This is a genomic window from Nocardioides mangrovi (assembly GCF_020073815.1).
Lineage (GTDB): Bacteria > Actinomycetota > Actinomycetes > Propionibacteriales > Nocardioidaceae > Nocardioides > Nocardioides mangrovi.
This window is the reverse complement of record NZ_JAIQZJ010000002.1, coordinates 108,450-219,312: the sequence shown is the minus strand read 5'-3', so window position 1 is coordinate 219,312 and position 110,863 is coordinate 108,450. Positions and strand designations below refer to the sequence as shown.

General features: G+C 72.5%; 115 protein-coding genes, 1 tRNA gene and 1 pseudogene (1 of these 117 running past the window's edge). 65 read left to right on the top strand and 52 right to left on the bottom strand.

The genetic code is table 11. The features are described from left to right. Window positions 1–13: 13 nt before the first annotated feature. A pseudogene (locus tag K8U61_RS06390) lies at window positions 14–850 on the top strand (bile acid:sodium symporter family protein); the annotation flags it as partial. Between the two features lie 31 nt (window positions 851–881). On the opposite strand, the gene K8U61_RS24860 reads toward K8U61_RS06390, so the two are convergent. Further along, window positions 882–1,403, bottom strand: a complete 522-nt coding sequence (locus K8U61_RS24860) for a MarR family winged helix-turn-helix transcriptional regulator (protein WP_263426751.1) — start codon at window positions 1,401–1,403, stop codon at window positions 882–884. Window positions 1,404–1,582: 179 nt separating this feature from the next. On the opposite strand from K8U61_RS24860, the gene K8U61_RS06380 reads away from it, so the two are divergent. Then, the gene (locus tag K8U61_RS06380; protein ID WP_224122155.1) at window positions 1,583–2,791 is read left to right on the top strand and encodes an LCP family protein; all 1,209 of its coding nucleotides are present in this window, start codon (window positions 1,583–1,585) and stop codon (window positions 2,789–2,791) included. Further along, window positions 2,788–2,970, top strand: coding sequence for a hypothetical protein (locus tag K8U61_RS06375; protein WP_224122154.1), 183 nt, complete (start codon window positions 2,788–2,790; stop codon window positions 2,968–2,970). Before K8U61_RS06380 ends, K8U61_RS06375 begins: the two co-directional genes overlap by 4 nt. Before the next feature lie 4 nt (window positions 2,971–2,974). On the opposite strand, the gene K8U61_RS06370 is transcribed toward K8U61_RS06375, so the two are convergent. From K8U61_RS06370 to K8U61_RS06355, 4 genes are all read right to left on the bottom strand, one after another. Beyond that, on the bottom strand, window positions 2,975–3,361 hold the full coding sequence (locus K8U61_RS06370) for an MscL family protein (RefSeq protein WP_224122153.1): 387 nt from the start codon (window positions 3,359–3,361) through the stop codon (window positions 2,975–2,977). 9 nt (window positions 3,362–3,370) lie between these two features. After that, the gene (locus K8U61_RS06365; protein ID WP_224122152.1) at window positions 3,371–3,991 is read right to left on the bottom strand and encodes an SAF domain-containing protein; all 621 of its coding nucleotides are present in this window, start codon (window positions 3,989–3,991) and stop codon (window positions 3,371–3,373) included. Between the two features lie 63 nt (window positions 3,992–4,054). Further along, a complete protein-coding gene (locus K8U61_RS06360) occupies window positions 4,055–4,363 on the bottom strand; it encodes an FmdB family zinc ribbon protein (RefSeq protein WP_224122151.1) in 309 nt (102 codons plus the stop codon). A gap of 54 nt (window positions 4,364–4,417) precedes the next feature. Beyond that, window positions 4,418–5,005, bottom strand: a complete 588-nt coding sequence (locus tag K8U61_RS06355) for a 5-formyltetrahydrofolate cyclo-ligase (RefSeq protein WP_224122150.1) — start codon at window positions 5,003–5,005, stop codon at window positions 4,418–4,420. A 23-nt stretch (window positions 5,006–5,028) separates the two neighbouring features. Here K8U61_RS06355 and K8U61_RS06350 point away from each other — a divergent pair, with 23 nt between their 5' ends. The 12 genes from K8U61_RS06350 (at window position 5,029) to K8U61_RS06295 (ending at window position 15,065) form a co-directional block, all read left to right on the top strand. Then, window positions 5,029–6,417, top strand: a complete 1,389-nt coding sequence (locus tag K8U61_RS06350) for a UTP--glucose-1-phosphate uridylyltransferase (RefSeq protein ID WP_224122149.1) — start codon at window positions 5,029–5,031, stop codon at window positions 6,415–6,417. A gap of 5 nt (window positions 6,418–6,422) precedes the next feature. Further along, the gene (gene glp, locus K8U61_RS06345; protein ID WP_224122148.1) at window positions 6,423–7,658 is read left to right on the top strand and encodes a molybdotransferase-like divisome protein Glp; all 1,236 of its coding nucleotides are present in this window, start codon (window positions 6,423–6,425) and stop codon (window positions 7,656–7,658) included. Then, a complete protein-coding gene (gene moaC / locus K8U61_RS06340) occupies window positions 7,658–8,137 on the top strand; it encodes a cyclic pyranopterin monophosphate synthase MoaC (RefSeq protein WP_224122147.1) in 480 nt (159 codons plus the stop codon). The genes glp and moaC overlap by 1 nt, the downstream gene beginning before the upstream one ends. Window positions 8,138–8,142: 5 nt before the next feature. Then, entirely contained in the window at window positions 8,143–8,613 is a 471-nt protein-coding gene (locus K8U61_RS06335) for a MogA/MoaB family molybdenum cofactor biosynthesis protein (protein WP_224122217.1), read from the top strand. Further along, on the top strand, window positions 8,610–9,209 hold the full coding sequence (locus K8U61_RS06330; protein WP_224122146.1) for a GNAT family N-acetyltransferase: 600 nt from the start codon (window positions 8,610–8,612) through the stop codon (window positions 9,207–9,209). The genes K8U61_RS06335 and K8U61_RS06330 overlap by 4 nt, the downstream gene beginning before the upstream one ends. Window positions 9,210–9,270: 61 nt before the next feature. Next, on the top strand, window positions 9,271–10,125 hold the full coding sequence (gene sepX, locus K8U61_RS06325) for a divisome protein SepX/GlpR (RefSeq protein WP_224122145.1): 855 nt from the start codon (window positions 9,271–9,273) through the stop codon (window positions 10,123–10,125). Window positions 10,126–10,129: 4 nt separating this feature from the next. Continuing rightward, complete coding sequence (locus tag K8U61_RS06320) at window positions 10,130–10,603, top strand: SRPBCC family protein (RefSeq protein ID WP_224122144.1); 474 nt, start codon at window positions 10,130–10,132, stop codon at window positions 10,601–10,603. 65 nt (window positions 10,604–10,668) lie between these two features. Continuing rightward, window positions 10,669–10,744, top strand: a tRNA-Ala gene (locus tag K8U61_RS06315). Window positions 10,745–10,829: 85 nt separating this feature from the next. Continuing rightward, window positions 10,830–11,519: a hypothetical protein gene (locus K8U61_RS06310; RefSeq protein ID WP_224122143.1), complete on the top strand. Its 690-nt coding sequence runs from the start codon at window positions 10,830–10,832 to the stop codon at window positions 11,517–11,519. Window positions 11,520–11,771: 252 nt separating this feature from the next. Continuing rightward, the gene (locus K8U61_RS06305; RefSeq protein ID WP_224122142.1) at window positions 11,772–13,196 is read left to right on the top strand and encodes a PepSY-associated TM helix domain-containing protein; all 1,425 of its coding nucleotides are present in this window, start codon (window positions 11,772–11,774) and stop codon (window positions 13,194–13,196) included. Window positions 13,197–13,239: 43 nt separating this feature from the next. After that, the gene (locus K8U61_RS06300; protein ID WP_224122141.1) at window positions 13,240–13,950 is read left to right on the top strand and encodes a YcnI family copper-binding membrane protein; all 711 of its coding nucleotides are present in this window, start codon (window positions 13,240–13,242) and stop codon (window positions 13,948–13,950) included. Continuing rightward, window positions 13,947–15,065: a copper resistance CopC family protein gene (locus K8U61_RS06295; RefSeq protein ID WP_224122140.1), complete on the top strand. Its 1,119-nt coding sequence runs from the start codon at window positions 13,947–13,949 to the stop codon at window positions 15,063–15,065. Before K8U61_RS06300 ends, K8U61_RS06295 begins: the two co-directional genes overlap by 4 nt. A 12-nt stretch (window positions 15,066–15,077) precedes the next feature. Here the strand turns inward: K8U61_RS06295 and K8U61_RS06290 are convergent, their stop codons facing one another. Together K8U61_RS06290 and K8U61_RS06285 are read right to left on the bottom strand one after the other, a co-directional pair. Beyond that, the gene (locus K8U61_RS06290) at window positions 15,078–15,344 is read right to left on the bottom strand and encodes a DUF3263 domain-containing protein (RefSeq protein ID WP_224122139.1); all 267 of its coding nucleotides are present in this window, start codon (window positions 15,342–15,344) and stop codon (window positions 15,078–15,080) included. A 21-nt stretch (window positions 15,345–15,365) separates the two neighbouring features. Continuing rightward, window positions 15,366–15,779 (bottom strand): pyridoxamine 5'-phosphate oxidase family protein, encoded by a 414-nt coding sequence (locus K8U61_RS06285; protein WP_224122138.1) that lies wholly within the window; start codon window positions 15,777–15,779, stop codon window positions 15,366–15,368. 40 nt (window positions 15,780–15,819) lie between these two features. On the opposite strand from K8U61_RS06285, the gene K8U61_RS06280 reads away from it, so the two are divergent. After that, window positions 15,820–16,782 carry an SDR family NAD(P)-dependent oxidoreductase gene (locus K8U61_RS06280; protein ID WP_224122137.1) on the top strand — a complete coding sequence of 321 codons (963 nt, stop codon included), beginning with the start codon at window positions 15,820–15,822 and terminating at the stop codon, window positions 16,780–16,782. Window positions 16,783–16,960: 178 nt separating this feature from the next. On the opposite strand, the gene K8U61_RS06275 is transcribed toward K8U61_RS06280, so the two are convergent. Beyond that, on the bottom strand, window positions 16,961–18,685 hold the full coding sequence (locus K8U61_RS06275) for a dolichyl-phosphate-mannose--protein mannosyltransferase (protein WP_224122136.1): 1,725 nt from the start codon (window positions 18,683–18,685) through the stop codon (window positions 16,961–16,963). Window positions 18,686–18,703: 18 nt separating this feature from the next. Here K8U61_RS06275 and rsmI point away from each other — a divergent pair, with 18 nt between their 5' ends. The 7 genes from rsmI (at window position 18,704) to K8U61_RS06235 (ending at window position 26,416) form a co-directional block, all read left to right on the top strand. Beyond that, window positions 18,704–19,561, top strand: coding sequence for a 16S rRNA (cytidine(1402)-2'-O)-methyltransferase (rsmI, locus tag K8U61_RS06270; RefSeq protein ID WP_224122135.1), 858 nt, complete (start codon window positions 18,704–18,706; stop codon window positions 19,559–19,561). Then, complete coding sequence (locus tag K8U61_RS06265) at window positions 19,558–20,439, top strand: alpha/beta fold hydrolase (protein WP_224122134.1); 882 nt, start codon at window positions 19,558–19,560, stop codon at window positions 20,437–20,439. The genes rsmI and K8U61_RS06265 overlap by 4 nt, the downstream gene beginning before the upstream one ends. Next, complete coding sequence (locus K8U61_RS06260; RefSeq protein ID WP_224122133.1) at window positions 20,436–21,266, top strand: TatD family hydrolase; 831 nt, start codon at window positions 20,436–20,438, stop codon at window positions 21,264–21,266. The genes K8U61_RS06265 and K8U61_RS06260 overlap by 4 nt, the downstream gene beginning before the upstream one ends. Window positions 21,267–21,688: 422 nt before the next feature. Next, window positions 21,689–22,858 carry a resuscitation-promoting factor gene (locus tag K8U61_RS06255; protein WP_308043098.1) on the top strand — a complete coding sequence of 390 codons (1,170 nt, stop codon included), beginning with the start codon at window positions 21,689–21,691 and terminating at the stop codon, window positions 22,856–22,858. A gap of 17 nt (window positions 22,859–22,875) precedes the next feature. Then, window positions 22,876–23,733, top strand: coding sequence for a 16S rRNA (adenine(1518)-N(6)/adenine(1519)-N(6))-dimethyltransferase RsmA (gene rsmA, locus K8U61_RS06245; protein WP_224122132.1), 858 nt, complete (start codon window positions 22,876–22,878; stop codon window positions 23,731–23,733). Beyond that, window positions 23,730–24,632, top strand: coding sequence for a 4-(cytidine 5'-diphospho)-2-C-methyl-D-erythritol kinase (locus K8U61_RS06240; RefSeq protein ID WP_224122131.1), 903 nt, complete (start codon window positions 23,730–23,732; stop codon window positions 24,630–24,632). Before rsmA ends, K8U61_RS06240 begins: the two co-directional genes overlap by 4 nt. Further along, a complete protein-coding gene (locus tag K8U61_RS06235; RefSeq protein WP_372454202.1) occupies window positions 24,629–26,416 on the top strand; it encodes an ABC-F family ATP-binding cassette domain-containing protein in 1,788 nt (595 codons plus the stop codon). Before K8U61_RS06240 ends, K8U61_RS06235 begins: the two co-directional genes overlap by 4 nt. Window positions 26,417–26,424: 8 nt before the next feature. Here K8U61_RS06235 and K8U61_RS06230 read toward each other — a convergent pair whose 3' ends face one another. Then, window positions 26,425–26,913 (bottom strand): MarR family winged helix-turn-helix transcriptional regulator, encoded by a 489-nt coding sequence (locus tag K8U61_RS06230; protein WP_224122129.1) that lies wholly within the window; start codon window positions 26,911–26,913, stop codon window positions 26,425–26,427. A 90-nt stretch (window positions 26,914–27,003) separates the two neighbouring features. Here K8U61_RS06230 and K8U61_RS06225 point away from each other — a divergent pair, with 90 nt between their 5' ends. Together K8U61_RS06225 and K8U61_RS06220 are read left to right on the top strand one after the other, a co-directional pair. Continuing rightward, on the top strand, window positions 27,004–27,783 hold the full coding sequence (locus K8U61_RS06225) for a trans-aconitate 2-methyltransferase (RefSeq protein WP_224122128.1): 780 nt from the start codon (window positions 27,004–27,006) through the stop codon (window positions 27,781–27,783). Continuing rightward, complete coding sequence (locus K8U61_RS06220) at window positions 27,780–28,133, top strand: VOC family protein (protein WP_224122127.1); 354 nt, start codon at window positions 27,780–27,782, stop codon at window positions 28,131–28,133. The genes K8U61_RS06225 and K8U61_RS06220 overlap by 4 nt, the downstream gene beginning before the upstream one ends. On the opposite strand, the gene K8U61_RS06215 is transcribed toward K8U61_RS06220, so the two are convergent. From K8U61_RS06215 to K8U61_RS06185, 7 genes are read right to left on the bottom strand one after another with little or no spacing between them, the layout of a single operon-like run. Next, a complete protein-coding gene (locus K8U61_RS06215; RefSeq protein ID WP_224122126.1) occupies window positions 28,130–28,582 on the bottom strand; it encodes a thioesterase family protein in 453 nt (150 codons plus the stop codon). The genes K8U61_RS06220 and K8U61_RS06215 overlap by 4 nt on opposite strands. Continuing rightward, window positions 28,579–29,520 (bottom strand): 3-hydroxyacyl-CoA dehydrogenase NAD-binding domain-containing protein, encoded by a 942-nt coding sequence (locus K8U61_RS06210; protein ID WP_224122125.1) that lies wholly within the window; start codon window positions 29,518–29,520, stop codon window positions 28,579–28,581. Before K8U61_RS06210 ends, K8U61_RS06215 begins: the two co-directional genes overlap by 4 nt. Then, window positions 29,517–30,401 (bottom strand): beta-keto acid cleavage family enzyme, encoded by an 885-nt coding sequence (locus K8U61_RS06205; protein ID WP_224122124.1) that lies wholly within the window; start codon window positions 30,399–30,401, stop codon window positions 29,517–29,519. Before K8U61_RS06205 ends, K8U61_RS06210 begins: the two co-directional genes overlap by 4 nt. 41 nt (window positions 30,402–30,442) lie before the next feature. Continuing rightward, complete coding sequence (locus K8U61_RS06200; protein ID WP_224122123.1) at window positions 30,443–32,245, bottom strand: ABC transporter ATP-binding protein; 1,803 nt, start codon at window positions 32,243–32,245, stop codon at window positions 30,443–30,445. Continuing rightward, window positions 32,245–33,090: an ABC transporter permease gene (locus K8U61_RS06195; RefSeq protein WP_224122122.1), complete on the bottom strand. Its 846-nt coding sequence runs from the start codon at window positions 33,088–33,090 to the stop codon at window positions 32,245–32,247. The genes K8U61_RS06200 and K8U61_RS06195 overlap by 1 nt, the downstream gene beginning before the upstream one ends. Beyond that, window positions 33,087–34,121, bottom strand: coding sequence for an ABC transporter permease (locus K8U61_RS06190; RefSeq protein WP_224122121.1), 1,035 nt, complete (start codon window positions 34,119–34,121; stop codon window positions 33,087–33,089). Before K8U61_RS06190 ends, K8U61_RS06195 begins: the two co-directional genes overlap by 4 nt. A 1-nt stretch (window position 34,122) precedes the next feature. Continuing rightward, complete coding sequence (locus K8U61_RS06185) at window positions 34,123–35,697, bottom strand: ABC transporter substrate-binding protein (protein ID WP_224122120.1); 1,575 nt, start codon at window positions 35,695–35,697, stop codon at window positions 34,123–34,125. A 164-nt stretch (window positions 35,698–35,861) separates the two neighbouring features. On the opposite strand from K8U61_RS06185, the gene K8U61_RS06180 reads away from it, so the two are divergent. Further along, the gene (locus K8U61_RS06180) at window positions 35,862–36,605 is read left to right on the top strand and encodes an IclR family transcriptional regulator (protein WP_224122119.1); all 744 of its coding nucleotides are present in this window, start codon (window positions 35,862–35,864) and stop codon (window positions 36,603–36,605) included. A gap of 14 nt (window positions 36,606–36,619) precedes the next feature. Here the strand turns inward: K8U61_RS06180 and K8U61_RS06175 are convergent, their stop codons facing one another. From K8U61_RS06175 to K8U61_RS06135, 9 genes are read right to left on the bottom strand one after another with little or no spacing between them, the layout of a single operon-like run. Continuing rightward, entirely contained in the window at window positions 36,620–38,923 is a 2,304-nt protein-coding gene (locus K8U61_RS06175) for a sulfatase-like hydrolase/transferase (protein ID WP_224122118.1), read from the bottom strand. 52 nt (window positions 38,924–38,975) lie between these two features. Continuing rightward, the gene (locus K8U61_RS06170; RefSeq protein WP_224122117.1) at window positions 38,976–39,773 is read right to left on the bottom strand and encodes an enoyl-CoA hydratase-related protein; all 798 of its coding nucleotides are present in this window, start codon (window positions 39,771–39,773) and stop codon (window positions 38,976–38,978) included. Window position 39,774: 1 nt separating this feature from the next. Continuing rightward, entirely contained in the window at window positions 39,775–40,941 is a 1,167-nt protein-coding gene (locus K8U61_RS06165; protein WP_224122116.1) for an acyl-CoA dehydrogenase family protein, read from the bottom strand. Continuing rightward, the gene (locus tag K8U61_RS06160) at window positions 40,941–42,251 is read right to left on the bottom strand and encodes a flavin monoamine oxidase family protein (RefSeq protein ID WP_224122115.1); all 1,311 of its coding nucleotides are present in this window, start codon (window positions 42,249–42,251) and stop codon (window positions 40,941–40,943) included. Before K8U61_RS06160 ends, K8U61_RS06165 begins: the two co-directional genes overlap by 1 nt. Further along, the gene (locus K8U61_RS06155; RefSeq protein ID WP_224122114.1) at window positions 42,248–43,339 is read right to left on the bottom strand and encodes an ABC transporter ATP-binding protein; all 1,092 of its coding nucleotides are present in this window, start codon (window positions 43,337–43,339) and stop codon (window positions 42,248–42,250) included. The genes K8U61_RS06160 and K8U61_RS06155 overlap by 4 nt, the downstream gene beginning before the upstream one ends. Further along, window positions 43,336–44,169, bottom strand: coding sequence for an ABC transporter permease (locus K8U61_RS06150; RefSeq protein WP_224122113.1), 834 nt, complete (start codon window positions 44,167–44,169; stop codon window positions 43,336–43,338). The genes K8U61_RS06155 and K8U61_RS06150 overlap by 4 nt, the downstream gene beginning before the upstream one ends. Next, window positions 44,169–45,041, bottom strand: coding sequence for an ABC transporter permease (locus K8U61_RS06145; protein ID WP_224122112.1), 873 nt, complete (start codon window positions 45,039–45,041; stop codon window positions 44,169–44,171). The genes K8U61_RS06150 and K8U61_RS06145 overlap by 1 nt, the downstream gene beginning before the upstream one ends. Next, entirely contained in the window at window positions 45,041–46,183 is a 1,143-nt protein-coding gene (locus K8U61_RS06140) for a polyamine ABC transporter substrate-binding protein (protein ID WP_224122111.1), read from the bottom strand. Before K8U61_RS06140 ends, K8U61_RS06145 begins: the two co-directional genes overlap by 1 nt. After that, window positions 46,180–46,851 carry a TetR/AcrR family transcriptional regulator gene (locus tag K8U61_RS06135; RefSeq protein WP_224122110.1) on the bottom strand — a complete coding sequence of 224 codons (672 nt, stop codon included), beginning with the start codon at window positions 46,849–46,851 and terminating at the stop codon, window positions 46,180–46,182. Before K8U61_RS06135 ends, K8U61_RS06140 begins: the two co-directional genes overlap by 4 nt. Window positions 46,852–46,906: 55 nt before the next feature. On the opposite strand from K8U61_RS06135, the gene K8U61_RS06130 reads away from it, so the two are divergent. Beyond that, a complete protein-coding gene (locus tag K8U61_RS06130) occupies window positions 46,907–49,024 on the top strand; it encodes an acetate--CoA ligase family protein (RefSeq protein WP_224122109.1) in 2,118 nt (705 codons plus the stop codon). On the opposite strand, the gene K8U61_RS06125 is transcribed toward K8U61_RS06130, so the two are convergent. After that, entirely contained in the window at window positions 49,003–50,121 is a 1,119-nt protein-coding gene (locus K8U61_RS06125; protein ID WP_224122108.1) for an aromatic ring-hydroxylating oxygenase subunit alpha, read from the bottom strand. The genes K8U61_RS06130 and K8U61_RS06125 overlap by 22 nt on opposite strands. An 85-nt stretch (window positions 50,122–50,206) precedes the next feature. Between K8U61_RS06125 and K8U61_RS06120 the strand changes: the two genes are divergently transcribed. Beyond that, window positions 50,207–50,668, top strand: coding sequence for a hotdog fold domain-containing protein (locus tag K8U61_RS06120; RefSeq protein WP_224122107.1), 462 nt, complete (start codon window positions 50,207–50,209; stop codon window positions 50,666–50,668). On the opposite strand, the gene K8U61_RS06115 is transcribed toward K8U61_RS06120, so the two are convergent. Further along, window positions 50,652–52,127 carry a CehA/McbA family metallohydrolase gene (locus K8U61_RS06115; RefSeq protein WP_224122106.1) on the bottom strand — a complete coding sequence of 492 codons (1,476 nt, stop codon included), beginning with the start codon at window positions 52,125–52,127 and terminating at the stop codon, window positions 50,652–50,654. The two genes, K8U61_RS06120 and K8U61_RS06115, sit on opposite strands and share 17 nt — an antisense overlap. Before the next feature lie 72 nt (window positions 52,128–52,199). Here K8U61_RS06115 and miaB point away from each other — a divergent pair, with 72 nt between their 5' ends. The 3 genes from miaB to K8U61_RS06100 all read left to right on the top strand — a co-directional run bounded on the left by miaB (window position 52,200) and on the right by K8U61_RS06100 (window position 55,162). Beyond that, window positions 52,200–53,669 (top strand): tRNA (N6-isopentenyl adenosine(37)-C2)-methylthiotransferase MiaB, encoded by a 1,470-nt coding sequence (miaB, locus tag K8U61_RS06110; protein ID WP_224122105.1) that lies wholly within the window; start codon window positions 52,200–52,202, stop codon window positions 53,667–53,669. Further along, window positions 53,659–54,390, top strand: coding sequence for a Type 1 glutamine amidotransferase-like domain-containing protein (locus tag K8U61_RS06105; RefSeq protein ID WP_224122104.1), 732 nt, complete (start codon window positions 53,659–53,661; stop codon window positions 54,388–54,390). Before miaB ends, K8U61_RS06105 begins: the two co-directional genes overlap by 11 nt. A 97-nt stretch (window positions 54,391–54,487) precedes the next feature. Then, window positions 54,488–55,162: a hypothetical protein gene (locus K8U61_RS06100; RefSeq protein ID WP_224122103.1), complete on the top strand. Its 675-nt coding sequence runs from the start codon at window positions 54,488–54,490 to the stop codon at window positions 55,160–55,162. Between the two features lie 162 nt (window positions 55,163–55,324). Here the strand turns inward: K8U61_RS06100 and K8U61_RS06095 are convergent, their stop codons facing one another. The 6 genes from K8U61_RS06095 to K8U61_RS06070 all read right to left on the bottom strand — a co-directional run bounded on the left by K8U61_RS06095 (window position 55,325) and on the right by K8U61_RS06070 (window position 58,435). Next, the gene (locus K8U61_RS06095; protein ID WP_224122102.1) at window positions 55,325–56,551 is read right to left on the bottom strand and encodes an HNH endonuclease; all 1,227 of its coding nucleotides are present in this window, start codon (window positions 56,549–56,551) and stop codon (window positions 55,325–55,327) included. 578 nt (window positions 56,552–57,129) lie between these two features. Continuing rightward, on the bottom strand, window positions 57,130–57,366 hold the full coding sequence (locus K8U61_RS06090; protein ID WP_224122101.1) for a hypothetical protein: 237 nt from the start codon (window positions 57,364–57,366) through the stop codon (window positions 57,130–57,132). Continuing rightward, on the bottom strand, window positions 57,363–57,626 hold the full coding sequence (locus K8U61_RS06085) for a hypothetical protein (protein WP_224122100.1): 264 nt from the start codon (window positions 57,624–57,626) through the stop codon (window positions 57,363–57,365). The genes K8U61_RS06090 and K8U61_RS06085 overlap by 4 nt, the downstream gene beginning before the upstream one ends. 11 nt (window positions 57,627–57,637) lie before the next feature. Further along, a complete protein-coding gene (locus K8U61_RS06080; protein WP_224122099.1) occupies window positions 57,638–58,111 on the bottom strand; it encodes an NUDIX hydrolase in 474 nt (157 codons plus the stop codon). After that, window positions 58,108–58,251, bottom strand: coding sequence for a hypothetical protein (locus tag K8U61_RS06075; protein WP_224122098.1), 144 nt, complete (start codon window positions 58,249–58,251; stop codon window positions 58,108–58,110). The genes K8U61_RS06080 and K8U61_RS06075 overlap by 4 nt, the downstream gene beginning before the upstream one ends. A 1-nt stretch (window position 58,252) precedes the next feature. Then, window positions 58,253–58,435, bottom strand: coding sequence for a hypothetical protein (locus K8U61_RS06070; protein WP_224122097.1), 183 nt, complete (start codon window positions 58,433–58,435; stop codon window positions 58,253–58,255). A gap of 18 nt (window positions 58,436–58,453) precedes the next feature. Between K8U61_RS06070 and miaA the strand changes: the two genes are divergently transcribed. From miaA to K8U61_RS06035, 7 genes are read left to right on the top strand one after another with little or no spacing between them, the layout of a single operon-like run. Continuing rightward, the gene (gene miaA, locus K8U61_RS06065) at window positions 58,454–59,395 is read left to right on the top strand and encodes a tRNA (adenosine(37)-N6)-dimethylallyltransferase MiaA (RefSeq protein WP_224122096.1); all 942 of its coding nucleotides are present in this window, start codon (window positions 58,454–58,456) and stop codon (window positions 59,393–59,395) included. Between the two features lie 16 nt (window positions 59,396–59,411). Continuing rightward, window positions 59,412–60,323 (top strand): helix-turn-helix domain-containing protein, encoded by a 912-nt coding sequence (locus tag K8U61_RS06060; RefSeq protein WP_224122095.1) that lies wholly within the window; start codon window positions 59,412–59,414, stop codon window positions 60,321–60,323. Then, entirely contained in the window at window positions 60,320–60,844 is a 525-nt protein-coding gene (locus K8U61_RS06055) for a dihydrofolate reductase family protein (protein ID WP_224122094.1), read from the top strand. Before K8U61_RS06060 ends, K8U61_RS06055 begins: the two co-directional genes overlap by 4 nt. Window positions 60,845–60,862: 18 nt before the next feature. After that, window positions 60,863–62,665, top strand: coding sequence for a gamma-glutamyltransferase (ggt, locus tag K8U61_RS06050; protein ID WP_224122093.1), 1,803 nt, complete (start codon window positions 60,863–60,865; stop codon window positions 62,663–62,665). A 38-nt stretch (window positions 62,666–62,703) separates the two neighbouring features. Further along, entirely contained in the window at window positions 62,704–63,351 is a 648-nt protein-coding gene (locus K8U61_RS06045; RefSeq protein WP_224122092.1) for a pyridoxamine 5'-phosphate oxidase family protein, read from the top strand. A gap of 1 nt (window position 63,352) precedes the next feature. Beyond that, window positions 63,353–64,183 (top strand): diaminopimelate epimerase, encoded by an 831-nt coding sequence (gene dapF / locus K8U61_RS06040; RefSeq protein WP_224122091.1) that lies wholly within the window; start codon window positions 63,353–63,355, stop codon window positions 64,181–64,183. A gap of 20 nt (window positions 64,184–64,203) precedes the next feature. Then, entirely contained in the window at window positions 64,204–64,980 is a 777-nt protein-coding gene (locus K8U61_RS06035; RefSeq protein ID WP_224122090.1) for an SDR family NAD(P)-dependent oxidoreductase, read from the top strand. Between the two features lie 8 nt (window positions 64,981–64,988). Here K8U61_RS06035 and K8U61_RS06030 read toward each other — a convergent pair whose 3' ends face one another. Next, a complete protein-coding gene (locus K8U61_RS06030) occupies window positions 64,989–65,507 on the bottom strand; it encodes a maleylpyruvate isomerase family mycothiol-dependent enzyme (protein ID WP_224122089.1) in 519 nt (172 codons plus the stop codon). A 50-nt stretch (window positions 65,508–65,557) separates the two neighbouring features. Between K8U61_RS06030 and K8U61_RS06025 the strand changes: the two genes are divergently transcribed. Both K8U61_RS06025 and K8U61_RS06020 read left to right on the top strand, forming a co-directional pair. Beyond that, window positions 65,558–66,364 (top strand): AraC family transcriptional regulator, encoded by an 807-nt coding sequence (locus K8U61_RS06025; protein WP_224122088.1) that lies wholly within the window; start codon window positions 65,558–65,560, stop codon window positions 66,362–66,364. A gap of 71 nt (window positions 66,365–66,435) precedes the next feature. After that, window positions 66,436–67,998, top strand: coding sequence for an alkaline phosphatase D family protein (locus K8U61_RS06020; RefSeq protein WP_224122087.1), 1,563 nt, complete (start codon window positions 66,436–66,438; stop codon window positions 67,996–67,998). Here K8U61_RS06020 and K8U61_RS06015 read toward each other — a convergent pair. After that, entirely contained in the window at window positions 67,991–68,548 is a 558-nt protein-coding gene (locus K8U61_RS06015; protein ID WP_224122086.1) for a nucleoside/nucleotide kinase family protein, read from the bottom strand. The two genes, K8U61_RS06020 and K8U61_RS06015, sit on opposite strands and share 8 nt — an antisense overlap. Before the next feature lie 25 nt (window positions 68,549–68,573). On the opposite strand from K8U61_RS06015, the gene K8U61_RS06010 reads away from it, so the two are divergent. Both K8U61_RS06010 and hflX read left to right on the top strand, forming a co-directional pair. Continuing rightward, window positions 68,574–69,827 (top strand): hypothetical protein, encoded by a 1,254-nt coding sequence (locus K8U61_RS06010; protein WP_224122085.1) that lies wholly within the window; start codon window positions 68,574–68,576, stop codon window positions 69,825–69,827. A gap of 55 nt (window positions 69,828–69,882) precedes the next feature. Next, a complete protein-coding gene (gene hflX, locus K8U61_RS06005; protein WP_224122084.1) occupies window positions 69,883–71,370 on the top strand; it encodes a GTPase HflX in 1,488 nt (495 codons plus the stop codon). Window positions 71,371–71,407: 37 nt separating this feature from the next. Here hflX and K8U61_RS06000 read toward each other — a convergent pair whose 3' ends face one another. Further along, the gene (locus K8U61_RS06000) at window positions 71,408–72,265 is read right to left on the bottom strand and encodes a LysR family transcriptional regulator (protein WP_224122083.1); all 858 of its coding nucleotides are present in this window, start codon (window positions 72,263–72,265) and stop codon (window positions 71,408–71,410) included. A 71-nt stretch (window positions 72,266–72,336) separates the two neighbouring features. Between K8U61_RS06000 and K8U61_RS05995 the strand changes: the two genes are divergently transcribed. Then, the gene (locus K8U61_RS05995) at window positions 72,337–73,551 is read left to right on the top strand and encodes an MFS transporter (RefSeq protein ID WP_224122082.1); all 1,215 of its coding nucleotides are present in this window, start codon (window positions 72,337–72,339) and stop codon (window positions 73,549–73,551) included. On the opposite strand, the gene K8U61_RS05990 is transcribed toward K8U61_RS05995, so the two are convergent. Continuing rightward, window positions 73,529–74,413 (bottom strand): alpha/beta fold hydrolase, encoded by an 885-nt coding sequence (locus K8U61_RS05990; protein ID WP_224122081.1) that lies wholly within the window; start codon window positions 74,411–74,413, stop codon window positions 73,529–73,531. The genes K8U61_RS05995 and K8U61_RS05990 overlap by 23 nt on opposite strands. A 155-nt stretch (window positions 74,414–74,568) precedes the next feature. Here K8U61_RS05990 and K8U61_RS05985 point away from each other — a divergent pair, with 155 nt between their 5' ends. Further along, window positions 74,569–75,219 (top strand): SGNH/GDSL hydrolase family protein, encoded by a 651-nt coding sequence (locus K8U61_RS05985; RefSeq protein WP_224122080.1) that lies wholly within the window; start codon window positions 74,569–74,571, stop codon window positions 75,217–75,219. A gap of 6 nt (window positions 75,220–75,225) precedes the next feature. On the opposite strand, the gene K8U61_RS05980 is transcribed toward K8U61_RS05985, so the two are convergent. Then, window positions 75,226–76,122, bottom strand: a complete 897-nt coding sequence (locus K8U61_RS05980; RefSeq protein WP_224122079.1) for an alpha/beta fold hydrolase — start codon at window positions 76,120–76,122, stop codon at window positions 75,226–75,228. A 100-nt stretch (window positions 76,123–76,222) separates the two neighbouring features. On the opposite strand from K8U61_RS05980, the gene K8U61_RS05975 reads away from it, so the two are divergent. Next, window positions 76,223–78,229 carry an ATP-dependent DNA helicase gene (locus K8U61_RS05975; protein ID WP_224122078.1) on the top strand — a complete coding sequence of 669 codons (2,007 nt, stop codon included), beginning with the start codon at window positions 76,223–76,225 and terminating at the stop codon, window positions 78,227–78,229. Here K8U61_RS05975 and K8U61_RS05970 read toward each other — a convergent pair. The 5 genes from K8U61_RS05970 to lexA form a co-directional block, all read right to left on the bottom strand. Continuing rightward, window positions 78,226–79,782, bottom strand: coding sequence for an MXAN_6640 family putative metalloprotease (locus K8U61_RS05970; protein WP_224122077.1), 1,557 nt, complete (start codon window positions 79,780–79,782; stop codon window positions 78,226–78,228). The genes K8U61_RS05975 and K8U61_RS05970 overlap by 4 nt on opposite strands. A 50-nt stretch (window positions 79,783–79,832) precedes the next feature. Further along, a complete protein-coding gene (locus K8U61_RS05965; protein WP_224122076.1) occupies window positions 79,833–81,077 on the bottom strand; it encodes an alkaline phosphatase family protein in 1,245 nt (414 codons plus the stop codon). Further along, on the bottom strand, window positions 81,074–82,765 hold the full coding sequence (locus K8U61_RS05960; RefSeq protein ID WP_224122075.1) for an alkaline phosphatase D family protein: 1,692 nt from the start codon (window positions 82,763–82,765) through the stop codon (window positions 81,074–81,076). Before K8U61_RS05960 ends, K8U61_RS05965 begins: the two co-directional genes overlap by 4 nt. Before the next feature lie 9 nt (window positions 82,766–82,774). Then, window positions 82,775–83,617, bottom strand: a complete 843-nt coding sequence (locus tag K8U61_RS05955) for a phosphatase PAP2 family protein (RefSeq protein WP_224122074.1) — start codon at window positions 83,615–83,617, stop codon at window positions 82,775–82,777. Window positions 83,618–83,724: 107 nt separating this feature from the next. Then, window positions 83,725–84,465, bottom strand: a complete 741-nt coding sequence (gene lexA / locus K8U61_RS05950) for a transcriptional repressor LexA (protein ID WP_224122073.1) — start codon at window positions 84,463–84,465, stop codon at window positions 83,725–83,727. 298 nt (window positions 84,466–84,763) lie between these two features. Between lexA and K8U61_RS05945 the strand changes: the two genes are divergently transcribed. Then, a complete protein-coding gene (locus K8U61_RS05945; RefSeq protein ID WP_224122072.1) occupies window positions 84,764–85,144 on the top strand; it encodes a LysM peptidoglycan-binding domain-containing protein in 381 nt (126 codons plus the stop codon). A gap of 121 nt (window positions 85,145–85,265) precedes the next feature. Beyond that, window positions 85,266–85,679 carry a DUF3052 domain-containing protein gene (locus K8U61_RS05940; protein WP_224122071.1) on the top strand — a complete coding sequence of 138 codons (414 nt, stop codon included), beginning with the start codon at window positions 85,266–85,268 and terminating at the stop codon, window positions 85,677–85,679. Between the two features lie 10 nt (window positions 85,680–85,689). Here the strand turns inward: K8U61_RS05940 and K8U61_RS05935 are convergent, their stop codons facing one another. Further along, window positions 85,690–86,055, bottom strand: a complete 366-nt coding sequence (locus tag K8U61_RS05935) for a hypothetical protein (RefSeq protein ID WP_224122070.1) — start codon at window positions 86,053–86,055, stop codon at window positions 85,690–85,692. A gap of 76 nt (window positions 86,056–86,131) precedes the next feature. Between K8U61_RS05935 and K8U61_RS05930 the strand changes: the two genes are divergently transcribed. Next, window positions 86,132–87,100 carry an ATP-binding protein gene (locus K8U61_RS05930; protein ID WP_224122069.1) on the top strand — a complete coding sequence of 323 codons (969 nt, stop codon included), beginning with the start codon at window positions 86,132–86,134 and terminating at the stop codon, window positions 87,098–87,100. A 15-nt stretch (window positions 87,101–87,115) separates the two neighbouring features. On the opposite strand, the gene K8U61_RS05925 is transcribed toward K8U61_RS05930, so the two are convergent. Further along, the gene (locus K8U61_RS05925; protein WP_224122068.1) at window positions 87,116–87,946 is read right to left on the bottom strand and encodes a SigB/SigF/SigG family RNA polymerase sigma factor; all 831 of its coding nucleotides are present in this window, start codon (window positions 87,944–87,946) and stop codon (window positions 87,116–87,118) included. A 405-nt stretch (window positions 87,947–88,351) separates the two neighbouring features. On the opposite strand from K8U61_RS05925, the gene nrdR reads away from it, so the two are divergent. Together nrdR and K8U61_RS05915 are read left to right on the top strand one after the other, a co-directional pair. Further along, a complete protein-coding gene (nrdR, locus tag K8U61_RS05920; protein WP_224122067.1) occupies window positions 88,352–88,828 on the top strand; it encodes a transcriptional regulator NrdR in 477 nt (158 codons plus the stop codon). A gap of 136 nt (window positions 88,829–88,964) precedes the next feature. Further along, window positions 88,965–91,865: a vitamin B12-dependent ribonucleotide reductase gene (locus tag K8U61_RS05915; RefSeq protein WP_224122066.1), complete on the top strand. Its 2,901-nt coding sequence runs from the start codon at window positions 88,965–88,967 to the stop codon at window positions 91,863–91,865. A gap of 180 nt (window positions 91,866–92,045) precedes the next feature. Here the strand turns inward: K8U61_RS05915 and K8U61_RS05910 are convergent, their stop codons facing one another. After that, complete coding sequence (locus tag K8U61_RS05910) at window positions 92,046–92,366, bottom strand: putative quinol monooxygenase (RefSeq protein ID WP_224122065.1); 321 nt, start codon at window positions 92,364–92,366, stop codon at window positions 92,046–92,048. 55 nt (window positions 92,367–92,421) lie between these two features. On the opposite strand from K8U61_RS05910, the gene K8U61_RS05905 reads away from it, so the two are divergent. Then, window positions 92,422–93,621 (top strand): cysteine desulfurase-like protein, encoded by a 1,200-nt coding sequence (locus K8U61_RS05905; protein ID WP_224122064.1) that lies wholly within the window; start codon window positions 92,422–92,424, stop codon window positions 93,619–93,621. Here the strand turns inward: K8U61_RS05905 and K8U61_RS05900 are convergent. Further along, on the bottom strand, window positions 93,541–94,623 hold the full coding sequence (locus K8U61_RS05900) for a hypothetical protein (RefSeq protein WP_224122063.1): 1,083 nt from the start codon (window positions 94,621–94,623) through the stop codon (window positions 93,541–93,543). The two genes, K8U61_RS05905 and K8U61_RS05900, sit on opposite strands and share 81 nt — an antisense overlap. A gap of 121 nt (window positions 94,624–94,744) precedes the next feature. On the opposite strand from K8U61_RS05900, the gene K8U61_RS05895 reads away from it, so the two are divergent. The 8 genes from K8U61_RS05895 (at window position 94,745) to K8U61_RS05860 (ending at window position 103,118) form a co-directional block, all read left to right on the top strand. Next, entirely contained in the window at window positions 94,745–95,152 is a 408-nt protein-coding gene (locus K8U61_RS05895; protein WP_224122062.1) for a MerR family transcriptional regulator, read from the top strand. Further along, window positions 95,149–96,090: an NAD-dependent epimerase/dehydratase family protein gene (locus tag K8U61_RS05890; protein ID WP_224122061.1), complete on the top strand. Its 942-nt coding sequence runs from the start codon at window positions 95,149–95,151 to the stop codon at window positions 96,088–96,090. Before K8U61_RS05895 ends, K8U61_RS05890 begins: the two co-directional genes overlap by 4 nt. A gap of 51 nt (window positions 96,091–96,141) precedes the next feature. Next, the gene (locus tag K8U61_RS05885; RefSeq protein ID WP_224122060.1) at window positions 96,142–96,645 is read left to right on the top strand and encodes an NfeD C-terminal domain-containing protein; all 504 of its coding nucleotides are present in this window, start codon (window positions 96,142–96,144) and stop codon (window positions 96,643–96,645) included. 22 nt (window positions 96,646–96,667) lie between these two features. After that, window positions 96,668–98,107 (top strand): flotillin family protein, encoded by a 1,440-nt coding sequence (locus K8U61_RS05880; protein WP_224122059.1) that lies wholly within the window; start codon window positions 96,668–96,670, stop codon window positions 98,105–98,107. 24 nt (window positions 98,108–98,131) lie between these two features. Continuing rightward, entirely contained in the window at window positions 98,132–98,818 is a 687-nt protein-coding gene (locus tag K8U61_RS05875) for a response regulator transcription factor (RefSeq protein ID WP_224122058.1), read from the top strand. Then, complete coding sequence (locus K8U61_RS25375; RefSeq protein ID WP_224122057.1) at window positions 98,815–100,254, top strand: sensor histidine kinase; 1,440 nt, start codon at window positions 98,815–98,817, stop codon at window positions 100,252–100,254. The genes K8U61_RS05875 and K8U61_RS25375 overlap by 4 nt, the downstream gene beginning before the upstream one ends. Window positions 100,255–100,320: 66 nt before the next feature. Next, window positions 100,321–102,480, top strand: coding sequence for an MMPL family transporter (locus tag K8U61_RS05865; protein WP_224122056.1), 2,160 nt, complete (start codon window positions 100,321–100,323; stop codon window positions 102,478–102,480). After that, window positions 102,480–103,118, top strand: coding sequence for a hypothetical protein (locus K8U61_RS05860; RefSeq protein WP_224122055.1), 639 nt, complete (start codon window positions 102,480–102,482; stop codon window positions 103,116–103,118). The genes K8U61_RS05865 and K8U61_RS05860 overlap by 1 nt, the downstream gene beginning before the upstream one ends. A 4-nt stretch (window positions 103,119–103,122) precedes the next feature. Here the strand turns inward: K8U61_RS05860 and K8U61_RS05855 are convergent, their stop codons facing one another. Further along, window positions 103,123–103,479, bottom strand: a complete 357-nt coding sequence (locus tag K8U61_RS05855) for a hypothetical protein (RefSeq protein WP_224122054.1) — start codon at window positions 103,477–103,479, stop codon at window positions 103,123–103,125. A 35-nt stretch (window positions 103,480–103,514) separates the two neighbouring features. Then, the gene (locus K8U61_RS05850; protein ID WP_224122053.1) at window positions 103,515–104,156 is read right to left on the bottom strand and encodes a DICT sensory domain-containing protein; all 642 of its coding nucleotides are present in this window, start codon (window positions 104,154–104,156) and stop codon (window positions 103,515–103,517) included. Between the two features lie 125 nt (window positions 104,157–104,281). On the opposite strand from K8U61_RS05850, the gene K8U61_RS05845 reads away from it, so the two are divergent. Then, window positions 104,282–105,055: an SDR family NAD(P)-dependent oxidoreductase gene (locus K8U61_RS05845; protein WP_224122052.1), complete on the top strand. Its 774-nt coding sequence runs from the start codon at window positions 104,282–104,284 to the stop codon at window positions 105,053–105,055. An 11-nt stretch (window positions 105,056–105,066) separates the two neighbouring features. Beyond that, the gene (locus K8U61_RS05840) at window positions 105,067–105,906 is read left to right on the top strand and encodes a helix-turn-helix transcriptional regulator (RefSeq protein WP_224122051.1); all 840 of its coding nucleotides are present in this window, start codon (window positions 105,067–105,069) and stop codon (window positions 105,904–105,906) included. On the opposite strand, the gene K8U61_RS05835 is transcribed toward K8U61_RS05840, so the two are convergent. Further along, the gene (locus K8U61_RS05835) at window positions 105,896–106,282 is read right to left on the bottom strand and encodes a hypothetical protein (protein ID WP_224122050.1); all 387 of its coding nucleotides are present in this window, start codon (window positions 106,280–106,282) and stop codon (window positions 105,896–105,898) included. The genes K8U61_RS05840 and K8U61_RS05835 overlap by 11 nt on opposite strands. Before the next feature lie 131 nt (window positions 106,283–106,413). Here K8U61_RS05835 and K8U61_RS05830 point away from each other — a divergent pair, with 131 nt between their 5' ends. Together K8U61_RS05830 and K8U61_RS05825 are read left to right on the top strand one after the other, a co-directional pair. Then, entirely contained in the window at window positions 106,414–107,697 is a 1,284-nt protein-coding gene (locus tag K8U61_RS05830; protein WP_224122049.1) for a cation:proton antiporter, read from the top strand. 65 nt (window positions 107,698–107,762) lie between these two features. Further along, window positions 107,763–108,935 (top strand): fatty acid desaturase family protein, encoded by a 1,173-nt coding sequence (locus K8U61_RS05825; RefSeq protein ID WP_224122048.1) that lies wholly within the window; start codon window positions 107,763–107,765, stop codon window positions 108,933–108,935. A 6-nt stretch (window positions 108,936–108,941) separates the two neighbouring features. On the opposite strand, the gene K8U61_RS05820 is transcribed toward K8U61_RS05825, so the two are convergent. After that, window positions 108,942–109,502, bottom strand: coding sequence for a TetR/AcrR family transcriptional regulator (locus tag K8U61_RS05820; protein WP_224122047.1), 561 nt, complete (start codon window positions 109,500–109,502; stop codon window positions 108,942–108,944). 87 nt (window positions 109,503–109,589) lie between these two features. Here K8U61_RS05820 and K8U61_RS05815 point away from each other — a divergent pair, with 87 nt between their 5' ends. Further along, on the top strand, window positions 109,590–110,000 hold the full coding sequence (locus K8U61_RS05815) for a tautomerase family protein (RefSeq protein WP_224122046.1): 411 nt from the start codon (window positions 109,590–109,592) through the stop codon (window positions 109,998–110,000). Window positions 110,001–110,024: 24 nt separating this feature from the next. Here K8U61_RS05815 and K8U61_RS05810 read toward each other — a convergent pair whose 3' ends face one another. After that, window positions 110,025–110,606, bottom strand: a complete 582-nt coding sequence (locus K8U61_RS05810) for a TetR family transcriptional regulator (RefSeq protein WP_224122045.1) — start codon at window positions 110,604–110,606, stop codon at window positions 110,025–110,027. Window positions 110,607–110,666: 60 nt separating this feature from the next. Here K8U61_RS05810 and K8U61_RS05805 point away from each other — a divergent pair, with 60 nt between their 5' ends. After that, window positions 110,667–110,863, top strand: the start of a protein-coding gene (locus tag K8U61_RS05805) for an MFS transporter (RefSeq protein ID WP_224122044.1). It continues 1,258 nt past the right edge of the window; the window shows 197 of its 1,455 coding nt (coding positions 1–197); its start codon is at window positions 110,667–110,669; its stop codon lies off the right edge, out of view.

Here is a 110,863-nt window from a genome sequence, read left to right as displayed (position 1 = left end):
CAATGCGAGCGTGATGCTGCTCGCGTCCGCGGCGCCGGACATCGACCACCTGCAGATCGAGCTCGGGGACGGCTTCCAGCTGGTCACCAAGATCGTGATCGCGGTCTTCCTCTTCGGCATCGCGCTCGACACCCGGCTCGAGGACTTCCGCGCCGTCGCCCGGCGGCCTGGGGTGATCGCGGCCGGGCTCGCCGCGCAGTACGTCGTGATGCCGGCGCTGACCGTGCTGCTCACCCTGGTCCTCGACGTCCGGGGGTCCGTCGCGATCGGCATGATCCTGGTCGTCTGCTGCCCGGCCGGGAACCTCTCGAACATCCTCACCCACCGCGCCCGCGGCGACGTCGCGCTGTCGATCTCGATGACCGCCGCGTCCAACGTGGTCGCGGTGGCGGTCACGCCGGTGGCGGTCGCCGCCTGGTGCGCGCTCAACCCCGCCGCGGACGCCCTGCTGCGCGACGTCCACCTGGATCCGTGGGACATGGTCGTCGACGTCGCGCTGCTGATCGGCGTGCCGTTCGCCGCCGGCCTCCTCGTCGGGTGGCGGTGGCCCGCGGCGTCGGCGTGGGCGCGCCGGTTCGTCGAGCCCGCCGCGCTGGTGCTGCTCCTGCTCATCATCGTGGGCGGGCTGGCCGGCCAGCTGAACACGCTCGTGACCTACCTCGGCGCGGTCGCGGTCGCGATCGTGGCGCAGAACCTCGTCTCGCTGCTGGTCGGCTACGGCACCGGCCGCGCCGTACGGCTCCCGGAGCCGGGCGTGCGGGCGATGACCTTCGAGCTCGGCGTGCGCAACACCGGACTGGCGCTGGTGCTCGCGCTCGGCTTCTTCGACGACCTGGGCGGTGTCGCGTTCGTCGCCGCCCTGTGGGGCCTGTGGGACGTGATCACCGGTCTGGCGGTGGCGACGTGGTGGAGGCGGCGGCCCGTGCCGACTCGGCCCGCTGACGCAGCACCCCCGGGATCGCCTCCGAGGCGTCCGCGCCGATCTCCTCGAGGGCCCGGCGCAGGGCGATGACGCTGTCCTCCCCGAGCCGGGCGGCCATCCGCCGCTCGTACTCGCGGTGGAACGCCCGCGCCTCGGCGAGGGCCGCGAGGCCGCGGAGGGTCGGCGAGATCGCTCGGACCCGCCGGTCACCGGGCGTGGAGACCCGCTCGACGTACCCCTCCTCCTCCATGGCGACGACGACCTTGAGCGCCGCCGGGCTCGACACCTCGAGCCGGTCGGCGACCTCGCGCAGGCTCAGCGCCTGGGAGTCGAGCACGCGGAGCAGGAAGCCGGTGCGGGTGGTGAAGTTGGCGAAGCCGCGGTCGGCCATGTGGTGGTGCAGCCGGTCGAAGAAGGTCGCCCACGCGACCGCCAGCAGCACCCCGAGGTCGAGGGGCTCCGTCCGGTCGTCGGTCTCCATCTGACCACGATAGGGAGACGGCGGACCCGGCGTCGGGGTTTTGGCGGGCGTCACCGGGGCAGGGGACAATTCAGGTTCGTCTTGGTTTCGCTCCGTACGCTCCGGGGGATTCCGACGTCACCCGGCGGCTCAGCGCCGCCGTGGCCGCCCCGACCGACAGCACGAGAGCACGAGGCCCCATGTCCGACGACGCACCCGAGACCACCGGTGCCCCGTCCGACACGAGCGTACCCAAGCGCCGTGGCAAGGTCCGCAAGCGGCACACCGTCGGCAAGGTCCTCCTCGCGAGCGTCGTCGTGCTGGCCCTCGCGACCGGCCTCTCGGTCGTGTTCCTCTACCGCCACCTCAACGGCAACCTCAACGTGGTCGACTTCTCCGACCAGCTCTCCGACCGGCCGACCAAGGTCGCGGTCGAGGGTCCGAAGGAGCCGCTCAACGTCCTCGTCATGGGGTCGGACAGCCGCGACTGCGACGGCTGCAACATCGACAACCTGACCGGCGGCGGCCAGCGGTCGGACACCACGATCCTCTTCCACCTCTCCGCGGACCGGCAGCGGGCCTACGGCATCAGCATCCCGCGCGACCTGATCGTCAACCGGCCCGACTGCACGGACGACGACGGCAACACGATCCCGGGCGCCACCGGCGCGATGTGGAACGAGGCCTTCTCGGTCGGCGGCCCGGCGTGCACCATCCAGCAGGTCGAGCAGATCACCGGCGTGCGACTGGACCACTACGTCGTGGTCAACTTCGAGGGCTTCAAGGGCATGGTCGACGCCATCGGCGGCGTCGAGGTCTGCATCCCCGAGCCGATCGTCGACCCGGCCCACCAGATCAACATCGAGGCCGGGACCCGCAAGCTCAAGGGCACCGAGGCGCTCAACTACGTGCGCGAGCGGTACGTCGTCGGCAACGGCTCCGACGTGGGCCGGATGAAGCGGCAGCAGGCGTTCATCGCCTCGATGGCCCACCAGGTCATCACGGCCGGCACGCTCGCCCGCCCCGACCACCTGGTCCGCTTCCTCGACGCGGCGACCAAGTCGCTCACCGTCGACAAGGGCCTGGGCAACCTGGTGAAGATCGCCGAGCTGGGCAGCGAGTTCAAGGACATCGGGCTCGACAACATCCAGTTCATCACCATCCCGCAGATCCCGGACCCCGCCGACCCCAACCGCCTGGTCTTCAAGCAGCCGCAGGCGCGTCAGGTGTGGCAGAAGATCGCCAACGACGAGCCGCTGACCAAGCGGCTGAGCGAGGACGTCATCAGCGCCGGCAACGTGCCGGGCTCGGGCAACGGCGGCAGCGGCAACGGGGGCGGCAACGGCGGCAGCGGCGGCTCCAACGAGGCCGACACGCAGGCCCTCGAGGATGCCGGGCTGTGCACGTGAGCGACCGGACGCCCGAGCAGCAGGCCGAGTGGGAGCGCCGCAAGCGTCGCGCGGAGGTCTTCGGCGAGTCGATGCCGGAGACCACCAGCGACGAGCGCGACCCGGCGACGCCCGAGGGCGAGTCGACCGGAGACCGGTGGTTGCGGGAGCAGGTGCCCCCGCACCACGGCGGTCACTGACCGATCAGATGTCCGACTGACCCGAGGTCGGGCGGCCCTGCTGCGTCGCGAGCAGGTCGCGGATCTCCTGCAGCAGCTTGACGTCCTCGGGCGTCCCCGGGGCCGGGCTCGGGAAGTACTTCTCCTTCGCCATCGTGTAGGGCTTCACGATCATGAAGTAGACGACCGCCGCGATGATCAGGAAGCTGATCACCGCCGTGACCCAGGCGCCGAAGGGGAGCCCGCCGGGGGTCCACCCGGAGAAGTCCGGCTGGCCGCCGATCTTGCCGATCAGGCCCATGATGAGGTCGACGGTCGCCGTGACGATCGCCGTGAAGGCGAGCGCCATGATCAGAGCGACCGCGAGCTCGACGAGATTGCCCCTGAGAAGGAAGTTCTTGAATCCGCTCATGGCGGGACGCTAGTCCGCGAAGGCGTAGGTGAGGAAGGACCGCACCGCCGCGTCGGCGAGCCGGGTGACCTCCGCGGGCTCGGCGCCGACCACGACCAGCCGACCGGTGAGCCCGGTCGCCGCCTCCGCGGAGGGTGAGTCCGGCAGCGCCAGCACGGGTACGCCGGTCGCCACGACGGTGGCTGCGGCGCCCTGGGGGTCGGCCGCGACCAGGTCGATCCGGTCGCCGACGGCCAGGAGGCCGGCCATGCCGGCGTCGGGCAGCCGCACCGGCACGGCGACCAGCCCGGGGTAGCCGTCGGTCAGCGCCGGCCCGACCAGCCGGACGTCGGTCAGCGGCTCGCCCGCACGCAGCGGCGCGGCGAGCGTGCGACCCGCGGGATCGGTCACCGCGCCCTCGGGCACGGAGGCGGGATCGAAGCCGACCGTGCGCACGTCGCCCACCGTCAGCACGGCACCCGACGGCAGGTCGTGCGCCGCGACGACGACCGGCACCTCGGCCGGCGGCGCGGCGGAGGCCGCGTGCAGCCCGGTCGCGACGGCGACCGCGGCCAGCAGGGCGGCGAGCAGGCGGCGCCGGGCGAGCACGGCGCGGCGTACCGGGCGGAGGAGCGTGACGAGGCGGCGCATGCCGCGACGCTAGGCGGGATCAGCCGGCCCCGCGCCGGCTCTCCACAGGCCGCCCGAGAGGGGTCAGTCCGAGGAACCGGTCGACGCCGTGGCGGCCGGCTTGCTCTCCGACTTCGTCTCGGACTTGCTCGCGGACGTGGTCTCGGTCTTCGTGTCGGTCGAGGACGAGGACGACGTGTCCGCGGAGCTGGTCGTCGACCGGCTGTCGTTGCGGTAGAAGCCGGAGCCCTTGAAGACCACACCGACGGCGTTGAACAGCTTGCGCAGCTTGCCCTGGCACTCGGGGCAGACGGTCAGCGCGTCGTCGGAGAAGCTCTGGACCTGCTCGAAGGCGTGGCCGCACTCGGTGCAGGCGTACTGGTAGGTGGGCACGGGTCTCCTTCGGGCACGGGCTGGCACTCTGGTGCGTCGAGTGCCAATCGTATCTCAGGGCCCCAGCCGTCGCAGACCCGACGGCGAGACCGCCCAGCCCACCGGGCGGTCGTGCGGCTCGACGGGCACCGCGACGCCGACCTCCTCGTCGTAGAGCAGGATGCAGGTGAAGGTGCCGACGGGCACCCGCCCCAGCGCCCGGTCGTAGGAGCCGCCGCCGCGGCCGAGCCGGTAGCCCCGGGAGTCGACCGCGAGGCCGGGCACCAGCACCACGTCGGCGGTCGCGACGGCCTCGAGGCCGAGCGGCTCGGTGGTCGGCTCGAGCATCCCGAAGCGGGCCGGGGCGAGCGACCGTGCGTCCGGGTAGACCGCCCAGTCGAGGTCGTCGTCGGGCAGCAGCACCGGCAGCACGACCCGCTTGCCGGCTGCGCGGAGCCGGTCGAGCAACGGTGCGGTGCCCGGCTCGCCGTCCATCGAGACGTACGCCGCGACGGTCGCCGCCCGGCGTACGTCGGGGACGGCCAGGAGGTGCTCGGCGATGGCCTCGGCCGCGATCTGGACGTCCAGGAGCGACCGCCGGCGGCGGGCGGTCAGCAGCCGGTCGCGGACGGCGACTTTGGCAGGTGATTGGGTGGCTCCCACGCGGGAAGCCTACGATCGTGAACATGGCAAGTGCTGGCCTGAACAAGGCACGCGAGAAGATGGCCGCCGCCGGGGTCGACCCGGTCGCGATCGACACGTTCGCCCACTACTACCGGCTCCTCGAGCATGGCGAGACCGGCATGATCCCGGAGTCGACCATCGACCCGGTCGATGTCGAGTCCCTGGGCAGCGTCGAGGTGTCCGACGAGGACGCCGCCGCCGCGATCCGCTCGACCGCCGTCATCAAGCTCAACGGCGGCCTCGGCACCTCGATGGGGATGGACCGCGCCAAGTCGCTGCTGTGCGTGCGCCGTGGCCTCTCCTTCCTCGACGTGATCGCGCGCCAGGTGCTGCACCTGCGGACGCAGTACGACGCGACGCTGCCGATGATCTTCATGAACAGCTTCCGCACGTCCGCGGACACGATGGCCGCGCTGGCCCGCTACGACGGCCTGCCGGTCGAGGGGCTGCCGCTGGAGTTCCTGCAGAACAAGGAGCCCAAGCTCCTCGCCAAGGACCTCACCCCGGTCTCCTACCCCAAGGACCCCGACCTCGAGTGGTGCCCGCCCGGCCACGGCGACCTCTACACCGCGCTGCGCGGCACCGGACTGCTCGACCAGCTGATCGCAGCCGGCTACGAGCGCGTCTTCGTCAGCAACTCCGACAACCTCGGCGCGGTCCCGGACCCGAAGATCGCCGGCTGGTTCGCGACCACGGGCGCGCCGTTCGCGATCGAGGCCGTCCGGCGTACCCCCTCCGACCGCAAGGGCGGCCACTTCGCCCGCCGCAAGAACGACGGCCGCCTGGTGCTGCGCGAGACGGCGCAGACGCCGAAGGCCGACCAGGAGGCGCTCGCCGACCTGGACCGGCACCGCTACTGCTCGACCAACAACATCTGGTTCGACCTCGCCGCGATGAAGCACGCGCTCGACGTGCGTGACGGGATCCTCGGCCTGCCGCTGATCCGCAACGTCAAGAACGTCGACCCCGGCGACAAGTCCACGCCCGAGGTGATCCAGGTCGAGACGGCGATGGGCGCCGCGATCGAGGTCTTCGACGGCGCCCGGCTGATCGAGGTCGGCCGCGACCGCTTCGTGCCGGTCAAGACGACCAACGACCTGCTGGTGCTGCGCTCGGACGTCTACGACCTCGGCCAGGACTTCGTCCTCGACCAGGTCGCCAACGACGTCCCGTTCGTCGACCTCGACGGCGACTTCTACAAGCTGGTCGGCGAGTTCGACAAGCGCTTCCCCGAGGGGGCGCCGTCGATGCGCAAGGCGAGCTCGCTCAAGGTCGAGGGCGACTGGACCTTCGGCAAGGGCGTCCAGGTCGTCGGCGACGTCGAGCTGACCGCCCGGTCGGCGCAGCGGGTCGCCGCCGACACCGTCCTCGCCGACGGCACGGACCACTGAGCCGGATGGGTGGCCACCCGCTGACCTCCGTCGACGACCACCGGGCGCGGATCCTCGCGGCCATCGAGCCGCTGCCGGACTTCCCCCAGCCGCTCATGGACGCGCTCGGGCTCGCCGCGGCCGAGGACGTCGTCTCGCCGATCGACCTGCCGACCTTCGACAACTCCGGGATGGACGGGTACGCCGTCCGCCTCGACGACGTCACGACGGCCACGGCCGAGGCCCCCGTGCACCTGCCCGTGGTCGGCGAGATCGGGGCCGGCCAGGCCGGGCTGCTCGCCCTCCCGCCCGGCACCGCGGCCAAGATCATGACCGGCGCCCCGGTCCCCGCCGGCGCCGACACCGTCGTGCCCTACGAGTGGACCGACCGCGGCGTCGCCCAGGTGCGGATCGACCAGGCGCCGGCCCTCGGCCAGCACGTCCGGCCCGCGGGCGAGGACGTCGCCACCGGCGACATGCTCGTCTCCCACGGCACCGTGCTCGGTCCGCGGCACCTCGGCCTGCTCGCGGCGGTCGGTCGCGCCACGGTGCGCTCGCGCCCGCGCCCGCGCGTGGTGATCCTGTCGACCGGGTCCGAGCTGCGCGAGCCCGGAACCCCCCTCGGCCACGACTCGATCTACGACGGCAACTCCTTCCTGCTGGCCGCCGCCGCGCGCCGGGCGGGTGCGATCGCCTACCGGGTCGGGATCGTCCCCGACGAGCCGAGCGCCTTCCTCGACGCGCTCCACGACCAGCTGGTCCGCGCCGACCTCGTCGTCACCAGCGGCGGGGTGTCCCAGGGCGACTTCGACGTGGTGAAGGCGGCGCTGTCGCCGCTCGGCACCGTGTGGTTCGGCCCGGTCGGCATGCAGCCCGGCAAGCCGCAGGGCTTCGGCCACGTGGGCGAGGACGCCACCCCGATCTTCACGCTGCCCGGCAACCCGGTCTCCAGCTACATCTCCTTCGAGCAGTTCGTGCTGCCCGCGATCCGCACCCTGATGGGCCGCACCCCGGTCACCCGGCCGACGGTCCCCGCGCGGCTCACCCACACGATCGGCTCGCCGGCCGGGCGCCGGCAGTTCGTGCGGGCGTCGTACGGCGTGGACGCGGGCGGGCCCTACGTGTCCCCGGTGGGCGGACACGGTTCCCACCTGATCGGCGATCTGGCATCGTCCGACGCGCTGGTCGTCGTCCCCGAGGACGTCACGGAGGTCGCGGCCGGCACCCAGGTGCAGGTGCTGAGGCTCGACGAGGAGTTCTGATGACGGAGCGGCCCGGGCTCACCCACGTGGACGAGTCGGGCGCTGCCCGGATGGTCGACGTGTCGGACAAGGCCGTCACCACGCGGGTCGCGACGGCGTCGGGACGGGTGCTGGTCTCCGCCGAGGTGGTCGCGCTGCTGCGCGGTGACGGCGTGCCGAAGGGCGACGCGCTCGCGGTCGCCCGGATCGCCGGGATCATGGGCGCCAAGCAGACCCCCGCGCTGGTCCCGCTGTGCCATCCGCTGTCGATCTCGGGCGTCACCGTCGACCTCGCCGTCGCCGACGACGCCGTCGAGATCAGCGCGACGGTCCGGACCACCGACCGTACGGGCGTCGAGATGGAGGCGCTGACCGCCGTCTCCGTCGCCGCCCTCACGGTCGTCGACATGGTCAAGGCGGTCGACAAGGGCGCGGTGATCACCGACGTCCGGGTCGAGGCGAAGTCGGGCGGCAGGTCCGGCGACTGGGTGAGATCGTGACCAGCCTGCGGGCGGAGGTGGTCGTCGCGTCCAACCGCGCGGCCGCCGGCGTCTACGAGGACACCACCGGCCCGCTGATCGTCGACGTCCTGCGCGAGCTCGGCTTCACGGTCGACGCGCCCGTCGTCGTCCCCGACGGCGACCCGGTCGGCGCCGCGATCGCCGCGGCGGCGCAGGGTGGTGCCCGCGTGGTGCTGACCACCGGCGGCACCGGCCTCACCCCGACCGACCGGACGCCCGAGGTCACCCGGCCGCTGCTCGACCGCGAGGTCCCCGGGATCGCCGAGGCGATCCGGGCGTACGGCGTCGCGCAGGGCGTGCCGTCCGCCGTCCTCTCCCGCGGGCTGGCGGGCATCGTCGGCGACTGCCTGGTGGTCAACCTGCCCGGCTCGCGCGGGGGAGTGAAGGACGGCCTCGAGGTGCTGCGGCCGATCCTGGTGCACGCCGCGGAGCAGGTCGTGGGGAGCGATCATTGAGCGCCTGGCCGGTCGTCCTCACCTCCGGTGACGTCACCGTCCGGCCGCTGGACCGGCGGGACGCCCGGGCGTGGCGCGAGGCCCGGCGCCGCAACGCGTCCTGGCTGCGGCCCTGGGACGCGACGAGCCCGCCGGGCATCTCGGTGCGGCCGACGTCGTTCAGCGGCCTGGTCCGCCGGCTCAACCGCCAGGCCCGGGAGGGGACGACGTACCCCTTCGCGGTCGACGTCGCCGGCCGCTTCGCCGGTCAGGTGACCGTCAACAACGTGGTGCGCGGCTCGGCGCAGTTCGCGTCGGTCGGCTACTGGCTCGACCGTGACTACGCGGGGCACGGCGTGATGCCGCGGGCCGTGGCGCTGGTGATCGACCACTGCTTCGGCGCGGCCGGGCTGCACCGGATCGAGATCGCGATCCGGCCGGAGAACTCCAACTCCCTGCGCGTGGTGGAGAAGCTCGGGCTGCGCGAGATCGGCTACGCGCCGGGCTACCTGCACATCGACGGCGCGTGGCGCGACCACCGGCTCTACGCCGTCACCGTCGAGGAGTGCCCCGAGGGGATGGTCGCGCGGTTGCTTGCACACGAGTCACAGGAGTGATTTTGCGACACACCTGTAGACATCCGTGGCTGGCTGCGGTACCGCTCATACGCTCTGCTACGTGGACCTGAGCGCTCTCATCTTCGTCGCCCTCGCCGTGGCGTGGGGTGCCTACCTCCTTCCGCTCGCGCTCAAGCACCACGAGTCGAGCTCCCGCAGCCGCGGCGTCGAGGGCTTCTCGCAGCGGATGCGGGTCCTGGCCCGTCGCGAGCCGGCCGACAAGCGCACCGCGCGGCTGGTCCGACCCGGACAGCCCGCCGGTGAGGCGGAGTCGTCGCCGGCGCCCGCCCCGGCGCCTGCTGCGGCGGCCGCCCCGGCTCCCGAGCTCACGCCCGCCCAGCTGCGGGCCCGGCGTGCGGCCGCGAAGCGCGCGACCAAGCGCCGCCGCAACGTCCTCGCGCTGCTGCTCGTCGCCGCCGCGGCCGTGGTCGGCGTGGCCGCCTTCGCCGTCATCTCGTGGGGATACGTCGCGATCCCGGTCGCCCTGCTGGCCGCCTGGCTGGTCGCCTGCCGGGTGATGGTCAAGGGCGAGCGTCGCGGCCTGGTGCCGGCCGCCCGGATGCCCGCCGACCGGCCGGTCGAGCAGGAGCAGCCCGCCCCGACCACGGTTGCGCCGACCGCGGCCGCCGCCGAGGAGGGCGAGCCCGAGATCGACCCGATGGAGGACACCTCCGCCGGCATCTCCGCGGTCAGCGACCCGGCCCTGTGGGACCCGGTCCCCGTGACGCTCCCGACGTACGTCTCCAAGCCGGCCGCGGCCCGCCGTACCGTCCGGACCATCGAGCTCGACGACACCGGGGTCTGGACCTCGGGCCGCACCGACGCCGACGCGCAGCTGGCCCGCGAGGCCGACGAGGCGCAGAAGGCCGAGAAGGCCCGCCAGTCCCGCGACGACGGCCGCGCCTTCGGCTCCTGAGGCCATGACCCACGACCTCGAGGTGGCTGCCTCCCGCAGCTATCCGGTCGGGGTCGCCCGGGCCTTCGACGCGGTCCTCCCGCTGCCGCTGCCCTTCCTCTTCTCCCGCCGGTACGCCGCGCTGCCGCCGATCCGCGAGGTCCGCGACCAGGACGGGGAGTGGGGCGCCCTCGGCCAGACCCGCACGATCGTGCTCGCCGACGGCGGCACCATGCGCGAGACCCTCACCGGCCTCGACCGGCCCGCCTCCTTCGGCTACCGGATCGACCAGGTCTCCGGCCCGATGCGGCCGCTGGCCAGCTCCATCGACGGCCTCTGGACCTTCGAGAAGGCCGGCACCGGCGTCCGGGTCACGTGGTCCTGGACGGTCCACCCGAGCAGCTCCGCGACGGCGCTGCTGATGCCCGCCTTCGCCCGGATGTGGCGCGGCTACGCCCGCCAGGCCCTCGAGCTCCTCGAGCAGGCGCTGGTCGACTGACCCGACCTGCGAGCCGATTCGGAGGGCGCCGTACCCGGGTGCTAACGTTTCCGACCGCAACACCTGGGGCTGTGGCGCAGTTGGTAGCGCGTCTCGTTCGCAATGAGAAGGTCAGGGGTTCGAATCCCCTCAGCTCCACCACCAGCACACGGGCGGCTCCCACCGGGAGCCGCCCGTTCGGCATCTCCCGGCCGATCATCCGCGCGGTCGTGGGAGGATGCCCACCGTGACGAACCGGGTGGACGCAGCCGTGCTGTGGTTGCGCGCGTTCGTCGTCGGCGGGCTCGCCTTCGCGCTCGGCGTGATCGGCCACGTGATGGCCGACGGCCTGCTGCCCGGGCCGGTCCTCCTGGTCGCGCTCGGGGCGATGTCGATCGCGCTGAGCGCACCGATGCTCAGCCGACCGGCCTCGACGCTGCGCCTGGTCACCATGCTCGTCGGTGGCCAGACCGTCATCCACCTCGTCCTCACCGTGACCGCGGGCCACCGCGGCGACGCCACGATGCCGATGACCTCGCACCCGGGCGGCCTCCCGGTCCTCCCGACCGTCGACGGGCAGCGCGTCGGCTCGCTCCAGGACGCCTACCAGGGCATGTCCGGCCAGCCCAGCACCCTCGCCCCGGCCGTGCCGATCGGGCACCTCCTCAACGACATGTCGGCCCACGCGCCGATGATGGTCGTCCACCTCGTCGCCGCCGCGCTCGTGGGCCTCTGGCTCGGGTACGGCGAGCGCTGCCTGTGGAGCGTCCTCGCGCTCACCGGGCGCCGCCTGCTGCTGGCCTGGACGGCCGCCGCCGGCATCGTCACCCCGGTCCCGGCCCTGCGCCGCGTCGCGTACGCCGCCCCGGCCGTCTGGATCTCCCTCTGGCAGTCGCAGCCGCGCTCGCGGCGCGGGCCACCTCTCCTCGCGGCCTGAGACACCGCAACACACGCCGAGACCATCCCGGGTCCCGGCGTTCTAGGGGCACGGCTCCTCGTCCGGATGCGCCTGCTGCGCGAGTCGTCGCATCCGATCTGGCGGCGTTGTCGGCGACTCGACGGGCCTCCGGCCCGCCTTCGCACCTCCGCCTTGCCAGATCGGCGCGACAACTCGCTCGCGACGGCGCCGGACGAGGAGCCGTACCCCGTGCGTTCCCGCACGCCCTCATTCCTGCTCTCGAGGAGAGACATGACCGACGTACTGACCCCTGCGCCCGCGGCGCCGCCGGGGCGACCACGGCCGACCGGCTCCGGCTGGTTCCGCGCCGTGTGGCGCTGGCACTTCTTCGCCAGCTTCCTGGTCGCCCCCGTGCTGCTGGTGCTGGCCACCACCGGCCTCATCTACCTGTTCCGCTTCCAGCTCGAGCCCCTCATGCACGCCGACCTGATGAAGGTCGACCCGCCCAGCGGGGCGGTGGCCCAGCCCTACGTCCAGCAGCTCGCCGTCGTCGACCAGGCCTACCCGGGCTCGACGCCGGTGTCGCTGACGGAGCCGAAGAACGACCACAGCCCGACCATCGTGTCCATCACGACGTCGACCGGCGCGAGCCGGGACGTCTACGTCAGCCCGTACGGGCCCGAGGTGCTCGGGTCGTTGAACCCGGACACGACCCTGTCCGGCACCGCGATCCGCATCCACGCGGACCTGATGGCCGGCACCTGGGGTGACCGGGTCATGGAGATCGGCGCCTGCTGGGCGCTGGTGATGGCGCTGACCGGCTACTACCTCTTCGTCCGCGGCTGGCGCGCCCGCCGCCGAGCGAGAAGGGCAGGCCGGCCGGGCTCGATCCTGCGCTGGCGGCACGGTCTGATCGGCGCCGTCGCCGGGGTCGGCCTGATCGCCCTGCTGGTCACCGGCCTGCCGTGGACCGGTTTCTGGGGCGCGAAGGTCCAGGAGTACGCCACCGGTCACGGCTCCTCGATGTGGAGCACGGACCCGGGCGCGCTGAGCAACCCGACGTCGACACTCGACGAGTCGCTGCCGCACAGCCACCAGCAGGACATCCCGTGGGCGCAGCAGGACTCGCCGGTCCCGTCGTCGAGCCGGCCGACGGACGGCGAGCGCAGCGTCGCCAACGTCGACACCGCGGTCGCCGTGGCCGACGAGCAGGGACTGCGCCATCCCTTCACCGTCGCCCTGCCGGCGGTCGACGACACCAGCGGCGTCTACTCGGTGATCGGCTACGCCTTCGACGCGCCCTCGGACGAGAAGACGGTGCACATCGACCGGTACGGCGGCGAGGTGGTGTCGACGTACGGGTTCGACGACTACCCGCTGCTCGCCAAGGTCGTCTCGCAGGGCATCGGTCTGCACGAGGGACGCAGCCTCGGGCTGTGGTCCTTCTGGGGCTCGGCGCTCATGTGCGTCGCGGTCATCGGCGCCTGCATCACCGGGCCGCTCATGTGGTGGCGGCGTCGGCCGAAGGGCGGTCAGCGCCTCGGCGCGCCGCGCGGCCGGATGCCGCTGAAGGCGACCCCCGTGCTGCTGGTCGGCCTGGTCGCGCTCGGCGTCTTCCTGCCGCTCTTCGGCCTGTCGCTGGTGGTCGTGCTGCTGCTCGACCAGCTGGTGCTGCGCCGCGTCCCCGCCCTGGCGTCGTGGTTCGACACGGTCTGACCGGCGCCCCTCCCACCCACCCTTCCTGATCAGGAGACATCCCATGAAGCTCAGCCGTACCCACGCCCGACTCGCCGTCGTCCCCGCCGCTGTCGCGGTGATCGGCCTGGCCCTCGCCGGCCCGGCCTCGGCGCACGTCACGGTCACCCCGTCAACGACGGCCGCCGGCGCCTACACGATCCTCACCGTCAGCGTCCCGCACGGCTGCGACGGGTCGCCGACGACCAAGGTGGCCGTCAAGGTGCCCGAGGACATCATCGAGGTCACCCCGACCCGCAACCCCTTCTACGACGTCGAGAAGGTCACCACCAAGCTGGACAAGCCGATCACCGCGGAGGACGGGGACCAGATCACCGAGCGGACCAGCCAGGTCGTCTACACGGCCAAGACCCCGCTGCCCGACGGTCAGCGCGACGCCTTCGAGCTCTCCCTGCAGATCCCCGAGGACGACGCCGGCAAGACCCTGGTGTTCCCCGCGATCCAGACCTGCGAGCAGGGCCAGACGGCGTGGACCGAGGTCCCCGCCGCCGGGCAGTCCGAGGACGACCTCGAGCACCCGGCGCCGTCCTTCGAGGTGACCGCGGCGGACGGCTCCGGGTCGGCGGAGTCCGCGTCGACCGGCGGCACGACGGCTGCCGCCGACTCCGACGCCGACGACTCCGGCAACGGCCTGGCCATCGCCGGTCTGGTCGCCGGTCTGCTCGGGCTGGTCCTCGGTGGCGCCGCACTGGTGCGCACCCGCACGGGCGCGTGAGGCCGCTCCGCCTCCTGCTCGGCTTCGTCGTCGCCGGCGTCCTGGTCCTCGCGACCGGGGCGCCGGCCTCGGCCCACGCCAGCCTACTGAAGACCGACCCCGCCCAGGGAGCGGTGCTGGAGAAGGCGCCCGACCAGGTGGTGCTCACCTTCAACGAACCGGTCCGCCTGGACACCGACTTCGTGCACGGCTTCACCGCCGACGGCGGCGACTGGGCCGTCGACGCGGTCGCCCAGGACAACCGGGTGGTCGTGACGCCGAGCGGTGATCCCGGCACCGGCACGGTCGTGGTCGCGTGGAAGGTGATCTCGGCCGACGGGCACATCGTCGGCGGTGCGTTGGACTTCTCGATCGGCACGTCCACCAAGGACGTCACCGCGGCGGGCGCGACCGTGACCGCCGCGCCGACCAGCGTCCTGGTGGCCCGCGGGATCGCCGCCGGTCTGGCCCTCGCCGGCCTCCTCGGTGTCGTGCTGCTGACCGCGCTGGGTCGGCCGGCCGCCTGGTCGGACCTCGCCTGGTGCCTCGGCTTCGTCGGCGCGGTGCTCCTCGGCCCGCTCCAGCAGCTCGCCCACGACGGCCGCGTCCTCGGCGGCCTGACCGACTGGGTCGCCTGGCTCAACGGCCTCCTCAGCTGGCCGGCGCTGCTCGTGCTCCTCGCCTACCTCGTCGTCGGCCTGGTCCGCGGTCGGGGGCGTCGCGCCGCGTGGGCGGGTGTGCCCGCCCTGGCGCTCGTCGTCGCCGCCGGGCTGGCCTGGCCCTCCCTGCCGCAGCCGCCCGCCGCGGCCGCCGGCGAGACATCGGGTGGGTCCGCGGATCTCGGCGCGTCCGGGACCGCCGAGGTCGCGGTGCACCCGGCCGGCGGTCGGTCGTACGACCTCGATCTCACCCTGGTCGATCCGGACGGGACGGCGCTCACGCCCTACCGCACGCCCACGCTGGAGGTCCGCGACGACGACCTCACGCTCGGCGACGCCGACCTGGAGCGGATCGGCGCCGGTCACTATCGCGCGACGGTCACGATTCCGCGCGACGGTGACTGGACGGCGCAGGTCAGCGTGCGGCTCGACGAGTTCACCAACCCCGTGGCCGTCGTGCCGCTCACGGTGGGCTGACCGGGTCGGGAGTCAGGCGGCGCCACCGGCGCGTCGGGCCGTGCGCTCCTCGTGGCGCGCGGCCCGGCGTCGTCGGAGCCGGCGTACGACGCGCGGCTCGTGGTCCTCGGCGCCCGGGATGTCGATGATCCGGTTGAGCAGCCGGTGGTAGTCGGTCGGGCTCAGGTCGAAGCGGTCACGCACGACCTCGTCCTTGGTGCCGGCGTAGGCGACCCAGTCCCGCTCGAACTCGAGGATCTCCCGGTGGAGGTCCGAGAGCTCGTGGTCGTCGGTCGGCATGGGGCAAGCGTGACAGGGAGGTCAGCGGGTCGCCAAAGCGGGGCCGTGCAGGAAGCGGTCGACCTCGATGCGCAGCGCCACCCGCTCGGGGTTGGGCTTCGGCTGGCGGTAGCGGCTCGCGTAGCGCTCGACCGCCCGGGCCACCGACGCCTCGTCGCGCAGCACCGTCACCCGGCCCTCGAGCGTCGACCAGCGGCCCCCGTCGACCGCGCAGACCGCCACCGGCGCCGACGCCCCGGCGTTGCGGGCCTTGCGGGAGGTGCCGTTGGTGATCACCCACGCGCAGCGCTGCTCCAGGTCCAGCGCGCAGCCGACCGGCACGACGTGCGGCATCCCGTCGGCGCGCAGGGTGGTGAGCGTGCAGAGGTGCCGCTCGGTCCAGAAGTCCAGGAGCGGCTCGGGGAAGTCGTCCCACCCGGGGACCCACGACGGCACGCACGCATCGTTCCACGCCCGACTGGCTACCGTCGCCGACATGGCGAACCTCGCGACGACCTTCGACACGGTGGTCGACACCGCCCTCGACCGCACGGTCGCTCCCGGCTACACCCGGCTCGGCCTCGCCGTACGCCGGCGCCTGCCGGGGTGGCCCGCCGATCCGGAGCCCGGCGCGCTCGACGGACGCCGCGCCGTGGTCACCGGCGCGAGCAGCGGCCTGGGCATCGCCACGGCCGAGGGCCTCGCCGCGCTCGGCGCCGAGGTCGTGCTGGTCGTCCGCGACCTGGAGAAGGGCGCCCGGGTGGTGCGTGAGGTCCAGGGCCGCCTCCCGCTCGCGCGGCTGGAGCTCCGGCGCTGCGACCTCGCCGACCTCGACGACGTGCGCGCGCTGGCCGCCGAGGTCGACGGATCGGTCGACGTCCTCGTGCACAACGCCGGCGCGATGCCGCCGGAGCGCACCGAGTCGCCCCAGGGGCACGAGCTGACGATGGCGCTGCACGTGCTGACGCCGGTGCTGCTCACCGACCTGCTCGCCGGGGCCGGCCGGCTGGACGACGCGCGGGTGGTGCTGGTGACCTCGGGCGGCATGTACGCCCAGCGGCTGCGTGCGGACGACCCGGAGTACCTCGACGGCGACTACTCGCCGACCACGGCGTACGCCCGGAGCAAGCGCGCGCAGGTCGAGCTGCTCCCTGAGCTCCAGTCGCGCTGGGCCGCGCACGGCGTGACCGTCCACGCGACCCATCCGGGCTGGGCCGACACCCCCGGGGTCTCGGAGTCGCTGCCGACCTTCCGGCGGATCACAGGGCCGCTGCTCCGCGACGCCGACGAGGGCGCGGACACGACGGTCTGGCTCGCGGCGACGGAGCCGACGCCCGCCGGCGGCCGGCTCTGGCACGACCGGCGGCCCCGGCCGGCCCACCTGCTCCGGCGTACGCGCACCGGTGAGGCCGAGCGGACGGCGATGTGGGCGTGGGTGCGCGGGGCCGTCGAGGGTTGAGCTAGTTCGTCGTGGAAGTGCGGGCTCGTCGTGGTGGGTGGCGGTTCACCAAGGGATCGTCCTCAACCGACGCTCCCCGGACGGAACTCACCGTGGGAGGCGCAGGTTCACCTTCATCCCTTGGTGAACCAGCAGATCCCACGACGAACCAGTGGCGCCGCCGTCGAGCGGGCCGCGCTCACACCCAGCGCGTGAACCAGATCCGGTCCAGCCACTCGCCGTGGGTGAGCAGCTGGTTGGTGTAGATCGGCCAGAACCAGGCGAAGTTCAGCACCGCCAGCACCACGAAGGCGCCGGACACGACCACCCCGATCGTCCGTCTGCGGCTGGGTTGTGACGACGGCCCGATCATCGTGCCGATCGCGAGCGTCAGCGCGAGCACGATGAAGGGCAGCGTGATGATCGCGTAGAAGGAGAAGATCGGCCGGTCGTCGTACTGCAGCCACGGCAACCAGGTCGAGACCGCGCCCACGAGACACAGGCCGTAGCGCCAGTCCCGGGCGCCGATCCACATCACCAGGCCGAAGACCAGTGCCAGGCAACCGCCCCACCAGATCGTCGGGTTGCCCAGCAGCAGCACCTGGCGCAGGCAGGTGCTGCCGGTCGGAGCCTCGCAGCCCCGCGTGCCCGGCTGGATGTCGGTGTCGGCGGCGACGCCGACGGGCCGGTTGAGCACCAGCCAGCCGGCGGGGTTGGAGGCATAGGTGTGGGTGCTGCAGTTGAGGAAGTGGGTGTGGAACTCGTAGACGTCGTGGTGGTAGTACCAGAGCGAGCGCAGCGACTGCCACACCTCGCCGAGGCCGCTGGCGTCCGGCTCGGTCGCGGTCGGCCAGCGGTTGTCGTTGAGGACCTCCGGGTCGTCGCAGGTCTTCCCCTCGGCGACGAAGCGCGTGTACTGCGTGGAGGACAGGTGCTCCTCGTACTGGTTCGCGTGCACGAGCCAGCCGGTCCAGCTCGCGACGTAGACGACGAGGGCGACCACGACGAGGTGCAGGAAGGCCGGTACGCCGTCGGCGAGGGCGGACTTCGGCACCGACCAGCGGACGCCGAACGAGCGCCGCGCACCCGCCGACCACAGCCACACCATCAGCCCGAACGCGGCCAGCGGGTAGACCGCCTCCCACTTCGAGCCGCAGGCGAGACCCCACGAGATACCGGCCAGCAGCAGCCACGGGCGGAAGAAGAGCCCGCGCACCGGGCCCCACGAGCGGTCGTTGGTGACCTGCTCGGGTTGGAGCCGCGCCATCTTCCGGCGGTACCAGTCGCGGTCGGCGACCACGCAGTGCACGCCGCAGAGGATGAAGAGCGCCACGAAGATGTCGAGCAGGCCGAGGCGCGAGAGCACGAAGTGGAGGCCGTCGACGGTGAGCAGCAGGCCGGCGACGACGCCGAGGACGGTCGAGCCCGTCAGCCGCCGGGCCAGCCGGCACATCACCAGCACCATGAGCGCGCCGGCGACCGCGGCCGAGACCCGCCAGCCGAAGGGGTCCATGCCGAAGGCCTTCTCGCCCAGCCCGATCAGCCACTTGCCCACCTCGGGGTGGACGATCATCGACGGCTCGTCCTTCCACTGGCCGCTGATCTTCCCGTCGAGGATGTGCTCGTTGGCGTTGTCGACGTAGCTGCGGACGTAGCCGTTGTTGATCAGCGACCACGCGTCCTTGGCGTAGTAGGTCTCGTCGAACTCGAACTCGTGCGGCTGGCCGAGGTGCCAGAGCCGCAGGAAGAGCGCGAGCAGGGCGACGCCGATGCTCGCGGCCCAGCCGATCGCAGGGTCCTCCGAGGCGATCCGGGACCGCGTCCGCGCCCACGCGGAGGGGACCGCGCGGCCGGCTGCGTTGCGGGAGAGGCCGATCCGCTCCTCGGGAGCCCGGGGGGACTCGGGGGGCGCCTCGGTCGTCACGGTGGAAGACTCTAGGCCGTGCAGCCCAGTGACCCCGGCGTTCTCGTGCTCGCGGCGACGCCGATCGGTCGGGTCGCGGACGCCCCGCCCCGCCTCGCCGAGGAGCTGGCGACCGCCGACGTGGTGGCCGCCGAGGACACGCGGAGGCTCAAGAGGCTCACCACCGACCTCGGGGTGACCGTCACCGGGCGGGTGATCTCCTACTTCGAGGGCAACGAGTCCGGCCGCACCCCGCAGCTCCTCGAGGCGCTGCTCGCCGGCGAGCGGGTGCTGCTGGTGACCGACGCCGGGATGCCGAGCGTGTCCGACCCCGGCTACCGCCTCGTCGCCGCCGCCGTCGCGCACGACGTACCCGTCACCGCTGTGCCCGGCCCCTCGGCGGTGCTCACCGCCCTCGCGGTCAGCGGGCTGCCGGTCGACCGCTTCTGCTTCGAGGGCTTCCTGCCCCGCAAGGCGGGGGAGCGGTCCCGCCGGCTCGCGGCGCTGGCCGCCGAGGAGCGGACCATGGTCTTCTTCGAGGCACCGCACCGCACCGAGGCCGCACTCGCCGCGATGGCCGAGGCGCTCGGTGACGACCGGCCCGCCGCCGTCTGCCGCGAGCTGACCAAGACCCACGAGGAGGTACGCCGCGGCCCGCTCGGCGAGCTGGTCGCCTGGGCGGCCGAGGGCGTGCGCGGTGAGGTGACCATCGTGGTCGCCGGCGCCGATCCCTCGGCGGAGATCGCCGCGGACCCGGAGAGCCTCAAGGCCGCGGTCGCGGCGCTCGAGGCGGACGGCGTCCGCCGCAAGGACGCGATCGCCGAGGTGGCCCAGCGCGCCGGCGTACCGAAACGGGAGGTCTACAACCTCGTGCACGGGGCAGGTGGGATGGCATGACCTACGCGAGCACCGACCGGATCACCACCGTCGAGCACGCCGGCCTGACCTTCGACGTCCTCGACGAGGGCCCCGCCGACGGCACCCCGGTCGTCCTGCTGCACGGCTTCCCCGAGCGCAACACCACCTGGCGGCTGGTCGCGCCGATCCTGCACGAGGCCGGGCTGCGGACCTTCGCGCTCGACCAGCGCGGCTACTCGCCGGGCGCGCGGCCGCGCCGGCGCCGCGACTACCAGGTGTCGCTGCTGGTCCGCGACGTGGTCGCGCTGATCGAGCGGATCGGCGGGCCTGTGCACCTCGTCGGCCACGACTGGGGTGCGGCCGTCGGCTGGGCGACCGTGCTGCGCCGACCCGTCCTGATCACCACGTGGACAGCGGTCTCGGTGCCGCACCCCGCCGCCTTCGCCCGCGCGATGAAGACCAAGAGCCAGCGTCGCCGGTCGCGCTACATGGCCTTCTTCACCGTCCCACTGGTCCCGGAGCTCACGGCCCGCAAGCCGGGTGGCCGCTTCGACCAGAGCATGCGGAAGGCCGGGATGACCGCCGACGAGGTCGCCCGCTTCCGCCGCGAGATCGTGGAGTACGGCGCGCTGCCGCACGCGCTCGGCTGGTACCGCGCGCTGCCGCTCTCGGGTGGCAAGCGCCGCCGCAAGGGATCGACGGGCGGCGGGGCCGACCACCGGGTCACCGTGCCGACCACGATGCTGTGGAGTGACCGCGACATCGCCATCGGCCGGGTCGGTGTCGACGGCACCGAGCGGTGGGTCGACGCGCCGTACGAGCTGATCGTGCTGGAGGGCGTCACCCACTGGATCCCGACGCAGGCCGCCGAGGAGTGCGCGGCCGCGATCCTCGCGCGGATCCGGTCCGTCGCATGAGTGACCGTCCGCCCGCGCCGGAGCCGCTGCCCCACCCGGTCGTCGACAACCACTGCCACCTCGACATCGCCCGCGGCGACGGGCCCGCTCTCCCGGTCGGCGAGGCGCTGGCCGCGGCGTCCGCCGTCGGCGTCACCCGGATCGTGCAGATCGGCTGCGACCTGCCGGGCGCCCGCTGGGCGGTCGAGGCCGCGGCGACGTACGACGCGATCGTGGCCGGCGTCGCGCTGCACCCCAACGAAGCGCCGCGGTTGCCCGATCTCGACGCGGCGATGGCCGAGATCGAGGCGCTCGCCGCGTCCGGCCCGCACGTGCGCGCGGTGGGGGAGACCGGCCTCGACACCTTCCGCACCGGCGCGGACGGCGCGGCCGTGCAGGAGGAGTCCTTCCGCCGGCACATCGACCTGGCCAAGCGGCTCGACAAGACGCTGGTCATCCACGACCGCGACGCCCACGACGACGTGCTGCGGGTGATCGACAGCGAGGGCGTGCCCGAGCGCTGGGTGATGCACTGCTTCTCCGGCGACGCCGGCTTCGCGCGCGCCTGCCTCGACCGGGGCGCCCACCTCTCCTTCGCCGGCACCGTCACCTTCAAGAACGCCGGCTACCTGCGCGACGCCCTCGCGATCACGCCGCGCGACCGGCTCCTCGTCGAGACCGACGCGCCGTACCTCACCCCCACGCCCCACCGCGGCCGCACCAATGCGTCCTACCTGGTGCCACTGACGATGCGCGCGATGGCCGAGGTCCGCGGCGACGACCTCGGCGAGCTCTGCGCCGCCGTCGACGCCAACACCGAGGTCGCCTTCGGCGGCACCTGGGGGTAGCTCTCGTCCGCGCGTCACCCCCGACCGCAGCCAAGGAGCCACCTCACGCGCCTCGGCGAGCACGGCGTCGCGGTCCTCGGGCAGCACGAAGCCCGCGGCGTTCGAGGCGACAAGGGGCACCTGCGGTGGTCGACATGGGGCTCCAGCGACAGGTGGGACGAAAGTGGCGAATGAGGCAAGTCTTTACCGTCGAGATCCTGCTCACGCCGGACAGAGATATGACAGGTTCGGTTTGCATTCGAGCAGGAAGGCTGGTGCTCTAGAACACCTGACAGCCGGGATCGGGATCGATTCTGACCAGTGCCGGTGGCCCATCGGGCCCCCACCAGACAGCACCCGGCGCACCCACTCTGCCCCGAGCGGAACGGCGTGCGTCACCGCACTGGCACCCGAGGACCGGGGAGTACGACGTTCGGAGAATCGTGCCCAGCGATGAGCACTCACCCCTGACCAGCCGGGCCCGCGGCCTGCTGAGCCGGGCAGCCAAGAGCAAGGCCCTCATGGGCACCCTCGCCGCCGTGATCGTCCTCGCGGTCGCCGGCACCACGTGGGGCTACAGCACCCTCAGCAAGTCGGTGACCCTCACCCTCGACGGCAAGTCCGAGAACGTCACCGTCTTCGGCGACACCGTCGGCGACGTCCTCGCCTCCGAGGGCATCGACGTGGGCAGCAAGGACATCGTCCTGCCCTCGCCCGACGAGTCGATCACCGACGGCTCCAAGATCTCCGTCCGGTTCGCCCGGCCCCTCGAGCTCAACGTCGACGGCCAGGAGAAGACCTACTGGGTCACCGCGACGACCGTCTCCCGCGCGCTCGACGAGATCGGCCTGCGCTACAACGGCGCCGACCTGTCGACCAGCCGCGGCGGCACCATCGACCGCGGGGGCATGACCCTCGACGTGGTCACCCCCAAGACCCTCACCGTCACGATCGGCGCCCACAAGCCGGTCAAGCGCACGGTCACCGCGCTCACCGTCGAGGACGCCCTCGACGAGCTCGGCGTCGACGTCGGCAAGCACGACGAGACCCGGCCGGCTCCCGGCCACGTGCTCTCCGACGGCGACAAGCTCGTCTTCACCGACGTCCGCATCGTCAAGAAGCGCGTCGACGGCGAGGTCATGGACTACAGCACCGTCGAGCAGGACGACTCCTCCATGTACGAGGGCGAGACCTCGGTGGTCCGCGACGGAAAGACCGGCACGCGCGACGTGACCTACCGGATCGTCTACCGCAACGGCCAGGTCGCCGTGCGCAAGGTGCTCCACCAGGACGTCCTCACGGCCCCGGTCGACGAGATCGTCAAGGTCGGCACCAAGGCGAAGCCCGCCGCGACCAACTTCGCCAGCGGCAGCACCGTCTGGGACCAGCTCGCGCGGTGCGAGTCCGGCGGCAACTGGGCCACCAACACCGGCAACGGCTACTACGGCGGCCTCCAGTTCAGCCTCGGCACCTGGCAGGCGTACGGCGGCTCCGGCCTGCCGAGCAACAACAGCCGCGAGACCCAGATCGCGATCGCGACCAAGGTCCGCAACGCCTCGGGCGGGTACGGCGCCTGGCCGGCCTGTGCCGCCTCACTGGGTCTGCCGCGCTGACCGATAACCTTCACGGCATGTCCACGTCCGCCGGTCCCCGACTTCTGGGGCCGGCGGACGTGCGTTCGCTGGCGGCCCGTCTCGACCTCCGGCCGACCAAGCAGCGCGGCCAGAACTTCGTCATCGACGCCAACACCGTGCGCCGGATCGTGCGCGAGTCCGGGGTCGGCGCGGACGACGTCGTGGTCGAGGTCGGACCGGGCCTCGGCTCGCTGACCCTGGCGCTGCTCGAGGTCGCCGGCCGGGTGGTCGCGATCGAGGTCGACGACAAGCTGGTCGGGCTGCTGCCGGAGACGATCGCGACGTACGCCCCCGACCAGGCCGACCGCTTCGAGGTCGTGCTCGCCGACGCGATGCGCGTCCAGGAGCTGCCCGGCCCGGAGCCGACGGCGCTGGTCGCCAACCTGCCCTACAACGTCTCGGTGCCGGTGCTGCTGCACCTGCTCCAGCTCCTGCCGTCGCTCGAGCGCGGCCTGGTGATGGTGCAGGCCGAGGTCGCCGACCGGCTCGCGGCCCAGCCGGGCTCGAAGGTCTACGGCGTCCCGTCGGTCAAGGCCGCCTGGTACGCCGACGTCCGGCGCGCGGGCGCCATCGGGCGCAACGTCTTCTGGCCGGCGCCCAACGTCGACTCCGGCCTGGTCGCCTGGACGCGTCGCGAGCCGCCGACGACCACCGCCACGCGGGAGCAGGTCTTCGCGGTGGTCGACGCGGCCTTCGCCCAGCGCCGCAAGGCCCTGCGCGGCGTGCTGCGGGTGCTCGCGCCGTCCGAGGCCGTCGACGCCGCGCTCGCGGGCGCCGGCATCGACCCGCTCGCTCGAGGCGAGACGCTCACCGTCGACGACTTCGTCCGGATCGCCGAGAGGCTCCCCGCATGACCCTGACGGTGCGGGCGCCGGCCAAGATCAACCTCCACCTCGGCGTCGGCGCGCCCCGCGAGGACGGCTTCCACCCGCTGGCCACGGTCTACCAGGCCGTCGGCCTCTACGACGACCTCACCGTCGTCGACGCCGACGGCTGGTCGGTCGACGTCGCGGTCAGCGACTGGATGGACCGCGGCCAGGTGCCGCTCGGCGGCGACAACATCGTCGACCGGGCCGCGGCCCTGCTCGCCGCCCACCACGGGCTGGAGGTGCGCGGCACCGCCCACGTGGACAAGTCGATCCCGGTCGCCGGCGGGATGGCCGGCGGCTCGGCCGACGCCGCCGCGGCGCTGGTCGCCCTCGACCGGCTCTGGGACGCCGGCACCACCGACGACGACCTGCTGGAGCTGGCCGCCCGGCTGGGCAGCGACGTGCCGTTCGCGCTGATCGGCGGCTCCGCGCTCGGGACGGGCCGCGGCGAGCTGGTCGAGCGGGTCGCCGACCACGGCAGCTGGTGGTGGGTGCTGGTCCCGTCGCCGACCGGGCTGTCCACGCCGGAGGTCTACCGGCACTTCGACCGGCTCCGCCCGGACGCGCCCGCCGTACCCCCGGTGCCGGAGGCGCTGCTCGACGCCCTCGACGCCGGCGTCCCGCACGCGCTGGCCGCGACCCTGCACAACGACCTCCAGGAGGCCGCGCTCGACCTGCGCCCGGACCTCGGCCGGCTGATCGAGGCGGGGGAGTCGGAGGGCGCGCTGCGCGGGATGGTCTCCGGCTCCGGTCCGACCTGCGTCTTCCTCTGCGAGGACCCCGACGCAGCCCGCGCGGTCGCGGGGGGCCTCCAGGAGCAGTACGACGTCGTCCTGGTCGCCGGCGGCGCCGTCGCGGGCGCGCACACGGTGACCTACGGCTGACCATGGCGAACCTCCTCAACCTCGAGCGCGTCTCGAAGTCCTACGGCATCCGCCCGCTGCTCAGCGACGTCTCGCTCGGCATCTCTGCCGGCGAGCGGGTCGGCATCGTCGGCCGCAACGGCGACGGGAAGACCACGTTGCTCGAGGTGATGACCGGCATCGAGGAGCCGGACACCGGGCGGGTCTCGCGCCAGCGCGGGCTGCTGATCGGCTACCTGCACCAGGGCGACGAGCTCGAGGACACCCACAGCGTCCGCGAGGCCGTGCTCGCCGGCCGGTCCGACCACGAGTGGGCCGCGGACCCGCGCACCCGCGAGATCGTCGACGTGCTGCTCGCCGGCGTCGACCTCGACCGCGCCGTCCTGGGTCTCTCCGGTGGCGAGCGGCGGCGCTGCTCGCTGGCCGCGCTGCTGCTCGGCGACCACGACCTCGTCGTCCTCGACGAGCCGACCAACCACCTCGACGTCGAGGCCGTCGCCTGGCTCGCCCAGCACCTCGCCGCGCGGCCGTCGGCGCTGGTCGTCGTCACCCACGACCGCTGGTTCCTCGACGCCGTCTGCCAGTGGACGTGGGAGGTCCACGACGGGGCCGTCGACGCCTACGAGGGCGGGTACGCCGCGTTCGTGCTCGCCAAGGCGGAGCGACAGCGGCAGGCCGCCGCGTCGGAGATCCGGCGCCAGAACCTGGTCCGCAAGGAGCTCGCCTGGCTGCGCCGCGGCCCGCCGGCGCGGACCTCGAAGCCGAAGTTCCGGATCGACGCGGCCAACGCCCTCATCGAGGACGTGCCACCGCCGCGCGACCGGATGGAGCTCCAGCGCTTCGCCACCCAGCGGCTCGGCAAGGACGTCATCGACGTCGAGGACGTCGACCTCTTCCGGGGCGAGCGGCAGCTGCTCTCGCACGCCACCTGGCGGATCGGGCCGGGCGACCGGATCGGCATCGTCGGCGTCAACGGCGCCGGCAAGACCTCGGTGCTCTCGATGCTCGCCGGCGAGCTCGCGCCCCGGGTCGGCAAGGTCAAGCTCGGCCGCACCGTGGCGATGGAGCACCTCACCCAGCAGCTCGACGACCTCGACCCCGAGGGCCGGGTGCTGCCGACCGTCGAGTCGATCCGCCGGGTCACCCGCACCGCCGACGGCGAGATCACGGCGACCTCGATGCTCGAGCGCTTCGGCTTCACCGGCGACCGGCTCACCGCCCGGATCGGCGACCTGTCCGGCGGCGAGCGCCGCCGCTTCCAGCTGCTCCGGCTGCTGCTCAGCGAGCCCAACGTGCTGCTCCTCGACGAGCCGACCAACGACCTCGACATCGACACCCTCAACGTCGTCGAGGACTTCCTCGACGGCTGGCCCGGCACGCTGATCGTGGTCTCCCACGACCGCTACTTCCTCGAGCGGGTCACCGACTCGGTCTGGGCGTTGCTCGGCGACGGCCGGATCTCGATGCTGCCCCGCGGCGTGGACGAGTACCTCGAGCGCCGCGCCGAGGCCCTGCACCTGCTCGAGCAGGCCCAGGCCGCCGAGGCTGCTCGGCCCGCGGCCGCCGAGACCCCTCGGGCGAAGGCCGGGAGCGCGGAGGAGCGGGCGGCGCGGAAGGTGATCGCGCGCATCGACCGCCAGCTCGAGCGGATCGCCGAGCAGGAGGCGGCGCTCAACGCCGAGGTGCTCGAGCACGCCCAGGACTACGAGCGGCTCGCCGAGATCAGCGCCCGGCTCGACGCGCTCGCGACCGAGAAGGGCGAGCTGGAGCTCGAGTGGCTCGAGGCCGCCGAGGCGCTGGAGTAGTCCGGACCTCAGCCCGCGAACGGCGCGAGCAGCGTCCGCAGCAGCCCGGCCAGCCGGCCGCGGTCCTTCTCCGGGAGCGCGGCGAGGAAGGTCTGCTCGGCCTCGAGCAGCCTCTCGAAGGCGTGGTCGACGCACGCACGCCCCTCGGGGGTGAGCCGGACCAGCACGCCCCGACGGTCGTGCGGGTCGGGCAGCCGCTCGACGAGCCCGCGGGCGGCGAGCCGGTCGACGCGGTTGGTCATGGTGCCGCTGGTCACCAGCGTCTCGCGGAGCAGCCGCCCCGGCGAGAGCTCGTACGGCGCACCTGCCCGGCGCAGCGCGGCGAGAACGTCGAACTCCCAGGACTCCACCGACGCCTCGGTGAAGGCGACGCGGCGAGCGAGGTCGAGGTGCCGGGCCAGCCGGCCGATCCGGCTGAAGACCTCGACGGGGGCAAGATCGAGGTCGGAGCGCTCGCGCGCCCACGCCTCGACCAGCTCGTCCACCTCGTCCCGCATGGGGAGGAGCCTATCCGATTCGTCGAGAATCTTGACATCAAGACAAAGCCGGAGCAAAGTATCTCGACGTCAAGATATCTAGGAGGACGCATGCCGTACGCCGCCCACACCTGGGACCCCGACCGCTACCTGACGTACGCCGACGAGCGCGGCCGTCCCTTCGTCGACCTGCTCGCGCGGGTCCGCGCCGACGCCCCGAGCACCGTCGTCGACCTCGGCTGCGGCCCCGGCAACCTGACGACCCTGCTCGCCGCGCGCTGGCCGGGCGCCGACGTCCTCGGCCTCGACTCCAGTCCCGAGATGATCGGCAAGGCCCGCGAGCTGGCCGGCATCCGCTTCCAGGTCGCCGACCTACGGGAGTGGCGTCCCGCTCCCGGGAGCGTCGACGTGCTCGTCTCCAACGCCACCCTGCAGTGGGTCCCCGGCCACCTCGAGCTCCTCCCACGACTGGTCCAGGCCGTCGCTCCGGGCGGCTGGCTGGCCTTCCAGGTGCCCGGCAACTTCGACGAGCCGAGCCACACCATCCGCACCGAGCTCGCGGCGCAGGAGCCGTACGCCGCGCACCTGTCCGGCGTCGCGGTGCCCGGCAGCCACGACCCGGCGGTCTACCTCGACGCGCTGGCCGGTCTCGGCTGCGCGGTCGACGCGTGGGAGACGACCTACCTCCACGTCCTCACCGGTCCCGACCCGGTCTTCACCTGGGTCTCCGGCACCGGCGCGCGGCCGACCCTGCAGGCACTGCCCGACGACCTCCGCGCCGACTTCGAGGCGGAGTACAAGCGCCGGCTGGCCGCGGCGTACCCGGAGCGCGAGCACGGCGTGGTGCTGCCCTTCCGCCGGATCTTCGTGGTCGGGCAGGCGCCGGAATGAGGCTCCACCACGTCCAGGTCTCGTGCCCGCCCGGCGGCGAGGACGACGCCCGGCGCTTCTGGGTCGAGGGCGTCGGCATGACCGAGGTCGCCAAGCCGACGTCGCTCGCCGGTCGCGGCGGCGCCTGGTTCCGGGCCGGTACGGCGGAGGTGCACGTCGGCGTCGAGGAGCCCTTCGCACCTGCCCGCAAGGCGCACCCGGCCCTGGTCGTCGACGACCTGGCCGAGTGCGCCGAGCGGCTGGCCGCGCTCGGCTTCGGAGTCGACTGGACCGAGCGGCAGACCTTCCCGGGCTTCGAGCGGTGCCACGTCCGTGACGCCCACGGCAACCGGGTCGAGCTGCTCGCCTAAGCCTTCGCGAGCGGCCGGATCCGGCCGCTCGCCTCCTCCGGGGGGTCGACGCACGCGGCGCGGACCCGGTCGGCCACGTCGTCGGGGAAGGGCGCGGAGGCGCGGCCCACGACGTGCACGCCGAGCACCTCCTCGGTGGCTCGCAACCGGCCCTCGGCGTAGAGCTCGTGCCAGATCCAGAGCAGCTTGCCGCTCGCCCCGATCACCGACGAGCGCACCTCGAGGTCGCTGCCGGCCGCCACCTCGTCGAGGTAGCGGACGTGCGCCTCGAGCGTGTAGAGCGACGCGTCGTTCGCCTCGCGGTACGCCGGCCCGAGGCCGACCGCGTCCATCACGGCATCGGTCGCGTGCCCCAGCACCAGCACGTAGTAGGCCTCCGACAGGTGGCCGTTGTAGTCGATCCACTCGTCGCGGACCGGCTCCCTCCAGACGACCGGTTCGGTGCTCATGCCCGGCCGAGGGCCCGCAGGATCGCGATCACGCCCCGGTCCCGCTCGGCGACCAGGTCGTCGATGCTGCGGCCGTCGGCCTCGCGCTCGCACCCCTCGACGACGGCGTCCCGCAGCTCGGGGGTGAGCTCCGGGGCCGCCAGCCGGGTCCACGGCGAGAGCAGCGAGGGACCGAAGTGGTCGAGCATGTGCGCCATGCCGCCCTGGCCGCCGGCGAGGTGGAAGGTGAGCATCGGCCCCTGGAGCGCCCAGCGCAGGCCCGGCCCGTCGGTGATCGACAGGTCGATCTCCTCGACCGTCGCCTCGCCGGCCTCGACCATGTGCAACGCCTCGCGCCAGAGCGCCTCCTGGAGCCGGTTGGCGACGAAGCCCGGCACCTCCCGCTCCATCGTGATGACCGACTTGCCGGCCAGCGTGAAGAAGTCCGCGGTCCACCGGACGGCGTCGGGCGACGTGCTCGTCCCGCCGACGACCTCGACGAGCGGGATCAGGTACGGCGGGTTGAACGGATGGCCGACGACGGTGCGGTCGGGATGGACGCACTTGTCCTGCATCTCGCTCATCCCGTAGCCGGAGGTGGACGACGAGATCACGACGCCCTCGGGCGTGGCCGCGTCGATGTCGGCGAGCAGGGTGCGCTTGAGCTCCAGGTCCTCCGGTGCGCTCTCCTGGACGAAGTCCGCCTGCGCGCAGGCGGTGGCCAGGTCGGGCTCGTAGCTGAGGTTGTCGATGCTCGCGCCCTCGGCGAGGCCCAGCTCGGTGAGCGCCGGCCAGGCGGCATCCACCAGGTGTCGCAGCCGCTGCTCGGCGTCCGGCGCCGGGTCCCAGGCGACGACCCGGTAGCCGCGGGCCAGGAAGTAGGCGACCCAGCCGCCGCCGATGACGCCCGCACCGCAGCAGACGACGGTGCGCACCTCCTCCGGTGCCGGGCGCGTCATCGCTTCTCGAGCGCGAGGATCTCGCGCCCCTCGTCCGGGGTGGCGACCGAGGCGCCCATCGACTCGACGATCGTGCGCGCACGCTCGACGAGCTGCGCGTTGGTCGCCTTGACGCCCTTGGCCAGGTAGAGGTTGTCCTCCAGCCCGACCCGCACGTGACCGCCGAGCAGGACCGACTGCGCCACCCACGGCATCTGCATGGGGCCGAGGGCGAACGACGCCCACACGGCGTCCTCCGGCAGCTGGTTGACCATCGCGGCCAGGGTGAGCGGGTCAGCCGGCGCGCCGTACGGGATGCCCATGCAGAGCTGGTACATAGCCGGCTCGTCGATGAGGCCCTCCTCGACGAGCGTCTTGGCGAACCACAGGTGTCCGGTGTCGAAGATCTCCATCTCGCAGCGGACGCCGAGCTCCTGGATCTTCTTGGCGCCCTCGCGGAGCATGTCGGGGGTCGAGACGTAGACGAGGCTGCCCTCGCCGAAGTTGAGGCTGCCGCAGTCGAGCGTGCAGATGTCGGGCAGCAGCTCCTCGACGTGGGGGAGCCGGTCGACGCCGCTGACCAGGTCGGTGCCCTCGAGGAACGTCGTGGGGTCGTGCGGATCGAGCACCAGGTCGCCGCCCATGCCGGCGGTGGTGTTGATGATGACGTCGACGTCCGAGGCGCGGACCCGCTCGACGACCTCGCGGTAGAGCGACACGTCGCGCGAGCCCACGCCGGTCTCGGGGTCGCGGACGTGGATGTGGATGATCGTCGCGCCGGCGCGGGCAGCCGCGATGCCGGACTCGGCGATCTGCTCGGGCGTCACCGGCACGTGCTCGGAGCGGCCGACGGTGTCGCCGGCTCCGGTCAGCGCGCAGGTGATCATGACCTTGCGGTTCACGGGGGTGTCTCCTTCGTCGATCGAGGCGCCGGTCGGCGCTGTCAGTCGATCCGCGGGCTGTTGGCCAGCAGGTTGCGGGTGTAGTCCCGTTGCGGGGTCTCCATCACCGTGACGACGGACCCCTCCTCGACCACGCGGCCGGCCTGGAGGATCTCCACCCGCGCCGCGATGGAGCGGACCAGCGCGAGGTTGTGCGTCACGAAGAGCATGCTGATGCCGCGCTCCTTCCGGAGGCCCTCGAGGAGGGAGACGATCGAGCCCTGCACCGACACGTCGAGGGCCGAGGTGATCTCGTCGCAGATCATCACGTCAGGCTCCGCGGCCAGCGCGCGAGCGATCGCGACGCGCTGCCGCTCGCCGCCCGAGAGCCGGCTCGCCTGGTAGTGCAGCATCCCCGGGCCGAGGGCCACCTGCTCCATCAGCTCGAGCACGCGGTCGGTCGCCTGCTTGCCCTTGGCGAGACCGAACAGCTCCATCGGGCGCCGGATGATCTGCTCGATGGTGAGCCGCGGGTTCAGCGAGAGGTAGGGGTTCTGGAAGATGTACTGGACCCGTCGCCGGTCCTCGGCGCTGCGCTTGCGGGCACTCGCCGCGAGCTCGCGGCCCTCGAAGGCGATGGTGCCCTTCCAGTCCCGGTGCAGCCCGCCGACGCAGCGGGAGATCGTCGTCTTGCCGCTGCCGGACTCGCCGACCAGGGCCACGACCTCGCCCTTCGCGAGGTCGAAGGTCACGTCGTGGACCACCTGCTTGCGGCCGTAGAAGACGTCGAGCCCCTCGACGGAGAGGATCACGTCCCTTGCCCGGTCGGGATCGGCGTCCGGGACGTTGCCGAGGTTGATGTCCCAGAGCCCGATCTCGTCGGTCCGCAGGCAGCGCACCTCGTGGCCCGCCTCGAGCGTGCGCAGCTGCGGGACCTCCGCCCGGCACGCGTCGACCGCGAACGAGCAGCGGTCGTTGAAGCGGCAGCCGCCCGGACGCGCCCCGGGGGCGGGGGTCCGGCCCGGGATGCCCGTGAGGGCGCGGGCCTGGCTGAGGTGGGGGATCGAGTCCAGCAGCGCCCGGGTGTAGGGGTGCATGGGCTTGGCGAAGATCGCGTCCCGGGGACCCAGCTCGACGATCTGGCCGGCGTACATCACCGCGACCCGGTCGGCGATGTTCGCGACCACCGCGAGGTCGTGGGTCACGTAGAGGGCGCTGACGCCGTAGGCGCGGCAGAGCTCGGCCATCGTGTCGAGCACCATCTTCTGGGTGGTGACGTCGAGGCCGGTCGTCGGCTCGTCCAGCACCAGCACCTTCGGCTTCGGCAGGAACGCCATCGCCAGGGCGACCCGCTGCACCTGGCCGCCGGAGAGCTGGTGGGCGTACCGGTTCAGGAACTCGTCGTCGTTCGGCAGCCCGACCTCGGCGAGCCCGTCGCGCGCCCCCTGGCGCCGGGACTCGGCGGTCCCGATGCCGCGCAGCTCGAGCAGCTCGACGAGCTGCTTGCCGATCCGGATGCTCGGGTTCAACGCCGAGGCGGGGTCCTGCGGCACGTACGCGATCTCCTCGCCGCGCAGCTGGCGGACCTCCTTCCACGGGAGCTGGAGGACGTCCCTGCCCTCGAGCAGGACCTTGCCCGACGAGATCAGGGCACCGGCGCGCGAGTAGCCGAGGAGCGACGTACCGACCGTGGTCTTGCCCGAGCCCGACTCGCCGACGAGGCCGACGACCTCGCCCGGGTGCAGGACCAGGTCGATGTCGTCGACGACGTCGGCGGGTCGCCCGGTCAGCGTCACGCCGAGGTCCTCGACGACGAGACCGCCGCCCGAGGCCGGGCCCGGAGGTGTCGCCTGGGTCGTGGCCATCAGTCGTCGCCCTTCTCGGCCGCCTGGGCGAGTCCGTCCGCCATCAGGTTGGTGCCGATCGTGAAGATCGCGATCATCACCACGGGAGCCAGGACCGACCACGGCTGGGTGGCGAGACCGAGACGGTTCTCGTTCATCATCTGCCCCCAGTTGGCCGCGCCCGGGTCGGCCGCGAAGCCGAGGAAGCCGAGGGCGGCGACCAGGCCGATCGAGTAGGTGAGGCGCAGGCCCGCCTCGGCCAGCAGCGGGCCGGTCATGTTCGGCAGCACCTCGGCGAGGATGACCCGCGAGCGCTTCTCGCCGAGCGCCTCGGCGGCGACCACGAAGTCGCGGGACACGATGCCGAGCGCCACCCCTCGCGCGAGCCGCGCGACGCGCGGGGCGTGCGACGTGCCGACGAGCACCACGATCACCCAGGTGGAGGGGTTCTGCAGCGCCGTCAGCACGACCAGCGCGAGGAGGATCTGCGGGAAGGCCAGCAGCACGTCGTTGAGCCGCATGATCACCTCGTCCCACCAGCCGCCGCTGTAGGCCGCGACCACGCCGATGAGGATGCCGAGCACCATGCCGAGCACGGTGGCCAACGTCGAGACCACGAGGATCTCCTGGCCGCCGTACATGACCCGGCTCAGCACGTCCTGGCCGAGGTAGTCGGTCCCGAGCACGCCCACCTTGGCGTAGGGCGGGCCCGTCGTCTCGTTCTCGCCGTGCGGCGCGAAGAAGGGCGCGAAGATCGCGAAGAGGACCACCAGCAGGGTCACCGTCAGCCCGACCGAGAACCGCTTCTGCCGGAGCGCGCGCCGGAAGAACGACGGCGGGGAGGTGTGGCTCCTGGTGTCGCTCATGACGAGATCGCCGTCCTCGCTCGGGGGGTCAGCAGGATGGAGAGGACGTCCGCGACCAGGTTCACCACGATGTAGACGGCGGCGATGATCATGCTCAGCGCCTGCACCATCGGCACGTCGTGGTTGCGGACGGAGTCGACGAGCTGGCGACCGACGCCGGGGTAGGCGAAGAGCGTCTCGACCAGGACCACGCCGCCGGCCAGCCAGGCCAGCTGCAGCGCGATGACCTGGATGCCCGGCACGATCGCGTTGAGCAGCGCGTGCTTGCGCATGACGACCGGCTCCGGGATGCCCTTGAGCCGGGCCAGCTCGACGTAGTCGCTGTCCAGCACGTCGAGCAGCGTGGCGCGCACGATCCGCGAGACGTACGGCGTCACCGCGAGCACGAGCGTCGCGACCGGGAGCACCATGCCCTTCGGGACGTCCCAGGGATGCCCGCCCGGCGAGTCGATGGTGACTGCGGGGAAGATGTGGAAGACCGAGGTCGAGAAGAGCGCGACCAGCAGGATGCCGGTGACGAACTCGGGTACGCCGGCGAGCGCGAGGAGCACGGTCTGGATGACCGTGTCGGGCCGGCGCCGCCGGTAGTGCGCGGAGATCATCGCGATCCCGAACGCCAGAGGGATCATCACCACCGCGGCCAGCAGCATCAGCACGAGCGTGTTGACCACGCTGCCCGAGATCTGCCCCCACACGGGCTGCTGGTTGGCCAGGGAGGTGCCCGGGTCCCCGGTGAGGAGACCGCCGAGCCAGCTGAAGTACTGGGAGACCAGGCTGTCGTTGCTGTTGAGCTGCGCCTCGAGCTGGGCGACGCGGCCGGGGTTGGAGTTGTAGTCACGGCCGAGGATGGCGCGCACCGGGTCACCGAGGGCGGTCGTCGCCACGAACACGAGGACCGACACGAGCCACAGGGTGAGGACCGCGAGGCCGAGCCGGCGCAGGAGCCAGGTCGTCCACGCGGCCGCACCCGAGCGCCCCCGGGGAGGTGCGACCTCCTCGAACGGATCTGGGAGGGTCGCGGCCTCGGTCATCTCAGACCGACACCTTGTTGAACTTGTACGACCCGAGCGGGAGGTACTTGCTCGGCTCGAGTCCCTGGACGTTGGCGCCGTAGCCGTCGACCTGCTTGCGGAAGCCCCAGATGATCAGGCCGCCCTCGTCGTACTCGATCTCCTGCGCCTGGTGCAGCAGGTCGTTCCGCTTGGTCTCGTCGAGCTCCTTGGCGGCGGCGTTGACGAGGTCGCGGTGCTTGGCGTTGTCCCAGTGGGTCTCGTTGTAGGTGCCGCCCTGGCTCGGCGGGAAGGTGCCGACGACCGCCTGCGGGATGTAGTTGCGGGTGTTCCAGAAGTCCTGCGCGAACGGGTAGGACAGGTAGTCGTCGTCGTAGAACGGCGTCTTCTTGGTGACCTTCACGTCGACGCCGGCCTGCTTGGCCTGCTCGACGAAGAGGTTCGCCGCGGCCGGGGCGACCGAGCCGATGTCGGCCCCGGTGAAGAGCTCGACCTGGAGGCCGTCCTGGCCGGCCTGCTGGAGCAGGGACTTGGCCTGCTCGATGTCCTGCTCGCGCTGCGGCAGGTCGCTGGCGTACGCCGCGTCGAACGGCGCGTAGAGGTCGTTGCCCAGCGAGCCGTAGCCGCTCAGGGTCTGGTCGATCATCGCCTGGCGGTCGACGATCAGGCGCATCGCCTGGCGGACCCGGTTGTCGGAGAAGGGAGCGACGTCGACGCGCATCGTGAACGGCACCCAGGCGCCGGTCTCGGCGATCAGCACGCCGCCGCCGGCGCCCTTGATCGTGTCGATCAGGTTGTAGGGCAGGTTGTCGACGGTCTGGATCTGGCCGGCCTGCAGCGCGTTGACCTTGGCGTTGTCGTCGGCGAAGTCCTGGATCTGGAGCTCGTCGACGAACGCCGCGTCGCCCCAGTAGTCGGCGTACTTCGTGAAGGTGCTGCTCTTGCCGGGCTCGAACGACTTGAACTGGAACGCGCCGGTGCCGACCGGGTTGTTGACGTCGAAGTCGGTCGGGATGATGCCGAGCGTGTACTCGGCCAGCAGCGAGTCGAGGAGCGCGTACGGCGTGTTGAGCACCAGCTGCAGCGTGCTGTCGTCGACGACCTTGGTCGACTGGAAGTCGAGGATCTGGGAGAGCTGGCCACCGGCCGACAGCGGGCCCTTGGGGTTGGCGACGCGCTGGATGCTGAACCACGCGTCCTCGGCCGTGACCGGCTTGCCGTTGTGGAAGGTGGCCCCCTGGCGCAGCTTGACCGTCCAGGTCTTGCTGTCCTTCGACGCCTCCACGGACTCGGCCAGCGCGGGCTCCAGCTCGTAGTTGTTGTTCCAGAAGAGCAGCGGCTCGAAGAGGTTGCTCACCCGGGCGATGTCCGGGTTGGTGACCGGGGCGTGCGGGTCCAGCGTGTCCTTGCTGCCGCCGCCCGTCGCGCCGTGGATCAGGACGCCGCCGGAGCTCTGCGGACCTCCGCCGCCGCCTCCGCTGTCGTCGCCACCGCACGCGGCGAGGAAGCTGCTGCCGGCGACGGCCGCGGCGCCGATACCGGAGTACCGGAGGAGCTGGCGCCGGGAGAGACTGAGGGAGTTGCGAGGCTGGTTCACGTTGTGACTCCTCTGTTTCACTATCCGAACGACGTCGAAGGTGATGCAGGGAACATAAAGAGGTCCCGAGACGGGGTCAATGGGTAAAGAGAAGGGTTTCGCCTTTGTCTCGCAATACGCAACAAGTTGTGTCTTCCGCAACCACAAGTTCCCGTGAATCGGGGATGGTCCAGTCCGTCGAGCGGGCTGCGGCGCTGCTCCGCGCGGTCGCGGCGGCGGCCGGCACCGACGCGACCGCGTCCTCGCTCGCGGCGACCGTGGGCCTGAACCGCACCACCACGTGGCGGATCCTGACCACCTTGGAGCAGCAGCGGCTGGTCAGCCTCGACCGCCGCACGGGTCGCTACTCCCTGGGGTTCGGGCTCGTCGACCTGGCCGGCCAGGCCAGCAGCACCTCGTTGGTCCGCGCCTCGCGGTCGGTGCTGCAGCGGATCGCGAAGGAGACCGGCGAGACCGCCGCGCTGGCGATGCTCCGCGACGGGGCGCTGGTCTACGTCGCCGAGGCGGTCGGCGGCGCGATCGTGTCCGTCTCCTTCCAGGGGCAGCCCGTCCCGCTGCACGCCACCTCGACCGGCAAGGTGCTGCTGGCCTGGTCCGGCGACGACGAGGTCCGGGCGCTGCTGAACCTGCCGCCCGGGGGCCGCCTGGAGCGGTTCACCGCGGCGACCATCGGCTCGCGGGCAGCGCTCGGGGAGGAGCTCGCCCGCACCCGCAAGCGCGGCTTCTCCGTGTGCCGCGGCGAGTTCGAGGAGTCGGCATGGGGCGTCTCCGCTCCCGTGCTCGACTCGGGTGGACGCCCGGTGGCGGTCGTGAGCATCTGGGGGCCGCCGGAGCGGATCACCGCGCGCCGGTTCACCGCCCTCGGCGCCCTGGCCGTCGCCGGGGCGACGGAGCTCACCGGTCGCTGAGCCTCACCCGCCCGTCACTGGTGGGTCAGGTGGGCGCGGGCGGCGTCCTCGTCGGTGACCTCCTCGCCGACCGCCCCGAGGTCGAAGCGCACCCGGTGGATGAGTCCCTCGAAGGCGTTGCGGACCGGCAGGTAGTCGTCGATCACCGGAGTCCCGCGGTCGACGCCGACGTTGAAGGTCTCGTCGAAGGAGAAGTAGTACGCCGTCGTCACCGGGACCCGGCCCGAGCCCACCGGTGCGCCATCGACCTCCAGGGTGACGTGGGCACCGCTGCCCGGCGGTCCGCCGTCGTACTCGAAGCGCACGACCAGGTCGTGCCGCCCGGGCAGCATCGGCTTGCCGCCCCGCACCACCGTGAGGTCGCGGCCGGCGAAGTTGTAGGCGTAGTGGGGGACCCCGCCGACGAGATAGAGCGACCAGCCGCCGAAGCGGCCGCCCTGCGCGACGACGACGCCGTTGACGCCGGTGACCACCTCGAGGTCGGCGGTGATCACGTGCGAGCGGTTCTTGACGTTCGGGGCGGCCTCCTCCGTCAAGCGCCCGACGCGCGGGCCGAAGGACAGCGTCGAGCGACCCTTGTGCAGGTCGAGCCGGCCCGCGACGTCAGGGTTCTCGCGCTCGGTGACCCGGTCGTCGAGCGGCAGGACCTGGTAGCGCTCGGCCTCGCGGAGGAAGAGCTCCTGCAGCTCGCGCAGCCTCTCCGGGTGCTCGGCCGAGACGTCGTGGGCCTGGCTCCAGTCGCCGCTGGTGTGGTCGTAGAGCTCCCAGACGTCCTCGTCGAAGGGTCGCTTCGAGGTGGCCACCATCTCCCAGGGGATGCCGTGGCGGGTCACCGCCGTCCAGCCCTCGTGGAAGACGCCGCGGTTGCCGATCATCTCGAAGTACTGCGTGGACCGTCGGTCGTCGGCGTCCGGGGCGTCGAAGGTGTAGGCCAGGCTGGTGCCCTCGATCGGCTGCTGCTCGACGCCGCCGTACGCCGCCGGGGCGGGTACGCCGGCCGCCTCCAGGATCGTCGGCAGCACGTCGATGACGTGGTGCCACTGGTGGCGGATCTCCCCCCGTGCCCGGATCCCGTTGCCCCAGCGCACGATCATCCCGTCGCGGGTGCCGCCGAGATGGGCGAGCTGCTTGGTCCACGGGTAGGGCGTGTTCATGGCGAGCGCCCAGCCGACCGGGTAGATCGCGTACGTCGAGGCGTCGCCCAGGGTGTCCAGCCGGGCGGCCATGTCGGCCGTGTCGTCCTGGATGCCGTGGCCGACCAGGTGCTCGCGGAACGTCCCGCGCGGCCCGCCCTCACCGGACGCCCCGTTGTCGCCGAGCAGGTAGAAGATCAGGGTGTCGTCGAGGACGCCCATGTCGTCGAGCGCGTCCACGAGCCGGCCGACCTGCGCGTCGGTGTGCTCGGCGAAGCCCGCGTAGGTCTCCATGAACCGCGCGGCGACCCGGCGCTCGGTGTCGTCGAGCTCGTCCCAGCGCGGCACGCCGTCCGCCCACGGGGCCAGGTCGGTCGTCTCGGGGACGATCCCGAGCTCCTTCTGCCGGGCCAGCGTCGCCTCCCGCTGCGCGTCCCAGCCCTCGTCGAAGCGTCCGGCGTACCTGTCCCGCCACTCGGGTGCGACGTGGAAGGGCGCGTGCGTGGCGCCGAACGCGACGTAGGTGAAGAACGGCCGCTCGGGGGTGATCGCCTGCTGGTTCTCGATCCAGGAGATCGCCTTCTCGACCAGGTCCTCCGAGAGGTGGTAGCCGTCCTCCGGCAGGCGGTCGGGCTCGACGGCGTACCGGCCCTGGTAGAGCTGGGGGTACCAGTGGTTCATCTCCGCGCCCATGAACCCGTAGAAGTAGTCGAAGCCCTCGCCCATCGGCCACCGCGGGAACGGGCCGGACGGGCTGACCTCCACCGGCGGGGTCTGGTGCCACTTGCCGATCGCCGCCGTGCAGTAGCCGTTGCCGCTGAGGATCTGCGCGATCGTGGCCGCGCTGGCCGGTCGGTACCCGTGGTAGCCGGGCTCCGGCGTCGACATCTCGCTCGTGACGCCCATGCCGACCGAGTGGTGGTTGCGCCCTGTCATCAGCGCCTGCCGGGTCGGCGAGCACAGCGAGGTCACGTGGAACCGGCTGTAGCGCAGGCCCTCGTCGGCCAGTCGCTGCGCGGTGGGCATCTCGCACGGGCCGCCGTACGGCGAGGACGCGCCGAAGCCCATGTCGTCGACGAGCACGACGACCACGTGGGGGGACCGTGGCGGAGCCTCGACGGGCCGGATCGGCCGGGTGGTGGTGTCGACGTCGAGCGGGAGGCGGGTGCGGTCGGTGTCGGTCACGATCCGGATCCTGCATCCCCCGACGGCTTCCGCGCCAGAGTCGCCGCTGAGGTCAGCGCCCCTTCCACACGGGCTTCCGCTTCTCGGCGAAGGCCCGGAAGCCCTCCTGCTCGTCCTCCGAGCTGTAGAGCGTCGCGACCGTCGGCAGGTCGCTCGACGTGACGAGGTCCATGGCCGCCTGGAACCGCAGGGACTCGGCGGCGCGGGCGGTCTCCTTGATCGCGGCAAAGACCAGCGGTGGGCCGTCGGCCAGCAGCCGCGCCGTCTCCCAGGCGCGGGCCATGAGCGCCTCCTCGTCCGGCAGCACCTCGTTGACGACGCCCCAGCGGGCGGCCTCGTCCGCCGACATCCAGCGTCCGGTCAGGAGCAGCTCCATCGCGACGTGGTACGGGATCCGCTTGGGCAGCTTGATGGTCGCCGCGTCCGCGAGGGTGCCGGCGTTGATCTCCGGCAGGCCGAAGCGCGAGGCCTCGGACGCGTAGATCAGGTCGCAGGACAGCGCGAGCTCCCAGCCGCCGCCGACCGCCATGCCGTGGACGGCGGCGATCACCGGCTTGTTGAGGTCGGGCAGCTCCTGGAGCCCGCCGAAGCCGCCCACGCCGTACTCGCCCTGGACGGCGGCGCCGTCGGCCGCGGCCTTGAGGTCGAAGCCGGCGGAGAAGAACTTCTCACCCGCGGTGCGCACGATCGCCACCCGGAGGTCGGGGTCGTCGCGGAACGACGCGAAGACCTCGCCCATCGCTCGGCTGGTCGGCAGGTCGATCGCGTTGGCCGGCGGCCGGTCGAGGGTCACCTCGAGGACGCGGTCCTCGATGCGGGTGCGGACGACGTCGCTCAGGTCCTCGTCCATCTCAGGCCCCCAACGGGCGCAGCAGGGAGCGGCTGATGATGTGCCGCTGGATCTCCGAGGTGCCGTCCCAGATCCGCTCGATCCGGGCGTCCCGCCAGATCCGCTCCAGAGGCAGCTCGTCCATCAGGCCCATGCCGCCATGGATCTGGATGGCCTCGTCGGAGACCATCGCGAGCATCTCGGTCGCCTTCACCTTGGCCATGGCGATGTCGGCGTCGGTGGCCGTGCCCTGGTCGTACCTCCACGCGGCGAAGAGGGTCATCAGCTCGGCCGCCCGCAGCTCGGTGGCCATGTCGGCGAGCTTGAACCCCACGCCCTGGAAGCGGCCGATCGGCTGGCCGAACTGCTCGCGGGTGGCGGCCTGCTGGACCGAGAGCCCGAGCGCGCGCTCGGCGCGGCCGAGGCAGGAGGCGGCGACCTGGAGCCGGGTCGAGCCGAGCCAGGTGCCCGCGAGCTCGAAGCCCTTGTCCACCTCCCCGAGCAGCGCCTCGGGCCCGACCCGCACGTCGTCGAAGTCGAGGATCGAGTTGGTGTAGCCGCGGTGCGAGACGTTGCGGTAGCCGGGGTGCACCGTCAACCCCGGGGTGTCGAGGTCGACGAGGAAGGTCGACATCGTCGGCCGTCCGGCGTCGTCGGCTCCCGTGACCGCCACCAGGATGACGAAGTCGGCCTCGTCGGCGTGGCTGATGAAGTGCTTGGTGCCCCGGATCCGCCAGCCCGCGTCCGGAGCCGAGCCGTCGCGCGAGGCCCGGGTGCGCATCGAGCGCATGTCGGATCCGGCGCCCGGCTCGGTCATCGCGAGGCAGTCGATCCTCTCCCCGCGCACGCACGGGTAGAGGTAGCGCTCGCGCTGCTCCTCGGTGCCGGCGAGCAGGATGTTCGAGGGGCGTACGACGCCGGTGTACTGCAGCGCGTAGCTGGCCCGCCCGAGCTCCTTCTCGTAGAGCACCCACGTGACCGTGTCGAGGCCGGCGCCGCCGACCTCCTCCGGCATGTTGGCGGCGTAGAGGCCGGCCGCCAGGGCCTTCTCGCGGATCTGGGCGGCGAGCTCGGGGTGGAGCACGCCGGTGCGCTCGACCTCCTCCTCGTGGGGGTAGAGCTCGCGCTCGACGAACGCGCGGGTCACCTCCACGATGCTGCGCTGCTCGTCGGTCAGGCCAAAGTCCATCAGTGTCCTCCCGTCAGCGCCGCGGCGGCCGCGGCTCGACCGGTGCGCACGGCGCCCTCCATGTAGCCGGCGACCCACTGGTCGGAGCCGCAGACGTAGAACGGCGGCTCGTGGGTCCCGTGCAGCGGCCCGACCGCCATCACGTCGCCGGGCCGCCAATTGGTCACGTAGCCCTGCGTCCAGGGGTCGCTTCCCCAGAGCCGGGTCCAGGTCTGCAGCGGCGACCGCGCCTCCGGCCCGAACATCTGTGCGACCTGGTCGAGCGCCTCCCGGGTCCGGGTCTCCGGGTCGGTGGCGACGAAGGCGGCGTACCGCTCCGGCGGCACCAGCGCCGAGAGCACGCCCCGCTGCTGCGGCCAGGTCGAGCCGAGCACGCCCTCGCTCTCCGACAGCGCGTTCTGGCCACGCTCGCGCCAGAAGGGCTCGTCGTACGCCGCGACGAACTTGGCCGCCCACGCGTGCCGCTGCCGGCGCAGCGAGGTGAGCCGCGCGTCGCTGACGCCCTGGATGTCGATGTCGCGCGCCGGGCCTGACGGCACAGCGAGGACGACCGCGTCCGCATGGATCTCCTCGCCGGCGGCGGTCGTGACGGTGCTGCCGCCCGCGCCGATCCGGATGCTGCGGACCGGGGTGTCGATCCGGAGGTCGCGCAGTGCCGCGCCCATCGTCAGCGCGACGGTGGCGGATCCCTCGGCGACGCGGAGGTTCTCCCACTGCTCGACGTCGTAGCTGCCGGTCGTGCCGCCCACGACGGTCTTGCGGGCGTAGGCGAAGAGGCTCTGCCGCTCGACGGAGCCGTCGGACAGGCTCAGGTGCACGAGCTCCCACAGCCGCAGCACGTTCGCGGTCGCGCCGACCTCACGCAGCCAGTCGCCGACGCTGAGCCGGTCCAGCCGCTCGAGGTCGGGGCAGGACCACGGGTCGTCGGGATCGATGGCGGCATGCACCTTCGCGAGCGCGGCCTGCACCTCGTCGTACGACGCGCGATCGGCCTCGGTGCACCACGACGGCCAGTCGCCGACGTCGACGGACTCGGGCACCTGGCGGGTGATCTCGCCCGGCTCGGCGACGTACGACGGGGCGAGCGTGAGCCCGAGCTCCTCGACGAGGCCGAGGTAGCTGGTGTGGGCGTTGCCGACCACCTCGCCGCCGAGCTGGACCCGGCGCCCGTCGGGCAGCTCGACCTGCTCGACCCGGCCGCCGACGCGGGGGCGCGCCTCGAGGACGGTGACCTGGGCGCCGCCGGCCTCGAGGTCGCGGGCCGCGGCGAGCCCGGCGAGACCGGCGCCCACGACGACGACGTCGGTCATCGCAGGACCACCGTGTGCTCGGGGAGCCAGCCGAGCTCGACCCGGTCGCCGGCCTGCCACCGGTCGTCGGCCCGCATCCGCGGGAGGTTCTGCTCCAGGACGGTGAGGCTGAGGCCGTCGGCGATGGCGACGACGTACTGCGTCGTGGCCCCGTGGTAGCTGGTGGCGACGATCGTGCCGGGCACCCGGAACATCTGCGGGGTCAGGTCGCTGAGCCAGATCTTCTCGGGCCGGACGGTCAGGCTGACCGCGTCGCCCTCGGCCGAGTCCTGGTGGCCGGGCACCGGGATCGCCAGGCTCTCGGCGACGCACACGCAGCCGCGTGACCAGGTGCCGCTGATCAGGTTGCTGGTGCCGATGAAGCCCGCGGCGAAGACCGAGGTCGGCCGCTCGTAGACGTCCTCGGGAGCGCCGCACTGCTCGATGACGCCGTTGTTCATGATCGCCACCCGGTCGCTCATGCTGAGCGCCTCGTCCTGGTCGTGGGTGACGAAGAGGAAGGTGATGCCGACCTCGCGCTGGATCGCCTTCAGCTCGGCCTGCATCGCGTGCCGGAGCTTGAGGTCGAGGGCGGCGAGGGGCTCGTCGAGCAGCAGCACCTGGGGCTCGTTGATCAGGGCGCGGGCCAGGGCGACGCGCTGCCGCTGGCCGCCCGAGAGCCGGGCCGGCTTCTCCCGTGCGCGGTCGCCGAGCTCGACCAGCTCGAGCATCCGGCCGACGCGGTCGTCGATCGTGCGCCGGTCGATGCCCTTGCGCCGCAGGCCGAAGCCGACGTTGCCGCGCACGTCGAGGTGCTCGAAGAGGGCGTAGCTCTGGAAGACCGTGTTGACGTCGCGCTGGTGCGGCGGCGTCCCGGTGACGTCCTCGCCGTCGACGAGGATCGTCCCGGACGTCGGGTCGCTGAAGCCGGCGATCATCCGCAGCGTCGTGGTCTTGCCGCACCCCGAGGGGCCGAGGAGCGAGAAGAACTCGCCGCTGGCGATGTCGAGGTCGAGGTGGTCGACGACGGTCGCGCCGGCGAAGTCCTTGGTCAGGCCGCGCAGGGAGACGGAGGGCGTGCTCGGGGGTGGGCTCGGGGGTGTGCTCACCGTGGGTCACCTCCCGTGATCAGGTCGAGGCTCGAGGTGCCGCGGTGGAAGAGGCGCGGCACCCACAGGGCGGCAACGATCAGCAGCGCCGAGGCGAGCAGCATCAGGGTGCCGATCGCGTTGATGGCGGGGGAGACGCCGAAGCGGATCGAGGAGTAGACCCGCACCGGCAGCGGCTGCGGGTCGACGCCGGTGGTGAAGAACGCGAGCACAAAGTCGTCGAAGACCAGCGCGAAGACCAGCAGCCCGGCGCCGATGAGCGCCGGCAGCAGCGTCGGCAGGGTCACCAGGCGGACCGCCTGGAAGGGCGTGCAGCCCAGGTCGCGCGCGGCCTCCTCGACCTCGCCGGCGATGCCGGCCAGGCGCCCGCGCACGATCACGGTGACGTAGGCGATCGAGAAGGTGATCTCGGCGAGGATCACCGTGGTCATCGAGAGCTTCAGCCCGATCCCGGTGAAGAGCAGCAGCGCGGCGACCCCGGTCACGATCTCGGGGGTCACCAGCGGCAGCAGGGTGACCGCGCCGATCACCCGACCCCGTCGTGAGGTCACCCGCTCGAGGCCGAGGGCGAGCATCGTGCCGAACACGAGCGACCCGACCGTGGAGACGGTCGCGATCTTCAGGCTGGCGATCAGCGAGTCGAGGAGCGCGCTGTTGTGGACCAGGTCGTCGTACCAGCGCAGGCTGAAGCCGGAGAACGCCGAGAGCGACTTCTTGTCGTTGAAGCTGAAGAGCGCCACCGCCAGGATCGGCAGGTAGAGCCAGGCGAAGAAGACCGCCGTCATCGCGACAGCCAGTGCCGGCTTCCGCTCCAGCCTCCGGGTCGCCACTAGGACTCACGCCTCTGGGTCGAGGTGGCGCGCAGGTAGGCGACCATCAGCACGGTCAGGGCGGCCATCATGCCGACGGTGAGCGCCGAGCCCAGCGGCCAGTTCTGTCCCTCGGCGAACTGCTGCTGGACGAGGTTGCCCATCATGTAGGTGTTGGCGCCGCCCAGCAGCTGCGCGCTGACGAAGTCGCCGAGCGCGGGCAGGAAGACCAGCAGCACCCCGCCGTACAGCCCGGCCCGCGTCGCCGGCAGCGTGACGGTGAAGAAGGTGCGCATCGGGCTGTGGTAGAGGTCCTTGCCGGCCTCGATGAGCGAGGTGTCGAGCCGCTCGAGGGAGGCGTAGACCGGCAGGATCGTGAAGACCACGAAGCCGTAGACCAGCCCGCCGACCACGGCGTACGGCGTGTTGAGGAACGTGACTCCGTCGGTCAGGCCGGAGTGCCGCAGCCCGCTGTTGACCAGGCCGTCGTCGGAGAGCAGCGCCTTCCAGGCGTACATCCGGACGAGGTAGCTGGCGAAGAACGGGACCACGATCGCCGCGATCAGGGCGTTCTTGTAGCGGCCGCCGTGCAGGGCGATCGTGTAGGCGACCGGGTAGGCGATCAGCACCGAGATGACCACCGTCGCGACGGCGTAGGTCAGGGAGCGCAGGAAGAGCTCGAGGTAGACCTCGTTCCAGATCGCCCGGTAGTTGGCGGTGCTGGTGGCGAAGACGGGGTAGCCGTCGTTGGTGGTGCGGCCGAAGGAGAGCAGCACGATGATCGCCATGCTGGACACGAAGAACGCGACCATCCAGGCCGTCGGCAGCGCGAGCAGCCAACCCCACAGCGAGGTTCGCTGGGCCGATCGCCGCTTCACCGCCACCTCGGACATCAGCTCGCCTTCACCTCCGTCCACACCGCCGCGCGGCGCTGCGTCTCCTCGGCACTGAGGAGCCGGAAGACGTTCTCGTTCTCGAGGTCGGAGATCTCGACGTTGCAGGCCGGCACGTCCTTGGCCAGCTCCGCGAACGCCGGCAGCGCGTCCTTCACCGGGAAGGGGTAGTAGAGGTAGTGCATGTTCTTGATGGCGTTCTCGGGACGCAGCAGGTAGTCGATGAAGACCATCGCGGTGCCGGGGTGCTTGGCGTTGGTGGGGATGACGTAGGTGTCGGAGTTGATCGGCACGCCCTCGCTCGGCGCCTCGAAGTCGAACGTCGTGGGGTCGTCGGCCAGCCCCTGGCGGAGGTAGAGGACGTCGCCGCTCCACATGTGGTGGACCCAGGCGTCGCCACTCATCATGTTGTTGATGTCGTCGGAGGAGTACGCGCGGAGGTAGTCCTTCTGGCTGATCAGCAGGTCCTTGATGTCGCCGAGCTCGGACGGGTCGGCCGTGTTGACGTCGTAGCCGAGCAGCAGCGCGGCCATCGCCAGCGCCTCGTCCTGGTCGTCGAGGGTGAAGATGTGGCCGCGGGCCTCGTCGTTCCAGAGGTCCTTCCAGCTGCCGGTCATCGACGAGACCCGGTCGGTGCGCCAGCCGATCCCCGTCTTGTAGACGGTGAAGGGGATCGAGACCTTCGAGCCCGCGTCGTACCAGGGGTTGTTGAAGTAGGAGCCCGAGTAGAAGACCTGGTGGGCGTTCTCGAGCTGGTCGTGGTCGATCTGCCGAACCTTCCCCTCCTGGCGCAGCTTGACCACCCACTTGGCGATCGGGAAGACCACGTCGTACTGGTTGCCCGCGGCGAGCTTGGCGTACATGCCCTCCATCGAGTCGTAGTTGGACTCGATGACCTTGACGCCGTACTCCTGCTCGAAGCCCTTCACGACGCTCGGCGCGAGGTAGTCGGCCCAGTTGAAGTAGACGAGGTCGCCGTCGATCTCGGCCTTCGCGGACTCCGGGAGCGGCGCGTCGGTCGGGGCGTCGTCGCGGATGTAGGCGCAGCCGGGGAGCGTCATCGACGCGCCCAGCGCGAGGCCGCCGGCCAGGAGGCCCCGCCGGGTCGGGCGGGGCAGCTCGAGGCCGGGGCGCCGGGTCACGCCTCGGCCCCGCCTCGGAAGGGCGTCGGGGCCGGCAACGGCCCGTCGTGACCGACCAGGATCCCCACCGCGGTGGCGATCGCGGCCCGGGCCTCCTCGATCCCCAGGTTGGGGTCGCGGGCGAGGACGCGCTCGCCGAGGCCGTCGGTGAGTGCGACCGCCGTCTCGGCCAGGAAGCGGGGGTCGAGCGTGGTCGTGAACACCCCGGTGGCGACGCCCTCGCGGACGATGTCGGCGACGGTGACGTAGAGGTCCTCGTAGAGGTCCGTGCCCACCTTCGCCAGGTGCGGGTCGCGGATGCAGAGCAGCGCGAGCTCCTGCCAGAGCAGCCACTCGTCGGCGCGCTGGTGGTCGCTGGGCAGGCACCGGTCGAGGAACGACGACAGCCGCTCGGCCGGGTCCTCGCCGGCGTTGTCCATCGCGAGCTGGTTGAGCTCGGCGGAGACGGCGTGGGAGTAGCGCAGCACCTCGCCGAAGAGCTGCTCCTTGGTGTCGAAGTGGTAGTGGAGCAGCCCGGAGGAGACCCCCGCCGTCCGGGCGATCGCGGCCATCCGCACCTGGGCCAGGCCGTCGCGCACGATGACCTCCGCCGCGGCGGCCAGGATCTTGTCGCGTGCGTCGGCGGCCGCCTGCTCGCGCTGGTTCCTGGGGCTCCTGCTGTCCGGCACGCGACCTCCGTGAATCTGACTGGTCAATCAGTCAGGCGATGCTAGGGTCGCCCCGATGAGGCGTCAAGGGTCACCGGGGCCGGCGTCGCCCGGCCCGATGGCCGGGCCCCTGGACGCGCTCTTCTCGCCCCGGACGGTCGCGATCGTCGGCGCCAGCGCCGACTCCGCGAAGTGGGGCCACATCCTCAGCCGCCGTGCCCTCTCCTCGCCGGGCGACCGGACCGTGCTGCTCGTCAACCGCAGCGGCGGCGAGGTGCTGGGCCGGCCGACGTACCCCTCGGCGGTGGCGGCCGCCGCGGCCGCCGAGCAACGGGTGGACCTGGCCGTGCTCTGCGTGCCGGCCGGCGGCTTCGTCGCCGCGGTGACCGACGCGGTGGCGGCCGGCGCCCGGGCGCTGGTCGGGATCACGGCCGGGCTCGCGGAGTCCGGCGCCGAGGGCGCGCGGCTCGAGGCCGAGGCACTCGCGGTCGCCCGTGCGGGCGGAGCCGTCCTGCTCGGGCCCAACTGCCTCGGCATCGTCGACACCGGCTCCGGCCTGCAGCTCGCCCACGCCGAGCTGCCGCCCGGCGACGTCGCCGTCCTCAGTCAGAGCGGCAACCTCGTGCTCGACCTCGCGGGGCTGCTCGCCGACCGGGGCCTCGGCGTCTCGCGGTTCGTCTCGCTCGGCAACCAGGCCGACCTGGGGCTCGTCGACTTCCTGCGCGCCTGCGTCCACCACGCGGGGACCCGCGCGGTCGCGGTCTACACCGAGGACGTCGGGGATGGCCGCGCGTTCCTCGAAGCCGCCCGCGCGCTGCGGGACGCCGGCAAGCCTCTGGTCCTGCTCGCACCGGGGCGCAGCGAGGCGGCCATCCGCGGCGCGGCCTCCCACACCGGGTCGCTCACGAGCTCGTCGATGGTGGTCGACGCCGCCTGCGCGGCGTCCGGTGCGCACCGCGTGGACCACCCGACGCAGCTGGCCGACCTGCTGGTGGCGCTGCGCGCACCCCGCCGGATGGCCGGCCGCCGGGTCGCGATCCTCACCGACGGTGGTGGGCACGGCGCCGTCGCCGCCGACGCGCTCGCGGCAGCCGGGCTCAGCACCCCGGCGCTGACGAGTGGGCTCACCGACGACCTCGCGGCCGCCCTCTGGGGCCAGGCCACCGTCAGCAACCCGGTCGACCTCGCCGGGGCGGGGGAGCAGGACGTGGCCAGCTATGCCCGCGGCGTCGAGCTGCTGCTCGCCTCGGGCCAGGTCGACGGAGTCCTCCTCACCGGCTTCTTCGGCGGCTACTCCACCGAGCAGTCCAACCTCACCGCGCCCGAGCTCGCGGCGGCGGCGCGGATGGCGGCGAGCGTCGCGGCCCAGGACAAGCCGCTGGTCGTGCAGACCATCCACCCGACGAGCCCGTCGGCCGAGCTGCTGCGCGCCGCCGGGATCCCCGTCCACCGCGACGTCGATCGAGCCTGCGCGGTGCTCGCCGGGCTGTGCGAGCGCTCGCCGTCGGGACTCGCCGAGCCGCTGCCGCCGCCCGGGCCGCCCGTCGCCGCCACGTCGTACGACGCGGCGCGGGCGCTCTTCGCCGACGTCGGGATCGCGTTCCCGACCCAGCGCACGGTGACCGACGCCGGCGAGCTGGACCGTGCCCTGGCGGCGATGGGCTACCCGGTCGTGCTCAAGGCGACCGGCCGGCTGCACAAGTCCGAGGGCGGCGGCGTGGTCCTGGGCCTGGCGGACCGCGCGGCCGCGGAGGCGGCGTACGACGACCTGGTCGCGCGCCTGGCTCCGCCCGCGGTCTCTGTGGAGGAGATGGCCGACCTCGACGTCGGGGTCGAGCTGATCGTCGGCGCCGTGCGCGACCGCACGTTCGGGCCCGTGGTCATGGTCGGGCTCGGCGGCGTCCTGACCGAGGTGCTCGGCGACACGGCCTGCGCGATCGCGCCCGTGACGCCGGCCGCGGCCCGCGACCTGCTGCTGACGCTGCGCGGCGCCGCGGTCCTCGCGGGTGTCCGGGGTCGGGCGCCGGTCGACCTCGATGCGCTGGCCGACCTGGTCAGCCGGGTCTCGGTCGTCGCGGCCGCCCATCCCGAGCTCGTCGAGCTCGAGCTCAACCCGGTGCTGGCCGGCCCCTCGGGGGTGCTGGCGCTCGACGCCCGCGTCGTGGCTGACGGTCAGGTGACGTCGCGCAGGTAGCGCTGGTCGAAGCCGTGGACCCAGGAGTCCTTTGCCGGGAAGACGCCGTGGTCGAAGGCCCGTGAGGTGACGCCGCGCTGCACCCGCTCGCACGCCTCGTTGTCCTGCCGGGTCACCCGCTCGTTGAACTCCACGACCGGGGACGGGTCGAAGGCCGGGTCCGCGATCGCCTCGGGGCTGAAGAGGTACTCCGTCACGAGCCGGCAGCTCTGCGGCCCGGTCGGGAAGACCGCGGTGGCCAGGCAGCTCGACCCGTCGACGTCGAGGAACATCGTCGGGTAGACGCCGGCGCCGTAGTAGGACTCCGGATCGCCGCCCTGGCTGCCCTGGCCGCCGGCCTGGTGGAAGCCCGGCAGCAGCGGCAGCCGCAGCCGCGGGTCGTCGACGATCGCCGTACGCCCGTCGGCGAGCGAGACGCCGCCGTCGTGGCGGCCGTCCTCGAAGATGTCGCCCCGCTTGTACGCCGGGACGACGGCGACGAGCTCCGGGTGGATCGTCGGGCAGTGCAGGCACTCGTTGTAGTTCTCGATGACGATCTTCCAGTTGGCCTGGACCTCGTTGACGGTGATCCGAGCGATGCGGAGGTCGGCCAGGCCGAACCGGCCGAGGCTGAGCGGGTCGTCCTGCTGGTCGGCGAGGTGCTCCACCAGCGAGCGCGGCTCCTCGCGCGAGAGGTTGACGAAGACGAAGCCCTCCCAGACGTCGACGTGGACCGGCCAGAGCGAGGTCGACTCGCGGTCGATCTCGTCCTTCTCGATCATCGGCGTGGTCACGAGCGTGCCGTCGAGCGCGTAGCCCCACGCGTGGTAGGGGCAGCGGAGATGGCTGCGCACCTCGCCCTGCTCGTCGTCGCAGATCCGGGAGCCGCGGTGGCGGCAGACGTTGTAGAAGCCGCGCAGCTGCTCGTCCTTGCCGCGCACGACGAGGATGCTCTCGTCGGCGATCTCGACCCGCAGCCACGCGCCTGGCTTCGCCACGCGCTCGGCGCGGCCGACGTAGATCCAGTTGCGGTAGAAGACCCGCTCCCGGTCGACGGCGTAGGTCTCGTCGGAGTGGTAGGCCACTCCGGGCAGGGTCTTCCGGATCGTGCCGGTCATTCGCTAACCGTACAGTCAGCGAGTTGCCCTGTCACGGCGCTCCTCGCGATTGGCACGAAGGTTACTCGTGGGTAATATCCTCCGCATGAGCCAGGTGCTGACGATGTGGACCAAGGTCTCCCCGCTGCCGCTGGGGGAGCGCGTGTTCTCGCTCCTCTTCGCCCAGAAGGCGCCGTACTTCGCCTCGATCCGGCCGCGCTTCACCCTGATCGAGCCCAACCGCGCCGAGCTGGTGATCCCCAAGCGGCGCCGGGTGCACAACCACCTCGGCACCGTGCACGCCATCGCGCTCTGCAACGGGCTCGAGGCCGCGATGGGCGCCCTGGCGGAGGCGACCATCCCCGCCGACAAGCGGTGGATCCCCCAGGGCATGGAGGTCGCCTACACCGCCAAGGCCACCAGCGACATCACCTGCATCGCCGAGACCGACGCCGAGCAGTGGACGGGGTCCGACCCGAACCTGCCGGTGCGCGTCCGCGGGGTCCGCGACGACGGCACCGTGGTGATCGAGGGCGTCATCCGCCTCTGGGTCACGCCGCGGAAGTGACCGCCGTCAGGTAGATCGGGTTGGTGAGCGCCAGCATCGGGCTGGTCGACGTGGAGCCGCCGCGGACCTCCACGCGGACGAACGCGGTGCCGCCCGGCACCTGGGTCTCCAGCGTGATCGTCCCGTCGACGGCAGCGGCGCGCGCCAGCGTGCTCGTCGGGCCGATCAGGGAGGCCGTCGCGCCGCTCACCCCGGTGACGGTCAGCCGGACCGTCACCTCGTCGTCGGGGCCGCTCGGCACGGTGTCGCCGCACTGGCCGGACACGTCGTCGAGGGTGGCGGTGAACTCCGGGATGTCGACGTCGGCGGAGCCGGTGATCCAGGAGTGGCCGCCCCGGTAGCCGGCGACCAGGTCCGTGACCGCCAGGGACTCAGCGCGTACGACGGTCTGCGCCAGGCCGATCTGCTGGCTCTGCTGGTGGCTGTCGGAGTTGCCGACGGCCGGGATCCGCCGCCCGGCGACCAGCAGCTTGTGCCACTCCGCGACGGCCTTGTTGTCGTAGGTGTCCCACGGGCCGTTCCACACCTCGACGGCGTCCATGTGCTCGAAGTCGGTGCCGAAGTCCCAGCGGATCGACGGCACCGGGATGTAGGGGTGCGCGGCGATGGCGAGCCCGCCGGCCGCGCGGACCTGCGCGGTGGCCTTGGCCAGCGCCTTGTTGTCCTTCTTCGGCTGGGGTGCGTAGCGCCAGTCGATCCAGGTGCCCGCCGGCATGCCCATGGCGAGCCAGTGCCCGTAGCGGGTGGTCACCTCCTCGCCCGGGATGACCAGGAAGTCGTCGAGGTCGCCGACGTACCTGCCCCACGTGAGCGGAGCCGAGCTGGTGTTGTGCTCGGAGCTGCCGATGAAGTCCAGGCCCGCGGCCCGCGCGTAGTCGAGCACGTCCTGCTGGGTCTGCCCGCCGTCGGAGTGCACGGTGTGCACGTGCAGGTCGCCGCGGTACCAGCCGGTGCCGAGACCGGTGCTCGTCGGCGCGATCTGCGGATGGAACTTCGGCGCCGGGTCGCCGTGGTGCAGCCGCACGGTCACGGCGTACTTCGTGCGCGACACGATCTGGTAGGGCCCCAGGGCGACCCGCCAGGTGCCGGGGCGGACCGGACCGGCGAGGTAGCCCGGGGTCGCGCTCGAGCGGCTGATCTTGAAGCGGTCGCGGGCGCCGCCGGACCAGCCGCGGAAGCCCTGCGGGTCGAAGACGCCGAGGTCGATGACGTTCTGGCTGTAGCCCAGGCCGGTGTCGTGCGGCGGGTCGTGGGTGTAGGACACCTCGATCGAGCGGATCCCCTTCGGCACCTCGATCGGCAGGTAGACCCAGTCGCGCGCGTTGCCCGGGTCGAAGTGGCCCTTGAAGACCTGCGTCGACGTCGCGCCGGCCGCCGCCGGTGCGAAGGACATCAGGGCCGCGGTGGTGGCGACGCCGGCTCCGGAGAGGAGCAGGGAGCGACGGTCGAGATGCTGCACGCGCGCACTCTATGTGACCGTCGTCGCGGGTTTCGGGTGGGACGGAGGGGCGCCGTACCCTTGTCGACTGTCATGACGCGCACGTACGAGGTCCGCACCTACGGGTGCCAGATGAACGTCCACGACTCCGAGCGGCTCTCCGGCCTGCTGGAGGACGCGGGCTACGCCGCCGTCCCCACGGGCGAGCAGGCGGACGTCGTCGTCTTCAACACCTGCGCGGTGCGCGAGAACGCCGACAACAAGCTCTACGGCAACCTCGGCCACCTCGCGCCGATCAAGGCCGCGACGCCGGGCATGCAGATCGCCGTCGGCGGCTGCCTGGCGCAGAAGGACCGCTCGACGATCACCCGGAAGGCTCCGTGGGTCGACGTCGTCTTCGGCACCCACAACATCGGCTCCCTGCCGGCGCTGCTCGAACGGGCGCGCGTGCAGGAGGAGGCCCAGGTCGAGATCCTCGAGTCGCTCGAGGTCTTCCCGTCCACGCTGCCGACCCGCCGCGAGTCGGCGTACGCCGCGTGGGTGTCGGTGTCGGTGGGCTGCAACAACACCTGCACGTTCTGCATCGTCCCGTCGCTGCGCGGCAAGGAGAAGGACCGCCGGCCCGGCGAGATCCTCGCCGAGGTCGAGGCCCTGGTCGCCGAGGGGGTCTCGGAGATCACGCTGCTGGGTCAGAACGTCAACGCGTACGGCGTGGAGTTCGGCGACCGCCAGGCCTTCTCGAAGCTGCTTCGCGCGTGCGGCGAGATCGAGGGTCTCGAGCGGGTGCGCTTCACCAGCCCGCACCCGGCGGAGTTCACCGACGACGTCATCGAGGCGATGGCCGAGACGCCCACCGTGATGCCGCAGCTGCACATGCCGCTGCAGTCCGGCTCCGACAAGGTGCTCAAGGACATGCGCCGGTCCTACCGGTCGTCGAAGTACCTCGGCATCATCGAGCGGGTCCGCGCCGCGATGCCGGACGCGGCGATCACCACCGACATCATCGTCGGCTTCCCCGGCGAGACCGAGGAGGACTTCCAGCAGACGCTGGACGTCGTCGCGAGGTCGCGCTTCTCGAGCGCGTTCACCTTCCAGTACTCCAAGCGCCCCGGCACCCCGGCCGCCACGCTGCCGGACCAGGTCCCGCCCGCGGTCGTGAAGGACCGCTACGAGCGCCTCGTCGCGCTGGTCGACCAGATCGCCTGGGAGGAGAACAAGGCGCTCGTCGGCCGCCGCGTCGAGCTGATGGTCGCCGAGGGCGAGGGCCGCAAGAACAAGGACACCCACCGGCTCTCCGGTCGCGGCCCCGACAACCGGCTCGTCCACTTCGCGCCTCCGCCCGGCGTCGAGGTGCGGCCGGGCGACATGGTGACCGTGGAGATCACGTACGCCGCGCCGCACCACCTGGTCGCCGACACCTTCGTCGCGGCCCGCCGTACCCGCTCGGGCGACGCCTGGGCGGCGCGCACCGCCGCCCCGGCCACGCCGGCCGGGGTCTCGTTGGGCATGCCGGCGATCGGCGTACCCGCCCCGCTCCCGGAGGCCGACGCCTGTGCCCGCTGACGCACCGACCATCCTCGCGACGTCCGGTGGCTGGGCGCCGCACGACCGCCTCCGCTGGGGCGTCGGACCGCTGACCGACCACGCCGTCGAGCTCGCCGGCGTCACCGGCCGGGCGCCCAAGGTGACCTTCCTCGGCACGGCGTGCGGCGACGACGCCGGGCTCTACCGCGACTTCTACAACGCCGCTCAGGACAAGGGCTTCCACGCCTCGCACCTGCAGCTCTTCACGATGCCGAACGTCGAGGACGTCACCGCCCACCTGCTCGACCAGGACGTCGTGTGGGTGTGGGGCGGCAGCGTCGCCGGGCTGCTCGCGATGTGGCGGCTGCACGGCGTCGACGACGCCATGCGGGCGGCGTGGGAGGCCGGCGTGGTGCTGACCGGCGTCTCGGCCGGCTCGATCTGCTGGCACGTCGGCGGCACCACCGACTCCTTCGGCCCGGACCTGCGGCCGATCACCAACGGCCTCGGCCTGCTGCCCTTCTCCAACGGGGTGCACTACGACTCCGAGGAGCAGCGCCGACCGCTCTTCCAGTCGCTGATCGCCGACGGCACGCTGCCGTCCGGCTACGCCACCGACGACGGCGCCGGCGTGCTCTACCGGGGCACCAAGATGGTCGAGGCGTTCACCGAGAAGGACGGCGCCGCGGCGTACTTCGTGGAGGCCGGCCCGGACGGCACCGCGGTCGAGACGGAGCTCGACGTCACGCGCCTGCGCTGACCTCTATCCACAGGCGCTCGCGGGCGCCTTGATCGGCCATGCCGTCTCAACGGAGGGTCTTCTCCCGTCACGTCCTCTCGGGAAGGAACCCACCCTCATGCGCAAGCTCGCCATCGCGACCGTCGTCCTCGGCGCCGTCGCCACCCTGCTCACCACCGCCGGTGCGTCGACCGCGGCGACCGGGTACGACGCCCGCGCCCACATGTCCGGCCACCGCACCTGCACCAAGGACGCCCGCGTCGGCGTCACCCAGCGCCGGATCGTCCTCGACAACTCGCGGTCCGCGCACCGCGCGCAGTTCAAGGTCGTCCGCAACGGCGACCACGACGCCGACCCCGTCGTCTACGTCTGGGTCCCGGCCGCCGCCAAGAAGCGGGTCACCGTCTCGGTCCCGCAGCGGACCACCGTCTCGGTGCGGGTCCGTGTCCCCGAGATGGGCCGCGAGGACCTGCGGCTCTCCGCGACCGTCCGCGCCCTCGACTCCTGCTACGTCGCCCGCGTCGCGCCGAAGGCGTCCCTCGGCGGCGTCTCCTGCCAGGGCTCCGACTCGGTCGCCCAGATCGTCCTCGACAACCGGGACACCACCGACGAGAAGGTCGCCTACGCCGTCGCCTCGTCGTACGGCGACTCCACCGCCTCGTTCACCGTCCGCCCCGCGTCGTCGAGCAACTACTACCTGACCGTCCCCACCGGCCGCTCCACCCACGTCGACGTCCGAGCCGCCGGCAAGCGCCTGCTCGCCACCGACATCGCCGCCGTCAGCTGCCCCTGACGGACCGGGTCGGGCGTCCTCCCGCCGGAGGACGCCGACCTGTGGTCGGGGCGCGCGGGCTTCCCGCTGGTTGAGGTGCGAGGAGCGTCAGCGACGAGCCTCGAAACCCGGGGAGCCGGGAGTCGGCGTCCGGGGAAAGGTGTGAGCGTGTCCCGGGTCGGCCTATTCGCGCCGGTGGAAGCTGACTGATCCCTTCGGGCCGCGGCTCATGCCGTACGCGTTGTCGTGGGCACGCATGTGGTGCCAGTGGCAGAGCCCGATGGCGTTGGCGAGGTCGGTGCGGCCACCTTTCGACCATTCCCGGATGTGGTGGGCGTGGAGGCCGGTCGTCCGGTCGCAGCCCTCGGTCGCGCACTGGCCGTGCTGGCGGAGCGTGATCGCGATCCGTTGGGCCTGGGAGTGGAGCCGCTGCTCGCGGCCCAGGTCCAGTACTTCGGACTTGCCGTTGAGGACGACGGGGAGGATCCCGGCCTCGCAGGCCAGCTGCCTCGCGAGGGCGGAGGAGATGCGGTCGCCGGTGTCGAGGATGGTCCCGGCCTGCTCGAGCCGCCCCATCAGCGACTCTTCGGAGATCGTCACGAGGAGGGTGGCGTTGAGGCCGCCGAGCTTGGGGAGCTTGTTCTTCGGGAACCGCATGAGGAGCTCGTAGAACGCCTGCCCCTGAGCCTCGGGACCGGTCCGGACAGCGGCGAGGTGGCCGGTGCCGGCGCCCTTGGTGGCGTTCTGGTGCTTGGCAGCCATCACCGCGGCCAGGATCTTCCGCAACGCGGCGCCGCCGAGCTGCGGCATCTTGAACGACCCACAGGTCGACCCTTCGCCGTCGTCCCAGACCTTCAGGTACATCGACCGCAGCGCCTCGGCCTCTTGGCGTTCAAGGATCTCGGCCTCGCGGGCGTCGGCGCCGTCGGGGTCGATCACCTCCCACAACCGCCGCCCGAGCCGGTCCAACGCTTTCGCGTCGTGCTCGGCCGCGAGGTCGAGGAGGTGCTGCTCCGCCTTGACCCTCTGCTCGGCGGTGGTCTCGTCGGGGAGGGTGTCGACCCACCGCAGGATCACCCGGGCCTGGTCGCGACCGATCACCCCGGCCGCGAGCGCGCGACGGGTGTACGGGTGGGCGTGCAGGTCCTTGCCGAGCTTCACGATCGCGTGGGCTGCGGCGCGGGTGGTCCGGGTCTGGTTGGCCAGCCACACCGCGGTCGAGGACGCACCGCGGTCCTGCCCGACGTTTTGGTCGTCGGCGTGCCGCGCGACCCGGGCCTCGAGCTCGGCGACCTGCGCCTTCAGTGACTGAAGCTCGACGAGTGCACTGGCTGCCTCGGTGTCGCTCATCGACCAGACCGGAGCGTCGGCGATCGAGGTCAGATCAGCACTGGCGTGCGCGATCGCCACCGACACTCGGTGGGTGGGAGTCGCGCTTGTTGCCATGCCTCAACTCAAGCACTGGCCACCGACACTGAGATGCTCAGAACCCCCGTATTCACAGGGCTCTGGGTCACAGGATGGTCACGATCCCGAGCCGTGTTCCGGACATCGGGCCGTGGTTGGCTTGCCGGGGTTTCGAGGCTCGTCGCTGGCGCTCCTCGCACCTCAACCACCGTGCCGAGACCACCGGAAACCCGGGAGGCGACGCCGACCCGAAGCGCGCCGTACCCGCCTTTGCTGCCTGTCGGCGAGCAGTCCGTGTCCTCCCGCAGGACGAAGGTCAGCTCGCCGGGTTTCGAGGCTCGTCGCTGGCGCTCCTCGCACCTCAACCACCGTGCCGAGATCACCGGAAATCCGGGAGGCGACGTCGACCCGAAGCGCGCCGTACCCGCCGTTGCTGCCTGTCGGCGAGCAGTCCGTGTCCTCCCGCAGGCCGAAGGTCAGCTCACCGGGTTGCGAGGCTCAGGCGCCACAGCGCCTTCGCACCTCAACCAGCGGAGTGGCTCAGGCGCCAGGGCGTCTTCGCACGTCGACCAGCGCGGAAGCTAGTCCGTGCGGTACGGGTGGTCCTGCGAGCGCGGATCCTTGCTGGGGTAGCCCGCCTTCGGCGGGACGCCGTCCGGGTTGTCCTCCGGGTTGCCGACGGACTGCTCGGGGAGGGTCTCCTCGTCGGGGTCGCGCTCGTGCTCGGACACGTCGCGGGTGCCGTCGTCCCCGTGCTGGTTCGAATTGGAGGCGCGCAACTCCTCCTCGGGGTTCTTCTCCGGGTTGAGTCCACTCATGCCGGGGACTCCTTGTCCGGCTCGCCGTCGGCCTCGGTGCCGCTCTCGTCGCGGGTGGCCTTGGTGGAGGTGTCCTCGGCCTCGCCGACCTCCTTCAGGACCGGGTCGGGGACCTTCTCCGCGATCGCCGGGTTGTCCGCCAGGGGCGGATCGGGGATCGCGCCGCCGGACTCCGGGTCCTCGGGCGGCGCGTCGGGGCCACCGGCCGGCGGCTCGCCGGGCTCGATCTCGGGTTCGGGCATCTTGCCGAGGTCAGGCATGGGCGCTCCGTTCAGAATCCGAAGGTGGAGTACGCCGTCGTCGTACCCGCTCGCAGCGCCTCCAACACGGACCGCTCGTGCGGGACGACCGGGTCGGGCAGCTCCGCGAGGGGGCACCACCGCAGCTCGGCGGCCTTCTCGGGCTCCACGATCCGCGGCTCGCCGGACCACGACCGCGCGGTGAAGAAGAAGTCGATCCGCTCGTCGATCGGCTCCCCGCCGCGGGTGCGCTGCATCGCGGTCACGAAGGTCAGGTCGAGGTCGGACACGCCGATCTCCTCGCGGGCCTCGCGGTGCGCGGCGTCGTACGCCGTCTCGCCCTGCTCGACGTGACCCGCCGCGGCCGCGGCCCAGTGGTCGTCCATGTAGCCGGTGTTCTGGCGCAGCTGCAGCAGCACCTCGGCGCCGGTGGCGCCGTCGCGCAGCAGGAAGACGTACGACGCCGGCACGACCACGAAGCGGCCGTGCGTGGGATCTCCCGTCACGCGTCGTCCTCCGGGTCCTCGACGTCGTGGGGGGTCAGCTCCGCCTCGCCCTGCTCGCCGTAGACGGTGCCGGTGTCCTCGGAGACGGGGGACTCCTCCTCCTCTGGCAGCGGATCCTCGTGGAAGTCGAACTCGCTCATCTCACTCACCTCCAGAGCCGTCGGACGGCTCGTCGAGCGACGTCTCCGCATTCTCCTCCTGCTCCTCGGCGGACGTCGTGCGGTCGCCGGCGCCGGGCAGCTCGCTGTCGTGCTCGCCCGGCGGGGTCTGCTCGCCGTCGGTGGCGGTCGGCTCGTCGTTCTCCTCGGGCACGGGTGCGGTCATGCTTGCCACACTAACCACATGCCGACCACCTCAACCCCGCCGATCGTGGCCGTCGTCGGCGCCACCGCCTCCGGCAAGACCGGGCTGTCGCTCGACCTCGCCGAGCGCCTCGACGGCGAGGTGGTCAACACCGACGCGATGCAGGTCTACCGCGGCATGGACATCGGTACGGCGAAGCTCCCGGTCGCCGAGCGCCGCGGCATCCCGCACCACCTCCTGGACACCCTCGGCGTCCGCGACCCCGCGACGGTCGCGGAGTTCCAGGGCTGGGCGCGCGCCGAGATCGGGACCATCCGCGGGGCCGGGCGCACCCCGGTCCTCGTCGGCGGCAGCGCGCTCTACACCCGCGCGATCGTCGACCGCTTCGAGTTCCCCGGCACCGACGAGGCCGTCCGCGCCCGGCTGGAGGCGGAGCTCGACGAGGTCGGCAGCGCCGTCCTCCACGAGCGCCTCCGTCAGGTCGACCCCGAGGCCGCCGACCGGATCCTGGTCGAGAACGGCCGCCGGATCGTCCGCGCCCTCGAGGTCGTCGAGATCACCGGCCGGCCCTTCACGGCCTCCCTGCCCACGCTGGACTACGCCGACCCGCGGACCATCCAGCTCGGCGTCGACATCGACCGGCCGACCCTCGACGTCCGCATCGAGGAGCGCGTGGACGCGATGTTCGGCGCCGGCTTCGTCGACGAGGTCGAGCGGCTCCTCGACGAAGGGTTGGCCGAGGGCCGCACCGCCCCGACCGCCATCGGCTACCGCGAGGTGATCGCGCACCTCCGCGGCGAGCTCACCTACGTCGAGGCACGCGACCGGACCGTCTTCGCCACCCGACGCTTCGCGCGCCGCCAGGACTCGTGGTTCCGCAAGGACCCGCGCGTCGTCTGGCTCCGGTACGACGACCCCGACCTCGCCGACCGGGCGGTCGCCGAGGTGAGCAAGATCGGTCAAGCAGCGACCGGCCCCTGACCACCAGACTGGGTCCATGACCGAGCGCGACCGTCTCCGCGAGCTCCTCGACGCGGTGCTCGACGAGCAGCACGGCAGCCTCGCGGAGATGGCCGGCGGCGCGTTCGCCTCGCCGTACCACTTCTCCCGCCAGCTCACCGCAGGCGCCGGCGAGCCGCCGGTGGCGATGCGCCGGCGGGTGATGCTGGAGCGGGCCGCCTGGCAGCTTCGCCGCGGCACCTCGGTGACCGACGCGGCGTTCGCGGCCGGCTACGAGTCGGTCGAGGGCTTCGCCCGCGCCTACGCCCGCGCGTACGGCGGCCCGCCCAGCGAGCCCCTGACGGGAAGCCACTGGCTGCCCGCGCCCAACGGCATCCACTTCCACCCGCCCATGTCGCTGTGGGTGCACACCGGGGAGCAGACGATGACCCAGCCGCTGGACCTCCTGGTCCACCACGACCTCGACGACACCCGCTACCTCCTCGAGCAGGCCAAGCAGCTCAGCGACGAGGACTACCGGCGCGACGCCGGCCCGGCGCTGCTGACCTGGGAGGGCGACGAGGCCAGCGTCGCCCGGGTGCTCGAGCGCCTCGTCCTCACCCTCGAGGTGTGGCTCGCCGCGATCCTCGGCGAGGACTTCCCGGCCGAGGCCGCCGACGACCCCGGCACGCTGCTGCAGCGTCACGACGTGGCCGCGGCGCGCTGGCTGGAGATGGTCCGCGACGTCGAGCGCCGCGGCGGGTGGGAGGACCGCATCGTCGATGCGCTCTGCGAGCCGCCCGAGAGCTTCGTGCTCGGCAGCATCGTCGCCCACGTGCTGACCTACTCCGCCCACCGCCGCCTCGGCGTCCGCGCGATGCTGCGCGGCCTCGGCGTCGAGGTGGACGAGGGCGACCCGATCAACTGGCTGCGCCGCCAGAACGACCGACAGGATGGAGAAGCCGGATGACCACGATCTACTACACCGCGAGCTCCCTCGACGGCTTCATCGCCGACCCGGACAACTCCCTCGACTGGCTGCTCAGCAGGGACATCGACCCGGAGGGCCTGATGAGCTTCGGGGGCTTCCGGGCCGAGGTCGGCGCCGGCGCGGTCGGCGCGACGACGTACCAGTGGGTGCTCGACCAGGAGGGCGACCAGTGGGACGCCTCGCTCCCGACCTGGGTCTTCACCCACCGCGACCTCGCGCCCCAGGACGGCGTCACCTTCACCACCGACGACGTACGCCGGGTCCATGCGGCGATGACCGGGGCCGCCGCGGGCAAGAACATCTGGCTGATGGGCGGCGGCGACCTGGTGGGGCAGTTCGCCGACGCCGGCCTGCTCGACGAGGTGTGGGTGCAGTACGCCCCCGTCGTGCTGGGCGGGGGAGCGCCGCTCCTGCCCCGTCGGCTCGAGCTGAGCCTGGAGGAGCTGGGCCGCAACCGGGAGTTCCTCTGCGCCCGCTACACCGTTTCGCCGCCGGGGTGACCGGGCACGGGACAGTGCATGCGCCGTCTCGGGATCGTCGTACCGCTCGCCCTGCTCACCAGTCTCGTCGTCGCGTCACCGGGTCACGCTGACCCCGGCCCGCCCAAGAAGGCCGTCGCGCGCGGGACCGGCGGGGCGGTCACCTCGGTCGACCCGTACGCCACGCGGATCGGGCTGAAGGTGCTCCGGGAGGGCGGCAACGCCACCGACGCCGCGATCGCGACGGCGGCCGCGCTCGGAGTCACCGAGCCCTTCAGCTCCGGCATCGGTGGGGGCGGCTACTTCGTCCACTACTCCGCCAAGACCGGCAAGGTGCAGACCATCGACGGGCGAGAGACCGCGCCGGCCGCGATGGAGCACGACGCCTTCATCAACCCGCAGACCGGCAAGCCCTACAACTTCTCGCCGCAGCTGGTGACCAGCGGCGTCTCCGTCGGCGTCCCCGGCACCCTGGCCACCTGGCAGCGCGCGCTCGACCGCTGGGGCACCCGCTCGCTGGGCCGCTCGCTGAAGCCGGCGACCGCGCTCGCCCGGCACGGGTTCACCGTCGACGACACCTTCCGCGGTCAGGTGCAGCAGAACGAGAAGCGCTTCAAGGCCTTCACCTCCACCCGCGACCTCTACTACGCCGGCGGCCACGCGCCGCGGGTCGGCTCGACCTTCCACAACCCCGACCTCGCCCGCACCTACCGGCTCATCGCGCAGCGCGGCCCGAAGGCGCTCTACCGCGGCCGGCTGGCCGACGAGATCGTCGACGCCGTCCAGGACCCGCCGACCGTGAGGCACCCGCACCTGCCGGTCCCGGTCGGCTCGATGGTGGCCCGGGACCTCCGCCGATACCGGGCGCTCGACCAGGCACCGACGAGGATCGGCTACCGCGGCCTCGACGTCTACGGCATGGCCCCGTCGTCGTCCGGCGGCTCGACGGTCGGCGAGGCACTCAACATCCTCGAGCGCTACGACCTCTCCAGCCTGCCCAAGGCCGACGCCCTGCACCTCTACCTCGAGGCCAGCGCGCTCGCCTTCGCCGACCGCAACGCCTACGTCGGCGACCCGTCGCAGGTCGACGTGCCGCTCGCCGACCTGCTCTCCGACGACTACGCCGCCGAGCGGGCCTGCCAGATCAGCGGCGGCTCGACGATGGACAAGCCGGTCGACGCCGGTGACGTCACGTCGTACGACGGGGTGTGCGGCGACGGCGGGAGCGCCTCCACCAACACCATCGAGAACGAGAACACCCAGACCACCAACCTCACGGTCGTCGACAAGTGGGGCAACGTCGTCGAGTACACGCTCACCATCGAGCAGACCGGCGGCTCCGGGATCGTCGTGCCGGGTCGGGGCTTCCTGCTCAACAACGAGCTCACCGACTTCAGCGCGGAGTACGACGCGGACGACCCCAACCGGATCGAGCCGCTCAAGCGGCCGCGCAGCTCGATGTCGCCGACGATCGTGCTGAAGGACGGGGCGCCGTACGTCGCGGTCGGCTCGCCGGGTGGCGCCACGATCATCACGACCGTGCTGCAGATCCTGGTGGACCGGCTCGACCTCGGGATGAGCCTCCCCGAGGCGATCGCGGCGCCGCGCGCGACCCAGCAGAACAGTGCCGAGGACCTTGCCGAGCCGGCGTTCGTCCGGAGGTACGGCGATGCGCTGGAGGCGCTCGGCCACCAGGTCGAGACCTACGAGGACATCTTCACCGGCACCCACGAGATCGGCGCCGCGACCGGCATCGAGCTGCGCAAGGACGGCAGCCTCGTGGCGGCCGCCGAGCCGAAGCGACGGGGTGGCGGCTCGGCGATGGTCGTCACACCGAAATGAGTGGAGGGGAGCGGTGACCCCACGGGTACCGTGAACGGGTGACGACCGCCCCCGCCAGGACCGACTGGACCGAGATCACCACGGTCGACGACCTCGTCGACCTCCTCGGCGAGCCCCACGCCCGTGCCCGCGACAAGGGCCGCACTGCGCTGCTCGACGTCGACCGCGACTGGCTGGCCGCGGCGCCGTTCTGCGTGATGGCGACGGCGTCGGCGACCGGCGCCTGCGACGCGTCCCCGAAGGGCGACCCGGCCGGGCAGCTGGTCCACGTCATCGACGACACGACGATCGCGATCGCGGAGCGGCCCGGCAACAAGCGCGCCGACGGCTACAAGAACATCCTCCAGAACCCCCACGTCGGCCTGAACTTCCTCATCCCCGGCCGCGGCGACACCCTGCGGATCAACGGCCGCGCGCGGCTGGTCAGCGAGGCGCCGTTCTTCGACGAGATGGTGGTCAAGGGCCACCGGCCGATCCTCGCGGTGGTCGTCGAGATCGAGGAGGTCTTCTTCCACTGCGCGAAGGCCTTCCTGCGGTCCGGTCTCTGGAAGCCCGAGACGTGGGACCCGAACGGCGTCGTCCCGCGGCGCGCGGTGATCGCGCGCGACGTCGAGCCCAGCGGCATGTCGCTCGAGCAGCTCGACGACTACTACAAGCCCGAGAACTACGAGAAGGGCATGTACTGACGTGCCCGGCTACCCCTTCCTCAAGGGCCACGGCACGGAGAACGACTTCGTGCTGCTGCCCGACCACGACGGCAGCGTCCACGGCGGTCTGACCGACGAGGAGATGGCCGCGCGGGTGCGGGCGCTCTGCGACCGGCGCGCGGGCATCGGCGGTGACGGCGTGCTGCGCGTCGTACGCCGGGGCGCGGACGAGGGCGTCCGGTGGTTCATGGACTACCGCAACGCCGACGGCTCGGTCTCGGAGATGTGCGGCAACGGCATCCGGGTCTTCGCCCAGCACCTCTTCGACGAGGGCCTGGCCGACCCGCGCGAGCCGCTGCCGGTCGACACCCGCGACGGCGTCAAGACGATCACCGTCGAGGCCGACGGACAGCTGACCGTCGACATGGGCGTCCCGCAGGTGCTCGGCGAGACCAAGGTGGCGGTCGGCGACCACGCCTGGCCCGCGCAGCACGTCGACATGGGCAACCCGCACGCCGTCGCCTTCGTCGAGTCGCTCGACCGGCACGGCCCGGTCGGTCCGCTGCTGGACGAGCCCGACTACGACCACGCGGTCTACCCGGCCGGCGTCAACGTGGAGTTCGTCGTACGCCGCGGCGACGGCCACGTGGCGATGCGCGTGCACGAGCGCGGCTCGGGCGAGACCCGCTCCTGCGGCACCGGCGCCTGCGCGGTGGCGGTCGCGGCCGCGGTCGCCGACGGGCGCGGCCCGGGCTCGACGTACCGCGTCGACCTGCCCGGCGGCACCCTCACCATCGCGTGGACCGCCGACGACCGGATCCTGATGACCGGCCCGGCTGTCGTCGTGGCCCGGGGGACCACCGGCCTGTAACGGGTTCTATGCTCCGGGCCATGGACATCAACGGAGCCAGTGCCATCGTCACGGGCGGCGCGTCGGGCATCGGTGCCGCGGCCGCCCGCCAGCTCGCCGCCAAGGGCGCGGTCGTCGTCGTCGCCGACCTGCAGGCCGACAAGGGCGAGGCGCTCGCCCACGAGATCGGCGGCGTCTTCGCCCAGGTCGACGTCACCAACACCGACCAGATCAAGGCCGCGGTCGACGCGGCCGCCGAGATCGCCCCGCTGCGCGCGGTCGTCAACTCGGCCGGCATCGGCTGGGCCCAGCGCACCATCGGCCGCGACGGCGAGTTCGACTCCGCCCACGACCTCGACGCCTTCCGCAAGGTGATCGCGATCAACCTGATCGGCACCTTCGACATGACCCGTCTCGCCGCGACCGCGATGAGCCGCAACGAGCCCGACGCCGACGGCTGCCGCGGCGCCATCTGCAACCTCGCCTCGGTCGCCGCGTTCGACGGCCAGATCGGCCAGGCGTCCTACTCCGCCTCCAAGGGCGGCGTCGTCGGCATGACCCTCCCGGTCGCCCGCGACCTGGCCGCCTCCGGCATCCGCCTCAACACCGTCGCCCCCGGCCTGATCGACACCCCGATCTACGGCGAGGGTGAGGGCGCCGAGGCGTTCAAGGCCAAGCTCGGCGAGAGCGTGCTCTTCCCCAAGCGCCTCGGCGTCCCGGACGAGCTGGCCAGCATGGTCGTCGAGTGCATCACCAACAGCTACATGAACGCCGAGGTGGTCCGCGTCGACGGCGGCATCCGGATGCCCCCCAAGTAGCCGACCCGTCAGGAGCGGCCCATGCGGGCCAGGATCTTCGTCTGGCGGTCGGCGTCGTCCGGCACGTCGACCGGCTGCCGGAAGACGCCCTCGTCGTAGGCGTGGTCACCGAAGCCGACGAACGCCTGGTCAAGGGCGTCCATGTCGGCCTCGGTGAAGGTCGTGGGGGATCCCTGCGAGCTGCCGAGGTCCCAGCCGTGGACGACCAGGTCGAAGCCGTAGAAGTCGTCGAGGGTCGCGCCGATCGTCGTCCGGCCGAAGAACCCGTCGTACTCCCGCGCTCGTACGTCGTCGTCGACGACGTCGCGGACGGCGGCCAGGTGCGCCGCCCACACCTCCTCGGGCGACCCGCTCGGCCGGTCGCCGAGCTCGAGGTCGGACCGGGTGAAGTAGTCGCGCTCGGTGTCGACGACGTGGTCGACCAGGTCGGCGGCGGTCCAGCCCTCGCAGGGGCTGGCGGCGGACCAGTCGCTGGTCGCGGAGACGGTGGCGGTGAAGCGGTCGGCGGCGTCGTCGTAGAAGGTCATGCCTCCACGATCGCGTGCCGATGTCGGAGGCTCTTGCAAGAATCCGACACATGACCGGCCCGCGTTCGATCGACCCCACGGAGCGAGCCCACCTCCTCGACGAGACCGGCTACACCCCGCCGATCCACCGCTACGCCCCGAGCCCGCCGCTGGCGGACGCCGTACGCCGCTACTGGATGCCGGTCTGGTCGCTGCCCGACGGTGCGACCTCGGTGCAGCGGGTGCTGCAGTACCCCGTCTGCCTGACGGTGATCTCGCACGAGTACGCGATCCTGGTCGGCCCGAGCAGCGGCCTGTCCACCCAGGAGCTCGCCGGCTCCGGCTGGGCGCTCGGCACGATGTTCCAGCCCGCTGTCGGCACGACGCTCGCCGACGGGCCCGTCGACCGGCTCACCGACCAGGTCGTCCCGCTCCCCGACGAGGCGCTCGTCGCGCGGGTCCGCGCGACGATCGGGGACGACCCCGACGACCCGGCCCGGCGCGTCGAGGCGGTCGCCGCCATGGAGGAGTGGATCGCCGGCCTGCTGCCGATCGACGAGGAGGGGCTGCTCGTCAACGCGATCGTCGAGCACGTCGAGGGCGACCCGGCCGTGCAGCGGGTGAGCCAGGTCTGCGAGAAGTTCGCGATCACCGAGCGCACCCTCCAGCGCCTCACCGCCCGGCGGATCGGGCTCTCGCCCAAGTGGCTGGTGCAGCGCCGCCGCCTCCACGAGGCAGCGGAGCGGCTGAGCGACGCCGGCCCCGACCTCGCGCGCGTCGCCGCCGACCTCGGCTACGCCGACCAGGCCCACTTCGGCCGCGACTTCAAGGCCGTCACCGGCCTGACGCCGGGGGAGTTCGCCGCCGAGCCCCGCTGATCATCATCTGTACGCCGACACGACACGTCGGCGTACGGGTCCCGTCGGCCGCACTCGCCAGCGTGCGGGCCATGGTCCTCCTCGGGAGACGGGCCGCCCTGGCAGCCGGGGTGGCGATCGGAGGGACGCCGGGACTCGTGGTCGCCGGCCTGCGCAGCGGATCGGCGTCGCTGGTCCGCGACCGGATCCACCTCACGTCGGGCGCCCGGTCGGGCGAGGTCACCACGTCCTCGGCGGTGCTCTGGGCGCGGGCGTCGGCGGACGCGCGAATGTCGGTGCGACTGTCCAGCAATGGCCGGCTGGTGCGCCGGATGTCCGGCGGTTGGGCCGACGAGCGCACCGACCACACCGCGCGGCTGATGGTCGACGGGCTCGCGCCCGGGCGCCGGTACGACGCGGAGGTGTCCTTCACCGCGCCGGACGGGACGTCCAGCGCCCCGGAGCTGATCAGCTTCAGCACCGCGCCGGTGCACGCCGCGGCGCAGTCGTTCGTGTGGTCCGGCGACACCTGCGGGCAGGGCTTCGGGATCAACCCGGACCTCGGCGGGCTGACGGCGTACCGCGCGATGCTCGACACGCGTCCCGACTTCTTCCTCCACTGCGGCGACACGATCTACGCCGACATCGAGATCGACGCGACGGTGCGCGAGCCGACCGGCGACCTCTGGCGCAACGTGGTCGCCGAGGGGGTCGGCAAGGTCGCCGAGACCCTCGAGGAGTTCCGCGGCCGGCACCGCTACCCGCTGCTCGACGACAACGTCCGGGCCCTCTACGCCGAGGTCCCCACCGTCAGCCAGTGGGACGACCACGAGACCTGCAACAACTGGTACCCGGGCGAGGTGCTCGACGACAGCCGCTACACCGAGCGGAGCTGCGACGTCCTGGCCGCCCGCGGCCGGCGCGCGTGGCAGGAGTACCAGCCGGTGCCGGTGCGCCGGATGGTCGACCGCGGCGGCGACGGCTACGCCCGGCAGCGGATCTACCGGAAGGTCCCGCGGGGCCAGCACCTCGACCTCTTCGTGCTCGACATGCGCTCCTACCGCGGACCCAATCCGACCTCGGCCGAGGCCGGCCAGCCCGGGCTGCTCGGCACCGATCAGGAGGCCTGGCTGATCCGCGAGGTCGCCGCCTCGACCGCGACCTGGAAGGTCATCTCCGCCGACCTGCCGATCTCCGCGCCCTCCAACCACAGCGACGACCTCGACAGCGCCGCCAACCTCGACAGCGGCCAGCCCACCGGTCGCGAGCCCGAGATCGCCCGCGTGCTCTCGGCGTTCAAGCGGCACGGGGTCCGCAACGTGGTGTGGCTGACCGCCGACGTGCACTACACCGCGGCCTACCACTACCGCCCGGACCGCGCGGCCTACACCGACTTCGACCCCTTCTGGGAGTTCATCTCCGGCCCGGTCGCGGCCGGCACGTTCAGCGTCAAGGACTCCTCGCTGGACGGCACCTTCGGCCCCGAGGTCGTCTACTCCAAGGGCAACGAGACGACGTCGTGGACGCAGTCGCCGCGGGCCGGCAACCAGTTCTTCGGCCACGTGCACATCGACGCCGACGGGCTGCTGACCGTGACCCTGTACGACGGGGCGGGCACGGCGCTCTGGTCGCAGGGGCTGGAGCCGGTCAGCTGACCTCGACCACCAGGTCCGCCCGGGCGGCCGCCGCCTCGACCAGCGCCGCGTTGGCGTCGTCCACCCGCGCCACCCACGCCGCGGCCTCGGCGGGCGACTTGCCGAACTCCACGTGCCGGGCGACCAGCCGCGTCCGGCGTACGTCGTCGGCGACGTGGAGGTGCCAGACCACGTCGAGCTGCTCGCGCACGGCGCGCCAGCGAGGCTCGTCGAGCAGCAGGTAGTTGCCCTCGGTGACCACCGTGCCGCGCGGGGGCACCCACAGCGCGCCGGCCAGCGGCTGCTCGAGCTCGCGCTCGAAGACCGGCGCCACCGCCTCGCCGAGCCGCACCCGGGCCAGGAGCGCGGCGTACCCCTCCGCGTCGAAGGTCTCGGGGGCGCCCTTGCGGTCGCGCAGCCCGCGCCGCACGAGCTCGCGGTCGGCGTAGTGGAAGCCGTCCATCGGCACGACCGGCAGGCCCAGCGCCTGCGCGAGGGTCGACTTCCCGACGCCCGGGGCGCCGGTGATGCCGAGCAGACGGATGCCGTCCGGGACGGGTGGGATTCTCACGGGGCCACCGTAGAGTCAGCAGATCATGCCCGTCCCGCTCCACGCCCTCCTCGCCGCCACCCTGGCGCTGGCCCCCGTGCCCGCCGGGGGACTGGACGCCTCCTTCGGCGACCGCGGCAAGGCGTACGCCGACTTCGGCGCCGGCCGGGACACCGAGATCGCCGCCGACCTGGCCGTCACCGGCAAGGGGCAGGTGCTCGCCGTCGGCACGGTCGAGACCGGTGGCGTGAGCCGGTGGGCGGTGGCCCGGTGGAGGCGCAACGGCGCCCTCGACCACGGCTTCAGCGGCAACGGTCGCGCGGTCACCGCGATCGGTGACTCGGACGCCGCGCACACCGTCGAGCTGCGCGGCTCGGGGCGCTCGCTGGTCGGCGGGACCTCCGACGGCCGGTTCGCCCTGGTCGCCTACCGCGCCGACGGCACGCTCGACCCGGGCTGGGGCACCGACGGCGTCGTCACCACCGACCTCCCGGCCGGCGCCGCGACCGTGCTCGACCTGCTCCTCCTGGACGACGGCTCGGTGCTCGCGGGCGGGATCGCCGGCGACCGCCTCGCGGTCGCGCACTACGGCGCCGACGGGGAGCTCGTCGACGTCGTGACGTCCGCGCACCCGTTCGCGGGCACGGTCAACGGCGTGGAGGTCCAGCCCGACGGCAGCCTGCTCGCGACCGGCGTCGGCGTCACCGACGACGACGGGGTCCGCGGCGTCCGCACCGAGTGGGTCGACGCCGCCGGGCTGCCCGAGCCGGGCTTCGGCACCGCCGGCGGGGTCACGACGTACGCCGCCGACAGCGAGGGCAACCTCGGCAACGTCGTGCGCCACCAGCCCGACGGCACAGTGCTGGTCGGCGGCTCGGCGTACGGCCCGGGCGACTATCGCTACCAGATGCTGCTGCGCTACCTGCCCGACGGCAGCCTCGACCCGTCGTTCGGCCGCGGCGACGGCTACACCGACGACCTCTTCGACTACTACTCCCAGGCCGACGACCTCGCCGTCCAGGACGACGTCCGGATCGTCGCGGTCGGCTGGGCCGCCGGCGAGGACCCGCACCGGGTGGCGGTCTCGCGGTACACCGCTGCCGGGGTCCTCGACGCCTCGTTCAACGGCAAGGGCTACCGGACGATCGCGTACGGCGAAGGCTCGCCGACGGTCGCGTCGTCGTGGTCGGAGGGGCGAGCGGTGGCCCTGGCCGGCGACCGGATCTACGCCGTCGGGGGTGTGCGGTTCGGCGTCGGGAAGCACGACGTCGCGTTCGTCGGCGTACGGCTCGGTCGGTAGGCACCTGGGTAAAGAGTTCGCCGCCCGACCGGTGCCGACCTACTCTTGAACGCGTATGAGTAACGCATCTGACTTCAACCTCGACTCCGCGCTCGAGGAGACCGACGCCTGGGACGAGGACGAGGAGCTCGAGTCCGGCTACGCCGTGGTCTCCGCCGACGAGCCGGACCCCGAGGACCTCACCACCGGTGAGATGGACCTGGCCGAGCGACACCAGCTCCGCCGCGTCGCCAGCCTGCGCACCGAGCTCGAGGACATCACCGAGGTCGAGTACCGCCAGCTCCGCCTGGAGCGCGTGGTGCTCGTCGGTGTCTGGACCGAGGGCACGGTGGACGACGCCGAGAACTCCATGGCCGAGCTCGCGCTGCTCGCCGAGACCGCCGGATCGGAGGTCCTCGACGCGATCTACCAGCGCCGGCAGTCGCCCGACCCGGCGACGTACATCGGCCGCGGCAAGACCGAGGGCCTGGGCGAGATCGTCCGCGCCACCGGCGCCGACACCGTCATCTGCGACGGCGAGCTGGCGCCCAGCCAGCTGCGCAACCTGGAGGACCGGCTCAAGGTCAAGGTCGTCGACCGGACCGCGCTGATCCTCGACATCTTCGCCCAGCACGCGAAGTCGAAGGAGGGCCAGGCGCAGGTCGAGCTCGCCCAGCTGCAGTACATGAAGCAGCGCCTCCGCGGCTGGGGCGGCAACCTCTCCCGCCAGGCCGGTGGCCGCGTCGCCGCCGGTGCCGGCATCGGAGGTCGCGGTCCCGGTGAGACCAAGATCGAGACCGACCGTCGCCGGATCAACACCAAGATCGCCAAGCTCCGCCGCGAGCTGCGCGAGATGAAGGGGACCCGCGACACCAAGCGCCAGGAGCGCCGTCGCAACCACATCCCCAGCGTCTCGATCGCGGGCTACACCAACGCCGGCAAGTCCTCGCTGCTCAACCGGCTCACCGACGCCGGCGTGCTCGTCGAGGACGCGCTCTTCGCGACGCTCGACCCGACCACCCGGCGTACGACGACCGCCGACGGCCGCGTCTACACGATGAGCGACACCGTCGGCTTCGTCCGGCACCTGCCCCACCAGCTGGTCGAGGCGTTCCGCTCGACGCTGGAGGAGGTCGCCGACTCCGACCTCGTCCTGCACGTCGTCGACGGGTCGCACCCCGACCCGGAGGGCCAGATCTCCGCGGTGCGTGAGGTGTTCGCCGAGATCGGCGCGACCGACGTCCGCGAGATCATCGTGATCAACAAGGCCGACGCCGCCGACCCGCTGGTCCTCGGCCGCCTCCAGCGCGCCGAGCCGCACTCGGTCGTCGTGTCCGCCAAGACCGGCGAGGGCATCGCCGAGGCGCTGCGCCTCGTCGAGAGCGAGCTGCCCCGGCCGGGCGTGGAGTTCAAGGCGCTGCTGCCCTACGAGCGCGGCGACCTGATCAACCGCCTGCACCAGCACGGCGAGATCGCCTCGATGGAGCACACCGGCGAGGGCACCATCGTCGTCGGCCGCGCCAACGAGGACCTCGCCGGCGAGCTGGCGGCGTACGCGCTCTGAGTCGGCCGGCCGCTGAAACTCCCGCGCCGCCCGGCGCCTAGGGCCGGCTGGCGAAGTCGCGGAAGCGGGCGGCGGCGGGGGACAGGTCACGGTCGGTGCGCCAGACCAGGCCGATCGAGCGGCGCACGCTCGCGCCCTCGAGCGTGATGCCGACCGTGCCGGAGGCGCCGGCGAGGTGCTCGGGCACGATCGCGACGCCGAGGCCGGCGGCGACGAGACCCTCGATGGTCGCGAGGTCCTGGCTCTCGAAGGAGATCGGCGGGGTGATGCCGGCGGTGCGGAGCAGGTCGTCGGTGAGCTGCCGGAACCCGAAGCCCGGCGGGATCATCACCATCTCCTCCTCGGCGAGCTCGCGCAGCGCGACCCGCTTGCGGCCGCTGAGCCGGTGGCCGGCGGGGACGACGAGCACCTCCCGCTCGTCGAGCAGCGGAGCCCAGCCGAGCCCGTCCTGACGGGTGGTGATCGCGAGGTCGGCGGCGCCGGTGGTGAGGTCGTCGACGATCTCCCGCGACGGCTCCTGTCGCAGCACGAGCCGCACCCGCGGCGCGACCTGGTGGAAGTCGCGGAGCAGCCGTGGCACCAGCAGCCCGGCCATCGAGTCGAGGAACGCGAGCCGGACGACGCCCGCGTCCGGATCCAGCAGGGTGGCGACGTCGTCGACCAGCTGGTCGTGGCGGTCGGCGATGTCGCGGGCCGCTGCGATGGCGAGCTCGCCGGTCGGGGTCAGCCGTACGCCGGTGGGCACTCGCTCGAACACCCGCGTCCCGAGCTCGGCCTCGACGCGGGCGATCGCGCGCGACAGCGTCGGCTGGGGGACGCCGAGCACGGCGGCGGCATCGGTCACGTGCTCGAGCTCGGCGACGGTGACGAGCCACTCCAGGTCGCGAACCATCATGCACGGATCGTATCGAGACCGAGCAATCGAGACATTGGAAGTATGACGTCCGGCGCGGCACAGTCGACCAGGTGGAGATCGAGGGACACCTGCCGGGGAGCACCGGCTACCGCCGCGTGGTGGCGGCGCTCTTCGTCGCGGGCATGGCGACGTTCGCGCTGCTCTACAGCACCCAGGCGCTGCTGCCGGAGCTCGCGGCCGACTTCGGCGTCTCGACCGGCGCGAGCACCCTCACCCTGTCCCTGACCACCCTCGGCCTCGGTCTCGCACTGCTCGTCGCCGGCCCGGCCTCCGAGCTGCTCGGCCGCACCCGACTCATCCACGGCTCGCTCGCCGCGTCGGCGGTCGTCGCGCTCGGCTGTGCGGTCGCGCCCACGTGGTCGAGCGTGCTGGTGCTGCGGTTCGCCGAGGGCGTCGCCCTCGCGGGGCTCCCGGCCGTGGCGACGGCGTACCTCCGCGAGGAGCTGCACGTCTCCACCCACGCCCGCGCCGCGGGTCTCTACATCGGCGGTACGGCGCTGGGCGGCATGACCGGCCGGCTGCTGACCGGTGCGGTCGGCGAGGTGGCCGGCTGGCGCTGGGCCCTCGCGGCGTCCGGGCTGCTCGCCGTCGGGTGCGCGGTCACGGTGCGCGCGCTGCTGCCACCCTCCGCCCACTTCGAGCCCTCGGCACCCGGGCTCCGCCTGGTCCTGCAGCGCACCGTTCGCGCGCTGTCCGACCCGGCCCTGCTCGCGCTCTACGGCATCGGCGGCTGCTCGATGGGGATGCTGGTCGCGGTCTTCAACACCCTCGGCTTCCGGCTCGAGGCGGCGCCCTTCCACCTCGGCCTCGGCGCGGCGAGCCTGGTCTTCCTCGTCTACCCGCTCGGCACGGTCAGCTCGGCCGTCTCCGGCCGGATGGCCGACCGGCTCGGCCGCCGGGCCGTGCTCCCCGCGGGCTGCGTGCTGGCCCTGGCCGGCCTGCTGCTCACCCTGGTCGACTCGCTTCCGCTGGTGGTCGCCGGCCTCGGGCTGCTGGTCGCGGGCTTCTTCGTGGTGCACGGCATCGCCAGCGGCTGGGTCCCCGCCCGTGCGTACGCCGGCGGTGTGTCCGCGGCCCAGGCCGCCTCGCTCTACCTCTTCTCCTACTACCTCGGCTCGTCGCTCTTCGGCAGCGTCGCCGGACCCGCGTGGGCCGGCGCCGGCTGGGCCGGCGTGGTCGTCCTCGGCCTGCTCCTGCTGGGCGTGACCGCGACGCTGGCCGGGGTGCTGCGACGCACGCCGGCTATCGTCCGGCCAGCTGCCTGAGCTCGGCGAGGATCTCGTCGAGCCGGTCGAGGATCGACAGGTGCCCCTCCTCCTCGAGGAGGTGCGCCCGGGCGCCGGGCACGGTCGCCGCCAGCCACGCGCCGTGGGCGAAGGGCACCATCGCGTCCTGCCGGCCCTGCCAGACCGCGACCGGCACCCGGATGTCGGCGAGGTCGAAGCCCCACGGCGTGACGGCGGCGATGCCGTCGTCACGGACCCCGACCACGCCCTGGGCGCCGGCGTGGCGGAAGGTGCGGCTGATCCAGTCCGCGAAGTCGCCGACCATCGTCGCCTGGTCGACCGGCGTCACCAGCCCGCCCAGCGCCTCGGACAGCTCCTCGGGCGTCGCCTGCAGCACCGGCATGAAGTGCTCGAGCAGGTAGGCCTCGTAGACCTCCCGGCCCTGCTCGGCGGCGTGGTACTCCGCGTGGTTCTCCTCCGCCATCCCGTCGAACCAGTCCAGGCCGGCGCCGTGCAGGGGCCCCACGCCGGCGACCGTCGCGGCGGCGAGGCACCGGTCGGGCAGCAGCGCCGCGCAGGCGAGCGCGCGTGGGCCGCCGCCGGACCAGCCGTAGGTGAGGAACTCGCCGATCCCGAGGTGGTCGAGCACGAGCGCCGACTCCTCGACGTCGTCGGCGTACGCACCCGCCGCCGGCCGCGGCGTCGAGGCGCCGTACCCGGGACGAGAGTAGGTGACGATCCGCAGCCCGCGCCTGCGGGCGAGCTCGTCGAAGGGCGCGTGCTCGGCGACCGCGGACGGTGAGCCGCCGTGGTAGAGGACGGCGAGGCCGTCCGGATCACCCATCTCCAGGACCTCGATGGTGCGTCCGTCGGGACCGGGGACCTGCCGTCGCTCGCTCATGGGACCACCCTCTTTCTCGGGGTATTTCTTGCGACCAGGTCACGGGTCGGCAACATCGCCAGCAGATCCGGGGCCGCGACCCCATCATTGCTCTCGTGGTTCTTCGGGGGGCTGCGGACGCGGGTTCGCTCAGGTCGGTACGTCGGCGTACTGCCGTGCTCGGAGGCGTCCTGGCCTTCGTGCTGGCGTCGCTGGTGATCGTGCACGTCGCCGACCGGGCGAGAGCCGACGACGACCGCTGCCAGCAGTTCGCGAGCGACTCCCGGATCCGCGCCACCGAGGACACCGGCACCGGCGAGCGGGTCGTCGTGATCGGCGACTCCTGGTCGGCCGGGCTCGGCCTCGACCGCTCGGTCGGGTCGTGGCCCTCGCGGCTCGCGGGCTCGGTGCACGTGGCCGGCTTCTCGGGCTCGGGCTTCAGTGAGCACGCCAGTCCCTGCGGCCGGGTCTCCTTCGCCGACCGGGCCGCGTCCGCCATCGGCGGCGGGGCCGACCTGGTGGTCGTCGAGGGCGGCCTCAACGACTTCGACCAGACCGCGGCCGACGTCCGCGCCGGCTTCGTGCGGCTGATGTCGGTCCTGCACGGCCAGCACGTGGTGATCGTGGGGCCGGCCATGGCGCCGTCGCGGGCCGCGCGGGTGCCGGCCGTCGACGACCTCCTCGCCCGGCTCTGCGAGCAGTACGACGTGACCTACGTGCGCACGTCCGGCCTCGACCTGCCCTACCTCGGCGACCGGCTGCACCTCACCGCCGCCGGGCACGAGGAGTTCGGCGACTACGTCCGCGACGAGCTGGCTGCGCTCTAGCGCCGGCTAGCGCAGGCCGGCGAGGTCGCGCAGGTCGGCCAGGATCTCGTCGAGCCGGCCCAGCATCGTCAGGTGCCCGTCGTCGGGCAGCAGGTGGTGCCGTGCGCCCGGCACGTGGTCGGCCAGCCAGGCCCCGTGGGCGAAGGGCACCATCGCGTCGGCGACGCCGTGCCAGATGGACACGGGCACCGCGATCTCGTCGAGGTCGAAGCCCCAGCGGCTCATGATCGCGAGGCCGTCGTCGCGCGCCCCGGTCACGCCCTGGATCGCCGACCTGCGGAACGTCGCGGCGAGGAAGGCGGCGTACTCCGGCGTGACCATCGGCCGGTCCACGGCCGTGACCGCGCCGTACATCGACTCGGCGACCATCTCCGCGGTCGCGTCGAGGAAGGGCGCGAACTCGCGAGCCAGGTAGGCCGCGTACGCGCGAGCGCCCTGGGCGGCCGCGGCCAGCTCGGCGACGTTGGCCGGCACCATGCCGGCCACCCAGTCCAGGCCCGCGCCGTCGACCGGCGCGACGGAGGCGACGGTCGAGGCGGAGAGGCAGCGGTCGGCCATCGTGGCCGCGCAGAGGAGCGCCCGCGGTCCGCCGCCGGCCCAGCCGAGCGTGACGAAGGCACCGATGTCGAAGTGGTCGAGGATCGCGGTCAGGTCACCGAGGTCGTCGACGATGAGCGGCCCGGTGGTCGGCATCGGCTTCGGGGACGAGCCGCCGTAGCCCGCGCGTGAGTGGGTGATCAGCCGCATCCCGGCGCGCTCGGCGGCGTCCTGCAACGGCGGGAAGTCGACCACGGCGCTCGGCGACCCGGCGTGGTAGAGCAGCGGGAGGCCGATCGGGTCGCCACTGACGAGGACCTCGAGGGTGCGGTGACCGGGCGCGGGGATCTCCAGGACCTCGCTCATCCCACCTCCGTCGCACTCCCGTTGCTGAGTGAGATTAACCGCTCACGTGGCCTGGGGACGGCGAAGCGCGCCAGTCGGACGCCGCGGCTAGGGTTCTCGGGTGTCCGAGGCCCCCACCGTCACCTCCCCGGTGACCGAGCTCCTGGGCGCCGCGGTCGCGGCGCTCGGCGGGCAGGAGCGCGCCGGCCAGGTCGCGATGGCCCAGGCCGTCGCCGACGCGATGGAGCACGAGCAGCACCTCCTGGTGCAGGCCGGCACCGGCACCGGCAAGTCCCTCGCCTACCTGGTCCCGAGCCTCCTCCACGACGACCGGGTCGTCATCGCGACCGCGACGCTCGCGCTCCAGCACCAGCTGGTCGAGCGCGACCTGCCGCGGCTCGTGGAGGCGGTCGAGGCGGCGCCGGAGGGCACGGCCGTGGACACGTCGTACGCCGTCCTCAAGGGCCGCTCCAACTACGCCTGCCTGCACCGCATCCGCGAGGGTGTCCCGGACGACCAGGGCGCCCTCGACGTGGTGCTGCCCGAGGGATCGCTGGGCAAGAAGGTGCTCGAGCTGCGCACCTGGGCCGAGGAGCAGTCCGAGCACGGCGGCAGCGGCGAGCGCGACCACGCGCCGCGCCACACCGACCGCGAGTGGCGGCAGGTCAGCGTCAACCACCGCGAGTGCCTCGGCGCGACCAAGTGTCCTTTCGGGCAGGAGTGCTTCGCCGAGCTCGCCAAGGAGAAGGCCCAGCGCTCCCACCTGGTCGTCACCAACCACTCGCTGCTCGCGATCGACGCGATCGAGGGCGTGCCGATGATCCCCGAGTACGACGTGGTGGTGATCGACGAGGCCCACGAGCTGACCACGCGGGTGACCCAGGCGGCCACCGACGAGCTGTGGGCCGCCGAGGTCGAGCGGTCCGCGCGGCGCAGCCAGCGGCACGTCGACGGCAGCGAGGCCGACGACCTCGCCGACGCCGCCGACGCGCTGCGGGCGGCGATGGGGGAGGCCCGGACCGGGCGGCTCGACCCGGTGCCGCAGGACCTCGCCGACGCGCTCGTGCTGGTGCGCGACGCGGCGCGGGCGTGCGTCTCGGCCTACCCCAAGGGCGGCGCCGACAAGGGCGACGACGCCGATGCGGGTCTCCAGCAGGCGAAGGGCGCCGTCCAGGAGGTCTTCGCGACCGCCGAGCGGATGGCCGCCGACCTCGACTCCGACGTCCTGTGGCTGACCGAGGGCACCGAGCGGATGCCCCCACGGCTCTGCGTCGCGCCGCTCCAGGTGTGGGGCCCGATGCGCGACAAGCTGCTCAGCGACAAGACCGTGGTCTTCACCTCAGCGACGCTGATGCTCGGCGGCGACTTCTCCTCGGTCGCGACGAGCGTCGGCCTCAAGCCGTCCGAGCGGGCGACCGACGCCACCGCGGCCCCGGTCGGCGACACCATGCCCTGGCGCGGGCTCGACGTCGGCAGCCCCTTCGACTACGGCCGGCAGGCGATCCTCTACGTCGCGCGCCACCTGCCGCAGCCGGGCCGCGACGGTCTGGGCGCGGCCACGCTCGACGAGATCGTCGACCTCGTCGACGCCGCCGAGGGCCGCACCCTCGGGCTCTTCTCCTCGCGCCGCGCGGCCGAGGCCGCCGCCGAGGTGGTGCGCGAGCGGCTGCCGCACCTCACCACGCTCGCCCAGGGCGACGCCCAGCTCCCGGAGCTCGCCGCCCAGTTCGTCGGCGACCCGCACACCTGCCTCTTCGGCACCCTCAGCCTCTGGCAGGGCCTCGACGTCCCCGGCGACACCTGCCAGCTCGTGCTCATCGACCGGATCCCCTTCCCCCGGCCCGACGACCCGCTGCTGAGCGCGCGGCAGAAGGCCGCCGACCAGGCCGGCGGCAACGGCTTCATGCAGGTCGCCGCGACCCACGCCGCGCTGCTGATGGCGCAGGGCGCCGGCCGGCTGATCCGCACCAGCAGCGACCGCGGCGTCGTGGCGGTGCTCGACCCGCGGCTCGCGACCGCCCGCTACGGCGGCTTCCTCAAGGCGAGCCTGCCGCCGATGTGGACGACGACCGACCCGGCCGTCGTCCGCCAGGCGCTGACCCGGCTGGCGGGGTCGGCGCAGGACTAGCTCCGGACCGCCTGGACCTTCCACTTCATCGCGCGGTTGTCGTCCTTCGACCGGCCGTGGCAGGAGTAGGCGCCGCCGGACTGCCAGCAGCGGTACGCCGTACCGGCGTTGGTCAGGGTGATCTCGACGTGGTCGACGGCGCGGGAGCCGAAGGACACCTTCGCGTCGCCGTTTCCGCGCTTGCCCAGCTTGACCAGGTGGGTGCGCGGGTCGCCGTGCGTGCGGTAGACGGTGACGAGGGCGGCCGAGCCGAGCTTGGTGTTCGGGAGGTCGACGCCGATCTTCAGCGACCACCCCGACGCCAGACCGGAGCCCGGGGCGACGGCGAGGGTCGAGGTGGCGAGGTGGTCGAGCCGGACGGTCGCCCAGTCGGTGCTCCGGTGCGCCTTGGTGAGGGTGACGGTGCGGCGCAGCGGCGCCTGCGGGTAGTGCTTGCCCTCGGCGTACGACGCCGCCGGGCGGCGGTTGGCGACGGCGAAGTCGGCGAGCACCCGGCGCAGCGAGACGTCGTGGTCGGCCAGCACCTTGGTCACGGCCTGGATGGAGTAGTCGTCGGGACCGGTCACCGAGTCGGCGTCCTCCCAGATCTTCCGGATGATCACCGGCAGCCCGCCGACCGTCCGCGGGAAGCGCTCGGTGAGGTAGCGGAAGAAGATCCAGCCGCCGTAGACGCTCAGGCCGTTGCCGAGGTCGAGCGGCCGGGTGGGGTTGGAGATCGGGCTGTCCTGGAGGTACTGCCGGTTGTCGTTGATGCTCGTGTAGAGCTCGTCCTCGGCCCAGGTCGCCGTGGCCTCGTAGAACCACGGGTCCTCGAAGTAGTCGTAGGCGAACTGCACGGCGTGGAAGATCTCGTGCGCCGCGGTCACCTTGAGGTTCTGCAGCGGGGTGTGCGCGCTCGCCCAGGAGTAGTCGGTGTTGAAGGCGCAGTAGGCCCAGGTGTCGTAGGGACCCGGGTCGGACGGCTCCTGGTCGGTGCTGCAGTAGCCGTAGTACGACGGGCCGAGGTCGTCGAGGTAGACGTCGAACAGGCCGTTGCCGCCACCGCGGGTGCCGTCGGACTCGGGGGCCCGGTAGCCGGCCTTGTCGTAGGTCGCGAGCACGTGCTTGACGACGTCGGCGACCTTGGACACCCACTGGTTGCCGGCGGTGCCGGCGTCCCAGTGCACGCGCACGCTGCCGAAGTCGCGCTGCTGCGGGTCGCTCCAGTCCGACGTCGTCGGGGGGCGGTTGTTCAGCAGCGCCGCGGCCCGCGCACGCTCGGCCGAGGTGGTCAGCTCGTCCTGGTGGATCCGCAGGTCGCGCAGCGCCATGGTCAGGTCGGTCCCCGTCTCGGTGGGGGCCGTGCTGCGCCCCTCGGCGCGCGCGCCGGCGGTCGGCGCGAGCGCCGCCTCCACGGTCGCCAGCGCCTGCTCCGCGACCGCCGTCGACCCCTCCGGCTCCGGGTCCGCGACAGCCGTCGCGGTCGCCGGTGCGGCCGTCAGGACCCCCGCGACCAGGGCGGTCGAGAGGGCCGAGATGAGCGTGGGGAACAGCAGGCGAGGACCAGGGAGCACCGGACTACTGAACCCTACGAACCTGTGAAATCCCAACCCGCCGGGCCGACTCAGAGCAGCGCGCGACCGTCGTAGCCACCCTTCGGGGCGCCGACGCCGAAGAAGCGCGCGAGGGTGGGGGTGACGTCGACGGTGTGGGCCATCCGGGTCGAGGCCGTCCTCCGCGGGACGGCCCGGTGGCCGCCGGCGACGAAGAACGGGATCGAGCGGGTGGCCGGGTGCCCGTGGTTGCCGGGGATCGGGTTGGAGGTCACGGGGTCCGGGTCGCTGAAGCGCCAGCCGGCCTCGCAGAAGACCACGACGTCGCCGGCCTCGGGGCCGAGCCGCAGCCACGGCGCGGTCCGGTCGTACGCCGCCAGCACACCCTCCTGCTCCGTCGTGATCGCCCGCATCCGGCGTACCGCCTGCTCGCGCTGGTTGTCCGGGCCGGTCCAGTAGAGGAGGTCGGCGCCGCCGTTGTCGGCGATCTGCACCCGGTCGGCCAGCAGGTCGTCCTCGGCGAGCGGCCCCGAGAGGCTGATCACCTTGCCCGGGGTCGACCAGTCCATCGAGTGGTCGGCGAGCACGATCATCACCGCGTGGTCCCAGGCCCCCGACTCCTGGAGGGCGTCGACGAACCGGCCGACCTGGGCGTCGGTGTCGGCGAGCGCCGCACGCCGCGCGAGCCTGAGCGTGGTGCCCGTGAGGTCGGCGTGCCCGAAGCGGTCGATGTCGCCGAGGTTGACGAACATCAGGTGGGGGTCGAGCTCCTGGTGCATCGTGATCGCCGCCTCGATCGTGAAGACGTCGGGCGCGTGCTCGGTGATCGGCAGCGTCGGCTGCGGCTCCCAGCGGTGGGTGGCGCGCTCGCCGAAGACGCCGTAGAGGTACTCCTTGCTGAGCACCGTGCCGGTCGTCAGACCGTGCCGGTTGAGCCGCTCGATGAGCGTCGTCACCGTGATGTCGGTCGGCTGGTCCATGTCGCGGACCGCGGCCATCTCGCGGTCGTAGATCGAGTTGGCCGGCACGCCGGAGCGGTCCGGCCGGACGCCGGTCATCATCATCACGTGGTTGGGGATCGTCTCCATCACCGGCATCGACTGCGCGCGCGGGAAGCGCAGCCCGGCGTCGCGGAGCCCGGCCAGCGTGGGCGTCAGGCCGCTGTCGAGCTCGTCGGGCCGGCAGCCGTCGATGACGACGACGTAGGCGCGCTTGCGGGTCGTGGTCGCCGCGTACGACGGCGAGAAGCCGGCGGCCGTGGAGAAGACGAGGCCGGCGGCTCCGGCGCGCAGGAACGTCCGTCGGGTGGTCGTCACACCGGCTCCTCGACCTGCTCGATGCGGCCGGTGCCGGTCGCGGTGGCGTAGGACACCGACCAGGTGATGGGGGTGTCGCGGTCGGCGCGGTCGCCGATGACGTACCAGTCCATCTGCGCGCGCTCGGCGGTCAGGTCGAGCACGGAGAAGCCGTGGCTGTCGAAGTCGAGGTACCGGATGTGCCGGTTGTTGGCCTTGATCAGCTCCTCGACGGCGACGCTCGTGGTGCGCGGCGGGGTGCCGGTGATGTCCTTGAGGTTGCTCGAGGTGACCGAGGCACAGACGAACTCCACGCCGGCGGTGTCCCCGATCGCCAAGGGATCGGAGAGCGTCGCAGCGTCGTAGGGCAGCTCGGCCGCCCAGCCCGAGTGGATGTCGCCGGTGATGAAGAGCGCGTCGGTGACCTGGTGGTCGCGGATGTGCTGGAAGATCTCGCGCCGGTCGTCGGTGTAGCCGTCCCACTGGTCGACGTTGTAGGCCACGCCGTCGCGCGGCAGCAGCCCGGTGACGTCGTTGATCGGGTCGACCAGGTCGTGCGGCAGGGCGGCGAAGTCGACCGGCGCGATCATGACCGGGTTGCCGACCACCTTCCACTGCGCCCGCTTGTTGGCGAGCGAGGCTTTCAGCCAGTCCATCTGGGCGCGGCCGGTGATGGTGCGGTCGGGGTCGCTGACGTCGCCGTCGGGCACCGTCAGCTGGGCGTCGCGGTAGGTGCGCAGGTCGAGCATGCTGATCTCGGCCAGCTGCCCGAAGCGCAGCCGCCGGTAGAGCCGGTCGCCGTCGCCGAGCCGGGCGGTGCCGTCCAGGCGGGCCGGCATCCACTCGTCGTACGCCCGGTGCGCGCGAGCGCGGCGCCGGTGGAAGTCGCCCTCGCCGAGGTCGGTGTTGTGGTTCTCCGCGCCGTCCTTGTAGGCGTCGTTGGCGACCTCGTGGTCGTCCCAGGTCACGATCCACGGGTAGCGCGCGTGCAGGTCCTGGAGGTCGGGGTCCCGCTTGTACTGCGCGTGCCGCTGCCGGTAGTCGGTGAGCGAGAGGATCTCGTGCGCCGGCACGTGGGTCCGGATGTCCTCGTCGTCGGGGCCGTAGCCGTACTGGCCCGGGCCGTACTCGTAGATGTAGTCGCCCAGGTGGACGACGGCGTCCAGGTCGTCGCGCGCCGCCAGGCCGCGGTACGCCGCGAACCAGCCCGCCTGCCAGTTGGCGCAGGACACGACGCCGAAGCGCAGGCGCTCGGGTGAGGCGTCGGCCGCGGGCGCCGTACGGGTGCGGCCGACCCGGCTCGTCGCGTCGCCGAGGTGGAAGCGGTAGTGGTAGTCGGTGGCCGGCGCGAGGCCGGTGACGTCGACCTTGACCGTGTGGTCGCGGGCCGCGCTGGTCGCGAAGCGGCCGCTGCGCACGATCCGGCGGAAGCGGGCGTCCCGGGCCACCTCCCACCGCACCTCGACCTGCGGGCCCTTGCCCGACCCGGGCGTGCTCGCCGGGGTCGGGGTGACCCGCGTCCAGATCACGACGGCATGGGGGAGTGGGTCGCCCGAGGCGACGCCGTGCCGGAAGGGGTGGGCGCGGGCTGCGGTCGCGGCGACGGCAACGGCGGGTCCGCCTGCGGTCAGCGCGACGCCGGCGGCGCCGGCAGCACCGGACGCGAGCACGGTCCGGCGGTGGACGGGCAGGGGTGGCGGCGTGGACATGGGCACGGCCTACCCAACGACCGGCGGCTCCTCACGTGACGCGGGCGCCACGGGCGAGAGTTCATCCGGAGTTCGCTCAACGGCGGGCCTCTGCCACAACCGCTGGATCGGGATCCGACCGATCGCGGCGGCCAGCACCCACGCCACGAGGATCACGATCCAGCCGACGAGCGCGTCGATCACCCAGTGGTTGCCGGTGCCGACGATGACCACGGCGGTGCCGAGGGCGTAGAGCCAGCCGAGGACGCGCACCCAGTAGCGGGTGGCGTAGACCTGGAGCGCGAGGGCCACCCACAGGGACCAGCCGGCGTGCAGGGAGGGGAACGCCGCGAGCTCGTTGGTCAGCCCACCGAGGCCGCGCGGCGCGGAGGCGTCGCCGCCCCACCAGCCGTCGGCGGCGTGCAGGCTGAGGACGTCGACGTACCCGGTGAGGTAGCGCGGCGGCGCGGTCGGCAGCGTGATGTAGGCGAGCAGGCCGAAGAGAGTGCCGATGACGAGCGCGCGCCGGGCCGGGCCGTAGCGGTCGGCGCCCAGGCGCCAGAGCCAGATCAGGACGGCGCCGGTGACGACGTAGTGCAGCGAGGCGTACCAGTAGCTGCCCGCGAGCCCGAGCACCTTGTGGTCGGTGAAGAGCTGGTTGAGCGGCGACTCCCAGCTGATGCCGAGGAGGTTCTCGATGTGGAGGAGGTCGTTGGCGCGGGACAGCGCGGGCTTCATCGAGGTGTCCGCGAGCAGTCGGGCGAGGCTGTAGAGCACCCAGAGCCCGAGGATCAGGAGCAGCTCGAAGATCGCCCGGACCCAGCGGGGCGTCGTCCGGTCCCCCTTCGGGCGAAGCGCAGGTGCTGTCGTCACAGCCCCAACGTTCTCCATGCGACCTCCCCGTGCCATCCGGGCACTACCCGGAATCAACCCCAGGGTCCGCTCAGGTGTTCCCCCGACAGCCTCGGCCGCCGACCCGACTAGACCCGGCGCAGCACCGCCGTCACCTTCCCGAGGATGGTGGCGTGGGTGCCGTCAATAGGATCGTAGGCAACATTGTGTGGCAGCAGCCACACATTTCCGTCCTTGCGCTGGAACGTCTTCACGGTCGCCTCGCCGTCGATCATGGCCGCGACGATCTCGCCGTTCTGGGCGGTCTGCTCCCGCTTGATGACCACGTAGTCGCCGTGGCAGATGGCCGCGTCGACCATCGAGTCGCCGGAGACCTCGAGCAGGAAGAGCTCGCCGTCGCCGACCAGCTGGCGGGGGAGCGGGAAGACGTCCTCGAAGCGCTCCTCGGCGAGGATCGGCCCACCGGCGGCGATCCGGCCGAGCAGCGGGACGTACTGCGCCGGCGGGGCGGCGTCGCCGACGCCGGTCTCGTCGTACGCCGACTCCTCGGCCGCCGAGAGGGCGCGACGCGCGGCCATCACCTCGGGCAGGAAGACCTCGAGGGCCCGGGGCCGGTTGGGGTCGCGCTTGAGGAAGCCCTTCTCCTCCAGCGTCTTGAGCTGGTGGGCCACGCTCGAGGAGCTCGTCAGGCCGACCGCCTCGCCGATCTCGCGCATGCTCGGCGGGTAGCCGCGCTTCTCGATGGAGTCCTTGATGTGCGCGAGCACGCGCTGCTGCCGCGGGGTCAGACCCGTCGCGTCGGGCGGTCCGTCGGGGAGCTCTGCGACCCGGGGTGAGCCGGGCGCAGTCCCCTTCTTCTGGGTGGCCATGGACCGACGGTAGTCCTCCGGGCCGCCCGGGTTCAAACATCTGTTCGAACGGCGTGTCGGCCGCGCCGGTCCGTCGATCCTCTCGAACAAATGTTCGCCAGGTGCTTGCGTCGTTCGAACAGGTGCTCTAACTTCGTACATGTGTTCGATCGAACGTCTGATCGATCCGGAGGTCCAGACAGGTTCCCCACTTCCCAGGGGTGACTGTCGGTGGCGGCCTCTAGAACTGATCCCGACACCAGATCCGACACACCGGACCCGAGGCCGAGCGACGGCCACTTCCCCAGGAGGTTCACCCATGAGCAGCATGACGATCGACCAGATGTTCACCGGCAAGCCGGCCGCCCGCCCCGCCCCCCGCATCGGTGGGCGCAGCGGTGGGCGCAGCTCGGTGCGTCTCACCCGCCGCGGACGCGTCGTCGTGGTCCTGCTCGCGCTGTCGGTCGTCCTCCTCGTCGGCTTCGCGCTCGCCTCGGGTTCGGTGGCGACCGACCACCCCGGCACCCCCGCGCCGACGCGCGTGGTGCAGGTCGGCCCGGGCGACACCCTCTGGGGGATCGCCGCCACGGTCGCCGGTGACGGCGACGTGCGGGCCATGATCGCCGAGATCGAGGACCTCAACGCGCTCGACTCCGGCATGGTCGTCGCCGGCCAGCGCCTCCTGGTGCCCGCCCCGTAGCGGCACCCACACACGTCGTCAGCCGACTCGACCCCGGCTGGCGCACACCGGGGAAGACGAGGGGCGGGACCGAGCGGCTGCGCGCGGTCCCGCCCCTCGCACCTGTCTCTACGCTCGGGCCATGGCCGGCTACTCGGGCACTCCGCTGCTCACCAAGCTCGGGATCAAGGATGAGCACGTCGTGCTCCTCGACCGGGCTCCGGACGGGTTCGGGCTGGGCGAGGCCGGCGCCCGCGTCGTACGCCGTCTGCCCGGGCCGGGCCGCAACCTCGACGTGACCCTCACCTTCCACACCACCCGCGCGAGCCTCGCCGCCCGGCTCCCGCAGCTGCTCGACCGCACCGCCACCGCCGGCATGGTCTGGATGTGCTGGCCGAAGAAGGCTGCCCAGAAGGCGCTCGGCATCGCCAGCGACCTCGACGACGGCTACGTCCGCGAGCTCGGGCTCGAGCTGGGCTGGGTCGACGTGAAGGTGGCCGCGGTGGACGACACGTGGTCGGGCCTGAAGTTCGTCCGCCGGCTGCGCGACCGGTAGCCGGCAGTCGTCAGCCCGCGTGCCGGCCGCCGATCGGGCGCGGTGGCTCGGGCGTGTCGTCGGGCCGCTCGCGCGGCGGCGGGGCGCTGGTGATGCCGAGCCGGCGCAGCGCCCGGGCCACCAGCATCAGCCCGACGAAGAGGCAGGCCACCGCGCCGACCGAGGCGAGAGCGAGGAACCACCACGCGGTGGTGTCGCCCCCGCGGGCCGTGGACCCGAAGTCGATCGCGGCGTACACGAGGTAGCCCCACGCGACGACGCAGCCGGTGATCGCCAGGGCGAGGAAGAGCAGCGCGGGCGAGAAGCGCTTCTTGCGGCGGGGGCCGCGGCGCGACCCGGCGCGCTTGCCGCTCGTCGCTCCCGTCCCATCCGTCACGGCGCCATTCTTGCTGATCGGACCACGGCGTGTGGCCACCACGGTCGAGGTGCCGCCGTGTTCTAGGCTGTCGGCCGTGGGGTGGTCCGGTGACGGGAGTGTGCCCGTCGCGTTCACCGACGCGACCGACGTCGATGCGGTAGCGCGCCTGCTGCTGCGCTCCCTCATGGAGCAGTCGAGCGTCCGGCGTGCCGGCATCGCGCTGACCGAGGGCGGCGGTCGCCGGCTCCGGTTCCTGGTGACCGACACCCTCGACGTGGAGGCCGCCACCTGGTGCCACATCGACGCCTACGACGACGTCCCGCTGACCGACGTGGTGCGCTTCGGCGAGCCGGTCGTCGGTGACGTCGGCAGCTTCGCCGACCGCTACACCAAGCTCCTGGCCGAGCAGACGGCCGAGGGAAGCCGGGCGCTCGCCGCCGTGCCGCTGCCCGACACCCCGTCCCCCCTGGGCGGCCTCGTGGTCTTCTACGACAGCCCGCAGGAGTTCGGTCCCGACCAGCTGATCGGGCTCGAGGACGTCGGCCGCGCGACCGCCGACGCCGTACGCCGGGTCCGCGCGCAGGCCGGCAGGGGACCGGCCGAGGCCGCAGCCGAGGTCCCCGGCATCACCGGTCGCGCCAGCCGCAGCGCCACCCTGATCCTGGCCGGCGACCCGCGCGCCGCGGGCGCCGCGCGCCACTTCCTGCGCGACCAGCTCGAGCAGTGGTCGGTCTCCGGCGATCCCGCCGACAGCGCCGAGCTCTGCCTCTCCGAGCTGGTCACCAACGCCGTCATCCACGCCGGCACCAGCAGCGAGCTGACCGTCACCCTGGAGGGCGACGAGCTCACCGTCGCGGTGCGCGACCTCGGCGGGTCGAGTCGACCCGGCGACGCCGAGTCGACCGTCCACCTCGTCGAGGACGAGGACCCGCTCCGCGTCTTCGGGCGCGGCCTGGTGCTGGTCGACGCGCTCGCCGACCGCTGGGGCTCGGAGGCCGACGCCACCGGCACGACCTCGTGGTTCGTGATGGAGCTCGGCGACCTCGAGACCGCCGCGTCCTGACCCGGCGACCGACCGTCAGGCGGCGGGCGCCGTGCTGGCCAGCTCCTGGCGCATCCGCGCGACCAGCCGGGTGAGCAGCCGCGAGACCTGCATCTGGCTGACCCCGATCTCGGCGCCGATCTCGGCCTGGGTGCACCCGCGGAAGAAGCGCATCTCGACGATGAGCTGCTCGCGGCGGGAGAGCTTGGCGAGCAGCGGCGCCAGGGTGGCGCGCGCCTCGGCGAGGTCGAAGCCGGGGTCGGACGCGCCGATCCGCATGCCGACGCTCTCGTCGCCCTCCTCGCTCCCCGTCGGCGCGTCGAGGGAGGTCGGCGCGAAGCAGCCGCTGGCCCCGAGGGCGTCGATGACCTGCTCGAGCTCGAGCCCGAGGTGGGCGGCGATCTCGCTGGGCCGCGGGGCGCGGCCCAGCTCCTGGTAGAGCTCGGCCTCGCAGCCGGAGATCTTCTGCTGGGTCTCCTGGATCGACCGCGGCGGACGCACCGCCCAGCCGAGGTCGCGGAAGTGCCGGCGGATCTCGCCGCGGATCGTCGGGACGGCGTACGACGCGAAGGGGTTGCCCTGGCTCGGGTCGAAGCCGTGGACGGCCTTGACCAGGCCGACGTACGCGACCTGCTCGAGGTCGTCGTCGGCGATGCCGCGCCCGCGGAACCGCCGGGAGAGGTCGCGGGCCAGCGGCATGTTGAGCCGGACCAGGTCGTCGTCGATCCGGCCGCGGCGCACGTAGGCGTCGGGGGCGTCCGGATCGACCTGGGACCGCTCGGCGAAGAGCCGGGCGGTGGTCTCGGTGCGGGTCTCGACCGCAGCCGTGCGGTCGGAGGTGGAGGGCGACGCGGAACTCGTGGACACAGTGCTCGTGGCAGTCAACGGAGGGAGCCTTCCGAAGGAGTGGTGGGGGCCCGTTGCCCCCGCAGGACTTCTCCCCGTCGATGGTCCAGCGTTAAACCACCCCGGTGGGTGAACTATCGCCCGCGACACGCCGTCCCGGGGCGCCGGTCCCGTCGCCGTTCTAGGGCCCTGACCTGCGGCTTTGCCGAACCGCGACGCCGCGTCGCGAGAAGTTCGCCGCGCCACTTGCACCACCCTGTCACCGGGCGTAGGGTTCCACTACATCTAGTAGTTACAACGATGTAGTTATCCACATCTGGTGGTCGTGGTCCTCCACATCACCCGCCGCGGAAGCCCCACAGGCTGGGGCTTGTTCTACACAACGTGACACTGGGATTTCCACAGGTCCTGGGGAGGAGGCCCGCGATGCACTGTCCGTACTGCCGCAACACCGACACGCGGGTCCTCGACTCCCGGGTGGCCGACGACGGCGGCTCGATCCGCCGCCGGCGCACCTGCTCGGCGTGCGAGCGCCGGTTCACTACGGTCGAGATGATGCAGCTGACCGTGCTCAAGCGGTCCGGGGCCACCGAGCCCTTCACCCGCGAGAAGGCGATCGCGGGGGTCCGGAAGGCCTGCAAGGGCCGCCCGGTCACCGAGGACCAGCTGGCGTGCCTGGGCCAGGCGGTCGAGGACGCGCTGCGCCTCGGCGGAGCCGCCGAGATCCCGGCCCACGAGGTCGGCCTGGCGATCCTCGAGCCGCTCCGCGCGCTCGACGAGGTCGCCTACCTGCGCTTCGCGAGCGTCTACCGGGCCTTCGAGTCCGCCGACGACTTCGAGGACGAGATCGCCGCGCTCCGGGCGGAGCGCGCGGTCGTCACGCAGCCCGTTCCGACGGGCTGACCCCAGACGGCCCGGCGTGCGTAGTGGGGAAGCTGCGCGCGCCGGGCCCACCAAGAACTCCGCGCCACCGCGACTGTCGGTGGCCGCAGCAATGATCGAAACCAGCACACAACCTCGAGAGACGGGACGCAGAGGGATGACCGAGACGGTGAGCGGCAAGGCCGGGAGCAAGGCGGGAGCCGGCCTGAAGATCCAGCGGGTCTTCAGCACGGAGGGGGTGCACCCCTACGACGAGATCACCTGGGAGCGCCGCGACGTCGTGCAGACCAACTGGAAGACCGGTGTCACGGTCTTCGAGCAGCGCGGTGTCGAGTACCCCGACTTCTGGTCGGTCAACGCCTCGACCATCGTCACGACGAAGTACTTCCGCGGTGCGGTCGGCTCCGACGAGCGTGAGTGGAGCCTCAAGCACATCATCGACCGCGTGGTGAAGACCTACACCAAGGCCGGTCGCGACTTCGGCTACTTCGCCACCGACGCCGACGCCGAGGTCTTCGAGCACGAGCTGACCTGGCTGCTCGCGCACCAGTACTTCTCCTTCAACAGCCCCGTCTGGTTCAACGTCGGCACCCCGTCGCCCCAGCAGGTCTCGGCCTGCTTCATCCTCTCGGTCGACGACTCGATGGACTCGATCCTCAACTGGTACAAGGAGGAGGGCTTCATCTTCAAGGGCGGCTCCGGTGCCGGCCTGAACCTCTCCCGGATCCGCTCCTCCAAGGAGCTCCTCTCCTCCGGCGGCACCGCCTCCGGCCCGGTCTCCTTCATGCGCGGCGCCGACGCCTCCGCCGGCACCATCAAGTCCGGTGGCGCCACCCGTCGCGCGGCGAAGATGGTCGTGCTCGACGTCGACCACCCCGACATCGAGGAGTTCGTCGCGACCAAGGCGCGCGAGGAGGACAAGATCCGCGCCCTGCGCGACGCCGGCTTCGACATGGACCTCGGCGGCGCCGACATCACCTCGGTCCAGTACCAGAACGCCAACAACTCGGTCCGCGTCACCGACGAGTTCATGCGTGCGGTCGAGGACGGGACCGACTTCGGCCTGCGGGCCCGCAAGACCGGCGAGGTCATCGAGCGCGTCGACGCCCGCGACCTCTTCCGCAAGATCAGCCAGGCCGCGTGGGAGTGCGCCGACCCGGGCCTCCAGTACGACGACACGATCAACGACTGGCACACCAACCCCGAGACCGGCCGGATCACCGCGTCCAACCCGTGCTCGGAGTACATGTCGCTCGACAACTCCTCGTGCAACCTCGCCTCGCTGAACCTGCTCAAGTTCCTCAAGGACGACGACACCTTCGACGGCGAGCTGTTCGCGCAGGCGGTCGAGATCATCATCACCGCGATGGACATCTCGATCTGCTTCGCCGACTTCCCGACCGAGGCGATCGGCAAGACCACGGTCGACTACCGCCAGCTCGGCATCGGCTACGCCAACCTCGGCGCGCTGCTGATGGCGATGGGCCTGGGCTACGACTCCGACGGTGGTCGCTCGATGGCCGCGACCATCACCTCGCTGATGACCGGCACGTCGTACAAGCGCTCGGCGGAGCTCGCCGGCATCGTCGGCCCCTACGCCGGCTACGCCCGCAACGCGGAGGCCCACAAGCGGGTCATGCGCAAGCACCAGGCGGCCAACGACACCGTCCGCACCCTGCACATCGCCGACAGCCAGGTGCACAAGCTGGCCACCCAGGCGTGGGCCGACGTGATCGCCCTCGGCGAGTCCAACGGCTTCCGCAACGCGCAGGCCTCGGTGCTCGCGCCGACCGGCACCATCGGCTTCATGATGGACTGCGACACCACCGGCATCGAGCCCGACTTCTCGCTGGTGAAGTTCAAGAAGCTCGTCGGCGGCGGCTCGATGCAGATCGTCAACCAGACCATCCCGCGCGCGCTGACCAAGCTCGGGTACGTCGACGAGCAGGTCGAGGCGATCGTCGCTTACATCGCCGAGCACGGCCACGTGATCGACGCCCCGGGCCTGAAGACCGAGCACTACGAGGTCTTCGACACCGCCATGGGCGCCCGCTCGCTCAAGCCGATGGGCCACGTGCGGATGATGGCGGCGGCGCAGCCGTTCCTCTCCGGCGCGATCTCGAAGACGGTCAACCTGCCGGAGACGGCGACCGTCGAGGAGATCGAGGAGGTCTACCTCCAGTCGTGGAAGCTCGGCCTCAAGGCCACCGCGATCTACCGCGACAACTGCAAGGTGGGCCAGCCGCTCGCCGACGGCGGCGGCAAGGCCAAGAAGGACGCCGCCGACGCGGCGGCCGCGGTCGTCACCGAGGCCGAGCCGAAGGTGATCGAGAAGATCGTCTACGCCCCGACCCGCAAGCGCCTCCCGAAGTCCCGCGTCTCGCGCACCACCTCCTTCACGGTCGGTGGCGCCGAGGGCTACATGACCTCGGGTGCCCACGAGGACGGCTCGCTCGGCGAGATCTTCCTCAAGCTCGGCAAGCAGGGCTCGACCCTGGCCGGTGTCATGGACGCCTTCTCGATCTCGATCTCGATCGGCCTGCAGTACGGCGTCCCGCTGGAGACCTTCGTCTCGAAGTACACCAACCAGCGCTTCGAGCCGGCCGGTCTGACCGACGACGCGGACATCCGGATGGCCCAGTCCGTCATGGACTACGTCTTCCGCCGCCTGGCCCTCGACTACCTCGACTTCGAGACCCGTCAGGGCCTGGGCATCTACTCCGCCGAGGAGCGCCAGCGCTACCTGGAGACCGGCTCCTACGAGCCCCTCCCGGAGACCGGCAACACCGCGGCCGAGCTGATGGAGTCCCCGGTCATCGAGCTCCTCGCCGACGACGACGAGGTGATCGAGGTCGAGGCCGAGGACAAGCCGTCCGTCGAGGGCATCGCGGCCGCCGCGCCCGCCCCCGCCACAGCCCACACCTCCGCCGAGCTCCTCGAGCAGATCACCGGCACCGCCGTCGACAGCCCGCTGTGCTTCACCTGCGGCACCAAGATGCGCCCCGCCGGCTCCTGCTACGTCTGTGAGGGCTGCGGCAGCACCTCCGGCTGCAGCTGACCCAGGCCCGCACGACGGCCCCGACACCACCCGGTGTCGGGGCGGTCGGCGTCTGCGGGTGCCGTCGCCGGCTGAGCTCGGGACGTCATACGGACGGTGCTATAGAAGGCTCCATCCGTATGACGTTGCGTCGATCGCGGGCAATCAGATCAACGTCCGCGCCGGCCACATCTTCGGCTGCTAGTCGACGCGCATCTCGCCGAGCTCGGACCAGTCGGTGCCGGGGACCTGGAAGTTCACGATCCGCGGGGTCTCCTCGAGGTACTGCGGCAGGTCGGCCTGGGCCTGCTTGAAGTGGTCGGAGGTGACGTGGGCCTCGGCGGCGTCGTCCTGGAAGGCCTCGACGAGGACGTACTCGAGCGGGTCGTCGACCGAGCGGGACCAGTCGAACCAGAGGTTGCCGGGCTCGGCGCGGGTCGCCTCGGTGAAGGCGTGGGAGATCTCGGGCCAGCGATCGGCGTGAGCTTCCTTGACCCGGAACGTCGCGGTGATGAAGATCATTTGTCCTTCCTAGCCCATCAGGCCGGGTGGTTGCGAGGGGCGACATGATGTCGCCATGAGCCTCGACCTCGACCGCATCCGCAAGGACTTCCCCGCTCTCGACGGGGGCGTTGCGTACTTCGACGGGCCGGGTGGGAGCCAGACGCCGCGGCAGGTGCCGGAGGCGATGCTGGCGGCGATGACCGCCGGGCTGTCGAACCGCGGGACGGTGACGGACGCGGAGCGGCGGTCGGAGGAGCTGGTCGTCGGGACCCGGCAGGCCGTGGCGGACCTCCTCGGGTGCGACCCGGGCGGGGTGGTGTTCACGCGGTCGGCGACGCAGGCGACGTACGACGTGTCGCGGGCGCTGAGCAAGGAGTGGGGGCCGGGGGACGAGGTCGTGGTGACCCGGCTCGACCACGACTCCAACGTGCGCACCTGGGTGCAGGCCGCGGAGCGGGCCGGGGCGACGGTGCGGTGGGTCGGGTTCGACCGGGAGACCGCGGAGCTGCCCGTCGAGGCCGTCCGCGCCGAGCTGAGCGAGCGGACGAAGGTGGTCGCGGTGACCGGCGCGTCGAACGTGCTCGGCACCCGGCCGGACGTCCCCGCGATCGCGGCGGCGGTGCACGAGGTCGGGGCGCTGCTCTACGTCGACGGGGTGCACCTGACGCCGCACGCGCCGGTCGACGTGGCCGCGCTGGGGGCGGACTTCTTCGCGTGCTCGCCGTACAAGTTCTTCGGCCCGCACCACGGGATCGTGGTCGCCCGCCCCGAGCTGTTGGAGCGGCTGCACCCCGACAAGCTGCTGCCGTCGACCGACCGGGTGCCGGAGCGGTTCGAGCTCGGCACGCTGCCCTACGAGCTGCTCGCCGGGACGACGGCGGCGATCGACTACATCGCGGGGATCGCGTCCGACGCCGACGACCGGCGGACCCGCGTGCTGGAGTCGATGGCGGCGGTCGAGGAGCACGAGGACCGGCTGCTCCAGCGCCTGCTCGAGGGGCTGCGCGGCATCGACGGGGTCACGCTCTTCGGCGACCCCGAGCGGCGTACGCCGACGGTCTTCTTCACCGTCGGCCGTCGGGAGGACCGTGAGGTCTACGAGCACCTGGCGACGCTCGGCGTGAACGCACCGGCCAGCAACTTCTACGCCCTCGAGGCGTCCCGCTGGCTCGGCCTCGGCGACGCGGGCGCGCTACGCGCCGGACTCGCCCCCTACACGAGCGGGGATGACATCGACCGGCTCCTGGCGGGCGTCGCCGAGGCGGCCGGCTGACCGCTCGGGGCGCGAGGCGCCGGACGCCTTGCCCGGCGCGGTGGTCAGGATCGAGCGCGCCTGGCGGTCGACGAGGCCGGTGAGGAGCTGCTGGGCGAGGCCGAAGCCGAAGGCGTAGGCGAGGATCTGCTCCTGGCTGTCCAGGTCGGAGAAGCCGGGGATGAAGCCGCCGCGGATCGCGATCAGGGCGCCGATCGCACTGACCGCGCCGAGGGGGAGCTTGAGCAGCGCCAGCGCCTGGGGGACGTTGTACGGCGAGGCGGTGCCGCGCATGTTCCGGATCGCGAGGATCGCGGCGAGCAGGCCGCCGAGCGAGCCGAGCAGCACCACGGTCAGGACGTCGTGCGCCGACGCCGGGCCCGGCCCGGAGGCGCAGAACTCCCGGGTGCCGTCCGGGGTGAAGCAGAAGGGCACGTCGCCGGGGTTGCGCATCACGTAGACGGTGAAGAGGACGAGCAGGGCGGACATGGTGACGGCGCCCCCGAGGACGGTGTTGCGGAAGTTCCGCAGCCGGGCGTACTCCGCGTCGGCCGCCCCGAAGCCGACCTCGACGGCCTTGGCGAGCCGCGCGCGGCGTACCGGGTCCGGGTCGCGGACCTCCAGGAGTCGCAGCGCCGCGATCCGCCGCGGGTCGTCGCGGTCGAGGCCGCACTCGACGCGTGCGACGGCCTCGGGGATCTCCGCCTCGACCTCGTCGGGGGAGTAGAGGCCGACGAGCATCGCCTCGGCGGCGTGGAGGTTCTGGTACGCCGCGTCGACGAGCGTGCCGCGCCACCAGTTGCTCAGCGCGCCCGGCACCGGGTCCTGCCGCAGGGTGGCGCTGCGAGCGGCGGCCAGGCGACGGCGGATGCCGTCGTCGACGGCCTGCTGCGCGGGGGTCAGGCCGTCGGGCGAGGCCTCCATCGAGTCGAGGCGGGTCTCGATGACGTCGACGGCGACGTTGACGTCCTGCGCCCAGACCCGGCGGCAGGCGCGGGGGTGGTCCTGCGAGGTGATCGACATGGTGACCTCCCGGAACGGTCGATCGTGCCCTTCTCGTCGAGGAGCGGCGTCCGGCGTCGCTGATACCGCCCGGTCCCGACGGCTTGACCTGAAGCGCTTCAGGGTCCGCAGACTGGAGCACGTGCTGATCCACGAGGTGTCCGAACGGACCGGGCTGAGCCAGGCGACGTTGCGCTACTACGAGCGGATCGGGCTGGTCCCGCCCGTGCCACGGGACGACAGCGGGCACCGTTGGTACAGCGCCGAGGTCGTCGACGACCTCACCTGGCTGTCCTGCCTGCGCGCCACCGGGATGGGCATCGAGGACCTGCGCCGCTACCGCGACCAGCGCGCCGACGGCGACGCCCGCGAGCAGAGGCTGCTGCTCCAGCGGCACGCCGTACGGCTGCGCGCCGAGCTCGACCAGATGCAGGCGCGGCTCGACTACATCGAGACCAAGGCGCGGCTGTGGGCCGCGCGCGAGGCCGGGGACGCCGAGGCCGAGGCCGCCGTCGTCGCCGAGCTCGAGGCGGGGAGGGACATCCGATGAGCAGGATCCTGGTGACCGGTGGCTCGGGCTACCTCGGCTCGCACACGATCGTGGCCGCCCTCCGCGCCGGCTACGACGTGCGCGCGACCGTCCGCGACCTCGCCCGCACCGACGAGGTGCGCGCGACGGTCGGCGCGGACGTCGAGGTCGTCGCCGCCGACCTGATGGACGACGCCGGCTGGGCCGCGGCGGTCGACGGGGTCGACGGCGTCCTGCACGTCGCCTCCCCGATCCCGCTCGCGCAGCCCGAGGACCCCGACGAGCTCGTGGTCCCGGCTCGCGAGGGCACGCTGCGGGTGCTGCGGGCCGCCCGGGCCGGCGGCGTACGACGGGTCGTGCTGACGTCGTCGTTCGCGGCGATCGGCTACGGACGATCGGTCGGGCGCCCGTGGACCGAGGACGACTGGACCGAGCCGGGCGACACGCTCGCGCCCTACCCGCTCTCGAAGGTCGTCGCCGAGCGCGCCGCCTGGGACGACGTCGCCGAGCACGGCGCCCCCGAGCTGGTGGTGCTCAACCCGACCGGCATCTTCGGCCCCCTGCTGAGCGCGAACGTCGGGAGCTCGGCCGGGCTGGTGATCGGGATGCTGGGCGGCCGCTTCGCGGAGGCGCCGCGGCAGTCCTTCGGCATCGCCGACGTGCGCGACGTCGCCGAGGCGCACGTGCGGGCGCTCGAGGTGCCGGAGGCCGCGGGCCGACGGTTCCTGCTGACCTCGCCGCCGGCGACCTCGTGGCTCGGCCTGGCCGACACGCTGCGCGAGCGCTTCGGCGAGCTGGCGGCGCAGGCGCCGACCCGCGAGGTCGACGGCGATCCGGTCCCGGTCAACGAGTTCGACGTGTCCCGCGCCCGCGCGGTCCTCGGCTGGGACCCGCGACCGTCGGCCGACACGATCGCGGACACGGTCACCAGCCTGCAGCGCGTCGGTCTCCTCGCCTGATCGGGCCGACGGCAGGATTCACCTCGGATCGCCGGGGGTAGGTACGACCGCGTGACGGTCTTCCTCGTGATCGGCGTGGTCGGACTCGTGCTGCTCGCGATCAGCCTCCTGCTCGGCGACGTGCTCGACGGCGTCACCGACGGGCTGCCGAGCGACCTCTTCTCCACCGAGGTGATCGGCGCGTTCATCGCCGCGACCGGCTTCGGCGGCGCGGTCGCCGATGCGGCGGGGGCGCCCGCCGTCGTCGCGTGGCCGGTCGGCCTGGTCGCGGGTGGTCTCTTCGCCTGGTTCGCGGGTTGGCTGACGCGGCTCATCCGGTCCGGCGGCACCGACGAGTCGGTCAGCACCGACGACACCGTCGGCCACGCGGGCCGGGTCGTCAGCGCGATCCCGGCCGACGGGTTCGGCACCGTCACCGTGTACGTCGGAGGCCACACGCTCCGGCTCAACGCACGCTCCGACGTACCGCTCGAGGCCGGGGCGGAGATCCACGTCACCAGCGTGCTGTCGCCGACCGCGGTCACGGTCGCGCCCGTGTGGAACCAACTGCCCTGAACCCTCGTTCGGAAGGATCCCGATGGCTCTGTTGACCGCGCTCGGAGGACTCGTCGTCCTCCTGGTCCTCCTCGTCCTGCTCGTGACCAGCCGTTACAAGGTGGCCGGGCCCAACCAGGCGTTCATCGTCACCGGCCGCAAGGGCAAGGCCGTCCTCAACCCGGAGACCGGACAGCTCAGCACCGACCTCTCCGGCCAGAAGGTCGTGCTCGGCGGCGGCGTCTTCGTCATCCCCTTCGTCCAGAAGCTCGCGACGATGGACCTGTCGTCGCGACGCATCTCGGTCCAGATCCGCGGTGCGGTCTCGGGCCAGGGCATCAAGCTCAACGTGGAGGGTGTCGCGATCGTCAAGGTGGGCGGCAACGCCGACCAGATCCGGCTCGCCGCGCAGCGCTTCCTCAGCCAGCAGCAGGACGTCGAGCCCTTCACCCAGGAGGTGCTCGCGGGTGCGCTGCGCTCGATCGTCGGTGGCCTGACGGTCGAGCAGATCATCCGCGACCGGGCGGCCTTCGCCCAGCGGGTGGCCGACGAGTCGGAGAACTCCCTGACCGGACAGGGCCTGATCCTCGACACCTTCCAGATCCAGGACGTCACCGACGACGGCACCTACCTCGCCGACCTCGGACGGCCGGAGGCGGCGCGGATCCAGCAGGCTGCCGCGATCGCCGAGGCCAACGCCCGGCAGGCCGCGGAGCAGGCCAAGATCGCCGCCGAGCAGGAGATCGCCGTCTCCCAGCGCACGCTCGCGCTCAAGCAGGCGGAGATCAAGTCGGAGACCGACGCCGCGGCGGCTCAGGCGGCAGCGGCCGGGCCGCTCGCCCAGGCCGATCGCGACCAGGCGATCCTCACCGAGCAGGAGAAGGTCGCCGTACGCCGGGCCGCCCTGACCGAGCGCGACCTGGAGACCCAGGTGCGCAAGCCCGCCGACGCCGAGCGCTACCGCGTCGAGCAGGAGGCGGAGGGCCGGCGCAACGCCGAGATCGCCGCGGCCGACGCGCGCAAGGCCGCGACCATCGCCGCCGCCGAGGCGAAGGCGCAGGAGGCCCGGTTGACCGGTGAGGCCGAGAAGGCGCGGCGTACCGCGGAGGCCGAGGCGACCCGGGCCGAGGGCGAGGCCCAGGCGGCCGCGACCCTGGCCGTCGGCCAGGCGGAGGCCGAGGCGATGGACAAGCGGGCGGAGGCGTTCGCGCACTACAACGACGCCGCCGTGCTGCAGATGCTCGTCGAGGTGCTCCCGCAGATCGCGAAGGAGGTCGCGGCGCCGATCGCCGGGATCGACCAGCTCACCGTCATCTCGACCGAGGGCGCCGGAGCGCTGCCGCGGCAGGTCAACGACAACGTCGTGCAGACCCTCGCGATGCTCAAGAGCTCCACCGGCCTCGACCTCGAGTCGATGGTGCACCAGGCGGTCGGCCGGGCGACCGGCGGCTCGACGGACGGGGCGACGTCGACGGCCTCCTGATGGCGGCTCCCTAGACTCGCCCGCGTGAGCCGGGTGCTGATCGTCGACGACGAGGAGCCGGTGCGGGCGCTGCTGGCCTCCACGCTGCGCTTCGCCGGCCACGAGGTCGTCGAGGCCGGGGACGGGATCGCCGCCCTGGCGTGCCTCGAGCCGGGCGCTCCCGGCCGTGACCCGGACCTCGTCGTGCTCGACGTGATGATGCCGGGCCTGGACGGCTTCGAGCTCCTGAGCGTCGTACGCCGTCGCGGCGTCGAGCTGCCGGTGCTGTTCGTGACCGCACGCGGCGCGGTCGAGGACCGCGTGCGCGGTCTGCGCGCCGGCGCCGACGACTACGTCGTCAAGCCCTTCAGCGTCGCCGAGGTGACCGCCCGCGTGGAGGCACTGCTGCGGCGCGCGGGCACGACCACGACCGACGAAACGCTGCGCCTGGCCGACCTCGTCCTCGACCCGGTCGCCCACCGCGTCACCCGGGGTGGTGAGCCGGTCGAGCTGTCGCCGACCGAGTACCGCCTCCTCGAGCACCTCCTGCGCAACGCCGGACGGGTCCTCTCCAAGAGCCAGCTGCTCGAGCACGTCTGGGGCTACGGCTTCGGCGGGACCAACGTCGTGGAGCGCTTCGTCTCCAACCTGCGCCGCAAGGTCGACGCCGACCGGCCGCCCCTCATCCACACCGTGCGCGGCTTCGGCTACACCGCGCGGGTGCCCGAGTGACCCGCCCGTCGCGGACCTCGCTCCGCCTCCGGCTGCTGGTCCCGCTCCTCGTCCTCCTCCTCGTCGGCCTGGCCGGTGCGCCGCTGCTGTCGTCGGTGGTGATGACGCGACACTTCGACGAGCGCGCCCAGAACCGGCTCGTCGCCACCAGCCGCACGGTCGGCGGACTCCTGAGCGGCCGGCCCGCGGTCTCGATCCCCGAGGAGCGGCTCGCGTCGGTGGCCGTCCCGGGCGGCCTGCTGCTCGTCGGGCTCGACGAGGACGGCGACGTCGTCTTCGAGGTCGATCGTCGGGACCAGGCGTCGGCGGGCACCGGTGAGGAGGAGCTGCTCGCGGAGGTGCTCGGCGCCCGGGTGGGGGAGGCCGTCGACCCCGAGGTCGACGGCACGTCGTACGCCGCGATGCGCACCCTCACGCCCGGCCTCACCGTCGACACCGCCGACCGTGGGTCGCTCGGGGTCAGCCAGGTGGTCGTCGCCATCGACCGCAGCGACGACCAGGCCGTCGTCCGGGAGGTACGCCGGGCCGGGGTCGCCTTCGCGGTCGTCGCGATGGTGGTGCTCGGCGTGCTCGCGGCCTGGACGATCGGCCGCGGCCTGCGCCCGCTCACGGCGATGGTGCAGCTCGCCGACGACGCCGCGACCGACGGCGGGGGCGGCGGCTTCCGGACGGCGACGGAGCGCTCCGCGCCGGAGCTCGAACGCCTGGGCGCCGCCCTCACGGGCGCCTTCGAGGCCCGTGCCCAGGCGGAGGAGGCGGTCCGCGACTTCACGCTGGACGCGTCCCACGAGCTGCGCACCCCGCTCACCAGCCTCAGCGGCTGGCTCGACCTCTACGCGCAGGGCGGGCTCGCCGACCCGCACGAGCTCGAGCGCGCCATGGAGCGCATGGAGTCCGAGGTCGGACGGATGCGCCTGCTGGTCGACGAGCTCGACCTGCTGGCCCGCATGGACCAGGGGCTGCCCCTCGAGCTGGAGGACCTCCGCCTCGAGCCCGTGCTCGCGGGGATCGTCGACGACGCCCGCGTGGTCGATCCCGGGCGGCCGATCGCCCTGGAGGTCACCGGCGACCCGGACGTCCACGCCGACCGCCGGCGCCTCGAGCAGCTGGTCGGCAACCTCGTGGGCAACGCGCTCCACCACACCCCGGAGGGGACGCCGATCGAGGTCCGGGCCGAGAGCGGACCGTCCGCGGCGACCGTCTCCGTGGTGGACCACGGCCCCGGCTTCGCCACCGACGATCTGGAGCGGGTCTTCGAGCGCTTCCACCGCGTCGAGTCCGTACGGCGGGAGTCCGGCTCGGGCCTGGGTCTCGCCATCGTGCGGGCGATCGCCGATGCCCACGGCGGCACCGCGACCGCCTCGACGACGCCGGGCGGGGGCGCCACCGTGACCGTGCGGCTGCCGACCGTCAGCAAACCGTCAGGTCGTCCGTAGCCCGCCCGTCAGCAGCCGCCGGTTCCCTCGAGTCGGACCCATCTCCGACCCTGTGAAGGAAGCACGATGTCCCGGCTGCTCCGCCGTCTCGGCACCCTGACCCACCGGTTCCGCTACCTGGTGGTCGCCACCTGGCTCGCCCTCGTCGTCCTGCTCGGGCTCGGCGTCGCGACCTGGGGCAACGACCTCGCGGACGAGTTCAGCGTCCCCGGGTCGGAGTCCCAGATCGCCATCGACACCGTCGACCGCGAGTTCCCGGGTGCCGGCGGCGCCACCGTCCAGGTCGTGATGACCGCACCCGAGGGCGAGACCCTCGCGTCCGGATCGACGGGCCGCGCGGTCGAGCAGAGCCTGACCGCGGCCTCCCAGGTGACCGGCGTCGCGGGCGTCGTGCCGCCCGGCCAGAGCGGCCAGCTCACCGACGACGGCCGGGTCGGCGTCGCCGACGTCCGCCTCACGGCCGAGAAGAGCGAGGTCGACGACGCCACGCTCGACGCGGTTGAGGCGGCGCTGGACCCGGCGGTCGCGAGCGGGGTCGAGGTCGACTTCACCGGCTCGGCGTACGGCTCCGGGCCGGGCGGGAGCAGCCACGCCGCCGAGGCCGTCGGGGTGCTGCTCGCGCTCGTCGTGATCGCCGTGACGGTCGGCTCCCTGATCGCCGCGGGCCTGCCGATCCTCACCGCCCTGATCGGCGTCGTGGTCGGGCTGAGCGGGATCTGGCTCGCCTCGGACGTCACCGCCATCTCCACCACGGCGCCCTCGCTGGCGATGATGCTCGGCCTCGCGGTCGGCATCGACTACGCCCTCCTCCTGCTCGTGCGCCACCGCTCGGAGCTCCGTGGCGGTGCCAGCGTGCGCGACGCCGTCGCGACCACGGCGGCGACGGCGGGGACGTCGGTCGTCTTCGCGGGCACCACGGTCGTGATCGCGCTGCTGGGGCTGGCGGTCGCCCGGCTGCCGTTCCTCACGGTGATGGGCGTCGCCGCGGCGGGCATGGTCGTGGTCGCGGTCCTGGTGGCCACCACGCTGGTTCCCGCGTTGCTGAGCATCCTGGGCGAGCGGCTGCGGCCCCGCGACCGGCGGACACCGGAGCCCGAGGTCGCGGATCGCGGACCGCACGGGGAGCGCTGGGTCCGCGGGGTCGCGCGGCGGCCGGTGCGGGTGCTGGTCGGGGGCGTGCTCGCCCTGGCTGTGCTCGCGATCCCCGTCGCGAGCATGCAGCTCGCCCTCCCGGACGCCGGCAGCGAGCCGACCGACAGCTCGGTGCGGCAGGGCTACGACACCGTCGCGGACAGCTTCGGACCGGGCGTCAACGGGCCGCTGCTCGTGCTGGCCGACCTCTCGGCGTCCAGCGACCCGGCCGCGGCGGCCGCGTCGGTGACGGCGCAGCTCGCGGCCACCGACGGCGTGGCGCAGGTCGGGCAGCCGCGGCTCTCGGCCGACGAGGAGTGGGCGCTGGTGCAGGTGGTGCCCACGACCGGACCGGCCGACGCGGCCACCCAGGACCTCGTCGACTCGATCCGCTCCGAGTCCGCCGACCTCGCGACGGCCACGGGCGCGACCATCCAGGTCACGGGTGCGACCGCGCAGGGCATCGACGTCTCGAGCAGGCTCTCCGGCGCGCTGCTTCCCTTCGCCCTCGTCGTCGTCGGCCTGTCGTTCGTGCTGCTCGTGCTGGTCTTCGGGTCGATCCTCGTCCCGCTGACCGCGGCGCTCGGCTACCTGCTCTCGCTCGGCGCGGCGCTGGGCGTCACGGTCGCCGTCTTCCAGTGGGGCTGGCTCGGGGACGGCATCACCGGCGGCGCCACCGGCCCGCTGGTGAGCTTCAGCCCGGTGATCGTGATGGCGGTGCTCTTCGGCCTGGCGATGGACTACCAACTCTTCCTCGTCTCGCGGATCCACGAGGCGGTGCTCGACGGCGTCGAGCCCCGCGCCGCGATCGCGGAGGGCGGTCGGCACTCGGCCCGGGTGGTGGTCGCGGCGGCGCTCATCATGACCGGCGTCTTCGGCAGCTTCGTGGTCGCGGGCAGTCCGACCCTGCGCAGCATCGCGCTGGCGCTGACGGTCGGGGTCCTGGTGGACGCCTTCGTGGTGCGGCTGACGCTCGTCCCGGCCGCTCTCGGCCTGCTGGGGCACCGGGCCTGGTGGCTGCCCCGCTGGCTGGGGCGCCGGCTGCCGCGGCTGCACGTCGAGGGCACCCCTGCGGCCGAGCCGGCCCGCACCTGATGCGGGGGCTCGGCCTCGCGCTGACGCTGGCCGCCCTGCTGGTCATCGGCGGCGCCGTCGCAGCGGTGCTGCTCGGCACGGTGTGGCGCCGGCGGCGGGCGGCGTACGTCGTCGGCGCGGCCGCCCTGACGCTGGGGTTCGCCCTGGAGGTGGTGCCGCGGGTGGTCCTCCACCGTGAGCTGCGGCCGTCGTGCCTCGAGGGGTCTGTCCCGGTGACGTTCGCCGGCGGATCGGTCACCTGGCAGGCCCTGACCGGCGGCCCCGAGGTCCGTGCCGTGCTCGGGGCGGCGGAGGTGGAGGACCTGGTCGCCGACCGGTTGGCCGGCGGCCCGCTCGACGACGTCTCGGTCGAGCTGGCGGCGGACGCGGTGGAGGTCGGCGCGGACATCGGCACGCCCATGGGAGCGCTGCCGCTGGTCGTCACGGTGCGCCCCGAGGTGACCGACGGCGCGCTCTCGTTCGAGCCGGTGGCCGGTGAGGTCGCGGGCCGGGAGCTCCCCGCGCGGATCCTGGACCGCCTCACCGGGGCCGGCGGCAGCGGGTCGGGGTGCGGCGCCGGCATGGGCGGCATGGGCGACGGGCGGGTGGTCGCCGCGGACGTCGATCCCGACGGCCTCGCCCTGACCCTCCGGTGGTGACGGCTCAGGCGTAGGTGTCGACGACGTCGGAGGTCCGGTCGGGCAGGTCGCGCGACCGGTCCTCCTGACCCCGCTCGGACGCCTGCTGCTTCGCCGCGTCCTGGCGGTGCTTCGCGGCGTCCGCGGCGGCCTGCTCGATCGCCTGCTCGGCCGCGGTCACCGCGGCGGCAGCCGCCTGCACGGCGAGCTGGTCGCCGGCGATGGTCTCGTCGCTGGCCCGGCTGGCGGCGTCCTTGGCGAGCTTCTGCTCCGCCTTCTTCAGGTCCTTGAGCGCCTGGCGGTAGGCGGCCTGCAGGTTCGAGCCGCCCGACGAGCCGGTCGACGCGGTGCTCGCGGAGGCGGAGCCGACGCTGGAGGTCACGCCGGTCCTATCGGCAGGTCGGCCGCCGATCTGAGCTAGATGACCGAGCGCCCGCCGGCGTCGACGTAGGTGAGGATCCGCGCGACGACCTCGGTCACGGCGCGCGGACCGACCTCGGCGGTCGGCGTCTCCTCGAGGGTGGTGAGCAGCCGGTCGGCGTCCGGGAGCCCGCCGGCGAGGGCCATGGCAGCGCAGACCCGGGCCGCCCGGCGGATCGGTCCGGACTCGACGGACCACACGAGCTCGAAGGAGCGGTCCCGGTCCTGGATGTCGTCCTGGCCCGGGATCTCCCACGCCGACAGCACGACCCCGAAGGCCTCGTCGTCGGCGACCACGGCCCACTCCTGCCGCAGCGGCGCGTTCCCGGTGAGCTCGACGAGCCGGACCGGCTCCGTGGGGTCGTGGCTCGTGGTCGCGGCGAAGACCACGCACGCCCGGGCGGTGCGGGCGAGCTCCTGCCACCGGGGGAGCGGGTCGCGGAGGAAGTCCTCGTGCTGGAACCCGCCGAAGAGCACGGGGTGGAGGCACCGGAGCTCGATCTCGTCCTCCAGCGCGTGCGAGAGAGCGGCGAGCGTCCGCTTGCGCAGGCGCACGACAGGGATCGTCGGGTCGTGTCGGCGTACGGCGAGGTACACCGAGCCTGGCGAGACGTGACGGCGGCGCTGCTCGGCACCCACGACTTCATCATGCGCCCGGACGGGGCGGCGGCCCATCCCCCGGAAGGATGACCTCAACCAGGGACTCCCGCTCCCTGGATCAGTGCGGCCTTCATCCGGCCCGGCGACCGCGCCACCGTGGAGGCATGACCAACGAGAAGAACCAGAAGATCGCGATCGTGACCGGCGGCAACCGGGGCCTGGGGCGGAGCGAGGCGCTCGCCCTCGCCGCCTCCGGGGTGGACGTGCTGCTGACCTACCGCAGCAATGCCGACGAGGCGGCCGAGGTCGTCGCGCAGATCCAGGAGAGCGGCCGCGAGGCCGTCGCGCTGCGCCTCGACACCACCGAGACGGAGACGTTCGCGGCGTTCGCCGACGACGTACGGCGCGAGCTGGCCGACCGGTGGGACCGGGAGACGTTCGACGTCCTGGTGAACAACGCCGGCGCCATGGTCGACACCCCCGTCGGCGAGACGACGATGGAGCAGGTGCAGGCCCTGGTGGCGGTGCACTTCGTCGGCCCGGTCTTCCTGACCCAGGCGCTGCTCCCGCTGATCGCCGACGGCGGCCGCGTCATCAACACCTCGACCGGCCTGGCCCGCTTCACCGGCGACCCGTCGTACTCGGTCTACGCCTCGATGAAGGGCGCGATCGAGGTCTACACGCGCTACCTCGCCAAGGCCCTCGGCAGCCGCCGGATCGCGGTCAACACGATCGCGCCGGGAGCCACCGGCACCGACTTCGGCGGTGGCTACCTGCGCGACAGCGACCAGGTCCGCGACCACCTCGCCGGCGTCATCGCGATGGGCCACGTCGGCGACCCCGACGACATCGGTACGGCGGTCGCCGCGCTCGCCTCGGACGCGATGGGCTGGGTGACCGGCCAGCGCATCGAGGCCTCCGGCGGGATGAACCTGTGAGACTGGCCGGCATGGACCGCGCGCAGCTCGCCGACTTCCTCCGCACCCGCCGCGAGGCGCTCCAGCCGGAGGACGTCGGACTGCCGCGCGGTCCGCGCCGGCGCACGGGCGGCCTGCGCCGCGAGGAGGTCGCCGCCCTCTGCGGGATGTCCACGGACTACTACTCGCGCATCGAGCAGCAGCGCAGCACCAACCTCTCCGAGCAGATGCTCGCCGCGCTGGCCCGCGGGCTGCGGCTCTCGCTCGACGAGCGCGACCACCTCTTCCGGCTGGGCGGCCACGCCGTCCCCGACCGCGCGCTCCGCACCGACCACGTCGACGCCGGCATCATGCGCATCCTCGACCGGCTCACCGACACGCCCGCGATGGTGGTCAACGGGCTGGGGGAGACGCTGCTGCAGAACCAGCCGGCGATCGCACTGGTCGGCGACGAGTCCGGCTACGCCGGCCTGCGGCGGTACGTCGCCTACCGGTGGTTCACCGAGCCCGAGTCGCGGAGCATCTACCCCGAGGAGGACCACGACTTCCACGGCCGCGCCTTCACCGCGGACCTGCGGGCGGCGTACACCCGCGGTGGCCCCGGCTCGCCCGCGGCCGAGCTCGTCGACACGCTGCTGGAGCGCAGCGAGGAGTTCGTGCAGGTCTGGTCCGAGCACGAGGTCGGCGTGCAGCGCACCAAGATCAAGCGGATCGACCACCCCGAGGTCGGTCTCCTGGAGGTGCACTGCCAGAACCTCTACGACGTCGACCAGTCGCAGTCGCTCCTGGTCTTCACCGCGGTTCCGGGCAGCGAGAGCCACGAGAAGCTGGCGCTGCTGACCGTCCTCGGAGCGCAGCGGGTCAGCGGCTGACCCGCGCCACGCAGGTCTCACCGGACGCCCGGTTGACCGCGCGGAAGCGGAAGGAGTCGGTGCCCGCGCCGTCCGCCGTACGCCGCTCGACGTCGAAGGACCCGCTGCGGCCGCGCGTCATCGACACGCCGCGGTCGACGACCGAGCCGTTGCGCTTCAGCACCCAGTGCCAGGTCTGACCGGCGCGATTGCTGTCGATCTCGGCCTCGACCTCCATCCGGCCGTCGTCGGGGCCGGCCTTGATCTTCCAGTCGGTGGAGCCGGAGCAGGAGCCGGTCCGCACGCGGTCGGCGTCGCCGGCGTGGGCCGGAGCGACGGTGAGCGCGAGGGCGGGGAGGGTGAGCAGGGCGGCGGCGGTGAGCGCGAGTGTCTTCATGGCACGAGCGTGACCGGCTTCGATGGGACGACCGTGAGGCGTGGATGAGAGCGGTCTCATGCAACGGCGGGTGCGGGCTGCGGCCGCAGGAGTGGTGTTGCCGGTGCGCTCGAGCGGGTACCGCGCGGACGATGACCGCAGAACTCGTCTACCTCGTCGCCGGGGCGAGCCTGCTGCTCGCCATCGTCCTCCCGGCGGCACTCGACCGCTGGGCGGTCTCCGCTCCCATGGTCCTCGTCGGCGTCGGCATCGGCCTCGGCTTCACACCGCTTCCCGACGGACTGCCGCTCGACCCGCAGGAGAACAGGGCGGGCATCGAGCACGTGACCGAGCTGGTCATCCTGGTCGCGCTCATGGGGGTGGGCCTGGCAATCGACCGACCGCTCGACCTGCGCCGGCCCGCGTCGTGGCGCAGGTGGGGGACGACGTGGCGGCTACTGGGCGTGGCCATGCCGCTCAGCATCGCCGGCATCGCCCTGCTCGGGTGGGGCCTGGGGCTCTCGGCCGCCTCCGCACTTCTGCTCGGCGCCGTCCTGGCGCCGACCGATCCGGTGCTCGCCTCCGACGTCCAGGTGGCCGGACCCCAGACCGGGGATCTCGAGGTCGACGAGTCCGATGAGCTGCGCTTCACGCTCACCTCGGAGGCCGGCCTCAACGACGGGCTCGCGTTCCCGTTCGTCTACGCCGCGATCCTGCTGGCGACGAAGGGAACGCTCGGCGAGTGGTGGGCGACGTGGCTCTCCTGGTACCTCGTCGGGAAGGTCGTCGTCGGTGTCGTCGCCGGCGTCGTCGTCGGGCGGGTGCTCGCGGCGGTCGCGTTCCGCGCCCACAGCCCCTCGCTGCGGGTCGCCGAGCGCGGCGAGTCGCTGATGGCGCTGGCCACCCTCGTCACGGCCTACGGGATCGGGGAGGTCGTCCACGGCTACGGCTTCCTGGCGGTCTTCGCCTGTGCCATGACCTTTCGCGCCGCCGAGCGCTCGCACGCCTACCACGCGGCGATGCACGAGGTCACGGAGCGGCTCGAGCGTCTGCTCACGCTCTTCGTGCTCCTGGTTCTCGGCATCGCGCTGAGCCGCGGACTGCTCACGGCGCTCGACTGGCGCGGCGTCCTCGTGGGTGTGCTCCTCGTATTCGTCGTCCGTCCGGTCGCCGGCATGCTGGCGCTCGCGCCGCGGTCCTCCCGTGAGCGGCCTCCGCTCGACCGCGGGCAGCGGCGGGCGGCGGCGTTCTTCGGCGTCCGCGGCATCGGCTCGATCTACTACCTCGCCTACGCGGCCGGAGAGGCCCCGGAGCTCGGGGTCGACCGGCTGTGGTCGACGGTCGCCTTCACGGTCGTGCTCTCGGTCTTCGTGCACGGCGCGCTCGCCTCGCCCGTGCTCCGCAGGATCGACGCAGCGGCCTCGCGGTCAGCCTGAGCATTCACAGCAGCCCCATGGGTCCCGGATGGTGCGAAGTCACCACCGACCCGCCACACTGAGGCATGACCGCCTTGGCGATTCCCGTCCCGACGACCACGACCGGTGGGCTGACCGCGGAACAGGTCGAACGCCTGGGAGCGGAGCTCGATGCGATCCGCCAACAGGTCCTCGACAGCCGCGGTGAACGCGACGCGGCGTACATCCGTCGCCTCGTGCGGGTGCAGCGACTCCTCGAGCTCGGCAGCCGCGCGGTCCTGCTGCGCAGCCGCAACAAGGCCGCCTGGGTGGCGGGTACGGCGGGCCTCGCGGTCGCCAAGATCCTCGACAACATGGAGATCGGCCACAACGTCCTGCACGGCCAGTGGGACTGGATGCGCGACCCGAAGATCCACTCGACCACCTGGGAGTGGGACCACGTCTCGCCGGCCGAGCAGTGGAAGCGGGCGCACAACGAGACCCACCACACCTTCACGAACATCGTCGGCAAGGACAACGACCTCGGTTACGGCATCATGCGCGTCGACGAGGCCCAGGAGTGGAAGCCGCGCTACCTCGTGCAGCCGGCGTGGAACTTCGTCACCGCGTGCATCTTCGAGTACGGCATCGCGATGTTCGACCTCGACCTCGGCGACCACATCCGCGACAAGCGCAACATGTCGCCGGAGAAGAAGGCCGAGCTCAAGGTCACCCTGGCCAAGGCGCGGCGTCAGATCGGCAAGGACTTCGTGCTCTACCCGGCTCTCTCCGGCCGCGCGTGGCGCTCGACCCTCGCGGCCAACGCGGTCGCCAACCTGACCCGCAACCTGTGGTCCCACTCGGTGATCATGTGCGGCCACTTCCCCGAGGGCGTCGAGACCTTCGAGCAGGACGAGCTCGACGAGAACGAGTCGCGCGGCCACTGGTACGTCCGGCAGATGCTCGGCTCGGCCAACATCTCCGGGTCGCGGCTGCTGCACCTGATGACCGGCAACCTGTCCCACCAGATCGAGCACCACATCTTCCCGGACCTGCCGAGCAACCGGTACGTCGAGATCGCGCCGAAGGTGCGCGAGGTCTTCGACCGCTTCGGTCTGGCCTACAACGCCCGCCCGATGGTCAAGCAGGTGGCGAGCGCCTGGCACAAGGTGGTCCGGCTGTCGCTGCCCAACGGCTGGCTGGCCGAGACCAACCGGCGCAACCTGGTGCCGCAGCTGCGCCGCCTGGCGTCCGCCACAGCGGCACCCACCCCCGCCTAGCTCACGCTAGCCGGCGCGTCGCGCCAGCTCCACCAGCTCCGCGGCGACCAGCTCGAAGGCGTCCAGCGACTGCTCGGCGCGGGCCAGCGCGACCGCGCCCTCGGCCGCACTGATCGACACTGCGGCGACGGTGCGGGCCCGCCCGACGTCGAGCCCGCCCTCCACCAGCAGCGACTCGAGCCGACCGCGCCAGGCCGCGAAGATCTCGCCAGCGTGCTCGACGTTGGCGGCGTCGTCACCGGCCACCGCGACCGCGAGCACGGCGCAGCCGGCGCGCAGCTCGGTGTGGGTGAGCAGGCTGCGCCACATCCCGAAGAAGGTCTCGACCACGACGTCGGCCGGCTGCCCGCGGACGCCCTCGAGCGCGGCGTCGGCCCGCTGGCTCGCGAGGTCGAGCGCGGCGTCGTACATCTCCCGCTTGCCGGCGGGGAAGTGGTGGTAGGTCGAGCCGCGCGGCGCGCCGGCGGCCTCCAGGACGTCGCCGAACGACGCGCCGGTGGGTCCCTTCTCGGCGAGCAGCCGGACCGCGGTCGTCACCATCCGGGCGCGCACCTCGCCCTTGGCCATCACGGTCCTCCGTCCAGATCTATGCAGGTAGGCATAGTTTCGCACTACTATGCAGACCACCATAGTTTTCGACGCGAGGAGAGACCCATGCCGATGATCGACGTGTACGCCGCGCCCGGGCGGTTCGCGGACCCGAGCGGGCTCGCCCGCACCCTGGCTGCCACCTTGATGGAGGTCGAGGGAGTGCCGCCGATCGCCCTCTTCCGCGAGAACACCGCGGCCTTCGTCCACGAGGTCGTGGTCTCGGACGTCGACGGGAGCGACGACCACGTCCGCGTCCAGGTGCTGACCAACGCGGGCGCGCTGGACCGGGACAAGCAGCTGGCCGCCGTGCGCCGGCTCGCCGACGTCGTCGCGGAGGTCGCCGGCGACCCGTCCCTGACCGAGCGGACGTGGGTGCTGCTCACCGAGACCTACGACGGCGGCTGGGGCATCGCCGGCCACGCGAACACGAACGCGGAGATCGTCGCCCTGGCGCGCGAGCAGCTCGCGCCGTAGCCGTCGCCGACGTGGCCGTGGACGTCAGACGCCCGCGCTGACGGCGGCCATCGCGGCGTCGAGGTGGTCGACGAAGCGGGAGTCGAGGTCCTCGAACCAGGCGTCCTGTGCGGCGTCGAGGCAGGCGATGGCCGCACCGGCGACGGCCGCACCGGCGAGCGGGGACCCGTCCGGGAGCCGCTCGGCGACGAGCGGCCCGAGGGTCTCGGTCCAGCGCCGGCGGCGGACCTCCATCGTGCCGCGGGTGGAGGGCTCGTCGCGGAGCAGCTGGCCGAGGCGGCGGGCGGCCTCGGGGTTCTGCTCCTGCCCGGCGACCACGCTGTCGAACGCGCCGCGCAGGGCCGCCCATGCCGGCTCGTCGGCAGGTCGGGCCCGAAGCGCCTCGGCGAGCCGGTCGCCGGCCTCGAGCAGCTTCTCGAGGATGAGCTCGTCCTTGCCGGTGAAGTAGCGGAAGAAGGTGCGCCGCGACATCCCGGCCGCCTGGGCGATCTGCTCGACCGTGGTCGCCTCGAAGCCGTGCTCGGCGAAGAGCAGCCAGGCGGCCCGCATCACCTCGTCGCGGACCGCGTTGCGGGCCACCTCGCGCAGCGGGCTCTCGGTCGTCATGAGCGAAGAGTAGCGCGCCATTGTTGACACTGAGTGTCAGGCGCGACGTACGATGTCGAGGTGACCGAATCCCCCGAACTCACCGCCGGCGCCGAGCCCGAGGACGCCGCCGTCCGCGCCCACACCTCGAGCAGCCGCGCCAACCTCGAGCTGCTCTTCGTCGGCCTCGGTGCCCTCGTCGTCTCGCTCACCCAGTCGATGCTGGTGCCGGTGCTCGGCGAGCTCCAGGAGGAGTACGGCGCCTCCGCGAACTGGCT

Coding starts and splice junctions, on each gene's coding strand:
- K8U61_RS24860 (WP_263426751.1), bottom strand. CDS start 1,403: ATGGAGACCGACGACCGGACGGAGCCCCTCGACCTCGGGGTGCTGCTG.
- K8U61_RS06380 (WP_224122155.1), top strand. CDS start 1,583: ATGTCCGACGACGCACCCGAGACCACCGGTGCCCCGTCCGACACGAGC.
- K8U61_RS06370 (WP_224122153.1), bottom strand. CDS start 3,361: ATGAGCGGATTCAAGAACTTCCTTCTCAGGGGCAATCTCGTCGAGCTC.
- K8U61_RS06365 (WP_224122152.1), bottom strand. CDS start 3,991: ATGCGCCGCCTCGTCACGCTCCTCCGCCCGGTACGCCGCGCCGTGCTC.
- K8U61_RS06350 (WP_224122149.1), top strand. CDS start 5,029: ATGGCAAGTGCTGGCCTGAACAAGGCACGCGAGAAGATGGCCGCCGCC.
- glp (WP_224122148.1), top strand. CDS start 6,423: ATGGGTGGCCACCCGCTGACCTCCGTCGACGACCACCGGGCGCGGATC.
- moaC (WP_224122147.1), top strand. CDS start 7,658: ATGACGGAGCGGCCCGGGCTCACCCACGTGGACGAGTCGGGCGCTGCC.
- K8U61_RS06320 (WP_224122144.1), top strand. CDS start 10,130: ATGACCCACGACCTCGAGGTGGCTGCCTCCCGCAGCTATCCGGTCGGG.
- K8U61_RS06305 (WP_224122142.1), top strand. CDS start 11,772: ATGACCGACGTACTGACCCCTGCGCCCGCGGCGCCGCCGGGGCGACCA.
- K8U61_RS06300 (WP_224122141.1), top strand. CDS start 13,240: ATGAAGCTCAGCCGTACCCACGCCCGACTCGCCGTCGTCCCCGCCGCT.
- K8U61_RS06290 (WP_224122139.1), bottom strand. CDS start 15,344: ATGCCGACCGACGACCACGAGCTCTCGGACCTCCACCGGGAGATCCTC.
- K8U61_RS06280 (WP_224122137.1), top strand. CDS start 15,820: ATGGCGAACCTCGCGACGACCTTCGACACGGTGGTCGACACCGCCCTC.
- K8U61_RS06265 (WP_224122134.1), top strand. CDS start 19,558: ATGACCTACGCGAGCACCGACCGGATCACCACCGTCGAGCACGCCGGC.
- K8U61_RS06260 (WP_224122133.1), top strand. CDS start 20,436: ATGAGTGACCGTCCGCCCGCGCCGGAGCCGCTGCCCCACCCGGTCGTC.
- rsmA (WP_224122132.1), top strand. CDS start 22,876: ATGTCCACGTCCGCCGGTCCCCGACTTCTGGGGCCGGCGGACGTGCGT.
- K8U61_RS06240 (WP_224122131.1), top strand. CDS start 23,730: ATGACCCTGACGGTGCGGGCGCCGGCCAAGATCAACCTCCACCTCGGC.
- K8U61_RS06230 (WP_224122129.1), bottom strand. CDS start 26,913: ATGCGGGACGAGGTGGACGAGCTGGTCGAGGCGTGGGCGCGCGAGCGC.
- K8U61_RS06225 (WP_224122128.1), top strand. CDS start 27,004: ATGCCGTACGCCGCCCACACCTGGGACCCCGACCGCTACCTGACGTAC.
- K8U61_RS06220 (WP_224122127.1), top strand. CDS start 27,780: ATGAGGCTCCACCACGTCCAGGTCTCGTGCCCGCCCGGCGGCGAGGAC.
- K8U61_RS06215 (WP_224122126.1), bottom strand. CDS start 28,582: ATGAGCACCGAACCGGTCGTCTGGAGGGAGCCGGTCCGCGACGAGTGG.
- K8U61_RS06210 (WP_224122125.1), bottom strand. CDS start 29,520: ATGACGCGCCCGGCACCGGAGGAGGTGCGCACCGTCGTCTGCTGCGGT.
- K8U61_RS06200 (WP_224122123.1), bottom strand. CDS start 32,245: ATGGCCACGACCCAGGCGACACCTCCGGGCCCGGCCTCGGGCGGCGGT.
- K8U61_RS06195 (WP_224122122.1), bottom strand. CDS start 33,090: ATGAGCGACACCAGGAGCCACACCTCCCCGCCGTCGTTCTTCCGGCGC.
- K8U61_RS06190 (WP_224122121.1), bottom strand. CDS start 34,121: ATGACCGAGGCCGCGACCCTCCCAGATCCGTTCGAGGAGGTCGCACCT.
- K8U61_RS06180 (WP_224122119.1), top strand. CDS start 35,862: ATGGTCCAGTCCGTCGAGCGGGCTGCGGCGCTGCTCCGCGCGGTCGCG.
- K8U61_RS06170 (WP_224122117.1), bottom strand. CDS start 39,773: ATGGACGAGGACCTGAGCGACGTCGTCCGCACCCGCATCGAGGACCGC.
- K8U61_RS06165 (WP_224122116.1), bottom strand. CDS start 40,941: ATGGACTTTGGCCTGACCGACGAGCAGCGCAGCATCGTGGAGGTGACC.
- K8U61_RS06160 (WP_224122115.1), bottom strand. CDS start 42,251: ATGACCGACGTCGTCGTCGTGGGCGCCGGTCTCGCCGGGCTCGCCGCG.
- K8U61_RS06145 (WP_224122112.1), bottom strand. CDS start 45,041: ATGTCCGAGGTGGCGGTGAAGCGGCGATCGGCCCAGCGAACCTCGCTG.
- K8U61_RS06130 (WP_224122109.1), top strand. CDS start 46,907: ATGAGGCGTCAAGGGTCACCGGGGCCGGCGTCGCCCGGCCCGATGGCC.
- K8U61_RS06125 (WP_224122108.1), bottom strand. CDS start 50,121: ATGACCGGCACGATCCGGAAGACCCTGCCCGGAGTGGCCTACCACTCC.
- K8U61_RS06120 (WP_224122107.1), top strand. CDS start 50,207: ATGAGCCAGGTGCTGACGATGTGGACCAAGGTCTCCCCGCTGCCGCTG.
- miaB (WP_224122105.1), top strand. CDS start 52,200: ATGACGCGCACGTACGAGGTCCGCACCTACGGGTGCCAGATGAACGTC.
- K8U61_RS06100 (WP_224122103.1), top strand. CDS start 54,488: ATGCGCAAGCTCGCCATCGCGACCGTCGTCCTCGGCGCCGTCGCCACC.
- K8U61_RS06090 (WP_224122101.1), bottom strand. CDS start 57,366: ATGAGTGGACTCAACCCGGAGAAGAACCCCGAGGAGGAGTTGCGCGCC.
- K8U61_RS06085 (WP_224122100.1), bottom strand. CDS start 57,626: ATGCCTGACCTCGGCAAGATGCCCGAACCCGAGATCGAGCCCGGCGAG.
- K8U61_RS06075 (WP_224122098.1), bottom strand. CDS start 58,251: ATGAGCGAGTTCGACTTCCACGAGGATCCGCTGCCAGAGGAGGAGGAG.
- K8U61_RS06070 (WP_224122097.1), bottom strand. CDS start 58,435: ATGACCGCACCCGTGCCCGAGGAGAACGACGAGCCGACCGCCACCGAC.
- miaA (WP_224122096.1), top strand. CDS start 58,454: ATGCCGACCACCTCAACCCCGCCGATCGTGGCCGTCGTCGGCGCCACC.
- K8U61_RS06060 (WP_224122095.1), top strand. CDS start 59,412: ATGACCGAGCGCGACCGTCTCCGCGAGCTCCTCGACGCGGTGCTCGAC.
- K8U61_RS06055 (WP_224122094.1), top strand. CDS start 60,320: ATGACCACGATCTACTACACCGCGAGCTCCCTCGACGGCTTCATCGCC.
- ggt (WP_224122093.1), top strand. CDS start 60,863: ATGCGCCGTCTCGGGATCGTCGTACCGCTCGCCCTGCTCACCAGTCTC.
- K8U61_RS06035 (WP_224122090.1), top strand. CDS start 64,204: ATGGACATCAACGGAGCCAGTGCCATCGTCACGGGCGGCGCGTCGGGC.
- K8U61_RS06030 (WP_224122089.1), bottom strand. CDS start 65,507: ATGACCTTCTACGACGACGCCGCCGACCGCTTCACCGCCACCGTCTCC.
- K8U61_RS06025 (WP_224122088.1), top strand. CDS start 65,558: ATGACCGGCCCGCGTTCGATCGACCCCACGGAGCGAGCCCACCTCCTC.
- K8U61_RS06020 (WP_224122087.1), top strand. CDS start 66,436: ATGGTCCTCCTCGGGAGACGGGCCGCCCTGGCAGCCGGGGTGGCGATC.
- K8U61_RS06010 (WP_224122085.1), top strand. CDS start 68,574: ATGCCCGTCCCGCTCCACGCCCTCCTCGCCGCCACCCTGGCGCTGGCC.
- hflX (WP_224122084.1), top strand. CDS start 69,883: ATGAGTAACGCATCTGACTTCAACCTCGACTCCGCGCTCGAGGAGACC.
- K8U61_RS06000 (WP_224122083.1), bottom strand. CDS start 72,265: ATGATGGTTCGCGACCTGGAGTGGCTCGTCACCGTCGCCGAGCTCGAG.
- K8U61_RS05990 (WP_224122081.1), bottom strand. CDS start 74,413: ATGAGCGAGCGACGGCAGGTCCCCGGTCCCGACGGACGCACCATCGAG.
- K8U61_RS05980 (WP_224122079.1), bottom strand. CDS start 76,122: ATGAGCGAGGTCCTGGAGATCCCCGCGCCCGGTCACCGCACCCTCGAG.
- K8U61_RS05960 (WP_224122075.1), bottom strand. CDS start 82,765: ATGTCCACGCCGCCACCCCTGCCCGTCCACCGCCGGACCGTGCTCGCG.
- lexA (WP_224122073.1), bottom strand. CDS start 84,465: ATGGCCACCCAGAAGAAGGGGACTGCGCCCGGCTCACCCCGGGTCGCA.
- K8U61_RS05945 (WP_224122072.1), top strand. CDS start 84,764: ATGAGCAGCATGACGATCGACCAGATGTTCACCGGCAAGCCGGCCGCC.
- K8U61_RS05940 (WP_224122071.1), top strand. CDS start 85,266: ATGGCCGGCTACTCGGGCACTCCGCTGCTCACCAAGCTCGGGATCAAG.
- nrdR (WP_224122067.1), top strand. CDS start 88,352: ATGCACTGTCCGTACTGCCGCAACACCGACACGCGGGTCCTCGACTCC.
- K8U61_RS05915 (WP_224122066.1), top strand. CDS start 88,965: ATGACCGAGACGGTGAGCGGCAAGGCCGGGAGCAAGGCGGGAGCCGGC.
- K8U61_RS05910 (WP_224122065.1), bottom strand. CDS start 92,366: ATGATCTTCATCACCGCGACGTTCCGGGTCAAGGAAGCTCACGCCGAT.
- K8U61_RS05905 (WP_224122064.1), top strand. CDS start 92,422: ATGAGCCTCGACCTCGACCGCATCCGCAAGGACTTCCCCGCTCTCGAC.
- K8U61_RS05900 (WP_224122063.1), bottom strand. CDS start 94,623: ATGTCGATCACCTCGCAGGACCACCCCCGCGCCTGCCGCCGGGTCTGG.
- K8U61_RS05890 (WP_224122061.1), top strand. CDS start 95,149: ATGAGCAGGATCCTGGTGACCGGTGGCTCGGGCTACCTCGGCTCGCAC.
- K8U61_RS05880 (WP_224122059.1), top strand. CDS start 96,668: ATGGCTCTGTTGACCGCGCTCGGAGGACTCGTCGTCCTCCTGGTCCTC.
- K8U61_RS05865 (WP_224122056.1), top strand. CDS start 100,321: ATGTCCCGGCTGCTCCGCCGTCTCGGCACCCTGACCCACCGGTTCCGC.
- K8U61_RS05860 (WP_224122055.1), top strand. CDS start 102,480: ATGCGGGGGCTCGGCCTCGCGCTGACGCTGGCCGCCCTGCTGGTCATC.
- K8U61_RS05845 (WP_224122052.1), top strand. CDS start 104,282: ATGACCAACGAGAAGAACCAGAAGATCGCGATCGTGACCGGCGGCAAC.
- K8U61_RS05840 (WP_224122051.1), top strand. CDS start 105,067: ATGGACCGCGCGCAGCTCGCCGACTTCCTCCGCACCCGCCGCGAGGCG.
- K8U61_RS05835 (WP_224122050.1), bottom strand. CDS start 106,282: ATGAAGACACTCGCGCTCACCGCCGCCGCCCTGCTCACCCTCCCCGCC.
- K8U61_RS05830 (WP_224122049.1), top strand. CDS start 106,414: ATGACCGCAGAACTCGTCTACCTCGTCGCCGGGGCGAGCCTGCTGCTC.
- K8U61_RS05825 (WP_224122048.1), top strand. CDS start 107,763: ATGACCGCCTTGGCGATTCCCGTCCCGACGACCACGACCGGTGGGCTG.
- K8U61_RS05820 (WP_224122047.1), bottom strand. CDS start 109,502: ATGGCCAAGGGCGAGGTGCGCGCCCGGATGGTGACGACCGCGGTCCGG.
- K8U61_RS05815 (WP_224122046.1), top strand. CDS start 109,590: ATGCCGATGATCGACGTGTACGCCGCGCCCGGGCGGTTCGCGGACCCG.
- K8U61_RS05810 (WP_224122045.1), bottom strand. CDS start 110,606: ATGACGACCGAGAGCCCGCTGCGCGAGGTGGCCCGCAACGCGGTCCGC.